This window comes from Prosthecobacter fluviatilis (assembly GCF_055388355.1).
Genome location: NZ_AP043782.1, coordinates 1,093,917 through 1,209,259, shown reverse-complemented (window position 1 = coordinate 1,209,259; position 115,343 = coordinate 1,093,917). Strand labels below are relative to the sequence as shown.

General features: G+C 61.4%; 85 protein-coding genes (2 of these 85 cut by a window edge). 41 read left to right on the top strand and 44 right to left on the bottom strand.

Features of this window, described 5'->3' with window-relative positions:
* Both ACZ5WW_RS04475 and ACZ5WW_RS04470 read right to left on the bottom strand, forming a co-directional pair.
* Positions 1-45: the 5' portion of an alpha/beta hydrolase gene (locus ACZ5WW_RS04475; protein WP_377167323.1), read on the bottom strand. It extends 846 nt beyond the left edge of the window; only the first 45 of its 891 coding nucleotides appear in the window; the start codon lies at positions 43-45; the stop codon falls past the left edge of the window.
* 6 nt (positions 46-51) lie between these two features.
* The gene (locus ACZ5WW_RS04470; RefSeq protein WP_377167325.1) at positions 52-2,829 is read right to left on the bottom strand and encodes a PVC-type heme-binding CxxCH protein; all 2,778 of its coding nucleotides are present in this window, start codon (positions 2,827-2,829) and stop codon (positions 52-54) included.
* A gap of 141 nt (positions 2,830-2,970) precedes the next feature.
* Here ACZ5WW_RS04470 and lnt point away from each other — a divergent pair, with 141 nt between their 5' ends.
* Positions 2,971-4,659 (top strand): apolipoprotein N-acyltransferase, encoded by a 1,689-nt coding sequence (gene lnt / locus ACZ5WW_RS04465; protein ID WP_377167327.1) that lies wholly within the window; start codon positions 2,971-2,973, stop codon positions 4,657-4,659.
* A 14-nt stretch (positions 4,660-4,673) separates the two neighbouring features.
* Here lnt and ACZ5WW_RS04460 read toward each other — a convergent pair whose 3' ends face one another.
* The 10 genes from ACZ5WW_RS04460 to ACZ5WW_RS04415 form a co-directional block, all read right to left on the bottom strand.
* Positions 4,674-5,933 (bottom strand): hypothetical protein, encoded by a 1,260-nt coding sequence (locus tag ACZ5WW_RS04460; RefSeq protein WP_377167329.1) that lies wholly within the window; start codon positions 5,931-5,933, stop codon positions 4,674-4,676.
* Between the two features lie 77 nt (positions 5,934-6,010).
* The gene (locus ACZ5WW_RS04455) at positions 6,011-7,114 is read right to left on the bottom strand and encodes a type IV pilus twitching motility protein PilT (RefSeq protein ID WP_377167331.1); all 1,104 of its coding nucleotides are present in this window, start codon (positions 7,112-7,114) and stop codon (positions 6,011-6,013) included.
* A 37-nt stretch (positions 7,115-7,151) separates the two neighbouring features.
* Positions 7,152-8,255: a type IV pilus twitching motility protein PilT gene (locus ACZ5WW_RS04450; RefSeq protein WP_377167333.1), complete on the bottom strand. Its 1,104-nt coding sequence runs from the start codon at positions 8,253-8,255 to the stop codon at positions 7,152-7,154.
* Between the two features lie 15 nt (positions 8,256-8,270).
* Positions 8,271-8,678, bottom strand: a complete 408-nt coding sequence (locus tag ACZ5WW_RS04445) for a hypothetical protein (protein ID WP_377167335.1) — start codon at positions 8,676-8,678, stop codon at positions 8,271-8,273.
* Positions 8,651-9,052: a phage holin family protein gene (locus ACZ5WW_RS04440; RefSeq protein ID WP_377167337.1), complete on the bottom strand. Its 402-nt coding sequence runs from the start codon at positions 9,050-9,052 to the stop codon at positions 8,651-8,653. The genes ACZ5WW_RS04445 and ACZ5WW_RS04440 overlap by 28 nt, the downstream gene beginning before the upstream one ends.
* Positions 9,053-9,072: 20 nt before the next feature.
* Entirely contained in the window at positions 9,073-9,438 is a 366-nt protein-coding gene (locus ACZ5WW_RS04435) for an ElaB/YgaM/YqjD family protein (protein ID WP_377167339.1), read from the bottom strand.
* A 115-nt stretch (positions 9,439-9,553) separates the two neighbouring features.
* Entirely contained in the window at positions 9,554-10,171 is a 618-nt protein-coding gene (locus tag ACZ5WW_RS04430; RefSeq protein ID WP_377167342.1) for a hypothetical protein, read from the bottom strand.
* Positions 10,172-10,217: 46 nt separating this feature from the next.
* On the bottom strand, positions 10,218-10,655 hold the full coding sequence (locus tag ACZ5WW_RS04425) for a hypothetical protein (protein ID WP_377167345.1): 438 nt from the start codon (positions 10,653-10,655) through the stop codon (positions 10,218-10,220).
* 51 nt (positions 10,656-10,706) lie between these two features.
* Positions 10,707-12,416 (bottom strand): arylsulfatase, encoded by a 1,710-nt coding sequence (locus tag ACZ5WW_RS04420; RefSeq protein WP_377167348.1) that lies wholly within the window; start codon positions 12,414-12,416, stop codon positions 10,707-10,709.
* 224 nt (positions 12,417-12,640) lie between these two features.
* Entirely contained in the window at positions 12,641-13,267 is a 627-nt protein-coding gene (locus ACZ5WW_RS04415) for a hypothetical protein (protein WP_377167351.1), read from the bottom strand.
* Positions 13,268-13,369: 102 nt separating this feature from the next.
* Between ACZ5WW_RS04415 and hrpB the strand changes: the two genes are divergently transcribed.
* Positions 13,370-15,919, top strand: coding sequence for an ATP-dependent helicase HrpB (gene hrpB / locus ACZ5WW_RS04410; protein WP_377167354.1), 2,550 nt, complete (start codon positions 13,370-13,372; stop codon positions 15,917-15,919).
* 773 nt (positions 15,920-16,692) lie between these two features.
* On the opposite strand, the gene ACZ5WW_RS04405 is transcribed toward hrpB, so the two are convergent.
* Positions 16,693-17,703, bottom strand: a complete 1,011-nt coding sequence (locus tag ACZ5WW_RS04405; protein WP_377167357.1) for a zinc-dependent alcohol dehydrogenase family protein — start codon at positions 17,701-17,703, stop codon at positions 16,693-16,695.
* Positions 17,704-18,423: 720 nt separating this feature from the next.
* Positions 18,424-19,023 (bottom strand): LOG family protein, encoded by a 600-nt coding sequence (locus ACZ5WW_RS04400; protein ID WP_377167360.1) that lies wholly within the window; start codon positions 19,021-19,023, stop codon positions 18,424-18,426.
* A 142-nt stretch (positions 19,024-19,165) separates the two neighbouring features.
* Here ACZ5WW_RS04400 and ACZ5WW_RS04395 point away from each other — a divergent pair, with 142 nt between their 5' ends.
* Positions 19,166-20,095 (top strand): amidohydrolase family protein, encoded by a 930-nt coding sequence (locus ACZ5WW_RS04395; RefSeq protein WP_377167363.1) that lies wholly within the window; start codon positions 19,166-19,168, stop codon positions 20,093-20,095.
* 393 nt (positions 20,096-20,488) lie between these two features.
* The gene (locus ACZ5WW_RS04390; RefSeq protein ID WP_377167366.1) at positions 20,489-20,827 is read left to right on the top strand and encodes a hypothetical protein; all 339 of its coding nucleotides are present in this window, start codon (positions 20,489-20,491) and stop codon (positions 20,825-20,827) included.
* Between the two features lie 302 nt (positions 20,828-21,129).
* Here the strand turns inward: ACZ5WW_RS04390 and ACZ5WW_RS04385 are convergent, their stop codons facing one another.
* Entirely contained in the window at positions 21,130-21,669 is a 540-nt protein-coding gene (locus ACZ5WW_RS04385) for a response regulator (RefSeq protein WP_377167369.1), read from the bottom strand.
* Positions 21,670-22,140: 471 nt separating this feature from the next.
* Here ACZ5WW_RS04385 and purB point away from each other — a divergent pair, with 471 nt between their 5' ends.
* From purB to ACZ5WW_RS04365, 4 genes are all read left to right on the top strand, one after another.
* Positions 22,141-23,568: an adenylosuccinate lyase gene (purB, locus tag ACZ5WW_RS04380; RefSeq protein ID WP_377167372.1), complete on the top strand. Its 1,428-nt coding sequence runs from the start codon at positions 22,141-22,143 to the stop codon at positions 23,566-23,568.
* 41 nt (positions 23,569-23,609) lie between these two features.
* Positions 23,610-23,885, top strand: a complete 276-nt coding sequence (locus ACZ5WW_RS04375; protein ID WP_377167375.1) for a hypothetical protein — start codon at positions 23,610-23,612, stop codon at positions 23,883-23,885.
* A gap of 152 nt (positions 23,886-24,037) precedes the next feature.
* On the top strand, positions 24,038-24,364 hold the full coding sequence (locus tag ACZ5WW_RS04370) for a VOC family protein (RefSeq protein ID WP_377167378.1): 327 nt from the start codon (positions 24,038-24,040) through the stop codon (positions 24,362-24,364).
* A 1,767-nt stretch (positions 24,365-26,131) separates the two neighbouring features.
* Positions 26,132-26,482 carry a hypothetical protein gene (locus ACZ5WW_RS04365; RefSeq protein WP_377167381.1) on the top strand — a complete coding sequence of 117 codons (351 nt, stop codon included), beginning with the start codon at positions 26,132-26,134 and terminating at the stop codon, positions 26,480-26,482.
* A gap of 436 nt (positions 26,483-26,918) precedes the next feature.
* Here ACZ5WW_RS04365 and ACZ5WW_RS04360 read toward each other — a convergent pair whose 3' ends face one another.
* On the bottom strand, positions 26,919-27,923 hold the full coding sequence (locus tag ACZ5WW_RS04360; RefSeq protein WP_377167384.1) for a tetratricopeptide repeat protein: 1,005 nt from the start codon (positions 27,921-27,923) through the stop codon (positions 26,919-26,921).
* Between the two features lie 39 nt (positions 27,924-27,962).
* Positions 27,963-29,933, bottom strand: coding sequence for a DNA gyrase/topoisomerase IV subunit A (locus ACZ5WW_RS04355; RefSeq protein ID WP_377167784.1), 1,971 nt, complete (start codon positions 29,931-29,933; stop codon positions 27,963-27,965).
* A gap of 325 nt (positions 29,934-30,258) precedes the next feature.
* Between ACZ5WW_RS04355 and ACZ5WW_RS04350 the strand changes: the two genes are divergently transcribed.
* Positions 30,259-38,859 carry an Ig-like domain-containing protein gene (locus tag ACZ5WW_RS04350; RefSeq protein WP_377167387.1) on the top strand — a complete coding sequence of 2,867 codons (8,601 nt, stop codon included), beginning with the start codon at positions 30,259-30,261 and terminating at the stop codon, positions 38,857-38,859.
* A gap of 846 nt (positions 38,860-39,705) precedes the next feature.
* Here the strand turns inward: ACZ5WW_RS04350 and ACZ5WW_RS04345 are convergent.
* Both ACZ5WW_RS04345 and ACZ5WW_RS04340 read right to left on the bottom strand, forming a co-directional pair.
* Entirely contained in the window at positions 39,706-41,034 is a 1,329-nt protein-coding gene (locus tag ACZ5WW_RS04345) for a carbon-nitrogen hydrolase family protein (RefSeq protein WP_377167390.1), read from the bottom strand.
* Positions 41,035-41,116: 82 nt separating this feature from the next.
* A complete protein-coding gene (locus ACZ5WW_RS04340; protein WP_377167393.1) occupies positions 41,117-43,870 on the bottom strand; it encodes a zinc-dependent metalloprotease in 2,754 nt (917 codons plus the stop codon).
* Positions 43,871-44,069: 199 nt separating this feature from the next.
* Here ACZ5WW_RS04340 and ACZ5WW_RS04335 point away from each other — a divergent pair, with 199 nt between their 5' ends.
* From ACZ5WW_RS04335 to ACZ5WW_RS04285, 11 genes are all read left to right on the top strand, one after another.
* On the top strand, positions 44,070-46,235 hold the full coding sequence (locus ACZ5WW_RS04335) for a DUF1549 domain-containing protein (RefSeq protein WP_377167396.1): 2,166 nt from the start codon (positions 44,070-44,072) through the stop codon (positions 46,233-46,235).
* 21 nt (positions 46,236-46,256) lie between these two features.
* Positions 46,257-47,552: a DUF1501 domain-containing protein gene (locus ACZ5WW_RS04330; RefSeq protein WP_377167399.1), complete on the top strand. Its 1,296-nt coding sequence runs from the start codon at positions 46,257-46,259 to the stop codon at positions 47,550-47,552.
* 92 nt (positions 47,553-47,644) lie between these two features.
* The gene (locus ACZ5WW_RS04325; RefSeq protein ID WP_377167402.1) at positions 47,645-50,536 is read left to right on the top strand and encodes a hypothetical protein; all 2,892 of its coding nucleotides are present in this window, start codon (positions 47,645-47,647) and stop codon (positions 50,534-50,536) included.
* 13 nt (positions 50,537-50,549) lie between these two features.
* On the top strand, positions 50,550-51,533 hold the full coding sequence (locus ACZ5WW_RS04320) for an AAA family ATPase (RefSeq protein ID WP_377167405.1): 984 nt from the start codon (positions 50,550-50,552) through the stop codon (positions 51,531-51,533).
* Between the two features lie 12 nt (positions 51,534-51,545).
* The gene (locus ACZ5WW_RS04315; protein ID WP_377167408.1) at positions 51,546-52,433 is read left to right on the top strand and encodes a DUF58 domain-containing protein; all 888 of its coding nucleotides are present in this window, start codon (positions 51,546-51,548) and stop codon (positions 52,431-52,433) included.
* Positions 52,430-54,445: a BatA domain-containing protein gene (locus ACZ5WW_RS04310; RefSeq protein WP_377167411.1), complete on the top strand. Its 2,016-nt coding sequence runs from the start codon at positions 52,430-52,432 to the stop codon at positions 54,443-54,445. The genes ACZ5WW_RS04315 and ACZ5WW_RS04310 overlap by 4 nt, the downstream gene beginning before the upstream one ends.
* Complete coding sequence (locus ACZ5WW_RS04305) at positions 54,442-56,640, top strand: hypothetical protein (protein ID WP_377167414.1); 2,199 nt, start codon at positions 54,442-54,444, stop codon at positions 56,638-56,640. The genes ACZ5WW_RS04310 and ACZ5WW_RS04305 overlap by 4 nt, the downstream gene beginning before the upstream one ends.
* Before the next feature lie 14 nt (positions 56,641-56,654).
* A complete protein-coding gene (locus ACZ5WW_RS04300; RefSeq protein WP_377167417.1) occupies positions 56,655-59,396 on the top strand; it encodes a hypothetical protein in 2,742 nt (913 codons plus the stop codon).
* Positions 59,397-59,428: 32 nt separating this feature from the next.
* Positions 59,429-60,085 carry a DUF4159 domain-containing protein gene (locus ACZ5WW_RS04295; RefSeq protein WP_377167420.1) on the top strand — a complete coding sequence of 219 codons (657 nt, stop codon included), beginning with the start codon at positions 59,429-59,431 and terminating at the stop codon, positions 60,083-60,085.
* Positions 60,069-64,247, top strand: coding sequence for a HEAT repeat domain-containing protein (locus tag ACZ5WW_RS04290; protein WP_377167423.1), 4,179 nt, complete (start codon positions 60,069-60,071; stop codon positions 64,245-64,247). Before ACZ5WW_RS04295 ends, ACZ5WW_RS04290 begins: the two co-directional genes overlap by 17 nt.
* 26 nt (positions 64,248-64,273) lie before the next feature.
* A complete protein-coding gene (locus ACZ5WW_RS04285; protein ID WP_377167426.1) occupies positions 64,274-66,811 on the top strand; it encodes a peptidase MA family metallohydrolase in 2,538 nt (845 codons plus the stop codon).
* Positions 66,812-66,857: 46 nt separating this feature from the next.
* Here the strand turns inward: ACZ5WW_RS04285 and ACZ5WW_RS04280 are convergent, their stop codons facing one another.
* The 5 genes from ACZ5WW_RS04280 to ACZ5WW_RS04260 form a co-directional block, all read right to left on the bottom strand.
* A complete protein-coding gene (locus ACZ5WW_RS04280; protein WP_377167429.1) occupies positions 66,858-67,238 on the bottom strand; it encodes a hypothetical protein in 381 nt (126 codons plus the stop codon).
* A gap of 96 nt (positions 67,239-67,334) precedes the next feature.
* Entirely contained in the window at positions 67,335-68,201 is an 867-nt protein-coding gene (locus ACZ5WW_RS04275) for an FAD:protein FMN transferase (RefSeq protein ID WP_377167433.1), read from the bottom strand.
* The gene (locus ACZ5WW_RS04270) at positions 68,198-69,802 is read right to left on the bottom strand and encodes a flippase activity-associated protein Agl23 (RefSeq protein ID WP_377167436.1); all 1,605 of its coding nucleotides are present in this window, start codon (positions 69,800-69,802) and stop codon (positions 68,198-68,200) included. Before ACZ5WW_RS04270 ends, ACZ5WW_RS04275 begins: the two co-directional genes overlap by 4 nt.
* Before the next feature lie 24 nt (positions 69,803-69,826).
* Positions 69,827-70,324, bottom strand: coding sequence for a hypothetical protein (locus tag ACZ5WW_RS04265; protein ID WP_377167439.1), 498 nt, complete (start codon positions 70,322-70,324; stop codon positions 69,827-69,829).
* A 64-nt stretch (positions 70,325-70,388) separates the two neighbouring features.
* Complete coding sequence (locus ACZ5WW_RS04260) at positions 70,389-72,809, bottom strand: spermidine synthase (RefSeq protein ID WP_377167442.1); 2,421 nt, start codon at positions 72,807-72,809, stop codon at positions 70,389-70,391.
* A gap of 107 nt (positions 72,810-72,916) precedes the next feature.
* Here ACZ5WW_RS04260 and ACZ5WW_RS04255 point away from each other — a divergent pair, with 107 nt between their 5' ends.
* Positions 72,917-73,810 (top strand): class I SAM-dependent methyltransferase, encoded by an 894-nt coding sequence (locus ACZ5WW_RS04255; protein ID WP_377167445.1) that lies wholly within the window; start codon positions 72,917-72,919, stop codon positions 73,808-73,810.
* Between the two features lie 43 nt (positions 73,811-73,853).
* Here ACZ5WW_RS04255 and ACZ5WW_RS04250 read toward each other — a convergent pair whose 3' ends face one another.
* From ACZ5WW_RS04250 to ACZ5WW_RS04240, 3 genes are all read right to left on the bottom strand, one after another.
* Positions 73,854-74,774, bottom strand: coding sequence for a TolB family protein (locus ACZ5WW_RS04250; protein WP_377167448.1), 921 nt, complete (start codon positions 74,772-74,774; stop codon positions 73,854-73,856).
* A 102-nt stretch (positions 74,775-74,876) separates the two neighbouring features.
* On the bottom strand, positions 74,877-75,977 hold the full coding sequence (gene dprA, locus ACZ5WW_RS04245; protein ID WP_377167451.1) for a DNA-processing protein DprA: 1,101 nt from the start codon (positions 75,975-75,977) through the stop codon (positions 74,877-74,879).
* Between the two features lie 13 nt (positions 75,978-75,990).
* Positions 75,991-76,500 (bottom strand): hypothetical protein, encoded by a 510-nt coding sequence (locus ACZ5WW_RS04240; RefSeq protein WP_377167453.1) that lies wholly within the window; start codon positions 76,498-76,500, stop codon positions 75,991-75,993.
* An 86-nt stretch (positions 76,501-76,586) separates the two neighbouring features.
* Between ACZ5WW_RS04240 and ACZ5WW_RS04235 the strand changes: the two genes are divergently transcribed.
* The 6 genes from ACZ5WW_RS04235 to ACZ5WW_RS04210 all read left to right on the top strand — a co-directional run bounded on the left by ACZ5WW_RS04235 (position 76,587) and on the right by ACZ5WW_RS04210 (position 85,310).
* Entirely contained in the window at positions 76,587-76,817 is a 231-nt protein-coding gene (locus ACZ5WW_RS04235) for a hypothetical protein (RefSeq protein WP_377167455.1), read from the top strand.
* Between the two features lie 1,176 nt (positions 76,818-77,993).
* On the top strand, positions 77,994-78,647 hold the full coding sequence (locus ACZ5WW_RS04230) for a DUF2239 family protein (RefSeq protein ID WP_377167458.1): 654 nt from the start codon (positions 77,994-77,996) through the stop codon (positions 78,645-78,647).
* A 187-nt stretch (positions 78,648-78,834) separates the two neighbouring features.
* Positions 78,835-79,545: a phosphoribosylformylglycinamidine synthase I gene (gene purQ / locus ACZ5WW_RS04225; protein ID WP_377167461.1), complete on the top strand. Its 711-nt coding sequence runs from the start codon at positions 78,835-78,837 to the stop codon at positions 79,543-79,545.
* Between the two features lie 112 nt (positions 79,546-79,657).
* Positions 79,658-82,957, top strand: a complete 3,300-nt coding sequence (locus tag ACZ5WW_RS04220) for a fused MFS/spermidine synthase (protein ID WP_377167464.1) — start codon at positions 79,658-79,660, stop codon at positions 82,955-82,957.
* Between the two features lie 66 nt (positions 82,958-83,023).
* Positions 83,024-84,349 (top strand): ABC transporter permease, encoded by a 1,326-nt coding sequence (locus ACZ5WW_RS04215; RefSeq protein WP_377167467.1) that lies wholly within the window; start codon positions 83,024-83,026, stop codon positions 84,347-84,349.
* 187 nt (positions 84,350-84,536) lie between these two features.
* The gene (locus tag ACZ5WW_RS04210) at positions 84,537-85,310 is read left to right on the top strand and encodes a DUF3050 domain-containing protein (RefSeq protein ID WP_377167470.1); all 774 of its coding nucleotides are present in this window, start codon (positions 84,537-84,539) and stop codon (positions 85,308-85,310) included.
* A gap of 11 nt (positions 85,311-85,321) precedes the next feature.
* On the opposite strand, the gene ACZ5WW_RS04205 is transcribed toward ACZ5WW_RS04210, so the two are convergent.
* Positions 85,322-86,755 carry a cryptochrome/photolyase family protein gene (locus ACZ5WW_RS04205; RefSeq protein ID WP_377167473.1) on the bottom strand — a complete coding sequence of 478 codons (1,434 nt, stop codon included), beginning with the start codon at positions 86,753-86,755 and terminating at the stop codon, positions 85,322-85,324.
* 161 nt (positions 86,756-86,916) lie between these two features.
* Here ACZ5WW_RS04205 and ACZ5WW_RS04200 point away from each other — a divergent pair, with 161 nt between their 5' ends.
* The 5 genes from ACZ5WW_RS04200 to ACZ5WW_RS04180 all read left to right on the top strand — a co-directional run bounded on the left by ACZ5WW_RS04200 (position 86,917) and on the right by ACZ5WW_RS04180 (position 94,436).
* A complete protein-coding gene (locus tag ACZ5WW_RS04200; RefSeq protein WP_377167476.1) occupies positions 86,917-88,080 on the top strand; it encodes a c-type cytochrome domain-containing protein in 1,164 nt (387 codons plus the stop codon).
* 57 nt (positions 88,081-88,137) lie between these two features.
* Positions 88,138-90,147 carry a leucine-rich repeat domain-containing protein gene (locus ACZ5WW_RS04195; RefSeq protein WP_377167479.1) on the top strand — a complete coding sequence of 670 codons (2,010 nt, stop codon included), beginning with the start codon at positions 88,138-88,140 and terminating at the stop codon, positions 90,145-90,147.
* A gap of 108 nt (positions 90,148-90,255) precedes the next feature.
* The gene (locus tag ACZ5WW_RS04190; RefSeq protein WP_377167482.1) at positions 90,256-90,921 is read left to right on the top strand and encodes a hypothetical protein; all 666 of its coding nucleotides are present in this window, start codon (positions 90,256-90,258) and stop codon (positions 90,919-90,921) included.
* Between the two features lie 140 nt (positions 90,922-91,061).
* The gene (locus ACZ5WW_RS04185; protein ID WP_377167485.1) at positions 91,062-92,375 is read left to right on the top strand and encodes a cytochrome c biogenesis ResB family protein; all 1,314 of its coding nucleotides are present in this window, start codon (positions 91,062-91,064) and stop codon (positions 92,373-92,375) included.
* Between the two features lie 30 nt (positions 92,376-92,405).
* Positions 92,406-94,436, top strand: a complete 2,031-nt coding sequence (locus ACZ5WW_RS04180) for a cytochrome c biogenesis protein (RefSeq protein WP_377167488.1) — start codon at positions 92,406-92,408, stop codon at positions 94,434-94,436.
* Between the two features lie 196 nt (positions 94,437-94,632).
* Here ACZ5WW_RS04180 and ACZ5WW_RS04175 read toward each other — a convergent pair whose 3' ends face one another.
* From ACZ5WW_RS04175 to ACZ5WW_RS04150, 6 genes are all read right to left on the bottom strand, one after another.
* Positions 94,633-95,190 carry an N-acetylmuramoyl-L-alanine amidase family protein gene (locus ACZ5WW_RS04175; RefSeq protein ID WP_464694263.1) on the bottom strand — a complete coding sequence of 186 codons (558 nt, stop codon included), beginning with the start codon at positions 95,188-95,190 and terminating at the stop codon, positions 94,633-94,635.
* A gap of 264 nt (positions 95,191-95,454) precedes the next feature.
* Positions 95,455-96,315, bottom strand: a complete 861-nt coding sequence (locus ACZ5WW_RS04170) for a type II secretion system protein (RefSeq protein WP_377167494.1) — start codon at positions 96,313-96,315, stop codon at positions 95,455-95,457.
* Between the two features lie 241 nt (positions 96,316-96,556).
* Positions 96,557-97,372 (bottom strand): type II secretion system protein, encoded by an 816-nt coding sequence (locus ACZ5WW_RS04165; protein ID WP_377167497.1) that lies wholly within the window; start codon positions 97,370-97,372, stop codon positions 96,557-96,559.
* Between the two features lie 145 nt (positions 97,373-97,517).
* Positions 97,518-98,336: an LpxI family protein gene (locus ACZ5WW_RS04160; RefSeq protein ID WP_377167500.1), complete on the bottom strand. Its 819-nt coding sequence runs from the start codon at positions 98,334-98,336 to the stop codon at positions 97,518-97,520.
* 53 nt (positions 98,337-98,389) lie between these two features.
* Positions 98,390-99,190 carry a TatD family hydrolase gene (locus ACZ5WW_RS04155; RefSeq protein ID WP_377167503.1) on the bottom strand — a complete coding sequence of 267 codons (801 nt, stop codon included), beginning with the start codon at positions 99,188-99,190 and terminating at the stop codon, positions 98,390-98,392.
* Positions 99,191-99,299: 109 nt separating this feature from the next.
* Complete coding sequence (locus ACZ5WW_RS04150) at positions 99,300-99,578, bottom strand: hypothetical protein (RefSeq protein ID WP_377167506.1); 279 nt, start codon at positions 99,576-99,578, stop codon at positions 99,300-99,302.
* An 82-nt stretch (positions 99,579-99,660) separates the two neighbouring features.
* On the opposite strand from ACZ5WW_RS04150, the gene moeB reads away from it, so the two are divergent.
* Both moeB and ACZ5WW_RS04140 read left to right on the top strand, forming a co-directional pair.
* Positions 99,661-100,797 carry a molybdopterin-synthase adenylyltransferase MoeB gene (moeB, locus tag ACZ5WW_RS04145; protein ID WP_377167509.1) on the top strand — a complete coding sequence of 379 codons (1,137 nt, stop codon included), beginning with the start codon at positions 99,661-99,663 and terminating at the stop codon, positions 100,795-100,797.
* A complete protein-coding gene (locus ACZ5WW_RS04140; protein ID WP_377167512.1) occupies positions 100,797-100,991 on the top strand; it encodes a hypothetical protein in 195 nt (64 codons plus the stop codon). The genes moeB and ACZ5WW_RS04140 overlap by 1 nt, the downstream gene beginning before the upstream one ends.
* On the opposite strand, the gene ACZ5WW_RS04135 is transcribed toward ACZ5WW_RS04140, so the two are convergent.
* From ACZ5WW_RS04135 to ACZ5WW_RS04125, 3 genes are all read right to left on the bottom strand, one after another.
* Complete coding sequence (locus tag ACZ5WW_RS04135) at positions 100,978-101,892, bottom strand: alpha/beta fold hydrolase (RefSeq protein WP_377167515.1); 915 nt, start codon at positions 101,890-101,892, stop codon at positions 100,978-100,980. The genes ACZ5WW_RS04140 and ACZ5WW_RS04135 overlap by 14 nt on opposite strands.
* Before the next feature lie 29 nt (positions 101,893-101,921).
* Positions 101,922-102,767: an LOG family protein gene (locus ACZ5WW_RS04130; RefSeq protein WP_377167518.1), complete on the bottom strand. Its 846-nt coding sequence runs from the start codon at positions 102,765-102,767 to the stop codon at positions 101,922-101,924.
* Positions 102,768-102,908: 141 nt separating this feature from the next.
* The gene (locus tag ACZ5WW_RS04125; protein ID WP_377167521.1) at positions 102,909-103,511 is read right to left on the bottom strand and encodes an RNA recognition motif domain-containing protein; all 603 of its coding nucleotides are present in this window, start codon (positions 103,509-103,511) and stop codon (positions 102,909-102,911) included.
* Between the two features lie 449 nt (positions 103,512-103,960).
* Between ACZ5WW_RS04125 and ACZ5WW_RS04120 the strand changes: the two genes are divergently transcribed.
* From ACZ5WW_RS04120 to ACZ5WW_RS04105, 4 genes are all read left to right on the top strand, one after another.
* Positions 103,961-104,206 carry a glutaredoxin family protein gene (locus ACZ5WW_RS04120; RefSeq protein ID WP_377167524.1) on the top strand — a complete coding sequence of 82 codons (246 nt, stop codon included), beginning with the start codon at positions 103,961-103,963 and terminating at the stop codon, positions 104,204-104,206.
* A gap of 283 nt (positions 104,207-104,489) precedes the next feature.
* On the top strand, positions 104,490-105,104 hold the full coding sequence (locus ACZ5WW_RS04115; protein ID WP_377167527.1) for a DUF6580 family putative transport protein: 615 nt from the start codon (positions 104,490-104,492) through the stop codon (positions 105,102-105,104).
* A gap of 16 nt (positions 105,105-105,120) precedes the next feature.
* Positions 105,121-106,146, top strand: coding sequence for a polyamine ABC transporter substrate-binding protein (locus ACZ5WW_RS04110; RefSeq protein WP_377167530.1), 1,026 nt, complete (start codon positions 105,121-105,123; stop codon positions 106,144-106,146).
* A gap of 123 nt (positions 106,147-106,269) precedes the next feature.
* On the top strand, positions 106,270-107,397 hold the full coding sequence (locus ACZ5WW_RS04105; RefSeq protein WP_377167533.1) for an acyltransferase family protein: 1,128 nt from the start codon (positions 106,270-106,272) through the stop codon (positions 107,395-107,397).
* A gap of 6 nt (positions 107,398-107,403) precedes the next feature.
* Here the strand turns inward: ACZ5WW_RS04105 and ACZ5WW_RS04100 are convergent, their stop codons facing one another.
* The 5 genes from ACZ5WW_RS04100 to ACZ5WW_RS04080 form a co-directional block, all read right to left on the bottom strand.
* Positions 107,404-107,736, bottom strand: coding sequence for a transposase (locus ACZ5WW_RS04100; protein ID WP_377167536.1), 333 nt, complete (start codon positions 107,734-107,736; stop codon positions 107,404-107,406).
* Between the two features lie 190 nt (positions 107,737-107,926).
* Positions 107,927-108,109 (bottom strand): hypothetical protein, encoded by a 183-nt coding sequence (locus ACZ5WW_RS04095; RefSeq protein ID WP_377167539.1) that lies wholly within the window; start codon positions 108,107-108,109, stop codon positions 107,927-107,929.
* Between the two features lie 76 nt (positions 108,110-108,185).
* The gene (locus ACZ5WW_RS04090; RefSeq protein WP_377167542.1) at positions 108,186-108,476 is read right to left on the bottom strand and encodes a hypothetical protein; all 291 of its coding nucleotides are present in this window, start codon (positions 108,474-108,476) and stop codon (positions 108,186-108,188) included.
* A 73-nt stretch (positions 108,477-108,549) separates the two neighbouring features.
* Positions 108,550-109,800 (bottom strand): competence/damage-inducible protein A, encoded by a 1,251-nt coding sequence (locus ACZ5WW_RS04085; protein ID WP_377167545.1) that lies wholly within the window; start codon positions 109,798-109,800, stop codon positions 108,550-108,552.
* Positions 109,801-109,872: 72 nt separating this feature from the next.
* Positions 109,873-110,502, bottom strand: a complete 630-nt coding sequence (locus ACZ5WW_RS04080; RefSeq protein ID WP_377167548.1) for an AAA family ATPase — start codon at positions 110,500-110,502, stop codon at positions 109,873-109,875.
* 102 nt (positions 110,503-110,604) lie between these two features.
* Here ACZ5WW_RS04080 and ACZ5WW_RS04075 point away from each other — a divergent pair, with 102 nt between their 5' ends.
* Entirely contained in the window at positions 110,605-111,024 is a 420-nt protein-coding gene (locus ACZ5WW_RS04075) for a c-type cytochrome domain-containing protein (protein ID WP_377167551.1), read from the top strand.
* Between the two features lie 63 nt (positions 111,025-111,087).
* Here the strand turns inward: ACZ5WW_RS04075 and ACZ5WW_RS04070 are convergent, their stop codons facing one another.
* Together ACZ5WW_RS04070 and ACZ5WW_RS04065 are read right to left on the bottom strand one after the other, a co-directional pair.
* Positions 111,088-112,353 carry a glutamate racemase gene (locus tag ACZ5WW_RS04070; RefSeq protein ID WP_377167554.1) on the bottom strand — a complete coding sequence of 422 codons (1,266 nt, stop codon included), beginning with the start codon at positions 112,351-112,353 and terminating at the stop codon, positions 111,088-111,090.
* 213 nt (positions 112,354-112,566) lie between these two features.
* On the bottom strand, positions 112,567-113,991 hold the full coding sequence (locus tag ACZ5WW_RS04065) for a nucleoside recognition domain-containing protein (protein WP_377167557.1): 1,425 nt from the start codon (positions 113,989-113,991) through the stop codon (positions 112,567-112,569).
* 98 nt (positions 113,992-114,089) lie between these two features.
* Between ACZ5WW_RS04065 and ACZ5WW_RS04060 the strand changes: the two genes are divergently transcribed.
* A complete protein-coding gene (locus ACZ5WW_RS04060; RefSeq protein WP_377167560.1) occupies positions 114,090-115,052 on the top strand; it encodes a MerR family transcriptional regulator in 963 nt (320 codons plus the stop codon).
* Positions 115,053-115,094: 42 nt separating this feature from the next.
* Positions 115,095-115,343, top strand: the 5' end (the start) of a protein-coding gene (locus ACZ5WW_RS04055; protein ID WP_377167563.1) for a fumarylacetoacetate hydrolase family protein. It continues 579 nt past the right edge of the window; the window shows 249 of its 828 coding nt (coding positions 1-249); it begins with the start codon at positions 115,095-115,097; the stop codon falls past the right edge of the window.

Below are 115,343 nucleotides of genomic sequence, written 5' to 3'. Positions count from 1 at the left end.
CAGCACTGTTAGCATCATCAGCAGGACGTATGTGGTGGGCTTCATCACGTTTTACTTCAGGCTCATGATGAAGGCCTTCACATCCGCAAACTCCTGCGGCTTCAGGATGAGGTTCATCGGCGGCATGGGGCTGATCGGTGTGGCAGTGTAGCCTTCGGCCAGCTTGGCGTTGGGATTCACGAGGCTTTCCAGAATGTAGGCCGCATCCTTTCTTCCGGCGATGCCATCCAGCGCGGGGCCCACGGTGCTGCCCTGGCCTTTGAGCATGTGGCAGTTTTTGCAGGCAGCCACGGGATGCTCCCAGAAGATCTTTTCGCCGCGCTTCACATCGCCGACGAGCTTGGACTCATCATCCTCCGCCTCGGGGATCATCTCCACCAGCTTCACATCATCAAAGTAGGTGTCGCCTTTGCCCACGTGCAGGAGGTTGATGCTCGCCTTGTCGCGGGTCTTGCTGTTGAAGGTCACCTCCACTTCGGTCCAGTCCTGCGTGCGCTTGATCGTGCTCGTCTCAGCGCGGCCCAGGTGGTCATTCAGGCTGGCTTTGCCACGGAAGCCATGGGTCTTGATCCAGGCGCTGAGCTTGTACTCGGTGTTGGGCTTCAGCGCCACATCGGCAAAGAAGCTGGTGTCTGCCTCATCACGGGTGATCACGCGGAAGCCGTTCTTGCCGCTGTGCACCATCTTCTCATCGGTCACGATGCTCCACTCAGCGCCAGCATTCCCGGGCTTTGTGCCGTAGTTGCGCAGCTTCCAGCCGGTGGGTGTTTTGGCATTGGCCACCACTTCTTCAAAGCCGGGGTTGGGCAGCAGGTTGGGTCCTTCCTTGTAGTTCAGCGCCTGGTGCTTGCGGCTCAGCATCTTGGCGGCCTCGGCCAGCCATTCGTCGTTTTTCACCACGGGATCAGAGGCCAGCTTTTTCACCAGCGTCTGGATCTCCGGCGTGGTGGGGAAGTCGGACAGCTTCACAAAAGCCGCAAGGCGTGTGTGCAGATCGGGATCGCTGATGACGCCTGCGCCAAAGAGCAGCGACTGCGCCTTGGCATCGCTGCCCAGGGCACGGATGGCATTGCGGCGCAGACCGGCGTCCTTGCTCAGCAGCGCGGCCTTGTGCGTGGCCTCATCCAGCTGGCCGAGGCCCTGCAGCGTCCACAGCGCGTGGATGGCTGCCGTGGTGTCTGCATCCAGCACGATCTTTTGCAGGCTGGCATCAGCAGCGCCGCTATCCACTTTCTCGCGCTGGGCCTCCAGGCGTGCGTATTGCGTGCTGGCGGTGAGCGCAGGCTTCTCAGCCTTCGGATTCGTGCCCTTGGCCACGATGCGGTAGATGCGCCCGCGGCTGTGGTCGCGCAGGTCATTTTCATGAGCTCCGCCCTTGCCGGTGGTGGCCACAAAGCCGCCGCGCTCCAAGCTCGGGGTGGGATTGTGCTGAATGATAAAATTTTGGAAATCGGCCACCCACACCGCGCCATCAGGGCCCACCTCGGCATGCACGGGGCTGTTCCATTCGTCGCTGCTGGCGTAGATGTTCATGAAGTCGAGCGCCTTCCAGCCTGCGCCATCCGGCTGCACGTCAAAGACGGACACCACCTTCATCGTCGGTTCGCACACCATGGCCTTTCCCTGAAAGCGCCTGGGCAGGTTGCCGCTGTAGATGAAATTGCTGCCGGCTGCTGCGGTGTAGCCGCCAAAGACATCCACCTGACGGAAATTGGGCGTGATGGTGTGGCACATCTCCACCACATTGATCTTCTTGGCCGTCATGCCGCGTGTGTTTTCAGGGTAGGCCGTGGCCGGGATCCCGCCGAAGAAGATGGGTGCGCCATTGGCCGTGCCGCCAAACTGGTCGCCCGCAGCGTTCATGCTGTGGGCCCAGGCGTTGTTGGTAAACTGATGCAGGAACTCGATGGCGCTGCCGTCTGCCTTGAAGCGGTAGGTGCCCATGGCAAACTGGTGCTTCTTGCCGCCCACGTAGCCCTCGATGCCGCTGTAGCCCACGCAGCCGTAGAGCCAGTTGTCGAATCCGTAGTGCAGATTGCTGGCCTGCGCGTGCGTGTCGCGGATGCCCCAGCAGTCGATCACCGTCTCGCGCACGTCGGCCTTGTCATCGCCATCGGTGTCCTTGAGGAAGATGAACTTCGGCGGCTGGCTGACGATGATGCCGCCGCGTGCGAAGACGATGCCGGTGGGGAGATTGAGCTTGTCGGCAAAGACGGTGAACTTGTCGGCTTTGCCATCGCCATCGGTGTCTTCGCAGATCTTGATGGTGTCCTGGCCTTCGCCGCTGTCCGTCACGCCATGCGGGTAGTCGCGCGTCTCCACCACCCAGCAGCGGCCACGCTCATCCCACGCGAAGGCGATGGGCTTGGCGATGTCCGGCTCGCTGGCAAAGAGCTTCAGCTCGCAGTCGGCGGGCACCTGGGTGCGCTCCATGCTTGCCTTCACGCTCATCGGCAGCTGCAGCGTCAGCGGCTCGGGGCGCTTTTCGTAGTTGGCCACCTGCGGGTGCTTCTTGCGCTCCTCGGGGTCGCGCTGTTTCAGAAAGGCCTCGTAGCTGGCTTTGCGCTCAGGGCTTAGTTTGGAAAGGAGCGCATCCTTGCTCAGGTCGCTGCCTGGTTTCACCACCAGGTCGTAGTCACTGGCGGGCAGGTCTTCCTTGGCGTAGTCAAACCAGATGGCGTCGCGACCCAGATCGCGCATGGCTTCATGCAGCTTTCCGGCGGCGGCCTGCTCCTTTCCCTCGGTGTCCAGATACAGCACGCGCACAGGCCCGGTGGGCGCGGCATGGGCTAAAACGGCGGCGGCAAATACAAGCAGGATGGCTTTCATGGTCGGTGATGCAGATTGTCACTCGAAAGAACGCCTCATGGCCAGTCCGGTGTGCGGACAACTTTTGGGTGGAATCGGACGCTGATAAAATGACGGAATGTGCGTTTGGCTTTTCGTGTGATGACGGCATGATCCCGGCCCGTGACTGATTCCAAACGCCTGCGCCTGTTCATGCTCATCTCCCCGCTGCTCAGCGGGATCATTCTGACGTTTGCTTTTCCAGGCTGGAATTCGAACCTGGCGGTGTGGCTGTGGCTGTTTCCGCTGCTGGCGGTGCTGTGGCCGTGGAAGGACGTGGAGCATGTCAAAGTGCGGCCGTTCTGGCGCGGCTATCTGGCGGGCCTGGCTTTTTTCCTCATCAATCTCAAATGGGTGCATCATTCCGCACGGGTGAGGATGGGTGGCGCTGTGGATGACACCTGGGTGGGGCTGGGGCCGGAGCTGCTGGGCTGGGGGGCGCTGCTCGGCCTCGCCGGCTATTGCGCGCTTTACTTTGGCGTGTGGGCGTGGTTCACGCACCGCTTTGCGCGGCCCAGGATTGCCACGCTGACGCAGGACTCTTGGTGGCCCAGCACACTGCATTCGCTGGCCTGCTCCTTTCTGGCGGCGGCGGCGTGGGTGGCATGCGAGTGGCTGCGGAGCATGACGGTCTTCACCGGCTTTGGCTGGAACGGGCTGGGTGTGGCGATGCATGGCAATCTGCCGCTGATCCAGGCTGCGGATCTTGTGGGTGTCTTCGGACTCTCATTCCTGCCAGTGTTTGTGGCCTGCACGGCCTGGAACACACTGACACGGCTCATCCTGGCGTATCGCGGGGAGGGGAAATGCAAGACGCGGCTGGACTTCACGGTGGCCCTGATCCTCATGCTCATCACGGCGGGTTATGGCATGCTGAAGCTCACCGCGAAGGAGCAGGACTCGATCACGGTGCGCACGGTTTTGATCCAGCCCAATGTCTCGCTGGTGGATGCGATGACGGGCCGGATCGCAGAGCAGGTGTATCAGCACCTCGATCAGTTCACGCGCATGTACGGCACGGCAAAAGAGGGGAAAACCGCCACAGACCTCATCATCTGGCCGGAGAGTGCGCTGCCAATTCATCTGGAGTACCAGGGGCCGATTCTGCCGGCGGACTACCACAAGAACTACTTCAATGACATGCTGCGTGCAGGAGACTACAGCCTGCTGTTTGGCACGGAGCTGTTTGAGGGAGAGCATGCCGGGCATGTGTCCGCCGTGCTGGCGCGCGGAAGCATCGAGCACCGGCAGGATTACCACAAGGTGCACCTCGTGCCTTTTGGCGAATACCTGCCGCTGAAGAACATCCCGCCGTTTTCCCTGTTTCAGAGCATGTTTGAAGGGGCCTTCACACCAGGGGTGAAAACCGAGCCGCTGAAGCTGGAAAAGCCGGAGGTGCAGATCATCCCGCTGATCTGCTTTGAAGACACCGTGGGCCGGCTGGCGCGCCGCTTTGTGCGCGAGGCACCGCAGATGATCGTGAACATCACCAACGACGGCTGGTTTCTGCAGAGCGAGGAGCCGGAGGTGCACATGATCAATTCTCTCTTCCGCGCCATCGAGCTCAGGCGGCCCATGGTGCGTGCGACGAACACGGGTGTGAGCTGCTTCATCGACACCTGCGGTCGCGTCACCTCAAAGCTCAGCGATCCTGAGACGGGCTCCTCATTCATCGAAGGCACACTGCCCGGAGAGGTGAAGGTGCCGCGCTCGGGGCAGATGACGCTCTACGCACGCTACGGCGACTGGTTTGCACTCTCGCTGCTGGGCGTCTGCGTGATCGTGTGGATGCTGGGATGGAAGAAGCGGTGACTGTGCAGGCTGCATCAATCGTCGCGCCACCACGAACGCCAGGCGGGCCGGGGTTTGGGGTTGTGCTGAGACTGCAGGGGGGCGGGGAAATGGGCGTCACCCGTGTCTTCGGCGGGCGTGGGCAATTTCGATTTGGCGACGACGGCGTTCTGAGTCGGTGCGCGGGGGCGGAGGATGAGCTCGGCTTCGACCACGGTGCTGCTCATCTGTGCATAGGGCGACGCGGGGGCGGAAGCCGCAGCGGAGTATTCTGGCGGCGGCTGCCAGGGGTTTGATGGGGCTGCGGCAAAGGGCGGGTCGAAAGAGGCCTCGCCATGCGCTGCGAGCTCCACCAAGATCTCAGGAGAGGCAGGCGCTTGCGGCTCAGAGGGGGCTGAAAATACCGGAGCCACCGGACGTCGCACAGGCGGGTGCGGCACAAACGGCGGCGTGGGTTCGGAAGCGAGGGCGGGCTGTACCTGGATTTCATCTGGCAGGGTGGCTCCCTGGAAGACGTTTGTGGCAAAATAGAGCGGAGGCTCGAGCTCTTCCTGCCGCACAGGCGCGGTGGAGAAAACCTCGCTGCGCGGGTAGGCCTGGGTGCTGAAGGGGACCGGCGGCGGCTCCGGGGTGCTGAACAAACTGCTGCCCGGCGGGGCGGCGTGGGGCGCGGCTTCGTTGAAGCTTGGCATGGGGTCCACCCCGAGAGTCCATGCCGAATCTGCCACAGCAGGGGGCGGCGGTGCCTGCACCTGGATCTGGGGCGGTGGCGGTGGGGCTGCCCAGTCTTGCAAGGCTGGCTGTGGCCTGGGCTCTGGCTCCTCAAAAAGCAGGGGCACAGGGTCGGCGAGCGCAGCGATGGCATCCTTTCCCGGTGGCAGAGGGCGGAAGAGATCTTCTGCATCCTCCAGAAGAAAGGCCCCTGGATGGTAGTCGTCCTCAGGGGCGTCCGGTGTGATGGCGGCCGCCTGGGAGAGATCAACGAGAGGAGTCTGCTCCTCGCGCATGATCTGGCGTGAAAGCCACTGCTCAACCTGGGTTTGAGCGGGTATTTCGACCGGCGGGGCAGGCGGCGGCTGAGGCGGTGGTGCCGCTGGGGCGGGAGCAGGGGCGGGCCGTTTTTGCCTGAGCAGGGCCATGGCGGCAGCTCCTGCTGCGAAGAGCAGTGGGGCTTTGCTGACGCGCGCAGCAATAGCCCCGCCGACCGCCGTGGCGGCCAGGATGGCCAGAGGGCCTGGGCGGCGGGTGCCGTGCTGCGGCGGGTCTGGCGGAGGGTCCTCGGAAGCCGTGCTCATCCTTGAATTAAAACGATGTTAATTCACCGCAGAAGCTGCGGCAAGACTCAACTGCTTCGCTGACAATCCGTGTCTGCCTATTTGTTGGCATCGCCACCGCTGGCGACGGCAAGTCCGGCATCTTCGGGTGGGAGGAAGGCTTTGAAGCGGTTCTTGTCGATGGCTTTCATGTAGGCCTCCATCGGCGTGACGTAGCCGTCGCGGAGCTTCTGCCAGATGGCTTCGTCCATGAACTGCATGCCCTGGGCCTTGCCGCCGATGATGACGTCGTAGAGCTTCTGGGTGGCACCTTCACGGATGATGGCGCCGACGGCGGGGTTGGACACCATGATTTCATTCACGGCGGCGCGGCCCTTGCCGTCTGACTTCTTCATGAGGAGCTGGGCCACCACGCCTTTGAGGGAGGCGGCGAGCATGGTGCGCACCTGGCTCTGCTGGTCGGAGGGGAAGACGTCGATGATACGGTCAACGGTCTTGCGGGCGTTGTTCGTATGCAGGGTGCCGAAGACGAGCAGGCCGGTTTCTGCAGCGGTGAGCGCGAGGGAGATGGTCTCAAGGTCGCGCATTTCGCCCACGAGCACGATGTCCGCATCTTCACGCAGGGCGGCGCGCAGGCCGTCGGCGAAGGAGGGGGTCTGAATGGGCACCTCACGCTGGGTGATGATGCTCTTCTTGTTGCGGTGCACGAACTCGATCGGTTCTTCGATCGTGATGATGTGGCGGCGGAAGTTGGTGTTGATGTAGTCGAGCAAGGCCGCAAGGGTGGTGGACTTGCCGGAGCCCGTCGGGCCGGTCACGAGGACGAGGCCGCTGCGCATGTGGCCAAACTCCTTGACCACGGGCGGGATGCCGAGCTGCTCCAGGCTGGCGATCTTGGTGGGAATGATACGAAACACCGCGCCGTAGCCGTGCTGCTGGCGGAGGTAGTTGCAGCGGAAGCGGTTGTCCGCGTCCATCTCGTAGGCGAAGTCGAGGTCTCCCTTTTCCTTGTAGCGGTCCCAGGCGCGGGGCTCGCAGATTTCACGCATCATGGTCTCCATGAGGCGCTCGTCCAGGATCTGGTCTGAGATGGGCTTGATGCTGCCGTGCACGCGCACCTTGGGCGGCTGCTTCTGGCTGAGGTGAAGGTCAGAGCCACCCAGTTCGATGAGCTTCTGAAAATATTGGTCAATGATGGGCATGAGACGTGGTCAGTGGTCGGTTGGCGTGAATGGAGGCTCAGGATTCGAAGAATTTCTTCATCATGACCTTGTCCTCGGCGCGGAACTCGCACTCCTCACGGCTGATCTGCCCGGTGGAGTAGAGGTTGCGCAATGAATCGTCCATGGTGATCATGCCGACGCCTTTGCCGGTCTGCATGACGCCGGCCAGCATGTAGGTTTTGCCTTCGCGGATGCAGTTGCCCACGGCAGGGGTGTTGACGAGGACCTCCAAGGCCATCGCACGGCCGTTGCCGTCGATTCTGGGCACCAGCTGCTGGGAGAGGATGCCGCGCAGGGATTCAGACACCATGATGCGGATCTGGTCGCGCTGGTCGATGGGGAACACGTCCAGCACACGGTCCAGGGTACGGGCGGCGCTGCCGGTGTGGAGGGTGCCGAGCACCAAGTGACCCGTTTCAGCAGCCGTGATGGCGAGGGAGATCGTCTCGAGGTCGCGCATTTCACCGACCATGATGACGTCCGGGTCTTCACGGAGGGCGCCACGAAGAGCGGCGGCAAAGGAGGCGGTATGGGTGTGCACCTCGCGCTGGTTCACGTGGCAGCCCTTGGGCTCGATGATGTACTCGATGGGGTCTTCCAGGGTGATGATGTGGTCTTCACGCTCCTCATTGATGGAGTCCACCAAGGCGGCGAGGGTGGTGGATTTACCGCAGCCTACGGGGCCGGTGACGAGGATGAGGCCGTTGTGGAAACGGGTGAGCGTCTTGGCGGTGGGCGGGAGGCCGAGCTCGTCCACGGACTTGATCTGCGTCTTGATGACGCGGAAGACCATGTCGATGCCGAGGCGCTGCTGAACGACGGAGGAGCGGAAGCGCCCGTAGCCGGGGGAGTAGGCAAAATCGACGTCACCTCGCGCTTCGAGGTTCTTGATCTGCGCCTCGCCGAGGAAACCGTAGGCAAGACGGCGGGCGTCTTCAGGAGTCAGGATGGCAGCGTTGTCCCAGATGGGCTGCAGGTTGCCATAGCGCCGCCAGACGGGCTGCGCTCCGGTGGCGAGATGGAGGTCGGACGCGTCATACTGCATGCAAAAGCGCAGATAGTCGTCCACTGAGCCTAAAACAGGGAGGAGGTCTTGTGGGGGTTGGTTGGGATCAGACATGAAATGGAGGTGACGCTAGACTGCGTCTGAATCTTGGACGTTCGGAGAAATATTCTGGCGGAGGTAACTTTCAAAGAGCTGGGTGCCGTAGCTCATCAGGGATTTGCGCGCAAAGCCGAGCAGGGGGCTGAGCAGGAGAGCAAACAGTCCGCTCCTCTGGGCGCCACTAAGGGAACCTTCAGGATGATGGGAGAGACCGCGTGCAGAGGAGGGCCAGAGGGCCTTCAGCGCGGCCAGGCCTGCCACGGCAGCGGCACCGATCCAGAGGGTGCGGTGCTTCTGCATGCTGCGGGTCAGGAGGGCACGGGGACTCCACTCCTCCACGGCATGGGCGGCATGGTGGGCCAGGGACGCACGGGCGTCCTCAAGATCACGCAGGGCCTGCTGCTTGGGGGTCAGTTGTTCTTGTTGCTTGCGAGCCATTCGCGATCACGGCGGAATTGGTTGAATGATTCCTCAAAGAGCTGCATTCCGCGCAGCCTAGCTTTCAGCCCGGCGAGCAGGAGCAGGCCGAGAAAGAGGTGAATGCCGGCACCTGCCAGCGCCACATGCGTCCAGTGCCAGCCGTTGGATTCAGCGATGATCCACACCAAGGCCGGGGTGGCGAGCATCCAGCCGATGACGAAGGCGGTGAGAGCCAGCATGAACATGCCGGTGAGGTTGGAGAGGCGGCTGCCCGCTTCCTGGCCTTCGATGTGCAGCAGGCGTCCGCGTGCCTCGATGTACAGGGCCAAGGCACGCAGCAAACCTGTTGCGCTGGCGCGTTCCTCGGGGGCGGGCGGCGTGCCTGGGTTCATGAATAGGGGCGCGATGTGGATCAGCGGCGCAGAATGGCGCCGACGACAAAGCCGATGCCAAACGCGGTAAGCAGCGCCTGCAGCGGCTTTTCACGGGCGAATTTTTCCGCCTCGGCACGCAGGTCGTCATAGCGCACGCGTGCTTCGCTGAAGGTGTGATCGGCAAATTCACCGGCCTTTTCCCTGATGTCTGTGGCCTTCTGCTCGGCAGTGGTGCGGAGCTGCTGGGCACGGGCTTCGGCAGCGGTGCGGAATTCCGTGGCCTTCTGCGCTGCGGCGGCGCGCAGTTCCTCGGCGGCTTTCATGGCGCTGGCTTTCGCAGCCTGGAAGGGGTCATGAGGCGGACTGCTGCCAAAGGCTGTCTCTGCGGTGGGGGTGTCAGTCATGGTGCGAAAGGGGGTGGGGGTGGCAAGGAAGTCTGAAGGACTGCTTTATGTCACAGAATAAAGACATTCTCTCCCTGTTGGCGAGAGGAAAAAGACAGGCGGACGATTTCTTCACTCAGGCGCCTCGCGCCGCACTCCGCGGAGAGCTTTTGCGCATGACGGGGGGCTGAGGCCGGCGCCGTGCGAGCAGGAGGGCACGCTGCAGGGCGGCGTTTTGCTGCCTGCTGCTGGCGATTTCCGCTTTGGCGGCTGCGAGCTCTGCCTCGAGGGACTGGACGCGTGCGCTGTCAACGGCTGGCAGGGAAGGTCTGGAGGGGGGCGGTGGAACGAAGGGAGCGGGCGGAGGGGCCACCGGCCTGGCGGCCAGTGCGGCCTCGAGATCGGAGATCCTGGCCAGCGCCTGGGAGAGCGCCTTCTGGTGCGCCTGGTCCCATTCTTTCAGGGCATTGGCACCGCCTTGGTCAGACTGGAGCAGACGGTGGGAGAATTCTGCGCGGAGGGCGTCAAACTGACGCTGAGTTTTGGCCCTCCATGACATGGCATCGTGATGGATGGAGGTGGCTTCCAGCTGCTGAAGCACGACCTGCTTTTCCATCTTGCCGGCGTCTCCGCCCAGGCGGGCGTTTGAGCGGGAGAGGCGGTAGATGCGGAAGAGTGAAAGGAGGAAAAGTCCGGCGGCGATGCCGAGTCCGAGGATCAAAGTCTGAGGGTCCTGCGTCAGTGCTTGGTTCATGCCTGTTTTTTCAGCAAGGGGTGGGCCTGGTCGGTCGTGCGCGGCATCAGGAGATGTTCAGGGCCGGGACGGGCAGCACGTGCTTTTCCTCGGGCTCCTCCGTGTTGATGACCACAAACGGCGGGGGCATGGACGACGCGGAGAGATGCGCTGGCTTGGAGGGTTTGCTGATGATTTCAGCGCGCTTCTGGATGTCGTGGTAGCGCTGTTCGGATTCGTCCAGCCGCTTGGAAAACTCCGCACGGAAGGAATCAAACATGCGCTGGAGCTCTCCGCGCCAGGCATTGGAGTCCGAGCGCACGGAGAGCAGGGCCTGGTGCTGGTTGAGCACCTGCTGCTCCATCTTGGCGGTGCTCTCACGCAGGCGGGCGTTGGTGCGCAGCAGGAACACGATGCGGACCATCGAGAGAAGAAGCAGGCCTCCTACGACCGCCAAACTCAGTTTCAGTGTGGGGACATCGAGCGTGATTTGGGAAAGGTCCATAGGTAATGAACGGGAGCATGTTTCATTCCAAAATCAATGTGGCCTGCATATTTATTTAGGCTGCTTGCCCTTCGCATTTTTGACAACGTCCGGCTTTTTCCAAGCGCCAACGGGCAGCACTTGCGCGTGTGCCGCCCATGCCTCCCATGCTGCAGCCATGGATTGTACCCGCTCTGGTTCAGCCGCGGCGAGGTCATGCAACTCAGCGCGGTCCTGGTCGATGTTGTAGAGCTCCCATGGCTTGTTTTCCTTGGCCACGAGCTTCCAGGGACCGGCGCGATGAGCGCGGTTGCCTTCATGCTCCCAGAAGATGGAGCGGGAGGCTGGACTCTGGCCCTTGAAGACGGGAATCAAACTGATCCCTTCTTTGGGACGGATGGCCTGGCCGTTGAACTCGGCGGGATAGCTGGCTCCGGCCACGTCGGCGCAGGTCGCCAGGAGATCAATGAGATGCCCGGGTTGGGCTTCGATCTTGCCATGCCGTGCCTCGGGAATCCCGGCGGGCCAGTGGGCGATGAGCGGTGTGGAGATGCCGCCTTCATGCACGTAGTGTTTGTACTCGCGGTGCGGTGTGTTGGAGACGTTGGCCCAGGCTTCACCATACGCGATGTAGTCGTTCGGTCCGCCCGGCATGATGCCCTGACCCTGCTTCACGGGCTGGCCGTCGCGGGTTTGTTTGGGGATGACATCGAGGCGGATCGCATCCTGCGCGATGACGGGAAAGGTCTTCTCGTTGAATGCAGGCGGCTTGGCCTGACGGCCGATGGGTTCCTGGCAGCCGCCGTTGTCCTGGAGAAAAAGAATGAGCGTGTTTTGCAGCAGGCCCTTCTTCTCCAGCGTGCCCACCACGCGGCCGATGCCCTGGTCCATGCGGTCGATCATCGCGGCATAAGTTTCCATGCAGCGCGTTTCCCACTCCTTGTCTTTGACCTGCGTCCAGTCGCCGAAGGTGGGGGAGAGCTCCGCGTTCTTGGCAATGAGCCCCATCTGCTGCATGCGCAGCAGGCGTGCCTGCCGCATGGATTCGTAGCCTGCGTCATACTTGCCTTTGTATTTGGCCACGTCTTCCGGCAGCGCGTGCATGGGCCAGTGGGCGGCGGTGTAGGCCATGTACATGAAGAAAGGCTTGTCCTTCTGCGCGCTGGCATGTTCATCGATGAAGCGAATCGCGTGGTCGCTGATGGCGTCGGTGTAGTAGTACTGCTTCGGCTGGTACTCCGGATCGGCGAAGGGCGAGATCATCGTGTCATCGCGCGTCAGTGTGCCGGGATCGTAAAAGCTGCCTGCGCCGGTGATGGTGCCGTAGAAGCGGTCAAACCCGCGATGCAGCGGCCAGTTGTGCTTGGGGCCTTCCGGCTGCGCGTGCTTGGTGACGTGCCATTTGCCCACGGCATAGGTGCGATAGCCTGCTGGTTTGAGCACTTCGGCGATGGTCACGCAGCGGTTGTTCAAATCGCCGCGATAGCCGTCGTGACCACGATCTTCCATCATGTGCCCGATGCCTGCCTGATGCGGATACAGCCCGGTCAGCAACGAGGCGCGCGTGGGGCAGCAGCGCCCAGCGTTGTAGAACTGGCTGAGCCGCACGCCATCCTTCGCGAGGCGGTCGAGATTCGGCGTTTGAATTTCACCGCCGTAGCAGCCGAGGTCGGAGAAACCCATGTCATCCGACATGATGACGATGATGTTCGGCTGGGCTGCGCACAAGGCGGTGGCCGTCAGCAACAAGGAAGCTAGGGGATGCAGGAGTAGGCGGGTCATGGCAGGGCAAGAAAACGAACATGTGCAAACGAACTGCCGAAGAAGTTCTCACACGAGACATTCGCGCTGGCCGCTCATGCGCCCGGTTTCAGCGGGCATGGCGTGCAAGCAGCGCTGGTTTTGGGAGAGGAGGATAGCCGTCCCGGCTGTCGGTGGCTGGCGGGCTTCCAGCCTGCCCTGTAATCCCACGCGGTCTTGTTGGCACAGCATCGAAATGCTCCTCCTCACTTCACCTCCGCCACGTCCAGCACATTGAGCTGGATGAACTGGCCGTTGAAGGGCTGCGGGGCAGGGGCGACTTCGGGGACGACGAGTTTGGCGAAGTTGGTGATCATGTGGCCGTTCTGGCCGTTGCCGTGGAGGGTGAGCGTGGCTCCGCCTTCGACTTCGATGGTGGCGGTGTAGTCGATGGTGAAGATCTTATGCCCCACCTTGTCCTGGCGGTTGAAAAAGAAATGCTGCGCCGGGGAGGAGACGGTGAGCTGGTAGATGTTGTAGGTGGCGTTGTTGGGTGCGCCGCCAATGTAGAAGTATTCGCCCACCTGCTGGCCGTCCTTGTACATCATGGGCTCCACCACGCCGCGCACGCGGAGGGTCACCTTGTAGCGCTTGCCGGGCTCGCCGCCGAACTTGCGCACGTCGGTGAACTTGTCGTTGGTGGCGGGATCGTTCGTGGCACGGGCGGAGATGCCGTCTGCGCCGGGCTTGGGGTTTTCCGGCATGGGGTCCTTGCAGGCGAACTCGAAACGATAGCCATCCAGACTGGCGGCGACGGCTTTCAAATCCTCCGCCTGAGAAACGGGTGCGATGCAGAGAGTGAGGGCGAGGAGGAGGGAGGAAAGGCGGTGCATGGGTGGTGGTTGGGTGAACCGACGAAACGCAGCCCGTGCATGGAATCCACCATCGTTCGTCGAAAAAGATGAAGTTCTGGTTTATAGCGGGCGCCCCACTTCATGCCTGCCCCCACCGCGCTCCCCATTTGGAAAATTCACGCCGACATCCTGCGCACGCTGCAGGGCGGCAACCGGCTGGTGCTGGTGGCGCCGACGGGCTCCGGCAAGACGACGCAGGTGCCGCAGATGCTGCTGGATGCGGGCGTGGCGGGAGACAAGATGATCGTGGTGCTGCAGCCGCGCCGCGTGGCCGCACGCACCGTGGCGGCACGTGTGGCCTCTGAGCGCGGCGGGAAGCTGGGTGCGGAGGTGGGGTATCAGATCCGCTTTGATGATCACACCAGCGTGGGCACGAGGATCTGCTTTGTCACGGAGGGCATCCTGCTGCGCTGGCTGCAGGATGATCGCGCTCTGTCGAACATCGGCGCGGTGGTCTTCGATGAATTCCATGAGCGCAATCTGCTCAGCGATGTCGCGCTGGCATTGGTGAAGGACTTGCAGCAGAGCCTGCGGCCTGATCTGGTGATGCTGGTGATGTCTGCCACGCTGGATGCGGAGCCTGTGGCGGCGTATTTGAACCAGTGCCCGATCCTTGTTTCCGAAGGGCAGAGCTTTCCCGTGGAGGTGGGCTATCTGCCGGTGCCTGATCAGCGTCCGTTCACGGTGCAGGCGGCGGAGGCGGTGGAGCGAATCTTGTATGAAGGGGAGCCCGGCGACATTCTCGTTTTCATGCCTGGGCGCGGCGAGATCAATGGCACGCTGGACGCCTTGAGAGGTCTGCGAACGCAGGAGCGTGTGGCCTGCATTCCTTTGCACGGCGAACTGGAGCCGCAGGAGCAGGACCGCGCCTTTGCGCCGAACTCACTGCGCAAAGTCATCGTGGCGACGAACGTGGCGGAGACGAGCATCACCATCGACGGCATCCGTCACGTGGTGGACAGCGGCGTGGCGCGTGTGGCTCGTTACGATGCGGAGCGCGGCATCGGCACGCTGCTGCTGGAGCCGATCAGCCGAGCCAGTGCCGATCAGCGCAAGGGGCGTGCGGGTCGTACGGCACCCGGGACTTGTCATCGCTTGTGGACCTCGATTGGCCACCAGACCCGTGAAGAACGCAACACGCCCGAGATTCAACGCAGCGATCTGGCGGAGGTCGTGCTGCTGCTGCACTCGCTAGGCATTCAGGAAGCCGCCACCTTTGACTGGCTAGACAAACCCGATCCGCAGGCGGTGCTGCGCGCTGAGAAACTGCTGACCATGCTGGGAGCCCTGCACGAAGGCAGGGCGGAGCTCACTCCGGTGGGCCGCCAGATGCTGCGCCTGCCGATGCACCCGCGTTATTCACGCATGCTGATCGAGGCCAGCCAGCGCGGCTGTGTGCCGGAGGCTGCCCTGTGCGCCGCCCTTGTCAGTGGGCGCGATTTGCTGGTGCGGCTGGACCGCGATGATGCGCAAATGAAGGGCCTGCGAGAGATGTTTGAAGACAGTGGAGATTCGGACTTCATCACGCTGATGCGGGCCTATGAGTTTGCGAAAGACAACGGCTTCAGCTTTGAGCGCTGCCGCAGCCACGGCATCAATGCGCAGGTGGCCCGGCAGGTGGAGCAGACCTGCCAGCAGATCCTGCACGCCGCGCAGCAGCAGCGGCTGTATGAGCGCGACAGCGGAACCACGGCCAAAGGTGATGAAGCCCTGCTGCGCTGCCTCATGGCCGGATTCGTGGATCAACTGGCCAAACGCCGCGTGCCCGGCAAGCCGGAGTGCGATCTCACCGAGCAGCGCCAAGGCCAGCTCGTGCGTGAGAGCGTGGTGCAGGAGGCTGCGTTTTTCGTGGCTGCGAATCTGCGCGAAGCGCCCTCGCGGGGTCCCAATCCGTTGACGCTGCTCAGCCTCGCCACCGCTGTTCAGCCGTCGTGGATCGCGGAGATGTTTCCGCAGCACCTGAGCACCACGGTGGAGCATTTGTTTGATGCGCAAAACAAGCGTGTGGCCGCGATGAAGGTGGTGCGTTACCGCGACCTCGTGATCGAGCAGAAGGCGCAGCAGCGCGATCTGGATCCCATCGCCAGCGGGCGCTGTCTCGCGGAGGCGCAGCGTGCGGGAGCCTTTGATCTGCCGCTGATGGATCATCGGCTGAAGCAGTTCATCGCACGGGTGGATCTCGTGCATGCCACCTTGCCGGAGCTGGAGTTTCCGCGCTTTGATGCGGAGGCCGTCACGGCCTGCCTCGCCCGTGCGTTCAAAGGTCTCTCCTTGGTGAAGGAAGCCCAGGCCGCGCCGCTGATGGCCGCCTTCCATCAGCATCTGGCCCAGGGGCAGGTGAGCTGGTTGGATGAGCTGGTGCCGCTTTCCATCTCATGGCCTGCAGGTGGAAGCCTGAAGGTCTCCTATGCGAATGAGTCACCCGAAGTGCAGGTGAAGCTGCATGAGTGCTTTGCGCTTACGGAGCACCCGACGCTGTGCGAGGGGCGGCTGCCGGTGACGCTCATCCTCTGCACGCCGGACGGAAAGAAGCTGGCCACCACGAAGGACTGGCCTGCGTTTGTTACGCGTGAATGGCCCAAGCATCGACAGGCGGTGGCGAAGAAGTTTTCGGGGCTGTTGTGGCGGTGAGGTGGAGCTGTGGGCTGATGCGAGTATTTTGGAGTCCTTCCAGACAGGTTGTATAGCGCGGGCATCCAGCGAGTCCCCTCTCCCCAACCCTCTCCCCGAAGAACAATAAGCGTTTTCTTCGTGTGTCAGCGGCGGGGAGAGGGGGAACTGCTTTTTGGCCACCACGAAAGACTGGCCTGCTTTTGTGACGCGTGAATGGCCGAAGCATCGGCAGGCGGTGGCGAAGAAGTTTTCGGGGCTGTTGTGGCGGTGAGGTGGAGCTGTGGGCTGATGCGAGTATTTTGGAGTCCTTCCAGACAGGTTGTATAGCGCGGGCATCCAGCGAGTCCCCTCTCCCCGCCGATGATAGGGCAAAGCCTAAAACGTCCTTCGGGGAGAGGACGGGTGAGGGGGCATCCCATGCTGGCGATGGTGCCCGTCGTCCCCTCACCCCAACCCTCTCCCCGAAGAACAATAAGCGTTTTCTTCGTGTGCCAGCGGCGGGGAGAGGGAGAACTGCTTTTTGGCCACCACGAAGGACTGGTCTGCTTTCCAGACGCGTGAATGGCCCAAGCATCGGCAGGCCGTGGCGAAGAAGTTTTCGGGGGTGTTGTGGCGGTAGGCGCCGCGAGCGCGAGTCCGGACGTACGTTGGGTGTGTTTGGCGTGTAGTGACATCGCATCTTCCAGTGACCACTTCGCCAAACCGCCCGACTCTGGCGGCACCGAGTCATGCGGCGTCTTCACACGCTCACAGACGGGCGGGCTGTCGCCACACCCATCCTACGAAGACCCTCACACCCGGATCACAATCTTCCCAAAGTGCCTGCCGCTTTCGAGGCGCTGGAAGGCTGCCGGGGCGTCTTTGAACTCAAAGGTGGAGTCGATCACCGGCTGCAGTTTCACGCGCTCCATCTCCGCGAGCATTTGGGCAAACATCTCGCGTGAACCGACGTAGATGCCGTCCAGGCGGATGCCTTTGCGCAGGATCTGCACGGTCTGGATCTCGGCGCTGGTGCCGGTGAGCACGCCGATGAGGGCGATGTGGCCGCCGAAGCGCGTGGCCTTGAGGGAGCGGTTGAGCGTCTCCGCGCCACCGATCTCGATGACCTTGTCCACACCGAGGCCGCCGGTCTGCTCCAGCGCCCATTTGTCCCAGTCGGGATCGGTCTTGTAGTTGTGCACGGCATCGGCTCCCAAGGCGAGGAGGCGAGCGGCTTTGTCATCGCTGCTGGTGGTGGCCAGCACGCGGGCCCCGGCCAGCCTGGCAAACTGCAGGGCAAAGATGGAGACGCCGCCGGTGCCGAGGATGAGCACGGTTTCCCCCGCCTTCAAGCCGCCACGGCAGTGCAGGGCGTCCCAGGCGGTGACGGCGGCGCAGGGCAGGGTGGCCGCCTCTTCGGTGGAAAGGTAGTCTGGGATGCGCAGCAGGCTCTCGGCCGGGATGGCGGCCAGCTCCCGCAGCAGGCCGTCCACCGCGCCGCCAAGCGCCCGGGAGGCATGGGCCTGGCTGTACTCCCCGGCCAGCCAGCTGGGCATGAAGGGGCAGACGACGCGGTCACCGGGGCTGAACTGGGTCACGCCTGCGCCCACGGCGACCACCTCGCCGGCACCGTCTGAGCAGGGGATGCGCGGGATGGGGCCTGTCACGCCTTTGATGCCCATGACATTCATGTAGTCGCGGTAGTTCAGGCAGGTGGCGCGGATGCGCACCAGGACCTCGCCAGGACCGGGGGCGGGGTCTGGCAGGGTGACTGGCTGCAGGGAGGGGAGGCCGGTGGTGCCGGTGATCTGGTAGGCGTGCATGACGGGTGTGGTGGGTGCGGGTGAGGAGGCTAGTGACACTCAGCGTGGCAACAAGGCGGAAAAGAGAGGGCTGCGGGGGCAAGATTTCACAGGGAGGCGGGCCTCGGAAAATATTCTCAACACCGTGTGTGAACAATTTCCCTGCGAATTGTGGGAAGGCGGGACCGGGGCCAGCAGAGGTGAGTGCCGTTGTCAAAAATGAAAGTATTTATGTTTGAAAAAAAATAATTCGGCAGGCGGGGGGGTGGGGGTAGGGTGGAAGATGAGCGGGGAGAGATTTGTCGGATCAGGAATCATTCGCCGTCAGTGCCGGGCAGAGTCCTGCTGAGGGGCTGTTGCTCTTAGCTCTTTCTCGTGTTAAGGTTTTTTAAGTCGCTGAAAATCAATGTTTTGTTTGATTTTTAACAGGCTTGAAGCTGGCTTACTAGAGTTTGCTGCCTAGCTAAGAGACAGGCCTAGAGTGTGTCGAAAGTGTTTCAGAGTCATGGGGCCTGTGCTCGTTCCACGATTCATCCACAAGGGTTCCACGTTCAGGGTTTTGGAGCCAAGGCACGATAAAGTCTTGGGTGGTTTTTTTACCTTCTGGCTCGGAAGAACCCAGAAATGAGAATTCCCAATGGATTGTGAACAACCTGTCAAGAAGTGCCCGCTGCGCAGGCAAAAGCTGCGAACAATTCGGTCTTTCTCGAAGGCGGGCACCGCTGTGGCTTATTCACGGCGTCAGCGCGCTTCGGCGGCCAGTTTTTCGATCCACTTGCCCAGCTCCGGCGGGCGGAAATCCTCCATGCGGGAGAGCAGGGCCGAGGGGGAGTTTTCGACGAGGACGCAGGCGGCGTGCTCGGGCTTGAGGAAGCCGCTGCGGCTCATGTGGGAGATGAAGTCGAGCAGGCCGTCGAAGAAGCCGCCCACGTTCAGCAGGCCCACGGGTTTGTCGTGAAAGGAGAGCTGCAGCCAGGTGAGGGTCTCGAAGAGCTCATCCAGCGTGCCAAAGCCTCCCGGCAGGGCGATGAAGCCGTCGCTGAGATCGACCATGAGCTGCTTGCGCTCGTGCATGCTGCCGACGACGTGCAGGGTGGTGACGCCGCCGTGGCCGAGCTCCTTTTCCATGAGGGACTGAGGGATGACGCCGATGACCTCCCCCTGCTGAGAGAGCGCCCCGTCGGCCACCGCCCCCATCAGGCCCACATTGCCCCCGCCATAGACGAGGCCGATGCCGTGCTGCGCCAGAAATGCGCCCAGGCCATGCGCGGCGGCGCGGTGGGCGGGGTCGCTTCCAGAAGAGGAGCCACAGTAGACACAGATTCGGCGCAGGCGGGACATGGGAGGGCATGATGAACGCGGCTGGCATGCGGTGTCAACCGGGCGGGGAGGGGCAGTTCCGCCGCTGTCGCGTTTCTGCTGTCAGTGCCCTGCTGCAAAGGCTTGCGCAAAAGTGCGCTCTCTGGCTACGATATTTGAGAACATGAACACCACACGCCGCTCCTTCCTCGCCACCTCCACCGCCGCACTCACCGGCTGCAGCCTGCTCCCGGGACACAGCCGGGGGGACTGGATCGACGCGCATGTGCATGTGTGGACGCCCGACGTGCAGAAGTACCCGCTGGCCCGTGGGTTTGCCGTGAGCGACATGCAGCCGCCCAGCTTCACGCCGGAGCAGCTCTTTGCCCACTGCAGGCCGGAGGGGGTGAGGCGCATCGTGCTCATCCAGATGAGCTACTACCAGACGGACAACAGCTACATGCTGGACATGATGCGCGCGCATCCCGGGGTCTTCAGCGGCGTGGCGATCGTGGATGAGACCGCCGAAGGCGTGGCGGAGACCATGCGCGGCCTGGTGAAGCAGGGGGTGCGCGGCTTCCGCATCTACCCCGGCAAGGTGAAAAACCTCTCGGCCTGGCTTGGCTCTCCGGGCATGGCCACCCTGTGGAAGACGGCGGCGGAGCTGAAGGTGAACGTCTGCCCGCTGATCAACCCCGACACGCTGCCGCTGCTCGACAAAATGTGCGAATGGTACCCGGACACCGGCGTGGTGGTGGACCACTTTGCCCGCCTTGGCATGGCCAGCCCTGCCAAGCCGGAGGAGGTGAAGAACCTGCTGCGTCTGGCACGCCATGCCAAAACGCACGTGAAGGCCTCCGCCTTTTACGCCCTGGGTGCCAAGAAGGCACCCTACACCGACATGGGCCCGCTGGTGCGGCAGGTGCGCGATGCCTTCGGCCCCCAGCGCGTGATGTGGGCCAGCGACTGCCCCTTCCAGGTGGAGCACGGGCACAACTACCGCAACGCCATCGCCATCATCCGGGACCGCCTCGATTTCCTCACGGAGCAGGACAAGGCCTGGATGCTGCGCGGCACGGCGGAGAAGGTGTTTTTCTCGGCGGCAGCGGTGTGAGGCGGAGATCCTCCTCTTCCTCCGGTTGGGTGGGGCGGGGGCGTCAAACAAACCTAGCCGTTCAGCATGAGCGTGCAGGATCGCCGGTCGTAGGATGGGTGTGGCGACAGCCCGCCCGTCCATCAGCGTGCTGCAAACACTGCGGCGTACGAGCGTCCTCGCAGTCGGGCGGTTTGGCGAAGGATGCGTCGCAGGCAAGGATTGCTCTCGGCGCCAAACACACCCAACCTACGGCCAGGCGCTTCGCAACTCGAGAACGTGTCATTTGAACCATGAAGCTCCGCGTCTTGCTAAAACGTTCGCACCTCTTCGGCTTCTCCATGCTTCTGGGGCATCGGCCTGGCCTGCTGGGTGCAGGGTCTCAGGCAGGCACGGCCATGGTGGGGACCGTTCATGCCCCAGTTTCATCTGCCCAATGGTCGTCCGGGCACCATCACCGTGCATGTGTGCGACCCACATGGCCAGCCTGTCTTTGCCGCCGAGGTGGAGATCACAGACACTTCAGCATCGAGTTTTTCACGTACCGGCCCTGAGGGCACAGTGGAGTTCCATCCCAGTGATGAGATCAAAGGAATCGAAGTGGACGGCTTGGCAATCTTGAAGGGAAACATCTTTTGCACCCTGCATGCTTCCAAGGGGGCTGACGTGTACTACATTCAGACTGTGCGCCCGTTGCATAGGGCTGGAGACACCCCTCGGCGTGCTCTCCGGGAAGGCTTCGGTCTTTGGTAGCCAGAGCTTTTTCTTTGAGAGAATGCTTCTCTATCAGGTTTGACTCACAGCCACTTCGTCCCGCCCTGCCCGCAGAGGCTGGCATGGTGGCATCTTGATTGAACGTAAAAAAGCCCCGCCAGAGTTGCTGGCGGGGCTTTGGCAGTCTGCAGTAGCACGGGCAATCCTGCCCGTAGTGAGGGCGCTGTTTGCGGGCAGGATTGCCCGCACTACTTGGCGCTTCCATCACGCCAAACAAGAAAAGCCCCGCCAGAGTTGCTGGCAGGGCTTTGGAGTCTCGGGAGAGTGACTGGAGGCTGAAATCAGGCGAGGGCTTCGGCACCTTTGTGTCCGAGCTGCTTCACCGCGAGATTGAGCTGGTCGTACTCGATCGGCTTCTTGATCACCGTCACCGGGCCGTGGCCCAGGATGCGGCTGAGGATTTCGCTGTCAGGGTAGCCGGTGATGACCACGATGGGCAGGTCCGGGTAGAGCGCCTTGAGCTGGGAATAAACTTCGTCTCCGGGCACGTCTGGGAGCTTCAGGTCCAGGAAGACGAAGTCAAACTTCTGCTTCTTGGCCATGGTGATGGCTTCCGCACCGGTGCCGACGACGAGGCGCCCGAAACCGGCCTTCTTGAGGAACTGCTTGAAGAGCGCCTGCAGGGCGGGGTCATCGTCCACCACCATGACGGTGGGCTGGCCTGCTTCGTCTTCCTTGCGCAGCACATCGCGGTCGAGCAGGCTGCGCTTGATGCGCCAGCGGCCACCGATCTGCACTGCGGGGAGCTGGCCGCGCTGGACGAGATAATAGACGGTGGGAAGAGGGATGCGGAGGTATTCCGCCGTCTCTTTCACTGTCATGAGTTCAGGTGTAGTTAGATCGGCCATAAATTTTGGGAGTGTGTCTGGTTGCCTGTGGTTGCCTGTAAATCGAAATTGAGAAGCGCTGTCCAGTTATTAACAACATTAAGCGATAATTTCTGTCATTACAGGGGTGTAATCGGCGTTTGGCTAAATGTGTGGTTCGAGATAATTGGTAGATTTGCGAATTATTGCCACAATTGCAAACCAAAAGTGTATGGCAATTAAAAAACTTTGGAAATCCTGAAGAATTTCATACAATTGATATTAATCCAGAATGGAGAGCATCAGGCGTGTACAATAGAATCAGTCCATGGATTTGATTTTTTCCGTCATGGCAAATACGATGGTTGTTCGGATTACCGAGAATTACGTTTCCCGTAATTGAGAAGTTTCATGGTACTACTGAGGCCGGGTGAGGGTGAACACCGATTTGCCAAGTCGCCGCGCATGGCCTAGATGAACCCTCCCATGTCTGATTCCATCCCCAATGTCCTTGCCGAACGTTACGCCACAGCCTCCATGCGCGCCCTTTGGTCGCCTGAAGGAAAAGTGAGACTGGAGCGCGATTACTGGATCGCAGTTTTGAAAGGTCAGCGCGATCTTGGCATTCCCGTGCCGGACGGCGTGATCGAAGCCTATGAGAAGGTGAAGGATCAGGTGAACGTGGCCTCCATCATGGAGCGCGAGCGCGTGACGCGGCATGACGTGAAGGCACGCATCGAGGAGTTCTGCGATCTCGCGGGCCACGAGCACCTTCATAAAGGCATGACCAGCCGCGACCTGACTGAGAACGTGGAGCAGCTTCAGGTCTTCCGCTCGCTTCTTGAGATCCGGTCTAAATGCGTGGCGGCTCTCGCGGGCCTGGCACGCCGTGCCAAGGAGACGCGCGACATCCCCCTGACCGCCCGCACGCACAACGTGGCCGCGCAGGTGACCACCCTGGGCAAGCGCATCGCCATGTTTGGCGAGGAACTGCTCGTGGCTTTCGGAGATCTGCAGCATCTCATTGCCAGCTACCCGGCGCGCGGGCTGAAGGGTGCCGTGGGCACCCGGCTGGACCAGATCACTCTCTTTAATGGAGACGCTAAAAAAGCGGCGGAGCTGGAGGGCAGCATCTTGAAGCACCTGGGCATGCCGGCGGCCTTCAATGCCGTGGGTCAGGTGTATCCGCGCAGCCTGGACATGCAGGTCATCGCCTCGCTCTGCCAGCTCGCCAGCGGCCCGTCCAGCTTTGCGCGCACGCTGCGCCTCATGGCCGGGCAGGAGCTCGCCAGCGAAGGCTTCGCCAAAGGGCAGGTGGGCTCCTCCGCCATGCCGCACAAGATGAACAGCCGCTCCTGCGAGCGCATCAACGGCCTGCACGTCATCCTCAAAGGCTACCTCACCATGGCCTCCGGTCTGGCGGGGGATCAGTGGAATGAAGGGGACGTCTCCTGCTCCGTCGTCCGCCGCGTCATGCTGCCGGACGCCTTCCTCGCCATGGACGGCCTGCTGGAAACGCTGCTCACGGTGCTCAACCAGATGGAAGTCTTCGAAGCCGTGGTGGAGCAGGAGCTCATGCGCTACCTGCCTTTCCTCCTGACCACCACCGTGATGATGGAAGCCGTCAAAGCCGGGGCCGGACGCGAGACCGCCCACGAAGTGATCAAAGAGCACGCCGTGCAGGTGGCCAAGGACCTGCGCACCGGCAAAGTGCGCGAGAACGACCTCCTCGCCCGCCTCGTGGAAGACGTGCGCCTCACCCTCACCGCCGAAGACATGCAGCGCCTCGTGGATGCCGGCAAAGCCAACGCCGGAGACGCCCCCCAGCAGGTGGACGCCTTCTGCGAACACGTGGACGCCATCAAGAAAGAGTACCCGCAGGCCGCGAAGTATGAGCCGGGCGTGATTCTGTAGGCTTCCTGGTTGATTTGGCTCAAATTAAACAGCCGCACTGCATGGATGATCTTCCGGCCCAGCGTTTACTGAAGATCTGGCAGCTGCGGCTGAGCATGGCCGAACGTGGGGTGATCAATCCACCGCCGGATATCATCCCTCACGTACGTCAACTCGTGGCAGGATTGAGTGCTCTTGATCCTGAAGCACCGGTGAGGCTGGAAAGGCAAGGAGAGAGGATGAACTTCATCGCTGCAGAGACGGGGATGGTCATCGACTCCATCCCCTTGTTCATGTCTTCTTCGGACGATGATCTTTTCAATGTGCATGGATGCTAAATCCTGTCCCATCCTGTTAATCTTGTGAATCCTGTCTAAATGGGGACGCGGTGGCCTAAGGCTGCCGCTCTGGACAGGATTCACAGGATGATCTTCAGGTGGTATCATGGAAGCCAAGTTTTATGAAACCTGCCTTCCACTCCATCACTCCCATGATCCCCACTATCGGCAGCCTGGCGGAGGCGCTGAGCTTCTACGCGGACCACATGGGTTTCGCCATTCTCTGGCAGGGCGATGGCATGGCGGGCATCGAGCGCGATGGCGTTTCCCTCAACCTCGTGGAAAACGACAACCAGAACTGGGCGGACAACGCCAGCTTCAGCATCGGCGTCTCCGACCTGGATGCCCTCTACGAGGAGTATCGGGAGATCCCCGCCCGGGTCGGCCCGCTTGAAATGAAGCCCTGGGGCAGGCGCGAGTTTCACATGATCGCCCCGTCCGGCGTGTGCTTCCAGTTTTACCAGCGCGCAGCCGCCTGACCCTGCGCTGCTGCCCGAGCCGCCAGCGGAGAAACTTCCGCAAATTCAGCGGGGGGGGGATGCACTGAGGCCGACCCTCCCTGCAAGCCGGAAACTTGCACGACCTCCGGCCTCGCCACCGGTGCAGACTTCAACGATTTCAACCATTTCAACGGGGGGAGGTGTAATACCACGCACAGCTGAAAACGGGTCTCATGGGTGAAAGCCAGCATTCCATGCGGCCAGCCAGCGCTCCGGAGGAGTGGGATCGTCCCGATCCCACACGCTCACGCATCCCCCCTGCGCCGTCGCAGATCCACGAACACGCTGCAGGTGGGGGGATCAAGATGATCCCCCTCCGTCGGATCGTGCCTCCACCTTCAGACCCGTTTTCATCGCATCGTGGTATTACTCCCTGTGTCCACCAGGGCCAGACTTCAACAAATTCAACGATTTCAACGGGGGGAGGTATTACTCCCTGTGTCCACCAGGGCCAGACTTCAACAAATTCAACATTTTCAACGGGGGAGGTGTTACTCCCTGTGTCCACCGGGGCCAGACTTCAACAAATTCAACATTTTCAACGGGGGGAGGTGTTACTCCCTGTGTCCACCGGGGCCAGACTTCAACAAATTCAACAATTTCAACGGGGGGAGGTGTAACTCCCTGTGTCCACCAGGGGCAGACTTCAACGATTTCAACATTTTCAACGGGGGAAGGTGTATGCGGCACCCTACCCGGAGAAACTTCGCCAATTTCTCCGGGGGCGCACGGCTTCCCATCCCGACAAGCCGGAAGAATCAGGAAAGGGGCGAGTGGATGGAGTGACAGAAAGCGCCTGGAGGAAGGAATCTAGGCACGTGCACCAAGCTTCCCAGCGCGGCGCCTCCGGTGGGAAACCGCTGCTGCGGGTCCGTGATTGCGGGTCTGTCTCACCGCAGGCGATGAAAAAGGTGCGCCGTCCAGAGGTCGGAGCAAGGGGCGCTGCATGGCCGCACGGTAAGCGTCTCCATGACCTTTGGAAGCAGGCAGCATGTCACTCTATGGTATGAAGTGACTGAACATGAGTGCAATGGATGGCATTATTGTGCGGGACTCATCACGCTGCCGTCCAACAAGTAAAAACCCTCCTTTCATTTGCCAGACCTTTCTTCCTTGTCGCATATCAAGGCCTGACTGTGTGCGTGTGCGCATGGTGCAGCCATGTCAGGCATGTATGGCACTCAGTTATGAGCCACGATCATGGACTGGGGAAGCCGGTAAAACGGGACGCCGCTGCCGTCTCCCTGGGAGCGCCGACATTCTGTCGGCCTCTGGGCGAACGTCCCTGATGCTTCGCTCCACCCAGAAAGGGATGAGCAGCCCGTGCTTCAGGCGGGGGCTGCGCCGGTGCCGACAAAAATGTCGGAGCTCCCAGCCCTGATTCCATCGGCTCGATGGGCCCCATAAAACCCACGAGACCTGCCCCTTAAGTGAGTGCCATTCATGTCAGGCATTTCTACGCTGCGCTTATCCTGAAATGAACCAGCCAAGGCCCGCGACAAATCCAAGTGGCACGACGAGGCCTACGGACGCCTCAAGCAGGTGATCGACAGGCGCTACGTCGCATTGAAGGCAGGCGATGTGGCAAACGTCTCCAAAGACAAATCACCCAAACGTCCCTGGTGGCAATCTTGGAAATGACGTCATGTCGAACCTGCGCTGCACGGCGCTGGCTGCGCGAATCCCCGGGCGTTGAATTGACCGCCGCCTTGGAAGGCCCGCCCACTCACACCTCCCCCCGTTGAAATGGTTGAAATCGTTGAAGTCTGCTCTTGGGACGTGGCCGCAGACACACCTCCCCCCGTTGAAATCGTTGAATTTGTTGAAGTCTACCCGGAGCCGGAGGTCGTGTGGACACACCCCCCCGTTGAAATTGTTGAATTTGTTGAAGTCTACCCGGTGCCGGAGGTCGTGTGGACACACCCCCCCGTTGAAATTGTTGAATTTGTTGAAGTCTACCCGGAGCCGGAGGTCGTGTGGACACCTCCCCCCGTTGAAATTGTTGAATTTGTTGAAGTCTACCCGGTGGTGACACCGGATGTGCCACAAGCCTCCGGCTTGCCGGGAGGGGCATTTGCCCGCGTGCATCCCCCCTGAGAAAATGGCGAAATGGGTGAAGTTTCTCAGGCCGCTGCAGGCTGGAGCAGTCCCCATCCTGCGTAGCCAGGCCCGGCGTTTTTGGAGTGCGGCTGCGCAACGAGGGACGAGTGGAGCTGCCGCTTTCGAGCGTCTCGTGGCACTCGAAAGCACACCCTGCCTGCGCGTGCCAGTAGGCTCCCGCTTCCGGATGGTCTCAGATATGCGTGGGCCACCGGCCCCGGCGAAAGCGGTAGCTGCGTTCGTGCCTCACTCCGCGACCGCACTCCAAATAGGCTGCTGCGAGTGCTTCACTTCACTCGACGCTCTCCCCGCTCTTCTGTTTCTAGCCACGTGATCCCAAACGCCGCCTTCGATCTGATCGCGGCTCGACAGGCCGAGTTGTGCTGTGAGACCGCAGAGCTTTTCCGGAGTGAGCTCAAGCTCACGAGTACTCTCACTTGAGCCGGTCTAACGCTGCGCGTGTGTGCTGCGTCGAATTGTCGTCAGGGCCGAGCACGCGGGTGGCGACGGGAAGCAAACGGAGGCAGTACTCTTTGGCCTCTTTGTTTCTGTTGAGGGCGATCAGCACCTGAATGTAGCAGGCCTGGGTGCGCAGAGTCGTCTCGCCCTCGGGGCCGTAGGTGAGATCGCACAGCGGCAGCGCCTCGCGGTAGAGCGCCTCGCTTTCCTCCCATTTCTTCTGTTCGAGGAGGGCGCCTGCGAGGTGGCAGCGTGCCTTCACGGATTCCTGGTGGGTGCTGCCGAAGACGCGGACGTTGATTGGGAGGATGCTGCGGAAGACTTTTTCGGCCTCGGCATGTTTGCCGAGTTTGAGCAAGGTGGTGCCGAAGCAGCCCTGGCACATGAGCGTTTCGCGATCTTCTGCACCACAGATTCGTGTCAGGAGGGGGATGATCTGACGGTGCTGGGTTTCGGACTCCTCCACCTGATTGAGCAGCCACAGGCTGGCTGCGTAGTTTTTGCGCGCCACAAGGGTGGTCTTGTCTTCCGGGCCGAGTTCGCGCGTCAGGATGGGAATGAGGCTGCGGCTCATTTCGCAGGCTTCGGCGGTCTGGCCCTGCAGGAGAATGGCCGCCATGAGATGGGTCTGGTAGGTCAGGGTCTCCCGGTGTGTTGGGCCATAGGCCTTCGTGATGGCTGGCACGAGGGCGCGGAGCTGGGCCTCGTAGTCTTCCCTTCGGCCCTGTCTGGCGTAAACGGTCACAAGGAGCTGCCATGCCTCGATGGTTCTTTTATCTGCGCCGCCAAAGGCGGTGCCGCGCGCCTGGGTGAGCTCCCTGGCGGCGCGCTCTGCTTCATCGAGCCGACCGGCGTTACGCAACGCCTTCGCCTCGTCATAGGCTGCCTGACTGGTGTCTGCCGCCAAGGTCGTGCTTGCGCCGAAGGCCAGAACCAGCAGCCACAGGAGGAGGTGTACAGGGGCGTGGATCTGCTTCATGCCAGGAAGAATGCAGGCGTGCGGGTTGTGGGTGGGATTCTACGCGCTCTCGGCACTCTCCCCGCTCTTCGGCTCACGCACCACGCGATCCACGGCGTGCTTCGTGATGATGTTCCCCTGGGACTCGCGGCCTTTGACGGCGATGGAGTTGAAGGGGAATTTGATGGAGAGATTGCGCAGGTAGAGGGCGGGCTTGAGGTGCACGACCACGGTCTGCGCGTTGGATTCCTCCTCGGTCTCGTGGCGCATGAAGTAGAGCACGCTGGTTCCTGGGGTGCCTTTGGTGAGCACGTATTCCTTGTCGCGGGTGAAGCCGCCGATGCGGAAGCGCTTGGCCATGAGGCAGCCCTGGCGGCCGTCGCGGTAGATGAGGGTGTAAACCGCTGTGTCGTCCTTTTTGAGGAGGTTCACATAATGCGGGTTCTTGCCCACAAAGAACTTCGGCGCGGCCTTCGTCACGCTCATGGTGCCTTCCTTGGTGAAGAAGATCACGTCGTCGAGCGGCGAGCACTTGCAGATGGGCTCGCCTTCGCGCTTGAGGCTGGTGCCGGCAAAGCCGTCCTTGGCATTGAGGTAGAGCGTCTCCCCCTGGATGATGACCTCGGCGGCGGCCACGCGGTCAAAGCTGCTGATCACCGTCTTGCGCTCGCGGCCTGCGCCGTAGGTCTTCTTGAGCTCTTCAAAGTGGCGGATGGTGTACTTGGTCAGGCCTTTGAGGAATTTTTCCGCCTGCTCGATCTCCTCCTCCAGCTCGCGGATGTGCTCGTCGGCCTCGAAGCTGTTGAATTTGGAGATGCGCTTGATCTTGATCTCGGTCAGGCGCGCCACGTCGTCGTCGGTGACCGGGCGTTTGAGCACGCTCAGGTGGGGCTCCAGGCCCTTCCAGATGGCCTTCATCACGGCCTCCCAAGTTTCGGCTTCTTCGATGCGGCGGTAGATGCGGTTTTCGATGAAGATCTTTTCCAGCGAGCTGAAGTGCCACTTCTCATTGAGCTCTCCCAGCAGGATCTCCAGCTCCTGGCCGAGGATCTTCTTGGTGTTTTCCGCGCTGGCCTTGAGCAGCTCGTTGACGTTGATGAAGCGGGGCTTGTCGTCCTGAATGACGACGGCGTTGGGGGCGATGGACACCTCGCAGTCGGTGAAGGCATAGAGCGCCTGCATGGTCTGGTCCGGGTCGGTGCCGGCGGGCAGGTGCACCACGATCTCCACCTTCTCGGCGGTGTTGTCGTCCACGCGGGCGATCTTGATCTTGCCCTTGTCGTTTGCGGCCACGATGCTGTCCATCACGCCGCCGGTGGTGGTGCCGTAGGGGATCTCGGTGATCACCAGCGTGTTCTTCTTGGGGCCTTCCTCGATCTTGGCGCGCACGCGGATGCGGCCGCCGCGCAGGCCGCCGTTGTAGTCGCTGGCGTCCATGATGCCGCCTGTGGCAAAGTCGGGCTTCAGGTCCACCTCTTCGCCACGCAGTGCGGCGATGCTGGCATCGCACAGCTCAATGAAGTTGTGCGGCAGGATGCGGCAGGAAAGACCCACGGCGATGCCTTCCACGCCCTGCGCGAGCAGCAGCGGGAACTTCACCGGCAGGGTCACGGGCTCCTTGTTGCGGCCGTCGTAGGAGGCCACCCACTCGGTGACTTTGGGGCTGTAAACGACGTCCAGCGCAAACTTGGACAGGCGCGCTTCGATGTATCGCGGAGCAGCGGCGTTGTCTCCGGTGAGGGTGTTGCCCCAGTTCCCCTGCGTATCAATCAGGAGGTCCTTCTGGCCGATCTGCACCATGGCATCGCCGATGGAGGCATCGCCGTGCGGGTGGTACTTCATGGTGTTGCCGACCACGTTGGCCACCTTGTTGTAGCGGCCGTCTTCCAGCTCGTCCAGGCTGTGGAGGATGCGGCGCTGCACGGGCTTGAGGCCATCATTGATGTGCGGCACGGCGCGCTCGAGGATCACGTAGCTGGCGTAATCGAGAAACCAGTCGCCATAGAGCGTGTCCACCGGCTTGTGCTCCACCGGGGCGGCGGAGGGCAGGATGGGGGAATAGGCGTCGTCAGCGGATTTTTTGGAGGACTTTTTGGCCACGGCTCAAAGAGGGGGAAAGAAACAGGGGCGCGAGGATAGACAGTGCCGGGGGGAGTGCAAGGGCGCGAAACGCCGAAGGTCGAACTATCAAGCCCTGCCAACTGTTCGTCATTTCAGACAACATTTACAATCTACTGAATTGTCCGGGGCATGGGGTGGCCGCTTCTTCGCAGGTTTGAAAATATGGTCATTTATGAATCTCGGCATTGAAAATTTTCGACAGCGGCTGCGGCATTCAGGGTCTCTGGCTGGGAGCGTGTTCTTACTGCTTTTTCTCCTGGCGGTGGATCTGCGTGCAGACGGCCTCAGCCACGCCCAGGCGGACGCCCTGCTGGCGGAGGCTGCGCGGCTGGCGCCTGCGGCGGAGGCGGTGGTGCTGAACATCGGGGCGGTCTCTCCGGCCGAGTACAGCACCCAGGGGAGCTGGAGCGCCGTCATCCCCTGGACGCCGCACATCCCCACGTCCTGCGCCCTGCTGCCAGACGGGCGGCTGCTGACGTTTGCCTCCAATCAGCGCACCACCTTTCCCGACGGGCCGCAGTTTACCTATGCTGCGGTGTGGGACCCCGCCACGGGCCAGTTTACCGAGATCAACAACGGCCGGCACGACATGTTCTGCGGCGGGCTCTCCTTCCTGCAGGATGGCCGCCTGCTGGTGAATGGTGGCAACGGCATCAACGGCACCACGGCTCTGGCCAGCCTCTTTGACTGGCGCACGAATGAATGGGTGCCCGCGCAGACGATGGCGGACGGGCGGTGGTACAATACGAGCATCGCCCTGCCAAACGGGGAGGTGCTGACCGCTGGCGGCAATGGCGGCGCGAATGGCAACGGCACCATCGAGCAATGGAATGCGAGCAGCGGCTGGCGGCGCATGAGCGGCATCGCGTGGCAGGCGGTGGCCAATCCGCCCATCGCGAATGCCATCGAGACCAACTGGCATCCCTTCTTCCTCGTGGCGCCTGACGGGCGTGTGGCGCACTTCGGCCCGCATCAGGCGCTGGACTGGATCACCGCCAGCGGCACGGGGTCGATGGCACCGGCCGGGGCCAGCATTCCCGGCACACACTACCCCAAGCAGGGAGCCTGGGCCATGTATGCGCCGGGCAAGGTGGTGGTGGCAGGGGGCCTGACGGCCATCGATGACGGAAAGGTGGTGAGCAAGGCCTTCACCGTGGACCTCAATGGCGCCACACCCGTGGTGGCCCCCACCGCGCCGATGGCGAATGCGCGCTCCTTTTCAAACTCCGTCATGCTGCCCAATGGTGAAGTCATGGTGGTGGGTGGCAATACCTCGGGGGAGTTTTTCAGCGATGTGGGCGCAGTGATGACGCCGGAAATCTGGAACCCCGACTCCGGCCAGTGGCGCGGTGTGGCGGACATCTCCGTGCCGCGCAATTACCACTCCCTGGCCATGCTGCTGCCAGACGGCCGCGTGTGGTCGGGTGGTGGCGGCTTGTCGGGCGATGCGCTGACGGATCACCAGGATGCGCAGGTTTTCACACCGCCACAGTTGTTCAATGCAGATGGCACACCTGCCGTGCGGCCCGTCATCACGGCAGCGCCGGACCGCATCGGCCCTGCGTCCATCTTCACCGTGAACGCCAGCGACGGCGTGCAGTACTTCAGCGCCATCAGCATGTCTGCGCAAACGCATTCGGTGGACACAGGGCTGCGGCATGTGCGCTTCACGCATACGAATCCATCGCCAGGCGTGTATGCGGTCACAGCGCCCGCGAGCATCAATGTGCTCACCCCGGGCTACTGGATGATGTTTGCGGTGGATGCGAACGGCGTGTGGTCCGTCGCGCGCATCCTCCAGGTGACGAACTCCACGCTGCCGGTGGTGACGAATCCCGGGCAGCAGAGCGTGACGCAAAACAGCGCGGTCTCCCTGCCCATCAGCGCCAGCGCCACGGGCGGCACACTGAGCTATACCGCCAGCGGCTTGCCCACGGGGCTGGGCATCGATGCCGCCAGCGGCCTCATCTCCGGCACCGTCACCGCTGCACCGGGCACCTACCGCAGCACCGTGCTGGTGACTGCGGCAGGGCAGGTGACCTCCGTTTCCTTCAACTGGATCGTGCTGCTGCCCAATCTCGGCAGCGGCCAGATCATGCGCGAGTACTGGACGGGCATCGGCGGTGTCAGCGTGGCCAGCCTGACCAGCAGCACTGTCTTCCCCGCAAACCCGAACGGGCGCGACCTGCAGCCGTCCTTTGACGCCCCGCAGGACTGGGACGACAACACCGGCCAGCGCATGCGCGGCTTTCTCTACGTGCCTGTCACCGGGCAGTATCAGTTCTTCATTTCCAGCGATGATGAGTCGAGCCTGATGCTGAGCACCGATGCGAATCCCGCCAACGCCGTGGAGATCGCCAGCCAGCCGGGCTACACACCACCTCAGACCTGGACGTGGTATGCGCAGCAGGCCTCCGCGCAGATCCCCCTGCAGGCCGGCAGGCGCTACTACATCGAGGCCCTGGTGAAGGACGGCACCGGGGGAGATCACCTCTCCGTCGGCTGGACAAAGCCGGGGGACGCAGCGGTGTCCATCATCGCAGGCACCTACCTCTCGCCTTACCTCCCCATCGAGAATCCGGTGGTGGCGTGGAGCTTTGATGAAGCGGGCTGGAATGGTACCGCAGGCGAGGTGAAATCCACCGCCGCAGGTCTGGTGGCCATCGCCGGCACGGCAGGCGGCGGAGCGAATACGACGAGCGCCAATCCCGCGCTCAGCGGCAATCCCGGCACGGGCGGCAGCGCGTTGTTCAACGGCACAAGCCAGAGTGTCGTGATGCCTTACAGCGCAGCGCTGAATCCGAACGACTTCACCATCGCCGCGTGGGTGCGGCATGATGCCGCGCTGGGCACGGCGCGCTGCGTGCTCGCCTCGCGGGATGAATCCACCAGCACAAAGAAGGGCTATGGCCTGTGGGTCACGGCGGATGGCTTCTGGCAGCTCCGCACCGGAGCCGATGCCTCCGGCCTGAAAGGCAGCCCGGTCAGCGTGGGGCAGTGGACGCACGTGGCGGCCACCTTCCGCACCACGAGCGCCAGCGGCCAGACTCTCACGGGCCTGCGCCGTTTGTACATCAACGGCAGACTCGTCAACGAAGACACCGGCACCTATGTGCCAAACGCTGCCAACCCCCTCGTCGTGGGCGCCGCCGACAGCCCCGGCACCGCCTTCTTTGCAGGCGCGGTGGATGAGGTCACGCTGCATCAGGCCCCGCTCTCCCAGCCGGACATCCTCGCGCTGCGCGATCTGCGCCATCCCACGGTGGCGCCGCAGAATCAGCCGCCGCAGATCACCAGCCCGGGGGCGCAGGCCTCGCTGCTCGGCGCGGTGGTGTCCTTGCCCGTCACGGCGAACGATCCTGAGAACGATCCCATCACCTTCAGCGCCACCGGGCTGCCCACGGGGCTTTCGATCTCCTCAGCCTCCGGTGTCATCTCAGGCACGGTGACAGCGGCGGGTGCTTTCAATGTCACCGTCACAGTCAGCGATGGCATCAGCACACCGGCCAGCGCCGCCTTTGTCTGGAACGTTACCGCCGGGCTCACGCTGCAGCCGCTGGCCGCCGCACCGAAGGCCACCGGCAGTGCGCTGTCCTTCACCGCCCAATCGGCGAACGGCATCAACACGCGCTACAAGTGGAACTTTGGCGATGGCACGCCCGAGACCGCATGGCTCACGACCACCATCATCGCGCACACCTTTCCCGGGCCGGGGCGTTATCTGGTGACGCTCACCGCCACGGATGATACGGGTCTCATGGTCACCAGCACCTTTTACCAGGCCGTGTATGCCGCACCCACCACGCGCAGGCCTGCCGCCTCCAGCAGCATCGTTTATGAGCACCCCGCCACGGGCAATGACCGCGTCTGGTGCGTGAACCCGGACAACAGCAGCGTCACCGCCTTTGATGCCGTCACGCGCGCCCGCTACGCCGAGATCACCGTGGGCACCGCGCCGCGCAGCCTCGCGCTGGCGCCGGATGGCAGGCTGTGGGTGACGAATCTCGAAGCAGGCACCATCAGCATCATCAGCACCACCAGCCGCACCGTCGTCTCCACCGTCACGCTCGCGTATGGCTCGCGGCCCTTTGGAATTGCCTTTGATCCCGCAGGCACCGCCGCCTGGGTGGCGCTGGAAGGCACCGGCCGCGTGCTGAAGCTGAACCCCTCCACCGGAGCACAGCTCGCCTCGGTGGATGCAGGCGGCCCCGTGCGTCATCTTTCCATTTCCGCCGACGGCGCGCGCGTGTATGCCACGCGCTTCATCACGCCACGTGTGGCCGGTGAAAACACCGCCACTCCGATGCTCCTGGGCGCAGGCGGGCAGGTGGTCGTCATCGGCACGGCGGCGCTTGCCGTGGAACGCACCATTTTGCTCAACCCCAGCACCGCCGCAGACACCGCCACCTCCGCACGCGGCCTGCCGAACTACCTGGGCTCGGCCGTCATCTCGCCAGACGGTCTCTCGGCCTGGGTGCCCTCCAAGCAGGACAACATCCAGCGCGGTGTGCTGCGCGACGGCCTGCCGCTGAACCACGAAAACAGCGTGCGCGCCATCGTCTCGCGCATTGACCTCACCACCCAGGCGGAGCACCTGCCGTCACGGGTGGACATCGACAACGCGGGCATGCCCAGCGCCGCTGTGTATGATCCGTATGGCATCTACGTCTTCACCACGCTGGAGGCCAGCCGCGAGGTGGCCGTGCTGGACGCGTGGTCGCGCAAGGAGATCACGCGCTTTCCCGCAGGCCGTGCGCCGCAGGGACTCGTGCTCTCGCCGGACGGCGGCACGCTGTATGTGCAGAATTTCATGGACCGCACCGTCACCGTGCATGACGTGCGCGGCCTCCTGCAGGGCGGCAGCACCGCACCCGTCACCACGGCCACGCTCAATGCCGTCACCACTGAAAAACTCAGCGCCCAGGTGCTGAAGGGGAAGCAGCTCTTCTACGACGCGCAGGACCCGCGCCTCGCGCTGCAGCAGTACATGAGCTGCGCCGTCTGCCACAACGACGGCGGTCACGACGGCCGCGTGTGGGATCTCACCGGCTTTGGCGAAGGGCTGCGCAACACCATCACGCTGAAAGGCCATGCCAATCACGGCATGCTGCACTGGAGCGGCAACTTTGACGAAGTGCAGGATTTTGAAGGGCAGATACGCAGCCTGGCCGGCGGCACCGGGCTGATGACGGACACGCAGCTCAACACCGGCACGCGCAGCCAGCCGCTGGGAGATCCCAAGGCGGGCGTCAGCGCCGATCTCGATGCGCTGGCCGCGTATGTGAAATCTCTCACCACCAGCGGCACCAGCCCCAGCCGCACCAGCAGCGGCGCGCTGAGCACCGCCGCCACCGCGGGGCAGCAGGTCTTCCGCACGCAAAACTGCGCCTCCTGCCACAGCGGGGTAAACTTCACCAGCAGCGCGCCCAATGTCTTTGCGAACATCGGCACCCTCAAGCCCTCCAGCGGCAAACGCCTCGGCGGCACGCTCACCGGCCTGGATGTGCCCACGCTGCGCGGAAGCTGGGCCACCGCCCCGTATTTGCACGATGGCTCTGCGGCCACGCTGGCAGACGCCATCACCGCGCACCAGGGCGTGACGCTGACGGCCACGGACCTGTCCAGCCTCGTCGCATTCGTGGCCAGCATCGACGATGCACCCACCACCGCGCCGCTGCCCTTCACCCTCGCGCTCAGCACGCCGCTCAGCACCGTGACCACCGCCTTCACCGTGACGGCAACGTTCAGTTCCTCCGCATCGGGCTTCACGCTGGGGGATGTGGCCGTTGCGAATGGTGCCGTCTCCGGCTTCAGCGGCAGCGGCTCCAGCTACACCTTCAAAGTCACCCCCGCCACCGCAGGCGCAGTCACCATCAGCGTCCCCGCCGGTACCGCCACCGACAGCACGAGCCTGGGAAACTCCGCCTCCAATGTGCTCAGCGTGACCTACGCCCCTGTGGACACCACGCCGCCCTCCGTCGTGCTCGCCACACCGGCTGCCGTCGTCGTCGCCCCCTTTGAGGTCACCGCCACCTTCAGTGAAAACGTCACCGGCCTGCTCGCGTCCGAGTTTGTGGCGACCAACGGCACCGTCACCACCCTGTCATCTTCTGGTAGTGTGTGGTCTGCCACCGTCACGCCCACGGCGGCGGGCAAGGTGACGGTGCGGCTGCCCGCAGGCATGGCGCAGGATGCGGCGGGAAATCCGAACACCGTCTCCAATTTGCTCTCGGTCACCTATGCTCCGGTTGTCGCCGGACAGTCGGTCAAACTCCAGGCGGAGGATTTTGACCAGGGCGGGGAAGGGGTGGCCTACCACGATGCGGAGGCCATCAACCTCGGCGCTTACGTCTCCGGCCTCCGCTACCGCGACAGCGGGGTGGACATTGAGCCCTCCAAAGACACCGATGCCACGCCCTCCGTCGGCTGGATCGCCCCGGGCGAGTGGCTGCGCTACACCACGGCGCTCACGGCCGGCACCTACACCCTCAATGTGCGCATGAGCACCCCGTCAGCAGTCCCGGTGCCGGTGCGTGTGCTGATCAATGGCACGCTGGCCAAGACGCTCAGCATCACCAGCTCCGGCAGCTATTACACCTGGAAGACCTACTCCTTCACTGGCGTGACCGTGGCAAACTCAGGTCCGGCGGTCGTGCGCATCGAGTTCCCGAACGGCAACGTCAATTTCAACTGGATGGAGTTTGTCAACACCACCCCGACGCCCGACACCACACCGCCCACCGTGCTGCTCAGCACCTCCGCAGCCAGCGTCACCGGCCCGTTTGTGGTCACGGCCACCTTCAGCGAAAGCGTCAGCGGCCTGCTCGCTTCCGAGTTTGCCGTCAGCAATGGCACGGTCACCGCGCTTTCCGCCGCCGGGGCGGTGTGGTCAGCCACGGTTGCGCCTGCGGCTGCGGGCAGTGTCACTGTCAGCCTGCCGGCCGGCATGGCGCAGGACACGGCGGGAAATCCGAACACCGCCTCCAATCCCGTCACCGTGAGCTACAGTCTGGCCGGTGGCACGCATGGCCTCACCGGGGACTACTACATCGGGAAAAATTTCGAGCAGTTCAGCTTTGCCCGCACAGAGCCCACACTCAACAATGCCTGGGGCACCGGCAGCCCCGACTCACGGATACCTGCCGATGGCTTCAGCGTGCGCTGGCATGGCTGCCTCATCCCGCGTTACACACAGACCTACACCCTCATCCCCGTGACGGATGACGGCGTGCGTCTGTGGGTGAACGGCCAGCTCCTGGTCAATGACTGGAACGACCACGGCGACACCTGGAACAACGGCGTCATCGCCCTGCAGGCGGGCGTGGCCGTGCCCGTGGTGATGGAGTACTACGAAGGCACCGGCGGCGCCACCGCGCGGCTGCTGTGGGAGAGCCCGGGACAGACGCGCGAGGTGATCCCCCAGAGCCAGTGGCTCGTCAGTGCGCCAGGCGCAGCGCCGGCGGCTTCGCCAAACACCATCACACTCGCCTCCCTCACACCCGTCATCCTTTCACTCTCCGGCAATCTGGCCGCGAGCCACTCCGATGAGGACGGCGCCTCAGACCTCCTCGAAGTCGCGCTCGGCACCTCGCTCACCAGCGGCGTCGTCCAGCCGGCCACGGGCTTGCAGGTCGTGGCACGTGGCGGTGGCACCAGCATCGACGCCAGCGTGCTGCGCCCGTCAGGGCAGGGGGCGTTCACCTTCACGCTGGAAAGCAGCGGCGACCTCGCCACCTGGACCCCGCTCAGCGTGACGCCCACCGTCACCAGCCAGGGCGGCGGCTGGGAGCGCGTGACCTGGCCAGACCTGCAGAGTCTGCCGGGCCAGAGCCTCGCGCGCGGCATCGTGCGTCTGCGCATCACGCAGGCAGGCGGTGGCAGCAGCACCACCACGCCGGTGGGCTGGCAGCAGACCGCTCTGAATTCCGGCACGCAGAGCTTCGGCCTCAATCTCACCCATCAGGCGCTTTTCACCGGCCGCATCAGCGCAGCAGGTGCCACCGGCGTCACTCTCGGCGAGCAAACCTCCGTGGTGTCCGTCATGGACCCCGCCCGGAGCTACTACCTTGAGATTCTCAGCGGCCCGCAGGCCGGGCACCGCCTGGATCTCCAGGGCATCACCTCCACGGCCTGCGTCGTTGCCGCAGACTCTCCATGCACCACGCTGCCAGCCAGCGCCATCGCCGGTCTGACCGGGGCTCTCGTGAGCCTGCGCCCGCACCGCACCCTGGGCGAGGTCTTTGATCCCGCCCTCTTTCAGGGCGGCCCCACCTCCGCCAGCGCCGACCAGGTCCTGTTTTACGCACCCGCAGGCTACGTCCCCTGCTGGCTCTACGCCTCCGGCGGCATACGCCAGTGGGTGCCTGAAGGCGTCAGCCACGAAAGCGTGAATGACACTCTCATCCCACCCGGCACGGGCGTCATGCTGCAGATCGCCCGCCCCGCGCCCGCCCCTCTGCTCACCACCGGAAGTGTGCGCACCACGCCTTTCGCCCGTCCGTTGCAGGCGGGGTACAACCTCTTTGCCAATCCCTGGCCGCTCGACACCACACCCGCCAGAGCTGGCCTGACGTCTTCCGCCCTCGTGGCCAGCACCTCCATCGCCCTGGCGGACCAGCTGCAGCTTTGGAAAGGAGACACTGCCGCCGCCGCGACCGGCTACCAGGGCTTCTGGCTCTTCCAGCTTCCCGGCATGCCTGCGCCCCTCTGGGTTTCGCTGGCAGATGCCACCATGCAATCTCTGAACAACACCCCCCTCCTGCGCGCCGGACGCGCCACCTTCATCAAGGCCCAGCCCAGAGGCAGCCGCCCGGTGTGGATGGTGCCAGCCCCATGAGCGGCGGCCCTGCCTGCACCAGACCTCCTTTCAGCGGCTAAGGGACTCATACCACGGACAGTTGAAAACGGGTCTTATGGATGTAAGCCAGCATCCCATGCGGCTAGCCAGCGCTCTGGCGGAGAGGGATCGTCCCGATCCCTCACGCTCACGCATCGCCCTGCATACTCGTGCCTCCGCAAAGCCGAGCCTCCCTCATCATCCAGCGCTCTCGCACATCCGCGAATACGCTGCAGGTGGGGGGATCAAGATGATCCCCCTCCGTCGCTGCGGCGAAGCCTCTGGCGGAGTGGGATCGTCCCGATCCCACAGGCTCCCGCTTCATCCAGCGCCATCGCACATCAGCGAACACGTTGCAGGTGGGGGGATCAAGATGATCCCCCTCCGTCGCTGCGGCGAAGCCTCAGGCGGAGTGGGATCGTCCCGATCCCACAGGCTCCCGCTTCATCCAGCGCTCTCGCACATCCGCGAACACGCTGCAGGTGGGGGGATCAAGATGATCCCCCTCCGTCTCTGCGGCGAAGCCTCTGGCGGAGTGGGATCGTCCCGATCCCACAGGCTCCCGCTTCATCCAGCGCCATCGCACATCCGCGAACACGCTGCAGGTGGGGGGATCAAGATGATCCCCCTCCGTCTCTGCGGCGAAGCCTCTGGCGGAGAGGGATCGTCCCGATCCCTCACGCTCCCGCATCGCCCTGCATACTCGTGCCTCCGCAAAGCCGAGCCTCCCTCATCATCCAGCGCTCTCGCACATCCGCGAACACGCTGCAGGTGGGGGGATCAAGATGATCCCCCTCCGTCAGCTCGTGCCTCCACCTTTAGACCCGTTTTTAACAGATCGTGGTATCACTCCTTGAGCGCCGGAGGCCGGTGGCTCTGGATCTGCGCCTTGAAGTCCCCAAGGCTGTTCCAGTGCGTGGGCGCGTTGAGATCCACCTCCGTGATGGCCAGCGTGCCAAACTCCTCCGCCTTGGCCAGCACATCGCCGTAGTGGTCGAAGATGCCTGAGATCATCCACTCGTTCTTGCGGGAGTCCGTGTAGGTGCTGCTGACGATGTAAACGTGGTTTTCGCAGGCACGCGCAGCAGCGAGCATGGGATTGCAGCCCCACACCGGCCACGCGATGACCTCCGCACCTTTGATCGTGAGGGCGCGGGCGACTTCCGGGAAGAAGCCGTCGTAGCACACCATCATGCCCACCTTGCCAAAGCGGGTGTCAAACACCGGGTAGTCATGACCGGGGGTGATGCCCGCCTCGATCTCTCCACGCGGCAGCGTCACCTTGCGGTACTTGCCCACCAGCGTGCCGTCTGGGCCGAGAAGCGCGGCGGTGTTGTACAGCGTCTTGCCCTCGCGCTCCACCAGTCCGGCCACGATGTAGAGATGGTGCTCCTTGGCCAGTTTGCCAAAGTACTCCGTGCTCGGTCCGGGCACAGGCTCGGCACACTCGGCCATCGTCTTGCCGGTGCCGTAGTAGGTCAGCGTCTCGCCGAGCACCACAAGGTCCGCCTTCTGTTGCGCGGCCTGCGCGATGAGCGGCGCATACTGCGGCGGTTTGTCAGCGGGGTTCTTGCCGTCCTTCGGCTGCAGGTGGATCGTCGCCAGCCTGACCTTGCGCGGGGCTGGGGCGGGCACGGCTGCGAATGAAACATCGCTCCACTCCACACGCGCATTCGCGGCCCATTGCAGGTAGAGCTCGATCTTTGCCTGCTTCGCCTTCGCCGGCGCGCGCAGGGTGCTCTCACAATGAATCCACTGCTTGGGCTCCCCGTCTGGTACATTCGGATACTCCGGCTCCGCTCGCGGCACGGTGCCTTTGGCGTAGCCTTGCTTGGCAGGCTCCTCCCAGCTCACAGGCTTGCCGTTTTCATCCTGCCAAAGAATGCGTGCATACACACTGCGGCGCGCCGTGGGCATGGTGCTGGCTTTTTTCCATGCGCTGAACTGGTAGTGCTTTCCACCCTCCACCGGCAGCGTGTGCGTCCAGCAGCCGATCCACTGCTCTCCCTCGCCGGTTTCAAGAATCAGTGCTCCCTTGCCATCATGCCCGCCCGTCTGGCTGGTGCTCGCAGCAGGCTTCGCCTCATCACGCGGAGACCACAGCACCCAGCCGTCTGAAAACGCCGCATGGGAAGCGGTGGCAAGGAGGCAGAGGAGGGTGGTGAGGGATTTCATGCGGGAGGGTACGTCGGCTGGTGCCGCAGTCTTGTGCGGCACCATCGCGAACCTCTCTTTTGTCCATGGCTTTGAAGCCCGCCTACTTCTCATCCAGCCCGCGGCGGATGCGGTACTTGATCGCAAGCTGATGCGCCGGGGAGTTCGCAAAGGTGAGGCCCTTGATGCGCTCCAGCTGCAGCAGCGCCACGCTTTGCACGGCATGGTAGTAGCCGCCGTTGTGGGCGATGTTGAGCAGGCGGTTGATGTAGTCGAGCTGCAGGTTCTGGCGTGCGATGCTCACCGGCTTGGCGGGGTCGTCCCCGGTGCAGATGGCCGTCGTCAGTGTGTTCATCACTTCATCCAGGCTCAGCTGGTTGCCGTACAGCGTGGTGTCCTCGATGCGCTGCAGCGTGCGGGCGTGCAGGAGCTGATCGAGCAAGGAGCGCTGGATCTGGAACACACGCTCATGCAGCTTGGGGTCCTCCCCTTCATCACGGTGGTCAAAGCCACGGCGCTGCAGCTGCAGGTGCGCGTAGAGCTCCGGCGGTCCGGCCAGTGCGTCAGGCGCAAAGGCGTGCTTTGCCAGCGCTGCCAGGGCCTGGCGCTGCTTGTCCGCCTCCACGGGCTTGAAGGGCACTGTGCCCGGGGCCTGGCCCTGCACCGCACGCTCCACATACACACCGCCCACGTAGCGCGAAATGGCGTTGAGCGAGCTGCTGGCCTCCTTTGTCAGCGAGGCAAAGGCCTGTGAGACCTCCTGCCAGCTTTTGCCAGGATCTGACACATCTTTCATGATGTTGCCGATCTCGGTGCGCACGATCTCACAGCGCTGCTCGCCGTAGCTGATGGCGTCGCTGCTCATGTCATAGAGCATGGCGCGCGGGTCGATGGCCTTGCCGGGGGCGCGCATGTCGTCGGCGTCATTGGCAAAGGCCAGCTCCGGCTTGTGGGAGTTTGCGGCGATCTCTTCGAGGCGCTTCGCCTCCTCCACGGGGTCTTCCAGCGCCTCGCTGTAGCCGTAGTTGATCACCCAGTGGTCATACGGGCCGGGCTTGGTGGTGAAGTACTGGCCCTGCTTCACGCCTTTCGGCGCGATGTTCACGGGCGGGTAGTCCATCACGGAGCCGGTGAGGCCGGTCTTCTCGGTGATCTCGGCATTGTGGATGTCCTTCAGGCTGTGAAGCTGGCTGCCACGGAAGTTGTGGTTCAGCCCCAGCGTGTGCCCCACCTCGTGCAGGCAGAGGTAGTAGAGCGATTCCTTGATCAGCCGGTCCATCTCCACGCGGTCGCTCTTCTGCAGCCGCAGCATGGTCTGGCCAAACTGCAGGCCGTTGCGTGCGGAGCCGCAGGCGTCGCACGCAGCGGGGTCAAAGGCCTTGGTGCCGGCTTCGGTCCCCAGATCCGCAAAGAGCTTCTTTGTCAGCAGCCGCTTGGTGATGAAGCTGTACTCCAGCATGATGTCTGCGCCGAGGATCTCTCCGGTGCGCGGATTGGCAAAGCTGGGGCCGTAGCCGCCGAAGGGGGGGGCCACACTGCTGGTCCAGCGCAGCACGTTGTGCTCGATGTCATCTGCACTCCACTTGGCATCATCGGGCTGCTGCTTGACGACGACGGCGTCTTTGAAGCCGGCAGTTTCAAAGGCTTCGTTCCACTTCAGCACGGCGGTGCGGATGGTGTCGCGGAACTCCACGGGCGTGGTGTTTTCGATCCAGAAGACGATGGGCTCCACGGGCTCGCTCAGCGCGGTGCCGGGCTTCTGCTTCACCAGCCGCCAGCGGTGGATGACATCGCGGTAGGGCGCGACATCGGTGCTCGTCATGTCCGTGATCTGGTGCGTGAAGTAGCCGATGCGCGGGTCGTCCAGGCGCGGCTTGTAGTCGCTCTCCGGCATGGCGATCAGCGTGTGCTGCACCTTGACCGTGATGTAGCGTGCGTTGGCCACATCAGCTTCAGTTTCCCAGGTGGGGGTGGGGTTTTCAAACACGTACTCCGTCGTGACGGCGGTGTTCTTCGGGTAGCCGTTGATGCGCAGGATCTTGGACTTGGTCTCGGAGAGCCTGCCCAGCACCGCCTTGTCTCCGCCGCTGTGGCTGAACTTCACCTGCGCCAGGCTTTCGCGCAGAAACAGGTTCGTGCACGGAATGAGGTAGCCCTCCTCGTCCTCAGCCGCGATGGTCTCGCTGTTCAGGATGGCGCTGCTGGTGTTGGCCTTGTCCGCCTTGGCCAGCGCGTTCTGCGGATCGAAGTAGAGCTTGGTGTTCTGCTCGATGAGCTCGATGCGGTCAAAGATCTTGCGCAGCGTGAAGACCAGCGAGTCGCCGTAGCGGCCGCGATTGTGGCCGGAGGCCACGGGGCCGTCCACGCTGTGGTTGAAGTAGATGAACTCCGGGCCGAGCTGGCTTTTCTGAACATAGAGCCACGGGCTGCCATGCTCAAAGTCCAGGTAGGTGCGGAACAGGCCGTCGATGCGCTTGAAGGTCTTGGTGAATTCCGCGACGCTTTTGCGCTTGGGCTTGTTGTCCGCGTCCGTGCTGCTCTTGGTCAGGCTGGTGGTCTGTGGCGCAGCGGGTGCGGGTGGCGTCTGCGCCGGGGCGGAGGGCTGTGCCGGTGGCGTCGGCGCTGGCTTGGCAGGTTCCGGCTTGGCGGGCTCGGGCTTCGCAGGGTCAGGCTTGGGCTCCGGCTTCGGATCGCGCTGCGGTTCCGGTTTGGGCTCAGGCTTGGCAGGCTCGGGTTTGGCAGGAGCAGGCTTGGGAGCGGGTTTGGGTTCCGGTTTGCCCTCGGCTGCCGCGGGCAGTTCGCACAGGGACAGAAGCAGGGCGGGGCAGGCGATCAGGAAGCGGCGTGGCAGGAGCATGCAGGGCGGTTGGGTTGGTCGTTTCGATCTTAAAACTACCCGACACAACGGCTCAGCCGCCAGATCATTGTATAAATTTGTGCGTGCCGGGCGGCTGGGGCGGTGTCGCGGCCTCCGCCATACACTTTTCACATTTAATGGTAAGAAGCAGGGAAGCCTCACGTTTCTGCGCCGGACGCCCCCTTAGCCCCTTTTGCATATGACCTCACTCCGCCTCCTCTCCGCGTGCCTGCTCGCCACCGCCACGCTGCAAGCGGCCCCTCTGCCAGAAAGCCAGAAGATCGACCAGCTTCTCAGCAAAGACTGGGAAAAGGCCGGCCTGAAGCCCAACCCGCCCGCCAGCGACGAGGTGCTGGTGCGTCGGCTCTACCTCGACATCGCCGGGCGCATCCCCACCCTGGAGGAGGCGCAGGCCTACATCAGCTCCAAGGACCCGCAGAAGCGTGGCAAGCTCATCGACACCCTCCTGGCCTCCGACGGCTACACCAGCCACATGTTCAACTACTGGGCCGATGTACTGCGCCTGACGGACAACGTGAAGGGCCGCATCACTGCCGAGGCTTATGAGGAATGGCTCAAGCAGCAGGTCAAAGCCAACGTGCCGTATGACAAGTTCGTGAAAAACCTCCTCACCACCGACGGCGGTGTGTGGGACAGCGGCAGCATCGGCTTCTGGCAGCGGGATGAAAACAAGCTCGACCACCTCGCCTACACCGTGCAGGTCTTTCTGGGCACCAGCATCGTCTGCGCGCAATGCCACAACCACCCTTTCGACAAATGGTCGCAGATGGACTACTACCACATGGCCGCCTTCACCTACGGCATGGACACCAAGAGCCGGGGGCTGGACTTCAAAAGCAGCGCCAGCAAGAGCATGGAGCTGGACAAGAAGACCGTGCAGGCCATGAGCGCCGCCGAAAAGAAAGCCTACCGTGCCAAAATGCAGGCCGAGAAAAAGGCCGAGGAATCCAAGATCAGCAAAGAGGACATGGCGCAGGTCAAGCGGGCCATGCAGGACGTCATGAAACCCCTGCGCTACACCAGCGCCGAGTGGCAGGAAGGCAGGCTGCCCTCCCTCCCTGCAGACTACAAATACCCCGATGCCAAGCCCGGCCAGAAGGTGGAGCCCAAGACCATGTTTGGCCAGGACGCCGTGCTCAAGCCCGGCCAGACGCAGCTCGCCGCCTTTGCCGACTGGATGACCAGCCCGGAGAATCCGCGCTTCACCACCGTCATCGCCAACCGCATGTGGAAGAAAGCCTTCGGCGTGGGTCTGATCGAGCCCGTGGATGAAATGACCGACAGCACCGTGGCCAGCAATCCGGCGCTGATGGACTACCTCACCCAGCTCATGGTCGAAAAGCAGTACTCCCTCAAATCCTTCCTCCGCGTGCTCTACAATACCGACACCTACCAGCGTGCCGCCACGGCAAACGAGGTGCCGCTTGGGGAGACCTACCACTTCACCGGCCCCATCCTCCGCCGCATGAGCGCGGAGCAGATCTGGGACTCCTTTGTCACGCTCTCCAAGGGCAACGTGGATGACAGCGTCGATGATGAAAACGCCCGCCTGCACCAGTATCTCGACGATCTCTCCATGTTCCTCGGCACCGTCAAATCCAAGGGGGCGGAGGGGCTGGTGCAGATCGCCAAGGAGGGGCGGGCCAAGCTGGATGCTAACCAGAAACGCATAGACGAGATGAAGGCGAAGCTCGAAGCCGACAAGGCCAAGGGCATCGACACCACGGCGGAGGCGAAGAAGCTGGCCAAGGAAGCCAGCGCCCTTCGCAAGTCCTCGGAGAAGGACATCCTCGTCGCCCTGCTGGGCAAGGAACGCGCGGATGACCTGCGCCAGGGCTACCGCCCCGAGAAACCGGCGCAGGAAAAGCGCCCGCAGGTCGATCCCAAGACGCTCGCCTCCATGACCAAGGAACAGCGCAAGGACTTCCTGAAGAACTACAAGCGTGGCAGCAACGGCAAGGACGCCATGGGCCTCACCTCCCGCGCCTCCGAGCAGCCCAGCCCCGCACGCCCCGGCACCTTCCTGCGCACCTTTGGCCAGAGCGATCGCGAGCTCATCCAGAACGCCAGCGACGACGCCTCCGTGCCCCAGGCGCTCACACTTCTCAACGGCCCCGCTGCCGATGTGCTCAGCAACCCGGCCTCCAAGCTGAACCAGGCCATTGCCCATGCGTCATCGCCCGCGCAGAAGATCGACACTCTCTACCATGCGCTGCTCAGCCGTGCGCCCACGGCCAGTGAGAAGGCCATCCTCGACACCGTCATCAAGGAGCGCGGAGACAAGGCCGTGGCGGACGTCACCCACGCGCTCATCACCGGCTCGCAGTTTCTTTTTGTCCAGTAATTCCCCACCCACGCGCCCCCCATGAAAACGCTTCTCAACTCCTGTGACGATGTCACCCGCCGTGACTTTGCCAAAAACATCGCCAAGACCTGCCTGGGCGTCACCGTGATGAGCGCCCTCGCACCGCGCGGCTATGCTGCCTTTGAAGGCTCCAGCAAGGCGAAGCAGGCCGCCACGGCCAAGCGCGTCATCTATCTGTACATGTCCGGCGGCATGACGCACCTGGACACCTTTGGCTGCGTCCCCGGTGCAGACACCATGGGCGGCACCAAGACCATTCCCACCAGCGCAGACGGCGTGCAGATCGGCGAGCTGCTGCCGCACACCGCGAAGATGATGCACCGCGGTGCCATCATCAATTCGCTCACCTCCACCCAGGGCGCGCATGCCCAGGGCAATTACTTCCAGCACACCAGCTACACCATGCGCGGTGCCACGCGGCACCCCACGCTGGGCGCCTGGATGCAGAAGTTTCAGGGAAAGGGGAATGCCGACCTGCCCGGCTCCGTCATCATCACGGGGGACAGCAAGCATCCCGGCGGTGGTTTCTTTGAGGCCGCGTATCAGCCGCTCATTCTCAACGATCCCTCCAAAGGCCTGCAAAACAGCCACCGCCCTGCCGCGCTGAGCGAAAGCGACTTTGACTACCGCCTCGGCCTCTCCGCCAAGCTCGACCAGAGCTTCCAGCAGTCCTACAACTACAAAAACGTGAAGGCCTATGCCGACGTTTACAAAGACGCGATCAAGGTGATGAAGAGCGAAGACCTGGAGGCCTTTGATCTCAGCAAGGAATCTGCCGAAACGCATGCGGAATACGGTCCGGGCAATTTTGCCCAGGGCTGCCTCCTGGCCCGCCGCCTTGTCGAGCACGGTGTGCGCTTTGTGGAGGTGAACCTCGGCGGCTGGGACATGCACCAGGACATCGGTGCACGCCTGCCAGAACGCTGCGGCGATCTCGACCAAGCCCTCGGCACCCTCCTCACCGACCTCGAACGCCGCGGCCTGCTGGATGACACCCTCGTCGTCCTCACCTCCGAATTTGGCCGCACCCCGAAGATCAACCAAAACGAAGGCCGCGACCACTATCCCAAAGCCTTCAGCTCCGTCCTCTGGGGCGGCGGCATTGCCGGTGGCCAGGTCTATGGCAAGACGGACAAAGGCATCGAAGTCACCGAAAACAAAGTCAGCGTCCCCGACTTCAACGCCACCATCGCCTACGCGCTCGGCCTGCCGCTGGATCTGGTTCTCTATTCCAGCACCAAGCGTCCCTTTACCGTGACCGACAAGGGGCAGCCCATTACTAGCTTGTTTGCTTAGGTGGGGTGAGTTTCTGATGTGGGATGATTCATCATTTTTTTGCGGCTTTTTATCGACAAAATTTTTCGCTCTGATCAAGATGGCGAAAAATCATGCGATTCAGAAAGGCGCTGCTCAAGCTTAAGGTTCTTGCCAGTCTTCTGTGGGCTCTGCCCGTGGTGGGCGCGGAGCTTTCCGATGAGCAGCTCCGCAGCGGGCTGACGCAGCTCGCCTCCCTGCTGGCGGTGGATGTGCCGAAGGATGCGCGCTGGGTGCTCGTCGAGAGCCAGGGACGGCGCTTTGGCATCTTCGCGCAGGAGGAGGATGTCTTCCGCACCGAGGGCAACGCCTTCCTCTTTGATGAAAAGCCCGGCTCCGAGGCCCGCGTGCTCATCCTGTATGCAGGCTCGGTTTTCACGGTCTATGCAGAGCGGGAAGGGGGAGGTCCCGTGCGGGAGCCGCAGGAGATGCAGGAGCAGAGATTCAGCGCCACCTGGAAAAAGGCGGACGTGGCCAAGGATGTGGCGGCGGCAGCGGAGTGGCTGAAGAAAGAAGCCAGCCGTGTCAAACCCGGCACTGCCGCGACTCAGATGAACGGGCGGGGGTTTGACGATGACGGCAGCGCCAACCAGCTGCTGCTGCACCAGCAGACAGCCCTCCTGTGGGCCTCCGTCCTGCTGCATACGGGGCATGAGCCCGAGGCCCTCTCGCTCGCCCATGCGGCAATGACCAACGCCGATGAAACCCGCCGCAAGCAGCTGCTCGACGGCTGTTTTGACCGCCGGGCCAACCAGGCCTTTCAGCAGGTGATGAAGGATTTCAACGGGCAGCACGACTGGAGCAAGCTGCGCGACGCGCTGGCCAAACTGGTGAGCCAGTACCCGCTCGGCTGGCAGCTCCGCGACGCGGTGCGTGTGCTGCTGCACAACGTCACCGAACGCGCCAAGCTGCCCGCCGCGCCGCCGCTCAAGACTCTGCGCGCGCTCTCTGACGCAGACCAGAAAGTGCTGCTGGCGTGGCTGAAGGAGCTCGAAGACGGCAAGCAGATCGAATACTCGCGCTGGTCCCTGCCTGAGACAGCGGGTGAAGATGGCGAGGAGCGTCGGTTCAATCAGGTCGCGCATGCGGCCTTCCCGCGCAGCCATGGACTGGCCGCCATTCCTCTGCTGACGGCGCTGCTGGGGGATGACACCCTGACGCTTGTGGATTTGAACCAAGGGCAGGGGATGGAGTTCGGCAGCCACTACTATGGCGGGGGCGATGAGGATGCAGTCACAAAGCTGCAGCGTGCCTACGAACGGCTGCCCAAGCCCAAGACCCGCGCCGAGCTGGCCTGGATGCTTTTGGCGCGAGTGCTGCCGAGAGACCTGCTCAACTCAAACTCTGAAAATCACAAGGAAATGGCGGGTGAGATCCTCTCCTGGTACACCAGCCTCAAGGACGCTCCTCCGGCGGAGCTGGCGCTCGCCTATCTGGAGGCGGGGGAGAACGACCAGAACATCCTCAAACTGGCGCTGGAAGTGACCGATCCGAAAAAGTTCGCCCGGCTGGAAAACAGCATGCTCGAGCAGGCTCAAATCTATGACCTGAGCAATTTGGTCCCCTTTGTGGAAAAGCTTGGTCCTGAAAAAGCGCCCGCTTTTGTGAAGAAAGTGCGCCAGAAGCTGGAGGGTGAACTCAGCCGCTATGGCTCCGCAGATGATCAGAGCCAGCAGCGCAAGCAGATGGAGTCCAACCTCAGGCGCCTGGAAACAGCGGCCAGCGGGCAGAAGAAGAAGCCGGAGATCAAAGAGGTGCTGGCGGTGCTCGCGGCCTACGATCCGGCAGAGCCCACTGAGGACCAGATGGAAGTGCGGGAGGCCTATGAGGAGTTCTCCAAGCTCATGCAGAAACGGTCTGCCAGTGAGCGCCTCGAACTGATCTTCGCAGCGCTGCCGGATTTCAAGTCCGCGGCGCTGGCGGTGAACCTGCTTCAGTTCGCCTTGCGTGCAGATCAGGCGGAGGGCGGGGAAAAGCTCAGGCCTGAGCAGCGGCAGGCGCTGCTGGAGCGCACCCGGCCGCAATGGCAGAAGCTGCTGGATGCTTCGGCGAAAGACGCCGCAGAGTCGAATGACGAGCCGGAAAGACTGCTCATCCTGACCGTGTCGGTGCTCGAAGACATGGTGACTGGGGAGGATCAGCGTGGCGAGCTCTCCCAGTTATCCCTTCTGGGAAGCCGGGGCGCCGCCATTCTCCGGCAGCGCGCCACCACCTTGCTTGCCGGGCAGAAGGTGGAGCCGCTGCCAAGTGCTGCCGCCATCAAAGCCGATGAGCGCCAAAAACTCCTCGATCAATGGAGCAAGAAGTCGGCGGAAGAAATCAGCCGTGGTCTGGAGACGCTTCCTGTGGACCAGCTGCTGGCGCTCAATGAAACACTCGCCCGCGCATCGGACCTGCCCGGCAGCTTCAAGGAATATGCAGGCCTCATTCAAACGGTGCAGATCAAAGCCGTGGCAGATGCCGCTCCCTGGCAGGCGTTTCGGGGCAAGGCATGGAGCAAGGACACACTCGTGGCTCTCGCCAGGCAGGTGTCCTCCTACGGCGGAGGGCGGCTCGTGGTCCAGCTTCAGCGTGGTGCGCCGCTTTTCGGCTTCAATCTTCAGGTGAGCGAAGTGCCGAAATTCAAAGGCCTGTGGCAGGCGCAGCAGTTGGAACGAACAGCTGAAAATTTGGGCGGGAAGCTTCCCAAACTCGGCAACCGCCTTTCTGCCGCCAGCTTTCAGCAGGCGCGTGCCAATGCCCAATGGCTGTGGCTGGACTCGCCCAAGGTCGAGGCAGTCAAGGAAACCCCCAAAGCCGGGGACGATGACGATGAAGCAGCCGAGTCACTTCAGGAAATGCGCGAGGAGGAGCAGACGGCATGGAAGGCTCTGACCCAGGCTGTGGAAAATCCCAAAGCAGTTCCCACCCAGATCATCTTTATCGGCGCTCCCACCACCGCACTCGTCAAGAAAGACAAAGACTAACCGCCCCATCCTTATGCCATCACCCGTTCCACAACCCTCCTGGGAGCACGTGCTCAAGCAAGTCGCCCGCATTCGCGAAGAAACCGGCCGTGTCATCGTGGGGCAGCACGCGGTGGTGGAGCAGATGCTCACCGCGCTGCTGTGCCGGGGCCACTGCCTGCTCGTCGGCGTGCCGGGGCTGGCGAAGACGCTGCTGGTTTCCACGCTCGGAAAGATCCTCGGCCTCAAATTTCAGCGCATTCAGTTCACACCTGATTTAATGCCCACGGACATCCTGGGGAGCGAGGTGCTGCAGGAGGCCGCGAGCGGCGGACGCAGCTTCAACTTCGTCCCCGGCCCCATCTTTGCGAACCTCATCCTCGCGGATGAAATCAACCGCACACCCCCGAAGACGCAGGCCGCACTGCTCGAAGCCATGCAGGAAAAGCAGGTCACCGTGGCTGGCAAAACGCGTGCGCTGGAAGAGCCCTTTCTGGTCTTTGCCACGCAGAACCCCATCGAGCACGAGGGCACCTATCCGCTGCCGGAGGCGCAGCTCGACCGCTTCTTCTTTGAGATCCGTCTCGACTACCCCACAATGGCGGAGGAGGCGGAGGTGCTCGCGCGTACCACGGGCAAAACCGTGGCTGCTGCGGAGGCGGTGCTGGACGCCAGCAGCCTCATGGCGCTGCAGGAGGCGGTGGTGGAGGTGCCGGTGCCGGACCACGTCACGCAGGCGATTTTGCAGCTCACGCATCGCTCACGCCCGGCTGGCGAGCTGGCGGATGACTTCATCAAAAACTACGTTGCCTGGGGCGCGGGCCCGCGTGCTTCGCAGTCGCTGGTCCGTGCCGCGCGTGCTTTGGCATTGCTGCGCGGTCAGGCCGCAGCATCCATCGAGGAGGTGAAGGCCGTGGCCGCACCCGTGCTGCGGCATCGCATCCTGCCAAACTACAACGCCACCGGCGACAACATCACCGTGGAGCAGATCATCACGCACCTGCTCGGCAAACTTTGATCTCACACCGCCGTGGCCAGCACCTTCAAACACCTCCGGCCCGAGGACGTACGCAAGCTCAAGAACTATGAGCTTTCCGCGCGTCTGATGGTGGAGGGCTGGCTCAGCGGCCGGCACCGCTCGCGGCAGCGCGGCTCGTCCATCGAGTTTCACGAGTATCGCGGTTACACGCCGGGGGATGACCCGAAGCTGGTGGACTGGCGTGTCTTTGCGCGCACGGACCGCGTGTTTCTGAAAACCTTCGAGCAGGAGACGAACATGGAGATGCACCTGTTCGTGGACAGCAGTGCGAGCATGGGCTTTCCGCTGACCGATGGTGTGACCAAGCTGGATCACGCCTCGTTCTTCGCCGCCTGCCTTGCCTGGCTGGTGGTGCGGCAGACGGACAAGGTCAGCCTGCATCTGTTTGACGACCGCATCCGCGTTGCGCTGCCGCTGGGCAGCACGCGCACGCACCTGCACCAGTGCCTCAGCGCGCTGGAAAACAACAAGCCGGGTCAGAAGACCTCGCTCGCCGCAGCGCTGGAGCGCTCTCTGCCCGTGCTGAACCGCCGTGGCACCCTCGTCATTCTCAGTGATTTCTACGAAGACCCCGCCGCGGTGTTCAAGGCGCTCAATCCCTACATCCATCGCGGCTTCCGCATCCACCTCTTTCAGGTGCTCACACCGATGGAGCTCGACATCGGCGAAGTCGGTCTCGCGCGCTTCACCGATCTGGAAACCGGCGAGAAGCTCACCATCCACAGTCAGCAGGTGCGGGAGAGCTACCGCGAGGCGGTGCGCCAGCGCATCCAGACGCTGCGCTCCCTTGCCGTCAGCCGCCGCGTGGACTGGATGCTCGCAAGAACGGATGAAAGCTACTTTGCTCTGCTGGACCGCCTCACCCAACTCCACGGATGAACCTCTCGCTGCTCAATCCTGCGCTGCTTTTCTGTACGGCCCTCGTCGCTGTGCCGCTGCTGGCGCATTTGTTTGCGAAGGCCAGGCCGCGTGAGTTTCCATTCCCCTCCTTGCAATGGCTGCGGCAGGTGGAGCGCAAGACCACCCGGCTGCGCAAGCCCAAGGACTGGCTGCTGCTTTTCCTGCGCACGCTCATCGTTACGGCGCTGGTGGCCGCCTTTCTGCAGCCGCTTCTTTTCAGCGGGGCACAGCTCACCGCCGCCAATGCGCGCAAGACGATTGTGCTGGTGGTGGACCGCTCTGCCTCCATGGGATTTGTGGAGCAGGGGCAGTCACGCTTTGCACGTGCTAGCGCGCAGGCTGAGGCGGTGCTGCAGGGAGCGGGCTCCCAGACGCTGGCAAACATCATCTGGATGGACGCCGAGCCGGAGGCGGAGTTTCCTGATCCTGCGGTGAATGTGGAGGCGCTGCGCGAATCCCTACGGCGTGCGCAGGTCACGCTGGAAGCAGGAGAGGTGGGTGCTGCCATGCGCAGCGCCATGGAGCAGCTGGGCCGTGGGGAGGGCGCGAAGGAGCTGTATGTCATCAGTGATTTTCAAAGCACGGCCTGGAAGCAGGCGGACCTGAACATCCCGCCGAATGTGAAGCTGCTCACCATCCCCGTGGCCACCACGGATGCCGCCAATGCGGCGCTCACCAGCCTGGTGGTGCAGCCGGAGCGTCCGGTCAGCGGTACCGAAGCGCGCGTGCTCTGCCGCGTGCGCAACTTCAGCGGTGCTGAATCCAAGACGACGGTGCAGCTCGCCTTTGCCGAGGTGCGGCAGACGCGGGCTCTCACGCTGCCGGCCTGGGGGGAGGGCGTGGCGGAGTTTCGCGTACCCTGTGGCGCGGCCGGTTTGCAGGGCATCACCGCATCCCTGCCGGAGGATGCCTTTCCTGCGGACGACCGCCGCTTTGCCACTGTGGAGATTCGCGAAAGCTGGCGGGTAGGCGTCGAGGGGCCGCCGAAGGATGCAGGACTCCTGCTGTGGCAGCGTGCGCTGGCTTCCCTGGGCTGGCTGGATCTGAAAAGCGCTGCGCCAGACCCCGATGTGCGCCTGGCCGTGCATGCTGCGCCGGAGCGTGCCGCAGAGCTGCGCGCTGCTGCCGAGCGTGGTGCCACCGTGATCTGCCAGCCGGGGGAGGACTGGAGCGGCAACGCTTGGATGGCCTTTTGGAATGCAGGCGCGAAAGAGGCGGCGCTGCACGCCGAGCAGCTCAATCGCGACAAGGACAAACCGTGGACGCTGCAAACCGTGCAGGAGGATCACCCGCTGTGGCAGATCTTCAGCAGCGGCGAGTATGGAGACCCCGCAGGCGGCAGCGTCTGGCGGCGGCTGAAGCTCACCGCTGGCGATGCACAGGCACTGCTGAGCTACAAGGACGGAGTGCCCGCGCTCGCTGTGCAGCGCGCGGGCAAAGGCTGGCTCGTGCTCTGGAACATCGATCTGGATGAAGCCGTGAGCGACCGCGTGCAACAGCCGTCTTTCCTCGTGCTGCTCGGAGAGCTGCTGCTGCACCATGGCGAAACCGGGGGGCATTCCGCGCTGAGGCAGTTCATACCACCGCAAAATCTGTTCTGGCAGCCAAAGCAGCCCGTCGCGGCGGATCAGGTGCGTCTGCAGGATGACACTGGTGCTGAACATCCTTTCATTTACGACGCCTCGCAGTCTCCCGCCGTGCTGCGTGCGCGCGAGGCGCTGCCACCCGGCAACTACAAATGGCTGCTCGATGCCCAGGCCGTTGAGCGTGCCAGCATAAATTTTCCCGCCGATGCCGAGAGCGATCTCCGCACGCTGGACCCGGCTTCACTCGGCGTTGGCAAATCGCTCACGCTGAGCGCCGCCGCCGCACTCGCAGCCCAGCGCGATGGCCTGCCGCTGTGGCCTTGGTGCGTGGGCGTCGCCTTGTGCGCCCTCGTTCTTGAAAGCCTCGTGGCCCGCAGCGCCATCCGCCATCCCTCACACGCATGACCTTTGCCCCCGCCATTCCCGAACCCTGGCCCTGGATCGCCCTCGTGGTGCTGCCACTGGCCGGCGGCTGGCTGGCCTGGCGCTCCGGCGTAACGCTGAGCACGGGCAGGCGCTGCGTTTTCATGGCCTTGCGCGGGCTTGCCTTTGCCGCACTGGCGCTGCTGCTGCTCAATCCGGGCGAATGGAAGCAGCCGGAGCAGCAGGAGGAAAAGCTGCACGCCGTGCTGCTGGACCGCAGCGCCTCCATGGCCGTGCGCGATGCCGGGGATGCCACACGCTGGTCGGATGGACTTGCCATGGCTCAGGCACTCGCAAAGTCAGGCGGCGATCAGCTCAAGGCCTTCACCTTCAGCGACACCCTCGAAAGCGATGCGCTCAAAACCGGGCTCAAACCAGACGGGCAGGCGAGCGCCATCGTTCACAGCGGCAATGCACTCTTCAGCGGTGCCTCGGGACTCGGCCGCAAGCTCGCCAGCATCACCATCATCAGCGACGGCCATCAAACCCGCGAAGACCCCGCCGCCGAACTCATCCTCCGCGCACGCGCCGCGCATGTGCCGCTGCACGTCGTCCCTCTCGGCGGAGACTGGGGCGGGCGCGATCTCATTCTGCACGCCACGCGTCGTCTCGTCATGGCGCTGCCCGGGAAGCCGGTGGCTGTGGGCGTGAGTCTGGAGAATCGCGGCCTGGGTCTCATCAAGCCGCGCGTGCAGCTCGTCGATGCCAATGGAAAGACGCAGGCCGAGCGCGATGTGGAGATGGACAGCGGCGCGCGGAAAAACATCACGCTGGAAATGCCCAAGCTCGCCGGAGGTGACTACCGCGTCATCGTTGCACCGCAGCAGGGGGAGGACATCACGCGCAACAACGAGGACCGTGTGCGCGTGCAGGAGCTCACCAGCCGCACCCGTGTCTTCATCGCCGAAGGCGCGCCGTACTGGGACAGCAAATTCCTCGCACAGCTGCTCCGCGAGCAGGGCTTCATGGATGTGCGCGCGATCTACCGCCTCAATGATGAACGCTACTTCCGCGTGGATGCCGGAACTTCCGAGCCGGTGGTCAGCGGCGACTCGACCTTTCCTGAAACAGCGGAGGACTTTGCCAAGATCGACCTCCTGGTGCTTGGCAAGGGGGCGGAGGGATTTCTCGATGCGAAGCGCATCGAGGCGATGAAGAGTTTTGTGCGCGATCGCGGCGGTGCGCTGCTGCTCGCGCGTGGCAAATCCTACGCCGACCGGCTGGCCGAGCTCGAAGTGCTGGAGCCGGTGGAATGGGGCACCACCATGACCGGCGACTTCCGCTTTGAACCCGGCAGCGTCGGCGAAGCCGCAGGCCTCTTCGGCCAGGCGCTGCCTGAGGCGCAGGACCCGCTGTGGAGGCAGCTCCCACCGCTGAGTGATGTGGTGACGATCGCGAAGCTGAAGCCTTTTACACAGGTCATGGCCATGGGCGTGAAGCCCGCCGTGGGGCGTGAGGAGCGCGTGCCTCTGCTGGCGACCCGCCACTTTGGCCGTGGTGTGGTCGTGGCCTTGAACGCGGATGGCTTGTGGAAGTGGGACTTCGATCCCCAGGCCCGCAAGCTCGGCAACATGTATGAGGAGTTCTGGACCCAGCTCCTGCAATGGACCGCCAGCTACGCGGAGTTTCTGCCGGGGCAGGAGCTTTCTCTGCGTCTGGGAGAGTCGAATGTGAAACTCGGCCGGGGCGTGCGTGCGAGCATCGGCTGGCGCGGCGGCAAGGATGTGCCGCAGCCAAAGCTGCGTGTGTTTTATGAGGGCAAACAACTGCCGGACGTCAGCGCCAGCGAAGCTGAGAGCGATGCCGAAGGCCGCCGCTCCTGGGCTGCGCTGCTGCAGCCGGAGAATCCCGGCACGTATCGCGTGCAGGCATTCAACGGCGACAAGGCCGGACCCGAGGCCGTGCTGAATGTGCTCGCTCCACCCACCGAGCAGGAGTCTCTCTCCGCAGACCCCGCCTTTCTGAATGAGCTGGCGGAAGCAACGGGTGGCAAAGCCTGGAAACCGGCGCAGGCTTCGGAACTTGCGAAGCTGCTGCTCGCACCGTCGCTGGATCAGGTGCAGGAGCGTGCGCAGGCTTTTTGGCATCCCTTGTGGCCGCAGTCCTGGCTGCTCATTCCCCTCATCCTCCTGCTTGCCGTGGAGTGGTGGTCACGTCGTCGTCTGGGCCTGCTTTAACCCATCTGCTTTTCATGAACTCGTTTGACTCCGCGCTTTCCCGCTTCGCCGCACTCTGGCGGCTGGGCTTGCTGCTGGTGGCCGTGCTGATGACGCTGGCCATGGGCGGGCTGGTGCTGCTGCTGCTGGGGGGCTTTGATTTTGTGGCTCCTCTGAGTGATGAGGTGAGGCCGGTGGTGTTCATGGCGTGGTGCAGCGTGCTGGTGCTGCTGGCGCTGAGCCATCTGCTGCCATTGCTGCGGCTGAATCGCGCGCGCGCAGCCGCGCATGCGGACGAGACCCTCGGCGCGCGGCGGCCCGTGACGACGGCGCTGGAGGTTTCCCAGCAGCAGGCGGAGGCAACGCCGCTGCGGCAGTTCCTGGTCGATAAGCTGCTGTGGGACGGGGAGCGGGAGATTGAGGCGCTGTCATTTTTCTCGATGTTGCCAAGGCGGTCCATCCGGCGCGCGGCGCTGACGAGTCTGGCCGTCCTGCTGGTCTTTGCGGCCTTGTGCGTGGCGAATTTTGCGGCGGTGAAGACCATCTCCGCACGCCTGCTGCACCCTTATGCCGATGTGCCGCCGTATTCGCCGCTGCAGTTTGAAGTGACGCCCGCCCGGCCCAAGGTGGTGTATGGCGCGGATGCGGAGCTGGAGGTGCGCGTCACGGGCGGTGCCGTGCCGGAGGGCGTGGTGCTGCTCACACGTGAAGACGCCGGTGCGCCGGTCAGCACGGCGGGCGCGTTTGCCATGGGCGGCGGTCGCTTTGGCCAGCGGCTGCAGCGCGTCACACAGCCGGTGCAGATCGCCTTTGCCGCAGGCGCGGCGCGCAGCCCCTGGCTGACCGTGGATGTGATGCGACAGCCGCGTGTGGAGAGCGTGATGCTGAAGATCATTCCGCCGGCATACTCGAAAAGACCTGCGCGTGAGTTTGCCCTGGGCACTTCGGAGCTCGTGGCACTGGCGGGCTCGGAGGTCGAGGCGCGCATCACGAGCAACCGCCCTCTTAGCGGTGGCGAGGTGACGCTGACCCCTCCGCGCAGCCTCAGCCGCGACAAGCCCGAGACCGTGGTCGCACGCGCCAGCGGCGGCCGGGAGGTGACGCTGCGCTGGAAGGTGAAATCTCCCTGCCTCGTGCGGCTGGACCTGAAGGACATCACCGGGGCGAGCTCGGCGGCACCCGTGGAGCTGGAGCAGAAGATGCTGCCGGACAATCCGCCAGTGGTTTCGCTGGAGTCACCGGCAGGCGTGACTCTCGCCACACCGGAAAGCGAAGTGCCGCTGAAGATCGAGGTGGAGGACGATCTCGGCCTCGCGCGCATCGATCTTGTTAGAAAACTCACCGGCTTCCGTGACCGTGGCCGCCGCCTGACGGAAGATGCGGCGGATCAGGTGTATGCGCTGGATGAAAAGCTGGAGATGAAGAAGCTCGGTGTGGAGCCGGGGCAGACGCTGGAACTGCATGCCGAGGCGCATGATCACAATCCCACCCTGATGGGCATCGCCAGCTCCAGTGTGGGCCGCATCCAGGTCATCAGCACCGAGGACTATGCCGAGCTGATGCAGGCGCGGACGACGCTGAAGGAGTTTCAGGCGCGGTTCAGCGCCTTGAATGAGGCCGTGCAGCAGGTGCGCGAGTCGCTCGACAGCGGAGACCGCGCCGCAGCGCAGCAGGCCATGCAGCAGGCACAGGAACTCGCCGAGGCCATGGCGAAGGATTTTCAGGCCTTTGATGCGGAGAAGCAGGTCGCGCAGGAGGCGCAGAAGATCGCGCAGATGATGCAGGGCATGCAGCAGCGCCTTGCCGGGGGCTCGAAGGAGGAGATGGAAAAGATGAAGCAGGAGCTGGGTGAAGCCGCCAGACGCACGCAGGACCTCAAGGACAAGGGGAAGCAGCTGGCGGAGATCGGCCGGGTGCTGGAGATGGCGGCGGAGTTCAAGTCCATGCACGCGCAGCAGCAGCGCCTGACCAAGCAGCTCGAAGAGCTGGCGCGTGAGATCATGATCGGGGACATGCGCAATGCCGCCAAGCTCGACAAGCTGGCACGCCAGCAGCAGGCCGTGCTGGACCGCTGGAAGCAGTGGCTGCCCGAGCTGCGCGCCGCCGCCGAGGCGCTGCCCGCCAGCGAAGGGGAGCTGAAAAAGGAGTCGCTGGACTTTGCCAATGCCGCCGAGAGCGCAGGCATTCAGCGCAGCATGGAGACGGCCATGCAGCAGGCGAAGAAGGACAACACGCCAAACACCTTTGTAAATTCACAGCTCGCGCTCGTGGGCATGGACACGCTGATGAACAGCGACAACAAGCTGTGCCAGAGCTGCAAGAGCGGCGGCATCCATTTCATGACCAAGGAGGGCCTTTCCGAGACGCTGGCGCAGATGCTTGCAGGCATGTGCAAGCGCCGTGGCATGGGCAAAGGGGAGAAGCCGGGGCAGCAGCCCGGGCAAAGTCCTGCCGGCGGAGACGGGGACAATGGCGATGGCTTCAGCACCGAGGGGGACCCCATGCTCAATGCGCCGGTGTACGGCCCTGAACGCATGGCCTTCAATGATGACAGCTCCATGCGCGGCAATCACAACTCGCGCGGAAAAAGCGGCCAGGGCCAGATCGTGGTCACACCACAGCGCGCCGACTCCATTTCCACCGAGGCCGTGCGTGCCGCTGCGAAACGCCAGATCTCGCTGCGCGACGTGCCCGAGCGCTATCGCGAAGCCGTGCGGAAATTTTACGGTGAGGACGCCGTGCTGGAAACATCAAGCTCCAAGGAGGCAAAGCCATGAATGCGATGACCATTGACCGAGGGAAAACAAGGATGAGCCGATGGGCTGCCGCCTTCATGCTGCACGCGGCATTTTTCATTTTCCTGCATCCTCTTCCCGCCAAGGACGGCGCCATCCAGTGCGGCATGCTGATCTATGCGGGCACCAAGACCTCCCGCTGCTTCAGCGATGAGTTTTTGAGCACGGTGCAGCAGAAGACCAGCATCGCCACGGAGCGGCGCTTCAAGTTTGTAAAGATGGGCACGGACGACCTCTTCGCGTTTCCCTTTGTGGTGATGACGGGGGAGGGGGACTTCACCCTGAGCCAGCGTGAGCGTGAGAATCTGCAGAAGTACCTGAGCAACGGCGGCTTTCTGCTGGCCAGCGCGGGCTGCTCCAACAAGGACTGGGACAACGCTTTCCGCCGCGAGATGAAGAAGGTGATGGCCAAGGAGCCGATGAAGGCCATCGCGAGCACGCATGCGCTTTTCCGCACTGTTTATGAGCTGGACAAAATGAAGCTCTCCAAATCCAGCGGAGAGGCCAAGCTGGAGGGCGTGGAGCACAACGGGCGTCTGGTTGTCGTGTACTCCGGCCAGGGGCTGAACAACACTGCCAACACCAGCGGCTGCTGCTGCTGCGGGGGGAATGAGATCGGCAATTCGCTCGAAGTGAATGTGAACATCGTCGCCTATGCGCTGCTGCATTAAAATCGCCGCCATCATGCTGCTGCTTTCGGGGGTGCTGGCGCAGGCCCAGGACGGCCCTGTGCTGGATGCCGGGCCGGAGCGCGTGCGGGTGGACCCCAGCGAGCTCAATCCCAAGCTCCGCGCGGCTGCGGCCACGCTGGATGCCATGCGTGAGGATGAGCTGAAACCGACGCGGGAGCAGTGGGCGGTGGTGTGCGAAGCCTGCGGCCTGCATGTGAGCCTGCGCGGCTACGCGGCTGCGGCCAAGCCCTTTCCCGCCGAGGTGACTGTGGGGCTGCTCACGCACCCGCAGTTTGCCGTGCGCATGGGTGCGCTGGAGATTTTGGAGGAGCGCACCAACCAGGACTCCAGCTTTGATCCGTGGGCACCGAAATCTGCTCAAAGCCAGGAGGCGCTGCGGCAGTGGCAGGCTTGGGCCACCGGAAAGAAGCCGTCGGAAGAGCCCAAGGTGACGCCTGCTTTTGATGAAGCTCGGATGAGGGCCTATCTGGTGGACTTTGTGGGCAATGACGTGGGCAGGCAGGAGCGCGCGTTTGAGTCCATGGCGCTGGCGGGCATGAAGTCGGTGGCTTTTCTGGAGCAGTATCTGCACGACACCCCTCAGCTCACAGAAGGCGTGCGGGCCAAGGTAAAGCAGGCGCAGTATCGCATCGTGATCGCGGAGGCGCTGCCCAAGGACGCGCTGCGGCTTTCGCGGGATCTGGTCTTCGGCACGCGGGATCAAAAACTCGCGGCGATGCAGCCGCTGCCCCGCTGCCGCAGCAAGGCTGTGCCCATCCTGGCGGAGTTTCTGACGCATGAGGACGCGCTGATCCGTGAGGCGGCGATGGATGCGCTCATACAGGCCGGGGAGGAATCGGTCTATGATCTCGTGCAGGAGCGCCTGAAGACGGAGACAGATCAGAATGTGATCCACGCTGTGCTGCGGCGTGTGAGCACCAAGTCGGAGCGAGGTGCAGCGCTCATCGCGGGCTTCATGAAGTCGAAGAACGAGGACCTGCTGGTGGCGGCGCTCAATGCCCTCTCCGACGGGCGCTCCAAGGCGGGCAAGGATGGCGTGATGGCCTGCATCTCAGACCCGCGCTGGCGCGTGCGTGTGGCGGCGCTGGAGTACGCGGGCAAGCTGCGCCTCAAGGCCGCCGGGCCTGCGGTGACCGCCGCCTTCAATGACAAGGATGAATTCGTACGCTACGCCGCCATGAAGGCCGCGGCTGACATGTCTTTGGACAATGCCGTGCAGCTCATCACCAAGATGGCACTGGCGGATGACACCCTGCTGGGCCCCGCCACGGATGCGATTGTGCGCATGGGACGCCTGCTGCCCCCGGAGCTGGTCAAGGTCCTGCCGGAGAAAGGGGGGGAGTCGTTGCTCGGAGTTCTGCGTGCTTTTGGCAAACAGGCGGGGCATGATGGCGAGCACATCGAGTGGTACAAGGTCTCGGAGCCAAGCTCAGGCTCCCGTGAAGATAAAGAGCGCGATGCCGCGATGCAGGCGCTGAACATCGTCCGCATGCTGTCCGTGCACCGGGACCCAGACGTGCGCAGTCTGGCCATCCAGTACCTCGCCGCCGTCATGGTGGAGCCCGAGGACAAGAAGCGGGTCTTTGAAGCGCTGCAAAAAGCCAATGTGGAAGGCAGGATAGCCATGCTGGAAAGCATGGAGCCCGGGCCGTTTGATTTCCGTGAGTCGATGGCCGACGAGCCGGAGGATGACAGCGGTGTGGCCGCAGGCGGTGAAGGGGATGTGTACTCGCTGATCCTGCGCGAGCCGCCGCCGCGCAATGCCGTGCAGGAGGCGGTCTATGCTGCATTTGGTGTCGCAGTCGAGGCGCCTGCGGTGAAGACCGCCGCTGTGCCTGCTGAACCGGGCGGGCGTCTGTGGCAGCCGATGGAAAAAGAATTTCACGACCTGCTGGTGGAGGCGATGACGCAAAAGGAAAGCCCGGAGCTGGCGTTTCACGCGGCCACCCAGCTGGCCTTTGGCGGGCAGCGGCGCGCGGTGGAGGAGCTCCTCCGCCTGCTGCCCAGGCTGGAGCCCCATGAGCGTGCGCGTCTGGCGGAGTTCATGCAGGAGGATTCGCGGCTCACTGCACTGAGGGCCGGCACAGCCCTGCTCCGCAGCCTGCTGCAGGATGAGTCGCCCGAGGTGCGCACGGACGCTGTCTATGCGGCCATGCGCAACAACAAGGCCGACAAGGTGAAGCTCCTGCTGGAGGAATTGGACCGGCCCGAGGGGCATCTGGAGGCCTCGGATGTGTATGACTACAGCCTGGCCAATGCGGTGGAGCACGCGCCAGCAAGGTCCGTCATGCAGACATGGAGCACCGAGACTCTGGCCCGGACGCAGGCGAAGGACGAGTGCCGGACACTGGCGCTGGTGCTGCTGGGCACGATTGGCAAGGCGGAGAACAAAGCCCTGGTGGAGGCTGCCCTGGTGACTCCGAATGTCTGGCAGCGCCGCGCGGCATGGCACTCCCTCCTGCGGCTGGATCGCGAAGATTTTGCCTCCAGGGCGGCGCAGGTGGCTGCAGACAGCTCCCCCCGGGTGCGCGAGGTGCTGGCGGCGGCCTATCTCAAAACGGATGGCGAAGATCACTGGCGTGTGTGGTTCGGCGAGCGCGACTTCAAGCCTGAGGCCATGCCCTACCGCCAGCGCTCCAAGGCGTACAACATACCAGAAACCCTCATGCCCCTGCTGGTGAACCTGACACGGGACACGGACCTCCAGGTCAAGCTGCAGGCCATGGTGACACTGCTGGGCCATGGGCAGAAAGTGGAGCCGCTGGCCCTGCGCGAGGCGCTCTCCGGACTCACCGAAAGTGAAGATCGTCGCGGACTGCTGCGGAACTTTCTGCAGCACTCCTATCTCAATCTCTCGCCGCAGTACGGCTTCCTGCTCGATCAGGTGGACAAGGAATGGTTTGATGAAGATCTCTGGAAGCGGATGCAGGATCGGCTGAATCCTGATGCTCAGGATCAGCTCGACTGGGTGCTGCCCAGCTTTGCCTCGCTGGTGAAAGCCCGCGCCCCCACCACGAGCCCGGCGCCTGCTGCCGCACCTGCGGCGGTGGCTCCCGCCCCCGCAGCCACCCAGGCCGGACCTGTGCGTGTTTTGTTCTTCTACAAGCCGGGGTGCAAGGACTGCGAGCGCATCCGCGACATGCTGCGCAGCATTCAGGCGGACCAGCCGATGGCCCTGGAGGAGTACAACGTGGAGCGCAGCGACGGCGCGGAGCGCAACGAGGCCCTGTGCGTGCGCTTCAAGGTGACTCCGGAGCTGCACCAGGTGACCCCCGCTGTTTTCACGCAGGCGGGGGCGCTGGTGAAAACCGCCGTCACCTTCAACGCCCTTCAGCGGCTCATTGAAAAGACCGCCGAGCAGGCGCCGGAAGACACCTGGTACCGCATGGCCGACACGGAGCGTGCCGAGGCGGGCGCGGAAATCGCGCGGCGGTTTGATCGCTTCAGCATCGGCTGGGTGGTGCTGGCGGGTCTGCTGGACGGCATCAATCCCTGCGCCTTTGCCACGATCATCTTCTTCCTGAGCTACCTGCGCATCGCCCGGCGCAGCCCGCGTGAGATCCTGATGGTTGGCGCGGCGTTCATCGCGGCGGTGTTTGTGGCTTACTTTGCCGTGGGCCTCGGTTTGAGCCATCTCGTGGCCAGGCTGGAGGCCTTTGCCTGGGTGCGGGTCTGGCTGAACCGGCTGCTGGCCTTCTTTGCCCTGCTGCTGGCATGGCTGAGCTTCCGCGATGGCCTGCGCGCGTGGCGCGGGCGCATGGGGGAGGCCACGCTGCAGCTGCCCGAGTTTTTAAAGACCCGGATACGCGGCGTCATCCGCACGCAGACGAAGAGCTCCCGCTTTGTCATCGCCGCGTTTGTCAGCGGCATCGTCATCAGCCTGCTGGAGCTGGCCTGCACTGGCCAGGTGTACCTGCCCACCATCATCTACATGATGAAGCAGGGCAGCCTCGGGGCCGTGGCGTATCTGCTGCTCTACAACACCGCCTTTGTGCTGCCGCTGGTGGTCATCTTCATCCTCGCCTGGCTGGGCATGACCAGCGACGCGCTGATCGAGTTCCAGAAGCGCCACACCGTCAGCGTACGATTTGCGACCGCCCTGCTATTTCTGGCGCTGTGGATCGTTTTGCTGGTGGCGTGATTTTTGCGCCGCCATCCTGCCATCACATGATCCGAACGCTTGCCTCAGCCTTCCTGTTGCTTGCCGCGTCCTTGCAGGCGCAGCAGATCGACCTCGAGAAAATCTTTGAGGAGCGCAATCTGGGGCCGGTGGGGGAGTTGCTCGCACGCGGGGACTATGAACTCGTGGCACGAATCGGCGAGGCGGCGGCGGAGAAGGGCTTGAAGGCTCCGGAATGGCGGATCTTGCGGTTCAAGGCGCTGCGGGAGATGGGTCAGCTCGAAACGGCGCTGGCAGAAACAGAAAAGGCCCTGGTGCTGTACCCGGGCCATTTTGAAATGCTCCTGCTGCGCCATGACCTCGCGCAGGCGCTGGGTCGGGCCGATGTGATGGCGGAGTCCCTGAAAGGGATCAATGCGGCCGCAAAATCCAAAGCTGCGAAGGATCGTACGGCCATGGAGTCCGTGGTGCTTGGCCGGGCGGCGCTGATGCTGGGCGCTGATGCGCAGAAAGTGACCGCGCAGTATTTCAAGGTGGCGCAGGGCAAGGATGCCAAGCTGGAGGCGGCTTATCTGGCCGAGGGAAATCTGGCGCTCGAAAAGGACGACGCGCAGCGTGCTGCAGATGTGTTTCGTGCCGGCCTCAAGGCACATGGGGAAACGGCCGCTCTGCGCCTGGGCTTGGCGAAGGCCTTTCAGTCCAGCGACCGTGAGAAGGCCATGGAAAATTTGAAGAAGGCGCTCGAATTGAATCCCCACCTTGCAGGCGCACATCTGCTGCGGGCGGAGCAGCTCATCGGAGGTGAAAAATTTGTCGAAGCCGAGGCCGCCATCCAGCAGGTGCTGGATCTGGATGGGAAGCACCCCATGGCATGGTCGTTGCGCGCGGTGGTGGCGTATCTGTTTCAGGCGGATGCCGGCAAGATGGAGCAGGCCCGGCAGCATGCCCTGGAGCGGTGGAGCAAAAACCCCGAGGTGGACCACACCATCGGGCGTTGTCTCTCACGTGCGTACCGCTTTGCTGAGAGCGCGGCCCGGCAGCGCCAGGCGCTGGAGTTTGAGCCGAACTATCTGCCGGCGAAGATGCAGCTCTGCCATGACCTGCTTCGCCTCGGAGAAGAAGAGGAGGCCTGGAAGCTGGCGGAACTGATTCGCAAAGAGGACGGCTACAACATCCAGGCGTACAATCTGGCGCTGCTGGAGAAGGAGATGAACGGCTACACCACGCAGACCTTTGAGGACTTCATCTTGAAAATGCCCAAGCGTGACTGGCCCATCTATGGTGCGCGTGCGCTCGCGCTGCTGAGGGATGCGAAGACGGTGCTGGGTGCGAAGTATGGCCTGGAGCTGAAGCGGCCTGTGCTGGTGGAATTTTTCGGCGCGCAGCAGGACTTTGCCATCCGCACCTTCGGCGCACTGGGCGGGCAGGGGATGCTGGGCGTGTGCTTTGGCACCGTGGTGACGATGAACAGCCCCGGCAGTCTGGCTCATGGCCGCAACAACTGGGAGAGCACCCTCTGGCATGAGTTCTGCCATGTGATCACACTCACCGTGACCAAAAACCGCATGCCGCGCTGGCTCAGCGAGGGCATCAGCGTTTATGAAGAGCGGCAGCGCGATCCCGCCTGGGGTATGCCGATGGATGCGAAGTTTCGCGAGATGGTGATCGATGAGGAAACGCTGACGCCCATGTCCCGACTGAGTGGTGCCTTCATGGGGGCAAAGACCCAGGACCACCTGATGTTTGCCTACTATGAGTCCAGCCAGGCGGTGGAGTTTCTGCTGGAAAAATTCGGCAAGGACAAGTTTCAGGGCATCCTTCGCGACCTCGCTGATGGAAAGCGGATCAATGACGCCATCGCTGCAAATGTGGGTGACATCGAGAAAGTGGAGAAAGAGTTTGCCCAGTTCATCACGGCCAAGGCCAAAAACTTCGGTGCCAAGGCCGACTGGGAGGAGCCCAAAACGGAAGAGCTCAATCCATTTGAGCCTGGCTCATTCGCCGATTTTCTCAAGAAACATCCCACCAATCTCTGGGCTCTGCACAAGGAGGCGGAGGCAATGATCGAGGCCAAAAAATGGACTGAAGTGCTGAAACTCGCCGACAAGCTCATCGAACTGCTGCCAGACAGCTATGATGCCGACAGCGGCTACGCGCTGAAGGTGCAGGCGCTGCGGCAGATGAAGCGCACGGAGGAAGAGGCGGCCGTGCTGCGGCAGATCGCCGCGAAGTCATCCGGCGCACAAAGCGCCTTCCTGCGCCTGATCGAGCTGGATGTGCCCGCAAAGCGGTGGGCCGAGGTGAAGGCCAATGCCCTGCGTGCCATGGCGCTGAACCCGTTTCTCGTGACACCGCAAAGAGCCCTGGCAGACGCTTGCGCTGCACTGAATGAAACGCCTGATGCGATCGCCGCCTATGAGCGCGTGCTGGTGCTCGATCCCGGCGGCGGCGCGCAGACACATTTCAAACTGGCCGAACTGCTGCGCCCGTCCGATGCAGCAAAGGCGAAACGTCACCTGCTGGATTCACTGGCACTGGCCCCTAGAAATCGTGACAGGCTGGCGCTGCTGCAGGAGTGGAAGTGAGAAGGACTTTATGCCAGAGTCATCCCAAGCCCAAGGCATGCCCCTTTTACTTCTTGGCAACAAGCTCAGGGTTTCCGTTTTCATCCTTCGAAATCCGGTAATGCACTCCCTTCTCAATGGTCGCTTTGAACTCGACAGGTTTTTGGTTCTCGGAAGGTCGAGGTGTAACTGACAGTCTGATGGCTCGGTTGCCTGGTTCCAAGAGAGCGAATGGCACCTTTGAAATCACCAGTCCATGCTGGATTCGAACTGTGGGTTTCCCATCAACAGCGATGATCCAAAAATCGGCTCCAACCACACCATCCTCAACAATGGATCTAGAATCAAATGCTCGCTGAAAGATGCCCAGCTCAAATCCGACAGCTGTCACCAGCGACGCCACAAAAAGCGCCTTGAATATTGAGGGCCAGCGTGTCTTGAGATTCATGAGTTGGCTTATGGACGCGCAGATTTAAGACGGTAAACAAATGCTCTGACAAGAAGAATGCATCAAACATCGTCTGCGTGTGAAGACGATGCCGAGCTACATTTCAAGTGCCAGCGCCTCCACGCCTGCATACCTCGAGCACAGTGCCTCGATCTCTTCTTGCTCCATCACCATGAAGGCCGTCGATAATGCATCCGACAGGGCGGCTGTCGGCGCCAGGGCGTAGGTGCGGCGGTTCTTCAAAGGCACGGGTTGGAAGAGACGCGGGTTCATGATGTGCGCGCCTTTGACGGCAAAGCCGGAGCCGCTTACGGCGCGATTGAGCAGGGCCGTTCTCTTGTCGCCGCCACCGAGTGTGATGGACCAGGCCTCCTTGCCGCTCGGAGCGCCGATGCCGAGGATGGTGCTGTCTCCGGCGTTGAGGATGAAGTTGCTGATCTTCCAATCTTGCAGCACATCGGCGGCTTGGTCGAGCGCGTAGCCTTTGCCCATGGCTCCCAGATCAAAAATCATGCCTGCTGCATGCACGGTGACGCTCATGGTTTCCTCATCGAGGTCAAAGCGCTGGCTGCCGATGATCTGGCGTGCCTGTTCCAGAGTTTCTTTGTTTACCTGGCGCGGCTCGCCTTCGGGGGTGACAAACAAATGCATGAGCGGGCCGATGGTGATATCAAAGGCTCCTGCCGTTTCCTGATGCATGGCCTTGGCGAGCGAGAGGCAATCCCATGCAGCCATGCCCACGCGGATGCTTTCGCCTGCCTTGAGCTGTCCTAGGCGATAGATGTCGCTGGTGGCGCGGAAGCGGCTCAGTTCATCCTCCAGCCGGGCGATCTCCTGAAACACCGCCTGCGCGGCCTGCGCGGCGTAGGTGTCATCCGCGTCTTCATGGTTGATGAGGACGTCGAAGGTGGTGGCCATCGCATTGCAGGTGAAACGATGGTGCTGAGGGGCGGGAGGGCTCACGGCTGGGGGTTCTGCTGCTTTTCCTGCTCTTTGCGCAGGTTGTAGCGATCCAGGAGGGACTGCTCAATCCAAAGGTTGAGAAAGACTCCAGGGCGCAGGCCAAAGAGATCCTGCATGTGGTAGGACCTGCCATCAAATTTTGCCTCGATGGCCGGTTTCATTTCGGGTTCGGCGATGATGACGCGGGCGTCGATTTTTTCCGGGACGGCGCTGGTGTAGTGCACGGACTTGATGTCACGCCAGTACCAGGGCAGGGGCCAGCCTGAGTCGCGGTTGATCACGAGCACGTTGAAGTTGTCATCAGGCGCGATCTTCTGCAGCTCCCGCAACACCGGGAGCATGCGCATGAGATTGGTGGACGTGTGGGAGTAAACGTAGGGATTGCGCGAATCGGCGGCGTACTTGTGAATGGCATGGTTGGTCTGTGACACCAGGTGGTACAGCCCGAGGCCGAAGGCGATTCTGAAGGCGAACCGCAGGAACGTGCCGGAGATGGAGCTGGAAATGGCCGCAGCCCCCACTCCGGCGAGCAGCGTCAGCGCATGCTGGGCGCTGAGAATGGACCATGGAGTCTTGTAGGCGAGGAATGAGTAGATGAAAAACAAGGCCAGCGTGTACACCGAAAGGAATACGAGAAACGCCTGCCTTGCCGGCTGCTTCATGTGGTTGCCCAAAAAAGCGTAGAGCATGCCGATGATGCCCAGGCCGCCGATCATGGCCTCGCTCCAAACGAGCCCGTCTTTGCGCCAGAAGATCAGGCTGAGGTAGTAGTGCCAGGGCTTTTCATGGCCGCTGCCACCTGAACGCTCGAAGTAGTTCAAATACGTCAGGGCACTGTCCATCACTGCCTGCCAGTCTTTGAAGCCTCCCGAGTAGATCGCAATGCTGGTTATGACGGCGGTGAGGATGACCCACAGCCAGGGCTTTGCAGCACGGGTCTTGCTTGCGCCGATGTCGTAGCCGCTGATCTTTGGTGCGAAATCTCCGACCATGATTTTGGTGGCCGCGAATCCGAGGAAGCCGGCAGCGATGTTGATGACGAAGGTTTCCTTGAGGGCATGCTGCATGCCGATGGAGAATCCGGCCAGCACCAGCCACCAGCGTCCACCTCCCTGAGAGTAATGCCACAGCGAGGCGATGCTCAGCGTGATGAACAACACCAGCGGCACCTCCATGATGAAGTAGCGCGAGTAGTACACCATCATGGGCGAGATGGAGATGAGCAGCATCGCGTAGCCTGTGGCCAGCCGGCCGAGGGCATTGCGCAGCAGAAGAGTCGTCAGCAGCAGCAGTAGGCCGCAGATCACGGGCACGGTGCGTAGCTGAGCTTCAGTCCAGGTCGCTGAGCCGTCCCAGCCAGCCAGTCTGGACCAGATGCGCGTGATGTAGTGCAGGCCGGGACCGTGGAAATCTTTGGGGTCGTATTTGAAGTGCCCCGTCGCCTGGTACTCGGCGGATTTCATCGCGAGGATGGCCTCATCCGTGTGCATGGGGCGTTCGTCGAGAGATGGAAAACGGTAATAGGCGCCAAGAAAGAGCGAGACGATGGCAAAGGCGGCCAGACCAAAAAGGCTGAGGGACTTTTTCTGGGGTGGGGGCATGGGGTGGTGCGAAGGACGGACGGGTCAGATGAGCTCGCGGCGTTCTACCTGCAGGCTTTGCTGGCGGTTGCGGCGCAGGTGAAAACGCTCGCGTGTTGGGCTCAGGGTTTCACTGCCCCCATGTTCGACGAGTACGGTGACATATTGAGGATGAACGGACATTTCAAGAAACCGCAGCACAGGAGTGCCACGGGTGCGGAAGAAGCAGTAGAGCGGCACATGCGGATGTGCGGCATTCCACAGCCAGCGCGCAGGTGAAAAACGCTCCTCGTCCATCAGCGCGCACAGGATCTCGCGCATCACCATCTCACCATGCCGGCGACTCCATTTCCAGGCTTCCCGGCGGTTCATGAGCTCGTTGAACTTGGCGACGAGCGGGTTGGCATGCGCCTGCTCCATCTCCTGAATGATCTCCCCGGCATGCACCGCCATGGCGGTGCGGAACTCTTCCCGGGTGATGCGGCCGCTGTCGAGCCAGCGGAACAACTGCTGCGGCGTGGGAACTGGATCGAGGGAAAGCATGGCGGATCGCACCATTTTGGCGCGTTCGCGGGCGTTCGCAAATTCACTGTTATGCCCCGGGTGTCTATTCCTGCTTGATGTTCTGCGGGATGTTCAGGATGCGCAGCAGGTTGTGATAGCGGTCTGTCCAGAGACGGACGTCGTGCTTGAGTTCGGTTTCGTCACCCAGCAGGTCAGGGGGAGTGGCTGTGAGAAAGGCCTCATTACGGGTGACGAGGATGTAGTCCGTCGAGTCATCATCGCCGTCTGCGTCGGTGGCGATGCGGGTGGTTTTGAAGCCGGTGACAGCGGCGATTTTTTCAATCACCGGCGCAAGGATGAGGTAGGTGTTGGTGATGTGTACGGCGATGATGCCGTCAGGCTTCATATGGCGGTCGTAGATGTCAAAGGCCTCGCGTGTCAGCAGATGCACCGGAACCGAGTCGCCGCTGAAGGCATCCAGCAGCAGTACGTCAAACTGCTGCGATGGCTCACGCTCCAGAGCCAGACGGGCGTCAGAAATGACGATCTCCACCTTGGCCCCACGTTTTTCGGCGTCGCTCAGGTAGAAAAAGTGCTTCTTGGCAATGCGTACCACGTCAGGATTGATGTCATAGAAGCGGATGGTCTGGCCGCTTTTGGCGTAGCATGACACGGTGCCCGCGCCCATTCCGACGACTCCGATGCGAGCACCCGGACGATCTTTGAGGCTGTCGAGAGCCTTCCCGATGCCCGTCGAGTGGCCGTAGTAGCTCGTGGGTTCTTCACGCAGTCCCGGGCTCAGGTTTTGCATGCCATGGATGATGCCGCCGTTGGTCAGCTCCAGGGACTTCATGCCACTGTCGTCGTAATCTTCGGTCACTGAAAGCATGCCATAGAAATTGCGCACACGTTCCAGTTTCTCATCACGCTTGAAGCCTAGGTCGGACATCAAAAGGAGGACCAGGGTGAAGACGAGGCCTAGCAAGGTGATGGAAACCAGTGCGGGGCGCATGAAGCCGCGGCGGACGATGCGAAAAAGAATGACCGCCAGGCAGAGCACGGTGGCGCCGAGGGCACCATAGACGGCCGCTTCCGGTGGCGCATTTTGCTGCTTCATCCGCTGCCTGATGTACTCCCAGGTGAGAATGCCGGAGTCATGGAGTTCCCAGGCCAGCCAGCCCACGCAGAAGGCGATGAGAATGGCGAGCACCCACTCACCCACACGGCGCACCTTCAGCACCGAGCGCAGCAAGATGAAGCAGGCCATGGCTGCCGCCATGATGAGGCTGACCGGCCATTCGGCAAAAGTAGTGAAAACGTGAGGAGCCCCAAGGCTCACGAACAAGCCCCCCAGTGCACCACCGAAGGACATGAGCAGGTAAAATTCAGTAAGCCGCCTCGGGGCGGGCTTCAGCCGCGTGAGTTCACCATGGCAGAGCATGCAGGCAAGAAACATCGCGCTGAAGGACCAGCCCAGCTGCCAGACGAAGTTGGGAGTAAGGCTGATGTTGGCCAGGTGAAATTCGTGGCCGGTGAACTTGGTCAGCTTGTTCAGCGGCTGCTCCACCTCATTGTGCATCCACAGTTCGAACTTCGACCAGAAAGGCTGCTTCTGCAGCAGGTTCTCCGTGCAGGTGATGAAGAGCACCGGCAGTGCAAGCAGCGCCCACAGGCCGCTGATGCGCGCGTACCAGCGCTCATGCTCAAAGCAGATGATGAAGGTGACCAGGTAGAGGCTCAGCGGCACCACCCAAAGAAAGGGGATCACAGCAACATCCTGGCAGACATGATTCGTCGCAGAGAGCAGCACACAGCTGGCCAGTGCCGGCAGCAGCACCCACAGGATGCGCCTGAGCCAGCCGGGATGATCAGCGGCGCCGGAGACAGGTGGGGTGGGTTTGGCTTCTTCCTTCAGCGCGTGGGTGCGGTCCATCCATACACCCGCCAAAGACAAAATGACAAAAGCGCCAAAGCCCACCGCCCACAGGGTGGTCTGCTCCAGCACATCCCAGTGGACTTCGAAGAACAGCGGATAGCTCAGCAGCGCGGCCAGGGAGCCGATGTTTGAAAGAGCATACAGACGCCAGGGATTCGCGCCGCCGGTGGTGCGGGTGAACCACACCTGCACCAGAGGGCTGGTGCTGGAGAGTACGAAATAGGGCAGCCCAACGCTGGCCAGCAGCAGAAGAAGGATGCGCAGGGCCGGGTCTTCCGCGCCGGTGGGCTTCCATGTTTCCGCCGGGGCGATGGGCAGCATGGCGATCGCCGCGCCGAGCAGCATGCCATGCAGGATGCCCTGCCAGCGCCGGGGCAGCAGTGTCAGCGTGTGAGCGTAGGCATAGCCGGCAAACAGCACCACCTGGAAAAACAGCATGCAGGTGGTCCACACTCCCGGGCTGCCGCCAAACCAGGGCAGGATGAATTTGCTGATGATCGGCTGCACCTGAAACAGCAGAAAGGCGCTCAGCAGGCTCAGTGCCGCTAGGATGAGACCGGGGACGACACGGGAAGGGGAGTCGGACATGGGAGAGAGGTCGTGAGGCTGTCATATCGTCCCGGTTGTGTGAAGATAAAAGTAAGGACATTGTGCAGAGCCGCTGGCATTCCCCGCCTGCCGCGACATCATGCCGCATGCCACAGCCGCCCCGCCGTCCTTTCCGTCCACGCCCCTCGCCGAACCGCGAGCCGGGAGGTCATGAGCCGGAGGTGCGCCCCATGGGCCGCCGCGAATTTGGCAGCCGCCCACAGGGGAAGCGCCCGCAGCAGCCGGGCCGCGACCATGGCACCTCCTGGGAAAAGTCCGCCGACTGGTACGACCGCATCATTGGCGAGCGCGGCTCCGAGCTTTACCAGGCGGTCGTCATTCCAGGAGCTCTCAAGCTGCTGGCGCCCACGCGTGGCGCGCGCGTGCTCGACCTCGGCTGCGGGCAGGGGGTTTTTTCCCGTGCGCTCGCGCAGGCCGGCTGCCAGGTCACGGGGGTGGATGCCGCTCCCACGCTCATCCAAAAAGCACGCACCTATCCTGTGAAGCCTCCGGTTCGCTATCTTGCCCGTGATGCCGCACAGATCGAAGACCTCGGCGAATTTGACGCCGCCTCCGCCATCCTCTGCGTGCAAAACATGGAGCATCTGGACGTGGTGGCCGCCGCTGCCGCGAAAGTGCTCAAGCCCGGCGGGCGCATGCTCTGGGTGGTCAATCATCCCTCCTTCCGCATTCCCCGCCAGTCCGCCTGGGGGCAGGACGAGGAACGCAAGATCCAGTACCGCCGCACAGATGCCTACAGCAGCACACTGAGCATCCCCATCGTGATGCACCCCGGCAAGGCTGACAGTGAAAGCACCGTTTCCTTTCATCGCAGCCTGCAGACCCTCACTGCCACCGGCTTCGGCGCAGGAATGGTCCTGGCTGGTATCGAAGAGTGGTACTCCCACAAGGAAAGCCAGCCCGGTCCGAGAGCCCGTGCTGAGAACAGAGCGCGCAAGGAGTTTCCGCTCTTCCTGGCGCTGCTATGGGAGAAGAGGTGAGCGGGGGCTCATCATCCGCCGTGCGGAGCTATTCTTCCTTCGGTTATTCCTCGCTCCACTGAGGGCTGAACGAGGCGGTCATGCCTTCGTTGAAGGTGATCTGCCGCTGCCCGGTGCCGTCGCTTTTCATGATCCAAATGTCCATGGCTCTGGAATTCTTTGGGGTTCGTGTGAAGGCGATCCATTGACCATCCGGCGACCACGCGGGCTCTGAATCGCGCACTTTTCCGTGACTCACATCTTTCTTGGCGGAGCCGTCGCTGTTCATGATGAAGATGCTGCCGTTTTTCATGTAGGCGATGTGTTTTCCGTCAGGTGACCAGGCGGCGCTATGGCCGTAGGAGTTTGGGGTGAGATTGGTCTGGTTTTTCCCGTCTGCATCCATCACATAGATGTCACGCTGTCCGCCGCCCTCACCACCTCCGGGGAGCTCGTTGCGGGTGGTCTCAAACAGCAGCCGCCTGCCATCTGGCGACCAGCGCGGAGTCCAGTTGAAGCAATTTTCCTGGGTGAGCTGTCTGAGATCTGTGCCATCAACGGCTGCTGTCATGATTTGCGAACTCTCCTCCCCGGACTGGTAAAAGGCGATCCGCGTGCCGTCGGGCGACAAGTCCGGCCCGCCCACGTTGGCCACCGCCGCCAGCAGCCGGGTGCTGGCATGCTGCTCCAGATCGTGAACGTAGAGGCCGCTCGCGACGGGATCGTTGGCTGTATAGACAATCTTCTTTCCTCCTGCGGCAAAGGCGAAGTCGCGAGTTTGATGGGTCGGCTCCATGTTCCGAACGCTTCCGGTCATGATCCAAATGTTTCCGGCTCTGCCGAAGTCGGCGCTGGTCACAAAGGCGAGCTTTCCGACGGGAATCGTGGCGGGAGCATCAGTCGCGGCTTTTTCCTGGGCGGGAACGGGGCTGCTGAGCAAGAGCCCGCCCAAGGCGGCCAGGAAAAAATGCGGGGCGGGATTCATGGGTCGCAGTTGTTTCCAGTGATGGCCGATTGAAACATGACCTCCGTGTTTGGAGCAATGAGATTCGCCTGGAGAGGCAAAAAGAGCGGGACTGCCTTGTGCTCACACCAGCCTCACATACCTCCGCCCTGGCAGGGCCCGTATCAGCCGCTTCATCTCCAGCCGCATCAGGGTGGAGGACACGGTCGCGGAGGTCAGTCCGGAACTGGTGGTGATGTCGTTGATGTGGGCTTCTTCGGTGCTGATGGCCTTGTAGAGAATCTCCTCCTCCAGCGTGAGAGCGATGGCAGGGCGGGATTCTTCGACCTTCGGTGCCTTGGGAGCGGTGGGGAAGAGGGTGTTCAGATCATCCAGCACGTCAGCTCCGTCCATGATCAGCTTGGCTCCCTGCTGGATGAGGCGGTTGCAGCCGGCGGAGGTGGGCTTGTCGATGGGGCCGGGCACAGCATAGACCGTGCGGCCCTGCTCGGTGGCCTGCTGTGCGGTGATGAGCGAGCCGCTGCGCAGCGGAGCTTCCACCACGATCAAGCCGCAGCCCCAGCCCGCAACGATGCGGTTGCGGTAGGGAAAGGTTTGTTTGTCCGCTATGCGGTCCACCGGATATTCGCTGATCACCGCTCCGTTTTGCGCGATGCGCTGGGCCAGCGCCATGTTTTCGGGCGGGTAAAGCTTGCCGATGCCGGATCCGATCACTGCAACCGTGCGGCCTTTGGCGGCCAGTGCCGCCTCATGAGCTGCGGTGTCGATGCCTCGGGCCAGGCCGCTGATGACAGTGTAACCCGCATACGCGATCTGAAAGCTGAGCTTTTTGGTGGTGCCCAGTCCATAATGAGTGGCGTGGCGGCTGCCGACGACGCCGAGTGCATTGTGATCCCGCTTGGTCAGCTCTCCCCACACCGTGAGTACCAGAGGCGGGTCGTAGATGCCTCGCAGGAGTGGCGGGTAAAGCTCGTCATCCTGGGTTAGCAGCGTGAGGTCGCGCTCACGGAGTTTCTTGAGCTCAGCATCGAGGTCGACCTGCGCCTCCCAGCCAGCAATGTGTTCGGCCTGATTGAGGCCAAAGCCTTCGACTTGGAGGATGTCGGATGATCTGGCGCTGAGAATGCGCTCCGGGCTGCCGAAATGCTGCAGCAGCTTGCGTACGCGTACGGGGCCGACCTGCGGAAGCAGATTCAGCGCGAGCCAGGCCTCAGTGCGGGTCATCACACTCAGGTTCTCAGGCGGCGGCAGTAGCTTCGCCGTTTTTCGCAGCGGCAGCCGCAGCTTCGGGCAGGGCGACGTTGCTCTGCGTGGAGCCCGAGCCAATCAGCTTGCGGAAAATCTTTTGAGGGAAGGACTGCCCACGCTCTTCGCTTTCCAGCTGGCCGAGTGCCGTGGCTTTTGCCATCTCCCACGCGGGAGCAAATCCGGGGGCGGTGATGACCATCTGCTTCTCAGCACGGGCCAGGATTTCCAGCTCACGCTGCATCTTGTTGTCAGGGCGCTCGTTCAGGCGGGCGATCTGCATGCGCAGATTCTCATTTTCCTGCTTCAGTGCAGCGCGCTCCTTGTTGATGTCCTGAGTCTGCTTGGAGTCGAGATCGAGCTTGTCACTCAGCATGCCTTTGTAGCGCTTGAGTTCGCGCTTGGTCTTCCAGTGCCCCCAGAGGGACTGCACCAGGAAGATGCCGCAGAGCACAACGCCGTAGATGAAGGTGTTCTGGGGGGAGAGAAGGTCTTTGAACATGGTCTGATAAACTTACTGCAAGCCCCGGCGTCTGCAACTGAGCAAAAAATGCAGGATGCCCCCGCTGGGGTTTCAAAATCTTGAGCATGGACACCATGGCCAGCACAGTGACGCTGGAAAATCTGGCTGCCACCAGCGAGACGGCGACGCCGGGCTACCAGATCCTCTGCGCCGCACTCCTGACGGATTTCCTAGGGGCTGACACATCACACATCACCAATGGCAGAAGGGGCATTAGCATCTATGCCTTGAGTGTGAACAGCAATGGCGTTGGCAGCGGAGGCATAAATGTGTTTGTGGGCATTTTTGTGGCATAAGCGGCGGTGCCAAAAGGGTGAGTTTTGGCAGGTATGCAGGTCGTTACAGTAACGGCAATAGCATTACCAATCACGCTTCGGTTACCGCAACGTGAAGTCGTGAAAATCGTTTATATGAGATGCAAATAGCATTGATAATAAGATGAAAAGAAACATTTTATACGTAAATTAACAATATTTTTAGCTGTCCATAAAACCGGGGCTGGAGGTGTTGTGTGTGAGGATATTTGATTGGATTTTAATTACGACATAATCGTTACATTATTATTGAGCTGTAATACAGTTAACAAGGACAAGAGATCCACGAGCAATGTGGCTCATTGCGTGGGTGACGTGATGGTAACGAAGACTGTGATGGTACGGCGCCATCTCTGATCCCAACTCTCATAGTGCAGCCATCGTTGTAGGCTAGAGCGTCATGGCGCATGCAATACGAAACGAATGCATCGTTAGTCTATGCGTTACGGGAAGGTCACCAAGGCAGACGAAGATTCCGCAGACGTGTGGGCCAAGTTCGCTTCTGGGAGGGGGCAAAGGTGGAATGTAGACTATCGGCACTTTGTCATTTGCAGACAGAGGCAGCGGCTTCATCAGCCTTGGTTTCGGGGGGGGGGGAAGCAGTGGCGGTGATATTGGTAATGAAAATGAAGTTACGATGATTATTAAAAGAAACGTTTTTAAAGTTATGAAAACAGCATTGAACTCATCGCTCACTCTCCAATCGGCGACGGCGGTATCAGGGGATCAAGCGGCAGTGTAGCTGTCTCATTGGTCAAGACAGGTTCTTGCATCCTGACTTTGGTCTTTGCGTTGTTGGTTGGATTTTGTAACGATAATAAAGTTATTAATACCGTTGCCGATTATTTGCACTGACCATTGGACCCTACGAAGGCAGCGATGGCTGGCCATCGGCATAAGATACGGACAAAATCGACAACATCTCTGTGGAGGTCTCCGGGAATCTCCCGAGCCGCATGAACCTGGCGCTGCTGACTCCGCCACTCATCGCCATCGGTCATTTTCTAAGAGGCTGATGCAGCATGAGCAGTTCGTGTGCTGGCTATGCTTATGCACCTTTCACAGCTTCCGCGTGAACAATAGCTTCGAGCGGGAGGTTTAATTTTACCCGGATAATAATACGGATTGAATTTTATCCGGGTATTATTAAGGTGACTCATGCTCGAAGCAGCCACACACACATCATTTACCACTTTTCAGGGATATAAACGGATCGCAACTGGAGGGCTGTTGCAGAATGCTCTGGCGCTCAAAAAGGCGCTTGATGGCTCTCCACGGGAGCCGGTGCTGCTCTTTGACGATGCCACCGGCCGCACTGTCGAAGTGGACACCCGAGGGACGGACGAGGAGGTGGAGGCCCGTCTGACAGCCGTCTTTTTCAAGACCGAGGCCACCCCGGCTGCCGAGCCCGCTGTGGGAGCCGCCACTCCACGTGGGCGTGGGCGGCCCAAGCTGGGGGTGGTTCCGCGGGAGATCACGCTGCTGCCTCGCCACTGGGAGTGGCTGGACTCACAGCCAGGCGGTGCCTCCGTGGCTCTGAGAAAGCTGGTCGAGGAAGCCCGAAGCCAGGGCGGCGAAAAAGACAGAGCCAGGAGGGCGCAGGAGCGTGCCTACCACTTCATGGTGACCCTGGCCGGCGATCTTCCGGGTTTTGAGGAGGCTGCGCGTGCCCTCTTTGCCCATGATGCGCCGAGGCTGCATGAAAATCTCTCCACCTGGCCCCGTGATGTGAGCAATCACGTGATGAAGCTCGCGTGGGGAGATGAATGGCAGACCGCTGTGCAGGGGAAAAGGGAAGGGGCGCAGGCATGAGTGCAGCGCCTCGGATGCAGTCCTTTCTTTCCGGCCTCGGCCACCCTACGGCGGCACTTGCGCATTACCGCCTGCTGCCGCTCAGCCAGATCAGCTCATTTGACGATTGCAGGATTGGATGAGGCTGGTGTGCATGTCCGGTTGCATCCGGCGGCGGCTTCGCCTAGATGCTGGTTAGCCACAAACCATGCCTCACGCCCTTCTTCTCAAGTTTCCCGGAACCAACTGCGATGCCGAAACCGCCCGCGCTTTGGAGGCGGCGGGTTTCACCTCCGAGGTACTGCCGGTAGCTCTGCTGGAGCCTTCCTCTCTCGACAAAGCACAGATGATCGTTTTCTCCGGCGGCTTCAGCTACGGGGACTATGTGATGTCCGGCCGCATCGCCCAGCTCATTACCAAGTCGAAGCTCGGTGACCGGCTCAGAACTTTTGTGGACAAGGGTGGCTACGCCCTCGGCATCTGCAACGGCTTCCAGATTCTGACCCAGCTAGATCTCCTGCCAAAGGGCAGCCTAATCCACAACACCAGCGGCCGCTTCATCTGCCGCTGGGTGGGGCTCAAGAAGACCAAAGGCAAGGCCAGCCCTTACCTCAGCAAGCTGCCCGAAAACTTTGAGCTGCCTGTGGCCCATGCGGAAGGCCGTCTTGTGACAGAGGGGGATGCCGCTGCTGGCTATGTGAAATCCGGCCATGCCGCCCTGCTCTATGCCACCAATGTGAACGGCTCCACCAATGCGATTGCCGGACTTCAGGACGACACGGGGCGCGTCTTTGGCCTGATGCCCCACCCAGAGCGCTTCATTTTCAAAAGCCAGCACTACGATCCTGATTGGAGCGGAGACACCCAATACGGCTGGGGACATTATCTCTTCCAGTCGGCCCGTGAGGCCCTGAATTGATGATCGTGGCTGGACGCGAGTCTGGTATTTATGGTTAAATTGCTCTGATATTAATGAATCCAGTTGTAATAATATAGTATTTATATAAAATACATATTAATTACTTGGATTCATGAATTCAGACGCCTCCCAAGGTCTTTCCATCGCAAGGGCTCGCACGACTCAGCTGGCGTTGGCCCTGATTCTCATGCTGTCCGGCTTCTGCTCGCTGGTTTACCAGACGGTGTGGTTGCGTGAGTTTCGACTGGTCTTTGGAGGTGCAGCCCCGGCGGCAGCGGCTGTCATGGCTGTGTTCATGGGGGGACTCGGGTTTGGTGGCAAATTCTTTGGCTCCTGGGTGGAGCGCGTTGGACGGCCGTTTCAGTTTTATGCCAGGCTGGAGCTGGGCATAGCCATCGCCGCCGTGGCATCTCCCACCATGCACGGCCTGGCACGGTCCCTTTATTTGAAGACTGGCGGAACGGCAGGAATGGGACTCGGCCCCGCCACGTGTCTGCAACTGCTCATGACCGCACTGGTGCTGGGAGTCCCCTGCTTCTTGATGGGTGGAACCCTGCCAGCGGCCATGAAATTCGCTCAGCGCGATGACGACCCGCGCCGCTCCACCACCGCTTTCTATTATGGAATCAACATCGCAGGAGCGGTGAGCGGCGCCGCTTTGAGCACCTTCTGGCTGCTGCCAGCGCTGGGAAACAAAGGTGCTCTCACCATCGCCGTGCTGGCCAACCTGAGCATCGCAGTCGCGGCGGGTGTCATCTCGATGTTTCACGAAAAAGAGCTGCGGCAGCAGGCCATGCCGGATGAATGCACGGCAAAAGAAAGCGTGGAGGCAAAGGCCCCGGCCGCCTTTGTGCTGGCAGCAGCTTTCATGAGCGGCTTCACCTTCTTCATGGCGGAGCTGGTGTGGTATCGCGTTTCCACTCCGCTGCTTGGCGGCTCTGTGTATGGATTCGGTCTTGTGCTGTGCGTTGTGCTTTCTGGCATGGGGATCGGCGGGCTCTTGTATGCGCTGATCCTCAAAAAGACAGAGCCAAGCATCACGGGATTCACGGTCGTTTCTGCGCTGCAGGCGCTGGCCATCCTGCTGCCCTTTGCCCTGGGAGACCGGGTTGCGCATCTGGCGCTCATCTTCAATGACAGCCTGCGCGGTGTGGGGCTCGGTGAAATGGCCATGGGCTGGGCGGTCATCATGGGCCTGCTTGCATTTTTTCCTTCCTTGCTCAGCGGCATCCAGTTTCCGCTGCTGGTGTCGTTGCTGGGCCGTGGCAATGCAGGCGTGGGGCAGCAGCTCGGGCGCGCCTATCTTTGGAACACCGTGGGCTCAATCACCGGCTCATTGCTGGGTGGCTTTATGCTGGTGCCTCTGCTGGGGCTCAGAGGCTGCTGGCTGCTGGCCGCTTTGCTGGTTGCGGCGATGTCCGCTGCATCTCTCTGGCTGCAGGTCCGCCGCCAGGAGGGTGGGGCAGAGGCTGCTCCGGCCTCCCGTTTCACCTGGAATGGTCGTCTGGCTCTTGCAGCGCTCATCGTCTGCGGATTTTTTGCCTTTGGCACCACTGGGCCGACGGCGGTCTGGATGCACACCCCCATTGGCTACGGGCGTGTCTTCCAGGAGTATCGCTCGGCGCTCGGTCTGGAAACCTGGCAGCGCAATGTCAAACGCTCGCTGGTGCAGTCCTACGATGGCCGGGAGACGAGTGTGGCTGTTGTCGGCGGCATGCAGTATGCATTTCTGACCAACGGCAAAAGTGATGGTTCTGCCGTGGGAGATGCCGCCACGCAGGTCATGCTGGGAATGACAGGGGCCGTTCTGCATCCCAACCCGCGCAACGCCTGCGTCGTCGGCCTCGGCACCGGCACCACGGCAGGCTGGCTGGCGGATGTGCCCGGCATGCAGCGTGTCGATGTGCTGGAACTCGAGGAGGAAATTCGCAAAGTGGCGAGGTTTTTTGATCCTGTGAGCCGCAATGCGATGCAGCACCCGCGCGTGAACAACATCACAGGCGATGCGCGCGAATTCCTCCTCACCAAGGGCGAAAACTACGACATTATCGTCTCCGAGCCGTCCAATCCCTGCCGCGCCGGAGTGGCAAACCTCTACACTCGCGAGTTCTACCGCAATGCCAGCCAGCGCCTCACCCAAGGCGGCATCTTCTGCCAGTGGCTTCAGGGCTATGAAGTCGAGCCCGAAACTATAACTGCCGTCATCAGCACTCTGAAGCAGGTGTTTCCGAAGGTCGAAGTCTGGGGCACCCAGAGTGTGGACATGCTGCTGATCTGCTCAAACGACGAGGCCCCCTGGCAGCTCGAATCCCTGCGCCGCCGGGTCAAGCTTGAGCCGATGGCCGAGGCGCTGCGCCGCTTCTGGCAAACCGACAGTGCCGAAGGCTTCCTGACCGGCTGCCTCGCCAACAGCGACTACTGCGCTGCGCTGGCCGCCTCCTGCAAAACGGTGAACACCGATGACATGAACCGCCTTGAGTTCAGCTTTGCCCGAAGTGTGGCCAAGCAAGCCAACTGCTCGTATGACCTCGCACGCGCCGCCACTCGGGCAGGCTGTCATCTTCCCAGGGTCGATGCGGCCATCGACATGAACCGCTACTTTGCCGAACGCCTTCACATGCCCGGCCGCTTGTGGGATTCCGCTTCCGCCAATGTGCTCCCTGCCGATGCCCCGGTAGAAATTCGCAGACGGATGGAATCGCTGAGGGCCTTCTGGAAGCAGAATTATGCTGGCTACCTTGCGGCGCCATTGCCCGCCCACCCTGTGCTGGCAGACGGTGTCCTGCAGGCTGTTGCCAAAGCGCGCACTGGCGCTGCGGATGCCATGGCTGCCACGGCCGCCATCGAACCGCTTTCAGAAGCGGACGCCCACTTTCTCCGGGCCATTGCCAGTGACCTGCAAAAACAGCCGGTGGCGGCGGTGCTGGCCCATATTGAGAAGGGGCTCGACAGCCTGATGGCTGCGCCTTGGTGCCGTATTCCCCTGGTCAATGATGCCGTCGAGATCCTTGGCAGGCTGGCACGCTCCAAGACAGCGGTGGCGGATCCTCGGTTTCTGGTGATTTTTGACAAGCTGGGCCGTGACTATCCGGTAGGCGTGGCACGCGAGATCCTTCTGGGCATGCGTTGCGACATGGCCATGAGCCTGAAAGTGCCGCAGCAGCTTGCAGCCATTGAAAGCCTGGGCCAGCCCTACCCGTGGCATGGTCGTGCGCTCGCTCTGCGTGTCAGCGCCTTCATGCTTTCGAATGACTCAAGGCTGGAAGCGGCCCTGGCAGACATGAACCGTTTTCTCGATCAAGGAGGCACCATAGGTGGTGAGTCACCCCCCTTTGCCGTTCAGGTCAGGCCGGCTACGCCATCCATTGCCCCGGCGCTTCCGATGGTGATCGGCGCCCAGGCTGTGGAGTGATTTTCTGCCCGTGCGAGATCGTGGCAATTTCGTGCGGTTGACGCCGTATGATTCAGTCCCCCCTGAATGTCTTTTCTCACCGCGCATCCCGTACTACGCCTCATCGCTTCGCCACAGCATCTGTGGCGCACCCTTTCGCTGGGTATCAAGACCATCTGGCTGCACAAGCTGCGCTCCTTTCTCACCGCGCTCGGCGTCGTCTTTGGCGTCGCCTCCGTGGTGGCCATGCTGGCCATCGGTGAAGGTGCCAGTCACGAAGCTCAGGAGCAGATCCGCAAGCTCGGCAGCCAGAACATTATCCTGCAAAGTGTCAAGCCGCCGGACGGGCAGGGGTCCAATGGAGAATCACGCAGCATGATCAGCGAGTACGGCATCACCCTGCGCGACATCGATCAGATCCGTCAGACCGTGCCTAGCATCCGCATCGTGGTGCCCAGCCGCTACATTTCGGAGAATATCTGGAATCTGGATCGCAGTGTGGACGGCCAGGTCATGGGCGTGCTGCCCGTGTACCCGGAGATGCGCAACCGGCGCATGGTCGCTGGGCGCTTTTTCAATGACATGGAGATGAAGGACAACCTTCCCGTCTGTGTCGTCAATGAGACCGTCGCCGCGCGCATTTTTCAGCTGTCTTCTCCCGTGGGCAAATCCGTCCGGGTGAAAGGCTTTTACTACAAGGTCATCGGCATCATCCAGGATGAAGGCCAGGCGGTCGGCACCGATGCCTCCGGCGGCAGTCACTCCGCCCAGTCTCCGGCGCAGATCATGATTCCGTTCACCACCCTGATGGACCAATATGGGGAGGTGTTTTACCGTTTTCGAACCGGAAGCTTTGAGGCGGAAAAAGTGCAGTTTCACGAGGCCGTGATCCGTGTCGACGACGTGAACATGGTCGAAAGCCGCGCCGAGGCCATCCGCCACCTCATGACCAGAAACCACAAAAAAGAGGACTGGCGCATCATCGTCCCCGTGGAACTGCTCAAGCAGGCCGAGCGCACCAAGCAGATCTTCAGCATCGTGCTAGGCAGCATTGCCGCTATCTCCCTCCTTGTCGGCGGCATCGGCATCATGAACATCATGCTCGCCAGCGTCACCGAGCGCACACGGGAGATCGGCATCCGCCGCGCCCTGGGCGCGCGCCAGAACGACATCGTCGTCCAGTTTCTTATTGAGACCGTGCTGCTCGCCGGCGTCGGTGGCGTTTTGGGGGTCGTTCTAGGTCTCAGCATCCCGCTCGCCGTCACCAAATTCGCCGGAGTCACCACCGTCATCAAGATGTGGTCCCCCATCCTCGCTTTCTCCATCTCCGTGCTCACCGGCATCGCGTTTGGGATTTATCCTGCAAGACGTGCTGCCATGATGAATCCCGTGGAGGCGCTAAGGCATACCTAGACCGGTTTCCCGCCCGGCCAGTCTGCAGGAGGCTAGAGGCAGGCACGGATGTCGTCTTTTGAAGCCGCATCCGAAGACGCTGCTTCGACGTAGAGAAGATCGCTTGCTATCCTGATTGGGACAGGGGCAGGGAAGGGCCTGCCGTTGCTGCTCATCCAGTCTCTCCAGCAGCAGCCAGCCTCCATCCATGACCTCATTTCAAAAGACCACCGCCGCCGAAATCGAAACCGCACGTGCCGCCCTGCTGGGGCATCCGCTCTACGCCCGGCTGAGCACGCTGGGGGATCTGGCGCAGTTCATGGAGTGCCATGTGTTTGCCGTGTGGGATTTCATGTCCCTGCTCAAGGCCCTGCAGCAGCGGCTCACCTGCGTGCAGGTGCCCTGGGTGCCTGTGGGTGACAATCAGGTGCGCCGTCTGGTCAATGAAATCGTCCTCGGAGAGGAGAGCGACCGCGCGCCGGACGGAACGCCCTCCAGCCACTATGAGCTCTACCTGCAGGCCATGCAGGAGGCCGGTGCAGACACCACCGCCGTGCAGGGCTTCATCCAGCAGCTGCAACAGGGCGCAGGCATCTTCGAGGCGCTGGCAGCCAGCGGTGTGACGGACTGCGTGGCGGAGTTTGTCAGACACACGTTTGAAGTGATCGCAGGTGGAAAGCCCCATGTGATTGCTGCGGCGTTTACGTATGGTCGTGAGGATCTGATCCCGGCCATGTTCCACGAACTCGTGGCTCGGCTGGAGGCCGAATTCCCCGGCCGCCTCAAAATCCTTCGCTACTACCTGGACCGCCACATCCAGCTCGATGGCGACGAGCACGGCGAGATGGGCCGCACGATGGTGGAGTTGCTCTGTGGAGGCATTCCCCAGCGCGAGGCAGAGGCCTGCGCTGCGGCCAGGGAAGCCCTGAATGCACGGCTCCGCTTGTGGGATGGGATTGCCGCATTAATCGGCAGCAGGTGAGCGGGCGTCTTTTACGCCCGCTCTTCCTTGTGCTTGGCAAAAATCGCCAGACACCTGTCGCGCTCGGCGTGGTGATCCACCATCGGCAGCGGGTAACCTTTGGCCAAAGGCAGGCCCGGTTTGGGGGGCTCGTGCAGCAGTGCGGCGGGGACGTCTTTGAGCTCGGGCACCCACTGCTTGATGTAGAGGCCATCGGGGTCAAAGCGGGCGCTTTGAAGCCAGGGGTTCTGGATGCGGAAGTAGGGGGCGGCATCGGCACCGGTGCCGGCGCTCCACTGCCAGCCGCCATTGTTGCTGGCGTTTTCTCCGTCCACCAGCTGCTGCATGAAAAAGGCCTCTCCCAACCGCCAGTCGCAGTGCAGGTCTTTGGTGAGAAACATGGCCGTGATCATCCGCAGGCGGTTGTGCATGAGGCCCGTTTTCAGCAGCTGGCGCATGCCGGCGTCCACGATGGGAAAGCCCGTGGTGCCCGTGGCCCAGCGCTGAAAGTCGCTGTCGGTGCCCGGCCAGGGCAGCCCCACCCAGTCCGGTGCAAACTCCTGCTCAAAGACATGCGGGTAGTGCCAGAGGATGGCCATGTAAAACTCCCGCCATGCCAGCTCCTTGATGTAGGTCTGGATGGACGCCTGCGCGGCGGCGGGCTGGGGCTTGCCAGATTCATCCACCAGCGCCTCCTGGCAGCGCTGATAGATCTCGCGAATGCTGAGCAGGCCGTAGCGCAGATCCGGGCTGAGCATGGAGGTGGTCTGCCCGGCGGGAAGGTTCCGCTCCTGACCGTAGCGGTGCAGGATGCCGGAGCTGATAAAGTGCTTCAGCCTCTCCCGCGCAGCGCGCTCACCCGGTGCGGGGATCTGCGCGGTGCAGGGGGGGAGTTGCCAGTGCTCCAGCGTGGGCAGGGGCAGGCTGGTCACTGTGGCTGGAGCGGCGGGGCCAAGCGTGCGTGGGCGGCCGTGAGGCGCAGTCTTGGGCTGGTTCAGCCAGTTTTTCGAATATGGCGTGTATACTCGGTAGGGCAGCCCTGAGCCCGTCAGCACGGCATCGGGCTCATGCAGCACGCTGTCCTGATGGGAATGGCACTCGATGTCCAGGCGCGTGCACAGCTCCTGCACGCGTTTCTCCATTGCGCGGCCGTAGGGATCGTAGTCGCGATTGAAGTACACGGCCTCCGCCTGCGTCTCGCGGATCAGGCGCTCCAGCTCCGCATCGGCACGGCCGCAGCGGATGATCAGGCGGCTGCCCAGCGCCTCCAGATTTTTGGCCAGAGACTCCAGATTTCCGCACAGGAACTGCTGACGGTTCGGCCCCGTCCAGCCGTGATGCTGCTTCCAGTCGCTGAGTATGTAAACTGGAATGACCTGGGCAGATGACTTGGCGGCATGGTGCAGCGCGGTGTTGTCAGTGAGGCGAAGGTCGCGGCGGAACCAGTGGAGGACGGGGCGTGACATGCAAAAAACAAGGAGGGAGCACAAGATACGGTCAGAATCTGACAAAAGGCGTGCTCAATGTTTGCAGCATTCACCATCAGGTTCATGATGAATATTTCTCCGGGATGGCGTTACTAGCAGCGCCACATCACTCTCTCCCCAACCTCTCCGCACTTTATCCCATGTCTTCGCATTCGCCTGAGACCGACGAGCCGAAATCTTTAACTTTAGCCTGGATCACCTCCATCCTCCTCATCGTGGTTTATGTGATCGGCCTGATGTTCTTCCCGCCATTGTATGAGGCACCGAAAGGGGAGGTTTCCAGCTTCGTGCTCTTCATCGGCCGCTTTCACCCCATCTTGCTGCACCTCCCGGTGGGCATCCTCGGGGTGCTCTGCCTGTTTGAGCTCATTTGCTCCACCCAGCGCGGAGAGCAAAAATATGGCGAAGCCTCTCTGATCATGCTCATCATCGGCTCGGCGGGGGCCCTGCTGGCGGTGTTTGCCGGCATCATGCTCTCCCGTGAGGGCGGCTACGTGGGCGGCAATTTCAGCCTGCACCAGACCATGGGTCTGCTCGGCACCGCCGGTGTGCTGATAGCCCTCGTCGTGCGCCTCATGGGCATGGCCCGCGGCAGCATGGAGCTGCTGAATGCCTACCGTGCGCTGTACTTCGTCAGCTTTGGCATCATGGGCCTGGGGGCGCACTTCGGCGGCAACATGAGCCACGGGAACAAGTTCCTCATCGAGCACGCGCCCGCGTGGTTCAAAGGCCCGACGGTGGCTCTGGAAAAATGGATGCTGAGCTTTGTGGAAAAGCCGAAGGCGGAAAAGTCCGCGCCACCCGCCGCTGAAGCCAAGACCGACGTGGCTGAAAAGCCCACGCCGCCACCCGCCCCGCCACCCGCCCCGGCGCCTGCACCCGCCGGCACGCCCGCCGGCACGCCCGCACCTGCTCCGGTGACCCCGGCTGGCGGCAATGAAAAGCTCGTCTTCCAGCACGTCATCCTCCCTGTCCTCACCGCGAAGTGCAACAAGTGCCACAGCGAGGAGAAGTCGAAGGGCGATCTGCGCATGGACACCTATGAAATGGCCATGAAAGGCGGCGAGAACGGCAAGAACTTCGTTGCTGGAAATCTCAAGGACAGCCTCAGCATCGTGCGCATTTTGCTGCCTGACAGCGATGACGAGCACATGCCGCCTGAAGGCAAGGACCAGCTCACTCCGGAAGAGATCGCCCTGCTGAAATGGTGGGTGGAGCAGGGGGCCAGCGGCACTCAGAAGGTCAGCGATGCCAAATTTCCCGCCGAGCTTCAGGCCACCGTTGATGGAATTCTGAAAGGCTAGTCCAATTCACGCCTTTTGTTGCCTGTACCCATTGCTGAAATTTTGTCCGCCTCATTCATGAAACCAACCTCCCTCCTCTTCGCCCTGGCACTCGCCTTCACCGCGCATGCCGCCGATGACAAAGCCGCTGCAGATCCCGCCCTCGCCGCCGCGCTGCAGAAAGTGAATGCCAGCGGTGCTTCGCTCATGCCCATCGCGGCTGATGCGAAGACCTTCCGCTTCACCGCTTTGAATGTGGCCAAGGAGTTTGGGGATGCGGGGCTCGAACCGCTCCTGCCAATCGCCGACAAGATCGCCTCACTCGACATCGCCCGCAGCAAGGTCACAGACGGCGGCCTCAAGGCTCTCGCTGGCATGAAGAATCTCAAGGAACTCCACCTGGAAGGCACGGCCATCACCGACGCGGGCCTGGATCACCTCAAGGGCCTGACGGAGCTCGAATACCTGAACCTCTACAACACCAAGATCACCGACGCAGGCGTCGGCAAGCTCGCGGGTCTCGGCAAGCTGAACGCCATCTACCTCTGGCAGACCGGTGTGACGAAGGCTGGCGTGGCCGCGCTCAAGGCCAAGCTGCCCAAGTCCCACATCAACACCGGCTGGACCGCCGAGGACGATGCCAAGCCCGTGGCCGTGGTGGCGGCCGCTCCCGCTGCTGCGCCCGCAAAACCAGCCCCCGCACCTGCGCCTGCCACTGCCAAGCCCGCAGCCCCGGCGGCTGCCCCCGCACCTGCTGCGGGCGCCAAACTGGACCCCGCCATCGCTGCCAAGGCCGTCATTTACAAGGATGTCGTCGCTTCGATCATGAGCGCCAAGTGCATCTCCTGCCACGGTGTGGAAAAGAAGAAGGGCAAGCTCCAGCTTCATGACTACGCCGCCATGCTCAAAGGCGGCAGCGATGGTGCGACGACCGTCATCGCCAAGAACACCAAGGACAGCCTTCTGCTTGTCCGCGCCAATCTGCCCAAGGATGATGACGACCACATGCCTCCGAGCGACGAGCCGCAGCTGACCAAGGAAGAGATCGCCGTGCTGACATGGTGGATCGAAAACGGCGCCTCCGAGACCGCCACCGTGGCCTCCGTCAAAGCCCCAGCCGATGTCGAAGGCGCGCTCGCCGTGCTGCTTGCCAAAGGCCTGCCAAAAACCGAGGCCGTGGCCAAGGTCACCAAGCCGAAGCCCAAGCCCCTCACGGACGCGGAGAAAAAGCTCGTCGCGGAAATCTCCGCCAAGATGCAGGCGCTCAATGCCTCGCTGATGCCGCTGGCGCAGGATACGGAGCAACTCCGCTTGGGCGTGATCAATGCTGCTGACAAGTTTGGCGACAAGGAGCTGGCCCTGCTGGCCCCCATCGCCTCACAGATCCTCTGGGTTGACCTCTCTCGCAGCCAGATCACCGACGCCGCCGCGGAGACGCTGGCCAAGATGACCAATCTCGAACGTCTGCACCTGGAGAACACCAAGTTCACCGATGCCGGTGTCGCCAAACTCGGCGCGCTTTCCAAGCTGGAATACCTCAACCTCTACGGCACCAAGACCACGGACGGCGGCATCGCCAAGCTCGCCTCGGCCAAGGGGCTGAAGAAGCTCTTTGTGTGGGAAACCGGTGTCACGCAGGCCGGAGCCAAGGCGCTCGAAGGCCAGGTGCCAGGGCTCAAGGTGAACGTGGGCCTTACGGCGGAGGAGATCGCCAAGCTGACCGCTCCGCCTCCTGCGCCACCCGCCCCGGCCAAGCCCGCTGCTCCCGCGCCAGCTCCCGCTGCGAAACCCGCCGCTGGCAGCGAAGTCATCAAGACCGCCATGAAGAACTTCCACAAAGGCGATGACGCCCTCTGCAAAAAAGTGGGCACCACCGCCACGGATGCAGAACTCGCCACGCTGCTCAAGGCCTACCAGGACATGTGCGCCGCCACGCCGCCGAAAGGTGACAAGGCCGCATGGGTCACCAAATGCCAGGCGCTCATCGGCGCGGTGAAAAAAGTGCAGGCCAAGGACCCTGCCGGTGCCGCCGCCTACAAGGCTGCGGTCAACTGCAAAGCCTGCCATACTGACCACAAGGGCGCCTGAACAGCGCTTCACGTGCTCCAGCCAGCTTTATCTCGCGCACCTGCGCATCTTCGTGGCATTCACCGAGGATGCTGCTAATCATTTCGTCCCCCCATGCGTTCCCTGTCGATGACATCTTTCCAACCATCCTGCCTGCTGCTTGCGTGCAGTCTTTTCATGGTCTCATGCAAGCCTCCCCAGGACGTGGAGGCCATCATGGAATCGCGCGAGATTTCCAGCTACGCGCCCAAACCGCATGCAGATATCCCCAGCGCCACTCGCTTTTACGACGATGCGAAAGAACAGCCGCAGCAGCAGCAACAGCGGCCTAACTTCCGCGAGCTGCTGACCTGGACGGTCCCTGAAGGCTGGAGCGAATCCACAACTCCCGATCCCATGGGCATGCGCCTGCTCGACCTGAGGTTTGGTCCGAGTCAGGAGGGGGAATGCTACATCTCACTGATGCCAGGCCCTGCGGGTGGGCTTGAGGCCAACGTCAACCGCTGGCGCACCCAGATGGGACAGCCCGCTTACACATCGGAAGAAATCTCCAAGCTTCCAAAGAAGCCCTTCTTCAACCGAGACGCGACCTTCGTGGCATTTGATGGCGACTTCAAAGGCTTCGGCGCCGAAGCGGCCAAAACCGGCTACCGCATGCTCGGTCTGATTCATTCTGCCGATCAGGCCACGATTTTCGTCAAACTTACCGGTCCCAAGGCGCTTGTGGAGCAAAATGCCGCCGCCTTTGATGCCTTCTGTCAGTCGATCAAACCGAACCTGCCCAAGCAGGAGTGATGAAACCAGAATTGAGAACGACGAGGTACTGCCTGATGGCCAAACCACAGGCGTCTGCATTCGTGGTTCGAACTTCGAATTTTCCTCGCCGTTTCTCATTCTGATTTCGTTATTTTTACAGTCCCCCGCCTCTCCTCATCGTGTCCACGCAACCCAAGTCTATTTTTGCGAAAATCTTCGCCTTCCTTTCCGGCTTCGGCCTCGCCACAGCGGTGCTGATCATGCTGCTGGTGCTCACTTTTCTGGGCACCCTGGAGCAGGCGGAGCACGGCTTGGTGGCCAGTCAGGCGCGCTACTTTGAGTCTGCCTTCATTGACCGCATCGACATCGGCGCCTGCTGGCGCGCTCTGGCGTTTGACGGGTACTGGAACATCGGCAACGTCACGCTGCCGCTCTACATCGTGCCCGGCGGCTACACGCTGATGGCCATCCTCTTCGTGAATCTCCTGCTGGGTGGCATCGTGCGTGTCCGCAAGTCACCGAAGACCATCGGCGTCATCATCTCCCACTTCGCCATCCTCTTCATGATCGCCGCCGGTGCGGTGACGCATCACTTCGCCAAGGAGGGGAACATGAGCCTGAGCGAAGGCCAGACGAATGACGAGTTCCTCAGCTTCCACGACCGTGTCATTGAGATCGAAAAACTGCAGACGGATGGCAAGGCCAAACGCTCTGCCTTGGTGATCGACGAGAGCAAGTTTCGCGACCTCACCACCGCTGGCAATGGCCGCACCTTCACCAGCGAAAAGCTGCCTTTTGACCTCATCATCACCGGGTGGAAAAAGCACGCCCAGCCCAAGCGCGATGCCGACGGCAGCCGCACAGACGCAGTGGACGGCTACTTCATTCAGCAACTGCCCGAACTGGATGAATCTGGAGCTGCGATGGCCGACGAACAACTCGCCAGCGCCTGCGTGGCCATCGCAAAGATTAAAGGCAGTGGTGAAAAGCAGACGGGCATTCTTTGGGAATTTGCCGCCGCCCCATGGACGGTCACCGTCGGAGCTGATAAATATCTGATCTCCCTCGTGCACCGCACCTACAAGCTGCCCTTTGCCGTGCGTCTGGACCATACGGAGGAGGAGAAGCATCCCGGCACCCAGCGTGCGCGGCGCTTTACCAGCAAGGTGACCAAGCTCGAAGATGGTCGCGAGGAGAAGCGGGTCATCACCATGAACGAACCTGTCCGCAGCGAAGGCTATGCGGTCTTTCAGAGCACCTTCAGCTCTGGCGACAAGGAGGGGACTGGTGTGAAAAGCTCCGGCTTCATGATCGTCGAAAACCCCGCCGACCACTGGCCTCTCATTTCCTGCATCATCGTGGCTGAAGGACTGCTGCTGCATTTTCTCATGATGCTGGCCCGTTTTATCAAGGTGAACCCCTGGGCTTTCTCGCTCAGCCTCATCGTCGTCTTCAATGCAGCCTTTGCACTCGCGATGAAGATGCTTCTCTAAACGCCCGCTTCGGTCCACGTACCTTACTGTATGAAAACTCTCCGTTTTGTTCTTTTAAGCCTGTTCGTCCTCGGTGGTCTGGCCTCTGCGGCGGACCTGCCGCCTCTCGACCTGTTTCGTGACAAAGAGGTCGTCGACACCTTTGCTGCCATCCCGGTGCAGGAGACCGGACGTATCAAGCCTCTGGAAAACATCGCCAGCTATCGCTTGCTGCGCTTTCGTGCGCGCCGCAGCCTCTGGCTGACGGATAGCGGTGAAATGGATGGCAAGCCGTTGGTGGACCCCGCCACACAAAAGCCGATCACCAAAGAGGGAGGCAAGCCCGTTAAACTAAATGCCGTTGAGTGGATGCTCATGAGCTGGTTCCGGCCTGACATCGGCAGGATCGTGCCTCTGTTCAAAGTGGACAATTCCTCCGCCATCAGCGAACTCGGGCTCACAGCCAAAGCCAAGCGCGACCAATATACCTATGCCGAGATCGAGCCCGCGCGGCAGCTTTTGATGCAAAAAATGGGTGAGTATCGCGATATCCCCGCCCGCAAGCAAACACCTGAGCAGCGCATGATTGTGCAGCTTGCTGCGAACTTTCTCGACTACGAAATGATCACGGGGCATTTCGACTTCATTCGCAAGCCTCTGGGAGAAAAGCCGGAGGGACTGCCAGCCGGTGTGTCCCAGCCTGTTCGATTGTCCCAAAGTCTGAACACCTTTGTGGCAGCCATTCGGGCCAATAATGGTCCGCCGATGCAAATCCCTTGGTTCAGGGCTTTCGCGCAGGCCGCACTGGGGGCCATGATGAGTGGCAATCCCGAGCAGCAATACCGTATCTTTCCGCCAGCCGCCGGCCAGGGCAATGTCTGGAATGGACCGGGAGAGATGATTTTTGGCGCGATCAACAGCGACAAAGATGTGACGGCAGATCAGCTTGCCTGGCTTGGCCTCTATGAAGAAGTTTATCTGGCCTTGCCAGATGCGACAAAGTTCAAGACTGCCGCCAAGACGCTGCTGCTCAAGATCCAGGACGCGGCCAAGGCGCGTGGGGAGGGGCAATACGTCGCTCTGGAGCAGCACCTGATGCGCGCAGACTACTTTTTTTATGCGCAGTGGATTTTCCTCGTGGGATTCATCGCTGTGGCGCTGACCTGGGTTTCACCCGGATCAGGCTTTGAAAAAGCCGCCAGGCTCTCTGCCTGGGTGCTGCTGGGCGCGGCCACCGCGCTGGCTGTGACCGGTGTGGTGATCCGCTGCATCATCATGCAGCGTCCCCCCATTACGACCTTGTATGAAACCATTCTCTTCATCGGTGCCTCCTGCGCCCTGCTAGGCTTGATAGCGGAGTGGATCACAAAGCGAGGCCTGGGCCTGCTCGTGGCAGCCATCGGTGGCACAGCGTGCATGTTTCTCTCCATCCAGTTTGAAGCTTCCGAAGCCACCGACACCCTTCAGCAGCTTCAGGCCGTGCTGATCACGAATTTCTGGCTCTCCACCCACGTGCCCATGATCAATCTTGGCTATGCGGCCTGCATGGTGGCGGCGTTGATCTCGATGATCTATTTCATCCAGCGTATTTTCGGTCTGTATAAAACGGGCGAGGGAGATGCTCGCCTGCTGACCCGCGTCGCCTATGGCTTCATCGCCACCGGTCTTTTCCTCTCCCTCGTAGGCACCGTGCTGGGCGGCATCTGGGCCAACTACAGCTGGGGGCGTTTCTGGGGCTGGGACCCCAAGGAAAATGGAGCGCTCATGATTGTGCTCATGTGCCTCGTCATCCTGCATGCCCGTCTCGGTGGCTACATCCGTGAGATCGGCCTGCACTGCTGCAATCTGATCCTCGGCTGTATCGTGATCTTCTCGTGGTTCGGCGTGAACCAGCTTGGCGTCGGTTTGCATGCGTACGGTTTTACAGACGGCATCTGGCCCAAAATCTACGCCTACTGGCTCAGCCAGCTGGTGTTGCTTGGCTACGGCGTGTTTCTGGCATTGTCGGATCGCAAGGCCAAGGCTCTCAAGGCAGAGGTCGAGGAAGACGAGCCCGCTTTGGAAAAGTCTCCTGCTCACTAACCGGCACCGATCCAGTGCCGTGTTGGGAACGCTGATATTCCATTGGCTTTGGAGAGATCCGACGTGAAGGCATGCCCCGCATTTCCGCGACTCTCATGTCGCATTGCAACTGCGGGGAAATTCGCCTGAGCCGGTTAAAATCGGCGCTCCCAGCGACTAAGCTCCAGCAAGATGCCCGGCAGAATGCTGTGGAGACCTACTTCGATTTCTTGAAGGCGATGATCCCTTGGGCGATGCCCTCGGCGATCTTGGCGCGGAATTCGCCCGTAAGCATGCGGGCGCGTTCGGTGGAGTTGCTTACAAAACCGCATTCCACAAGCACAGCCGGGTTTTTGGTGGTGGCGCGGATGACATGAAAGTTGGCGCTCTTCACACCTCGGTTGGTCATGCTGGTGCGCTGCACCAGGTAGGCCTGGATGTAGGCTGCCAGCATGTAGCTGGAGGAAAAGTGGTAATAGGTCTCTGCACCGGCACCGCTGCCGCCTCTGTTGTAGTTGTAGTGAATGCTGACGAAAATGGCGCCGCCCTTGCTGTTTCCCAGCGCGGAGCGGTCATGCAGAGGAATGAAGACATCGCGGCTGCGTGACATGATGACCTTCAGTCCCTCTTTTCTGAGCAGCTGCTCCACCCGGCGTGCTGTATCCAGTGCCAGGTGCTTTTCATAAACATATCCGATCGCTGCACCGCGGTCATGGGCCCCATGGCCTGGATCAAGGATAACCGTGTCAAAAGCACAGGCTGTGCCCGTCAGCATTGACACCGTCATCAGAACCCAGCAGGCGCCTGTGAGCAGGCATTTCAATGCATGGCGGGAAAAGGTGAAATTCGGCATGAGATTCAGGAGGTGACGGCAGGTTTTCGCATGAACAAGCCTGCAAGCTCATCATCAGTACAGTAATCGAAGATGCGGGTAAAGGGTCAAGTGGTTTGCCAGCAAACCTTGCGGGACAATCACAAAAAACCGCCGGATGGAACTCCATCCGGCGGTGTGAGTTGTCCTTAGACTAAATGATTTGAATCAAAGTCCTGAAGGGGGAAGGCCGCCAGGGGCAGGAGCGCCACCACCGAGAGGGGCTGGAGGAGGTGCGCCGCCAGGCATGCCGCCACCGAGAGGGGCGCCAAGACCTGTGGGGGGAAGGCCGCCTGCAGGGCCCTGTCCACCGGTTCCGACGCCGGTGCTCATGCTGTTGTTGCCATAAACGATGGGCAGGATACGCTGCGGGATGCCCTGGGAAGCCTGGGTGAACATGTTGAGACCGCCAGCCATGATTTTCGGGCCGACCGAGCCTCTTTTGCCTGCCAGAGCTTCAACCGAGACGCTGCCGTCGTTGCGGCCGATGATGATCTTGCCACCAGGCCAGGTGCGGCCGGGAGCGATCTGGCCAGAGACATCAGCGTTCCAAAGAGGAGGCCAGCTGATGGAGACCGGGTTTTCATAGACGATCGGCATGTTGCCCACAGTGGTGTCCGTCTGGTTGCCGGTCAGTGCCCAGTGGTTTTCGCCGGGCATCAGCGCATTGCCGTAGTTCGGGGCCTGGCCGATGTTATTGTCTGGGTTGTAGCCGGCAGGGCAGCCGAAAATGCGCTCATCAGTCACGATCTGTTCCTGGATCATGTAGCGGAAGGCGTCATTCGCGGTCTGGGCCAGGCTGCCTGTCAGCGGATTCTGCACCGAGTCAGGATACTGGCTGTTGTTGTCCTTGGAGAACTGCTTGAGCGAGAGAATGATCTGCTTGCAGTTGTTCACGCCTTTCATCTGGTTTCCTTGCGTCTGGACCATCGTGAAGGCAGGCACGGCCAAGCTCGCGAGAATCGCGATGATCGTGATCACCACCAACAACTCGATCAGAGTGAAGGCTTGGTTTCTTTTCGTTTTCATGTGTGTCTTTTATCTGGGTTGGTTATGATGTTATGTGGGCTCCGAATTAATCCGGTACCGTTTCATTAGACCCAACTGGGGGCGGAAATGCGAGAAAAAAATACCGTCAGGCGAGACTCCGGGGCAAAGTCATTGAAAATGCCACCACAGGCTAGGCGCTCCCCGCAAACGCAGGCACAAAAAAGCCGCCGGATGCCATGCACCCGGCGGCGTGGAATGTCACAAATGACTCAAAGGCCGATTACAGACCCGGAGAGGGCAGGCCGCCTTGCGGGACGGGTGCTACGGGAAGCGGAGGAGTCCCGGGCAACCCACGTTGATCGACGGACGGAGGCCCGATCGGATCTACCTTGTTGATCATGGCGGCACCGCCATAGACCACAGGCAGGACACGCTGAGGGATGCCGTCTGAAGCCTGGGTGAACAGGTTCAGGCCACCGGCCATGACTCGGGGACCCACCATGCCTTTGGTATCAGACAGGGTTTCCACAGCCGCGCTGCCGTCATTGCGGCCGATGATGATTTTGCCACCCGTCCAGGTGCGGCCGGGGGCGATCTTTCCTGCCATGTCGGCATTCCAGAGCGGAGGCCAGCTGCTGGAGGCTGGGTTTTCATACACGAGGGGCATGTTGCCCGCCGTGGCGTCCGTCTGGCCGGCTGTGATGGCCCAGTGGTTTTCACCGGGCATCAGGGCATAGCCATAGTTGGGGCTCTGCCCCAGGTTGCCGTCCGGGTTGAATCCGGCGGGGCAGCCGAAGATGCGCTCATCACTCACGATCTTTTCCTGGATCAGGAGACGGAACGCCTCGTTGGCATTCTGGGCCAGGCTGCCGGTCTGCGGATTTTGCACCGAGTCGGGGTACTGGCTGTTGTGTTCCCTGGAGAACAGTTTCATCGAGGTGATGATCTGTCTGGCGTTGTTGACGCCTCTTGTCTGATTGGCCAGCATCTGAACGTAGGTGTAGGTGGGCACCGCCAATCCCGCGAGAATCGCGATGATTGTGATCACCACCAACAACTCGATCAGAGTGAAGGCGTGGTTTCGTTTCGTTTTCATGTTATGTTTATGCCTATCGTTTGTTTATTATGTTATGTGAATAACGGAATATTCCGCTATCCACCCCCATTAGACCCAAACGCGGCCTGAAATACGAGACTAGAGTTAAGGCAACCGAACTGCGGTGGCAGACGTAAGCGGAAGCTTAGCTCAGCGCCAGCAGGGTCACCTTTAGCTCCTGGCAGAGCCTGAAAACATCCTCCCGCCCGAGCAGCAGGGTCATGCCTGCCTCCACGGCGATCACGTCAACTCCTGCGGCAGCTGCCGTGCGGATGGTTTCCGGTCCTACCACAGGTACGTCAAAGCGCATGTCCTGATTCGGCTTGGAAACCTTCACCATCGTCGCACCGCCACGCCCCAGCGCGCCTCCACGTTTCACCGCCTCGTTGGTGCCCTCAAATGCCTCCACCGCCAGCACGGTGCCGTTTTTTACGACCACCGTCTGTCCGATGTCCAGCCGGCTGCTTTCTTTGGCGATCTTGAAGCCAAACTCCGCATCCTCCACCCGCCGCTTTTTGATCTGCGGCCCAGCCACATGTCCGGCTTTGGGCATCAGGTCTTCGAGAAATGTTGTCGCTGGCAGGAGGGCGATGCCATCTTTTGCCAGCTCATTGGCGATGCCGCCAAACAGCGTCTCCGCATTCCGCTCCTTCAGCTTTGCCATCATGATCAGCGTGCGAAAGTCTGGCCGTAGATCAAAGAGGTTCTTCGGTGCGATCTGCCCTACCATCACCGTCTGCGTCACGCCCTGTTTTTTGAAAAACGAGATCATCTTCCCCAGCTGCCCCACACGGAACCACTCAATGGCGTCCACCATGCCCGCCAGCTCCGGCTTCGTCTCATTTGTAAACGCCGCCGCCACCAGCTTCTTCACCCCGGCTTTGCGCGCCGCAGCCACAAAGGTTTCTGGGTAAATGCCGTTTCCGGCAATAAGAGCGATGGTGTCGAGGTTTGGGGCGGTCATTCGATGAGGCGCTGATCTTGGACGCGGGCGAGCGGATGTTCAATGCCGCTCCATCACAGCTTAAACTTCTCACACTGCCCCATGAAGGCCCTTGGGTTGTCCCACGCCACGCGCTGGATCATCTCGGGTGTCCAGCCACGCTGGCGCATGGCCTGCATGGTCTTGGGTACAGCGAGGGGATCGCTGATGCCCCAGTCGCAGGCGCTGTTCATCCAGATACGCTCCGCGTGGCGGTGCTCCAGCATGTCGATGGCTCGGTTCGGGGTGCATTTGCTTTCGGGATACAGCGTGATGCCGGCCCAGAATCCGTGGTCCAGTACATGGTCGATGGTGTGCTCCTCCACGTGGTCGATGATCACGCGCTCAGGCTTGATCTTCGGGAAGTTTTTCAGCGCCTCCACGATCAGCCGCGTGCCCTTGAGCTTGTCCTCCAGGTGCGGTGTATGGATGAGCACCAGCGCGTCGTAATCCTGTGCCACCTGCACGTGCTGCTCGAAAATTTTGAGTTCGTTGCGGCTGTTCTTGTTCAGGCCGATTTCGCCAATGCCAAGCACGCCTGGTTTGTCGATGAACTGCGGGATGAGGGCGATCACGTCGTCCGCCAGTTTCAAATCCTCCGCTTCTTTCGGATTGATGCACAGCCAGCAGTAGTGCTGGATGCCAAACTTCGCCGCACGCTTCGGCTCATATTCGGTGATCTGGCGGAAGTAATCGTAAAAGCCCTCCGCGCTGGCGCGGTCATAGCCGGCCCAGAACGCGGGCTCGCAGATCGCCTGGCAGCCGGCGATGGCCATGCGCTCGTAGTCATCCGTGGTGCGGCTGACCATGTGGCCGTGGGGCTCGATGTAGTTCATGCGGAAAGTTGGCGGTTGTTTGCGGTGGTTGGCAGTTGTTTGCAGTGGTTTTTCAGAGGCTTGGCAACAATCGCAAACGACGGCCAACCATGGCAAACCTCTGCAAACTTCACTTCTTATACGCTCCGATTGCCCCCTGCATCGCGGCTTTTTCCACCGGTACGGTGCTGGGGTCGCTGAAGCTGAGCAGGACGTCCCTCGCGCGCTGGGGCTGGTCCTGGGAGAGGAGGGCGATGGCGTTTTTCAGGGCCTGGACACGGAAATCTCCATCCTGGCCGGCTCGCTGCACACGGTCCAGAAAGGCGGCGAGGTCGATCAGCTTCGAACGTGAGTCCATGAAGCCCAGATCGACCAGATTGACTTGGGTTGGGGGGGTCCAATCAGGCATGTCGGAAATGTAGGCATGCCATGCAGCATCGCAACCGCTGGATCATTGCGCTGGCGATTCTGCATGCCATGATAGCGGGCTCATGCCCGACCTGACCACCGACGAACTGAGCCGCTATGCGCGGCACCTGGCGATTCCAGAATTTGGAATCGAGGGCCAGCGCAAGCTGAGAGCGGCTCGAGTGCTTTGCATCGGGGCAGGGGGGCTGGGCTCGCCCATCAGCATGTACCTAGCGGCTGCGGGCGTTGGTGGCCTGGGTTTGGTGGACCCAGATATGGTGGAGATCACCAATCTGCAGCGACAAATCCTCTTTGGGCAGAAGGATCTGGGCCGCAGGAAGTTGGAGGCTGCCCGTGATCGGCTGGCGGACATCAATCCGCATGTGGACATCCAGATTCACCCAGAGCTTTTCACGGCGGTAAATGCCATGAAGATCGCGGCGGATTACGATGTCATCATCGACGGCACGGACAATTTTCCCACGCGCTACTTGAGCAACGATGTGGCCGTGTGGCTGCGTAAGCCCAACGTTTATGGCAGCATCCTGCGCTTTGATGGTCAGGTGGGCGTGTTTGCGCCGCATCTGGGCGCTCCCTGCTACCGCTGCATGTGCCCGCAGCCCCCGCCTCCGGGCATGGTGCCCTCCTGTGCGGAAGGCGGCGTGCTGGGCGTGCTTCCAGGGCTCATCGGCACCCTGCAGGCGCTGGAGGCCATCAAGCTCATTACCGGCATCGGCCAGCCGCTGCTGGGCCGCCTGCTGCATGTGGACACACTGAGCATGCGCTTCCGCACGTTGACCCTGCGCCGCGATCCAGCCTGCCCTGTGTGCGGGGACCATCCCACTATCACCGAACCGATCGACTACCAGGGCTTCTGCGGCATTCCTTCCGCCGTCCCAGCTGTTCCTTCCATGACCGTCCACGAACTCCACCAGCTCCGTGAAAACGGAGACAATCATTTTCTTCTCGATGTACGCGAGCCCCATGAGCAAAGCATCTCCCGTATCGACGGCGCAGTGCTCATCCCCTTGGGCGAACTTGGGACTCGCGTCGCTGAGCTGCCAAGGGACAAACGCATTCTCGTGCACTGCAAAAGCGGAGGGCGCAGCGCACGCGCAGTGAGCCTGCTGCGTGAGCAGGGCTTTGACAACGTCTGGAACATCTCAGGTGGCATCATTGCCTGGGCGCGCGAAATTGACCCCACCATGGCTGAATACTGATGCAAAACGAAACCCAATGGCTTGAAGATTTCCTGCCGCTCATGCGCTGCCCTGACACGCACCAGCCTCTGCGCCGTGCCACGGCGGAGGAATGCGCCCAGCACCAGGTTGATGCCGCACTGGCGACAGCAGACGGGACTCGCTTGTTTGTGATTGATGCGGGAATCCCCATCCTGCTGCCTAGGCAGCCGTGAAATTTTCGCGATCCCTGCGGGGGTGAGCCAGCACTTTTTTCTGAAGTGCAGCAGTGATGATCTGCTCTGAATGAGTGATCGGCAGGGAGTAATGTCCGTCGATCTCGGACCAATGCGTTTCAGCCTGCGGGATGATCTCCGCGATCTGCCGTGTGTAGGTCCAGGCAATGTTGCGGTCCTGTTTGCCATGCCAGAAGCGTATGGGAAAGTTCACCTGGCTGACCTCAAAACCCCACTCATTGAGGTAAATGTCTGCGTCTGCGATAACGCTTCGCGGGCCGCGATCCAAGGCGCCGAGTGTGGCCGCCCGCACCACATCAAAGATTCCGGGAAGCAGCAGGACACGGCGGTCCTCCTCGCCCAGCAGTCTCATGAGCCACCGCAGCGGTGCTTTTTGCGGGTTTCCCTTGGCTGTCACTCCGCCCAGACGCAGCACAAGGCCAAGGATCGTCGGGAAATAATGCCGCAGCTGAATCATGAAGCGGTAGAGCCAGAACATCTGCCGGTCTCCCAGAAACTTCAGCGGAGGTGCTCCGCAGATGATGGAGGCAGATAGCACACGCTTATGCAGTTTTAGTGCGGTGGCGAGCACGTAAGGGCCGCCGCCTGACCAGCCGATGATGTGGTAATTGTCCGCACCTATGTGGGCGGCTAGCTGAGTCAGGGTATCTGGCCAGTCAAGCAGGGTGCGGTGTGGCTGGAAATCTGACAGGCCGATGCCCGGGCGGTCTGGGCAGATGAGGCGCATGCCGTGTTTTTTGGCATGCGCGTCAAAGAGTGAGCCCTGGACGCGGGAAGAGGGCCAGCCGTGAAAGTAAAACGCCACCTCCCCGCGCGGATCGCCGTACTCGCAGTAGCCCAGCCTGAGGCCATTGGAGAGGGTGAAGGTGTGGTCTGACATGCTCGGGCGGAAATGTTCAGTTTGGTGTTTCAGGAAGCGCCTTCAAGCGCCTTTTCTCCCAGCAATGCACTGCTTTCCGGCACGCGGTGGCAGCGCAGGCCAAACTGTGACACGGCCTTCATCTGCAGATGGGCCACCGCTTCATCGACTGAATCGGTCCACTTGATCAAATCAAGGTCTTCAGGGCTGATGGTGGCCCCTTTGAGCATATGCTCCATGAACTGGCGCATTTCTGGCCAGAAATCGCTTCCCATGATGACGATGGGGAAGCTCCTGAGCTTGCGTGTCTGGATGAGTGTCAGCGCCTCAAACATTTCGTCCATGGTGCCAAAGCCTCCAGGCATGATGATGAAGCCATAGCTGTATTTGATGAGCAGCGTCTTGCGTACGAAGAAATGCTCCATGGTCACCCAGCGGTCGAGGTAAGGGTTGTGGCTTTGTTCAAAGGGGAGCCGGATGTTGCAGCCGACACTTTTGCCCCCGGCATCTTTTGCGCCACGGTTTGCAGCTTCCATGATGCCAGGCCCCCCGCCCGTCAAAACGGTGAAACCCATGCCCGCGATCGCTGCACCCATGTCCCGTGCAAGTTTGTAATAAGGGTGGTCCTCCGCGAAACGGGCTGAGCCAAACACCGTGATGCACGGGCCTACGAAATGAAGTGCCCGGAAACCAAGAATGAAATCTTTGGCAACACTGTAGAGGAGTTGCAAATCACGCAGTCGGCGGTTGGGTCCGCTCAGAAGAGCTCGGTCCTCAAGCTGTCCGCAGAACTGCTCATCAGCATGGATCTCTTCGGGAGATGCATGGATGAGGGAAGGGCAAGTCTTCGCGATTCTGGGTTCGGATTCCTGGTCGAGGAGGGTAGGGGCTGGCATGGTTATTTTGAAGAAGTTGGAGTGCAAAAAGAGGGCTTTTGTTCACCCCATTCTTGGATTTCTGCAAAAAATGCGTTAAAAAAAGCCCGCAGGTTCTGAGTGAGAACCTGCGGGCATGATAGATTTGAGGATCAGGAATGATCAGGCAGCCTGTGCTTCCTGCGGAGAAGGACTGTCTGAGTCTTCACTGCGGGCGTTGGGCTTGGCTCCGCTAAGCTGAAGAGGGCGGCCCATGAAATCCTTGCCACCCAGTTCCTGCACCGCGCGGCGAGCTTCTTCTGTGCTGCCCATCGTCACAAATGCGAAGCCCTTGGAGCGCTGAGTGCGGCTGTTGACCACGACTTCGGCGTTCTTCACAGCGCCGACTCCGTTGAAGAGTTCGAACAGGTCACTCTCGGTCGCGTCATAGGACAGATTGCCGACATAGAGGCGGTCCGTTGTAATGTCAGCCGGGTTCACCGCAGGAGGGGGCTCGCGACGCTGGCGGGGTTCGCGCTGTGGGCGTGGGTTGTCATTTGTAGAGCGAGGGCCGGGGCTGCTGCTGCGATCCGTCTGAGGACGGCTTTTGGATTTAGACTGGCCGAGGCCGAAGAAGCCCAGGATCTTTTGGAAAAAAGAAGGGGCGTTGCGGCTTTCGCGGCCACCTTCGCGGGTGGGGCGTGGGCCTTCAGGACGGGGACCGCGCGGGCGGTTGCGATTGCGGCGGCGGTTGCCTCCGCCATTGCGATTGGGGTAGTCGGACATGAGTTGAGTTTACGTAGGGGTGGGTTGCATGTTCAGGCAGGGCCGGGGGGCTGGAGAGGGCGGCGGGCGGGAACGGGCGGCTTGCCTCTTCCACGGGTCCGCGGCACGCGGCGGACCGCACACGCGGCCAGCCACAGCACCACCACGGGCTGCTGCAGTTCTCAAAGCCGGGCCGGGCTGGCCCTGCCGGCTCAAAAGTCATTTCCGCGCACACTGGCAGCACGCTGGAGATTTCTTTCGGGCGATCCATCCTCTGGAACAGTTCCTGCTGCGCTGTCGGGGGTCGAAGTTGGCGCATAGGGATGTGAGTTCAAAGGGACGGGCTTCGGAGCACTATTTAAAGGCTCTGAAAACAGCGTATCGACATTAATCAGGGCAGGGGGGTGGTCAACCAAGAATCACGTACGCATTGCTTGCCCCCAGGCCTGCCTGCACGCATCATGGCGGCCATGATCAAACCCGTCGTTTACATCAAAACCGGCTGCCCCTGGTGCGAAGAAGTCACCGAATACCTTGATGCACGCCGCATCCCCTTCGAAGCCGTCACCGTGACCGGCAACCGCGAGGCCATGCAGGCCATGGTCGAGCTCAGCGGCCAGAGCAAGGCACCCACCATGGACTGGGACGGCGAAGTGCTGGCCGACTTTGGTGTGGATGAGCTGGTGCCTTTCCTGCGGAAGAAGGGCATTGTGTAGCCGAGCGCAGGAGAAGGCTCCAAAAATCGACGATCCTTGTTCATCAATCGTCAATTGCGCACAGCCATGACACCCTGTGGCCGGAGGATTGAAGATTGTCGAGCCATCGATTTTTGATTTTCGGTCTTCCCAACCTCCTTCAAGTACATGTTAAGGAGTTTGGCTGTTCCGATATGCGAGTCCCAAAAAGCCTCTGGTTCCACACTTCCTCGCTCATTCGGATTTACACATTCGTCATTCACGCGCTTCTTGCCTTAACCGCCAAATCCTCCATCTTCCCCCAATGACCTCCTCTGATTTCCGCCCCGTCTCCCGCGCCTTTTTTCTGCCGCTGCTGCTGATCATCGCCGCTGCCGCATTCCGCTGGGCCAAGCTGAAAGGCTATGTCACCTTTGAGGTGCTGGAAAACTTTTCGCCTTGGATGGCGCTGGCCTTCACCGGCACGCTGGTCTTTCCGCGGCGTGTCTCCTTCCTGCTCATCCCTCTTTTGCTTGTGCTGATTGATGCCACCGCCACAGGCGCTGCGGTGCTGCACTGGGAGGCGCTCGTAGTCTATGCCTGCTTTGCCTCCTCGGCGCTGCTGGCTAGCCGCTGGCGTGGGCACATGAGCCTGCTCGGCACCCTGCTGGGCGTGACAGGTTGCGCCATCGCCTTCTACTTCATCACCAACACCGTTTCGTGGCTCAGCAATCCTGTCTCTGCCTACGCCATGAACTTCAGCGGCTGGCTGCAGGCCGTGACCACCGGAGAGCCCGGCCATCTGCCCACTTGGTTCTTCCTGCGCAATTCACTGGTGAGCGATCTAGGCTTCAGCCTGCTGCTTCTTGCCGCCTACAACACCGAGGCCTCGATTCGCCAGCAGCAGCGCATCCCGCTGCGTCACGCTCAGGCCGCCTGATTTTCTGCAGCCCTCCATGAAGCGCCTCCCGATGCTCTTCATTTGGGTGTGTCTGACCCTCGGGGTGCAGGCGGAGACGCTGCACCTCTACACCTGGGCGGACTACATCAGCCCGGAGGTGGTGGCCAAATTTGAAAAGCAGCAGGGGTGCAAGGTCGTCATCGACACCTTTGACTCCAACGAGAGCATGTACGCCAAGTTCAAGGCCGGTGCCACCGGCTACGATCTGGTATTTCCCACCGCCTATATGATCCAGGTCATGCACTCGCAGGGCATGTTGGCGGAGATCGATCACAAGCTCATCCCCAACCTGCCAAACATCGACCCCTCTGCCCTGGAAAAGCTGAAGGACACAGACATGCTGCATAGCGTGCCTTACACCCTGGCTTACGCATGCATCGCCGTGCGTGGAGACAAAATGAAGGGCCAGCAGCCCGAGCCCACCTGGACCATGTTTGACCGCGCCGCCCTGGCCGGACGCATGACGCTGCTGGACGACATGCGCGAAAGCATCGGTGCCGCGCTCAAATCCCTCGGCTACAGCATCAATACTCGCGACGAAACCCAGCTCGCCGCCGCCCGCGATGTGCTAATCCGCTGGAAGAAAAACATCGCCCGCTTTGACAACGAAGGCTACAAGTCCGGCATCGACTCCGCCGAATTCCTCCTCGTCCACGGCTACAGCGGAGACCTCTTTCAGGTGCAGATGGAAAATCCCAAGGTGGAGATCCTCATCCCTCGCGAAGGCGTCACCATCGGCTGCGATGCCATGGTCATTCCCAAGACGGCAAAGCAATCTCTCCTGGCTCACGCCCTCATCAATTTCCTGCTCGATCCCGCCATTGCTGCCGAGAACATGGAATGGATGGGCTACTACTGCCCCAACAAGCCCGCTCTGAGCAAAGTCAGCCCCGCGTTCCTCAAAAACCCCGCCTTCACCATACCCGCCGAACTGCAGTCCAAATGCGAAGTCATCGAAGACCTCGGCCCCGATCTCGCGAAATACAGCAAGGTTTGGGATCAGGTAAAGGCGGCGAGGTGAGCCTGCAGCGTGCTTGTTTTTCGACTAACAACATGTGATGTCGTTCTTCGCTGGGGGTAGATTTTTCGACTTTAGTTTCATGTGGAATTGGATTTGCTGATGTGGTATTAAGATCATCCTTTAATGTCAGCTGAAGCTAACAAGCCGTTCAGAATGGCTAAAATTCCGGAACTTGAGAGCGTACGCGGTCTTGCGGCATTCCTCATAGTTTTTTATCATCTGCCAGCGTGGAATCCTTTCATGGATATAACGCTAAAAAGTCATGCCGTGTTGATGGTGGAACTGTTTTTTGTGCTGTCCGGATTTGTCATTTGTACTGCTTACAAGGCAAGAGTTCAGGATGTGCAAGACCTGTTTCGTTTTCAGTTCCTGCGTTTTGGCAGGCTTTATCCGGTTCATGTCCTGTTTCTGGGTGTGTATCTCTTGATAGAGTTGTTAAAATATTATGCACAGGTGCGACTGGGCTTCTCAAGTGCTCATAATCAGCCATTCAAAGAAAATAATTTAACGGCTTTTGTCCAACAGCTTTTACTTCTGCAAGCCATTGGTCCCACTGGTAATTCTCTGACTTTCAATTGGCCGGCTTGGTCAATTAGTGTGGAGTTTTACACTTACCTTATTTTTGGTGTCGTTATATGCTTTTTCAAGCAAGTGAAAGCTTATCTGTTTTCAGGCTTTGTGGTTGTTTCATTGGCGATGCTATCAACACAAATAACTTTTGGATTTGATGATCTGGCTAGATGTCTGGCGGGATTTTTTCTCGGATGCCTAACGGCGATCTTTGTGGAAAAGAAAAAGCTCATGCTTCCAGGGTATGTCCCATTGTTCTTTTTTATTGCGGTGGTGGCTTTTGTGATACACGTGCCGCCGCGTCCCTTCCATTTGCTGTTTTTTTTCTTATCTGCAGCTCTGATTGGCTCTTTGGTTATGTCGCAAGGTGGTGTGTTAAAGAGTGTTCTTCAGGCTAGGCCGCTTACTGCGTTAGGTGCCATTTCATACTCTATGTACATGTCTCATACCGCGATTATTTGGGGGCTGAATCAAATGATACGGTTAGGATTGAGGAGGTCCGAGGTAAATGGTGCTCCTCAGCTCTCGATGTGTGAAGCTGTAATCGCCCTCATGTTGACCGTTTTGTTAACTATTTTTGTAGCGTCGCTTGTTTATCGATGGGTTGAGAAACCTTGGCGAGAAAAATCTCGCCGCTTTGTTTTTGGCGGCATGGGAGATGCTCCCTCGAATCAGCATTAGAGCAATTTAAATAATACTATAGCCGCAAGAGGCAGGCCAACCCGCCGCGTCTTTCTCTGTGATTTTTGAGAATGCCAGGCTGATTGCTCCATTAAGTTCTGCCGGTGTGCGGGCTTCGGCGCTGCGCAGCAGCGATTTGATCTTGCTCCACATCTTCTCAATCGGGTTGAGGTCGGGCAAGTACGCGGGTAGGAACCGCACCTCTGCCCCTGCGGCTTTTACCAATTGTTCGACCACGGGACTCTTGTGCGCCGCGAGATTGTCCATCTGATCTGCTCCCCAAAATCTGAGCCAAGTGCTATGAGAGTCTGAGGTGCGCCATGCTTCATTGCGCAGCATGCCTTTGTCATTATGGCCATATTATTTTTAAAAATACTCTAATGAGAACTGCGCGCTGCCTCAGCATGTCCAGCGTCGTTTGTGAGGTCAGTAGTTTGAGGCGGTCTCTCGACCCTAGCGAAAACTTCTTCTGCGTCTAGGTTTTGGCATTCTTAGAGGCAAGCCCGATCCACACGGGACCAATGGGGCCTCACGGTTGTTTCTTCTCACGCCTTTCCTTCAGGCCCGAGATAAAAGTCATGAACGAAATTCCAAACAGAAAACACCCCATCCGTTCCATCCACTGCGCGGATGGCGCATGTGTGGCAAAGGCCATCCCAAGACCGACGGCCATCAACACCAAGTTGTAAGACCGCTTGCTCATGAACTTCATGTTAAAGGAAGGCTGTGGCATTGGAAAGCAAAATACGGAGATGCCTGGGCACCGCTTTATGCCCTGATTCAACACTTCAAGGATAGGCGGGTACAAGTTTGCTTTCTCCACACTTCAATCCGCCGATGTGTTTCATCATCTTTTCGTATTCAGGAGTGTCCTTCTTATAGGCAAAGAATGCATCGCCCACCATGCCGCCTTCTCCTTCGGCGCGCAGCATGACTTCAAGTATGCCGTCCTTCGTCAGATGAGCCGAGCCAATCGATTTGCCCACGGGCGCCACGACGGGAGCGGGTTTCTCAGACTGGCAGCTCGTCAGCAGAGTGGGGAGGATGAGAGTCAGGCAGACTATGAGGCTTGGGGCCATAAGCTTGAAAATACTCAGGTATGGAATGATGCCAGTGAGTGTTGACCGCTCGCAAGTGGATTCAGAACATCCCTCACCTCACCCCAATCCCAAGCATCCTCCGCCGTAGCATGTCCAGCGCCGCCTGTGAGGTCAGCAGCTTGAAGCGGTCTCTCGACCCTGGCGAAAACTTCTTCTGCGCCCACGTCTCCCCGTTCTTTGCGGCGAGGCCGATCCACACGGTCCCCACCGGTTTCTCCGGCGTGCCGCCCGTCGGCCCTGCGATGCCCGTCACTGACAGCGCGTAGTCGGCTCCGCTGTGTCTTAGCGCGCCTTCCGCCATCGCACGCGCCACTTCTTCACTGACCGCGCCGTGGGTCTCAATGAGTTCCATCGGCACGCCTAGGTGCCGGTGTTTCGCTTCATTTGCATACGTGACCCAGCCGTGGCCAAAGATGCGCGAGGCACCGCTAACGTCGGTGATTCTATTGGCAATCGTGCCGCCAGTGCAGGACTCGGCAGTTGCCAGCCATTCGCCACGTTCGGTGAGAAGTTGCACGATGACTTCTTCGATTATACGGCGGTCTTCAGAGACGATGCAGTCTCCCAAAGCCTTGCGCACCACGGCAGCAGCTGCGTCCACGGCTGGCTGCGGACCTGCGAGGCGTACATCCACATCGCCGTTACGAATGCAGTAGCCCAGGTCCAGTTCCGGGATGGCCTCGAGCTGTTTCTCCACGGCTTCTACGATGTCGGACTCTCCCACACCAGTGACCTTGAGATACAGGACACGGCGGGAGTCTCCGTCCACAAGCCATTGGCGGAGGCGCGGTTCCACCTCGCTCTCCATCATTGGTTTCAGTTCACGGGGGGGGCCAGGCAGCAGAAAAATATGCGCATTCCAGCCCAGCGTGGCACTGAGCTCTGCGGGAAAGTAGAGACCTGGTGCGGTGCCAAAGGCATTTGGCAGTACCACCGAGCCTCGCGGAACCATGGCCTGGCGCTTTGTTGCGTCGCTCACCGGCTTGCCACGTTTCGCAAAATACTCTTCCAGGTGCTTAATCACACTGGCGTTCATTTCCATGTCCAGGTCCAGCAGGGCAGCGGTGGATTCACGTGTGAGATCGTCATTGGTCGGGCCGAGCCCGCCGGAAACCAGCACCACATCCGCCCGCTGCGCAGCCTCACAGATCGCCACACGGATCACTGCACCATCGGGGACGATGGTTTGCCTCGTTACCGGTACTCCCAGAGCCGCCAGCCTCTGGCCGATCCAGGCCGCGTTCGTGTTGATGGTGTCTCCCAGAAGGAGTTCGGTGCCGGTATTGACGAGTTCGACGTTCATGCACCTGTCATTACGCGCGGCGGGGCGGTGCGATCAATGCTTCTTTCAGGGCTCTTGCGTGGGCTTCTGCCCCTATCGCTTCTTTTTCCGTTCTCGGCAGCCGAGTTCGGAGACCATGCCGTCCAGTACCGCGAGTCCGAAGGAAATTTTCTTAAAGAAGGATGGGTTGTGCGGCACCAGCATGAATTTCGGGTGCTGTGACCAGAGGTCCCGCAGTCTGCGGTCCAGCTTCACCGCCTGTTCCTGAGATTCGTTCCGGATGGGGTTTCCTCCTTCTATGCTCATGTGGCCTACGGCTGCGCTCTCAAAGAAGATCACCGCGTCATAGCGTGCCAGTTCTTGCTCCAATGTGCTTCCAATGTCCTTGAAGAAGCCTTCGCTGCCACCGGGCCAGTAGGCTGCTCCGTCCACTGTGCCACGATCACACAGGAGGATCTGCTCCGGGTGCTGCGCCATCACCGCTTCCTCCAGATGTATCTGCACATGGTAGATGGCCCGTTGCGCCGCGTGGATCGCCTCTGGCTGGTTGACGCGGGGAAAGCCCCCGCTGAATACCATCGTGGCTGCTTCAGGGACCAGCACCACATCGTCTCCCATTTCACGCCGGAAGAGGTCTCCTGCCGTCGTTTTACCGCCACCGGGACCTCCTGTCAAAGCTATGCGGCAGTGGCCGTTGGTTGTAGGCTTGTGTTTACGTGGCATGATGGGCATTGTGGCCGTGGCAGCATGGCGGCGTCAAGCATCAGCGCAAATTTGCGCAAATGCGGAGTAGTCATGCTGCCAGCTTGTTGTTAGCCTTGCTGCATGATCCTGCGGTGCATTCCCATCCTGTTCCTCATCTCCGCATGCACGTTCCTGCCTGCAGGCAAAAGCGCGCGTGAGCACTACTTCCTTACGCAGGTCAAGCCAGTGCTGCAGCAGCACTGCTTGAAATGCCACAATGGCAGTCTGCCGCCACCTGCACTTAACCTGACCAGCAGAGCCTCCGCATTTCGGCGCAGCGCAGGAGGGCGTGAGTACATTCTGCCAGGCGATCCCGACTGCAGCCTGCTTATCAGTGCCGTGCAGCGTGGGGGGACCCACCCCAAAATGATGCCGCGAACGGAAGTCAGCCTCACGGAGGATCAGATTGGCATGCTGCGCGAATGGATCGAAGATGGCGCATACTGGCCGGAAGGGGACAGGGGCGTATTGCATGCGCAAAAAAACGCTGAGGATCCGTGAGTGTTGGCAGTTGCTTGGCTGCTAGGTGGCTCCGCAACAATCTTCAGGCTGGCTCTCAATGGTTCAGTGCCCAAGAGCTTTCCAAACCGCAGGCAGTTTGTCTTTAATCAAGTTTGCGCTGTTCTTCGGAATCAAATCAACTGTGAGTGGCACGTTTTTGGTGTCTTCAAAATCGAAGTGACCGGGGCTGCGGGAATATTTGTAGTCTTTGTCCAGGCTGCCGTCTCCGGAGAGCTGGATGCCTACCTCTTCCACGCGTGGCACGGAGAGGTAAAACCGTTCGCGCTCCATCACACAGCTTTCACCGGGCTTCAGCCGGAGCTTCGATCTGGCAAGTTCACGGAAAAGCTCGCGCGCCGTGGCTTCAGCAGGGTTCACAAAGCTACGCCGCTCGGCGATGATGTCGCGAAAGGCGCTATCCTGGCGCAGGGTGGCGAAGGCGGTGTCGATCTCCTCTTTTGCAAGGGGGTAGTGAGTGCAGCCGAGAACAATCGTCTGCAGTGGTGTCTCAGGTTTCTCGGCTCGGTAGGCCTCTGCCAGCGCGCGCACCTCCTTCATAGCGTAGGCGGAAACGGAATCAGGAAAGGCCGCATCTCCCTCAATGGCTCCCGCCAGCGTGGCGCTGCCCTGTTGTGCTATGACCGGCACACGCTGGCCGGCGCGGCCTAGCGTGCTGGAGATGGTGCGTGGATAGACTCGGCTCGCGCAGGTGCCCACCGTGGCCAGTATTCCGATGCCGCCGGTGTTTCTAGACTCCAAAACACTGCGTGCGCCTGCCTCAACCACGCCCACCACGATCACTGGAATCTTCCATGTCTCCACCGCTTTGCGGATGTCCTCCAGTCCATAGGCTGTCGCGGTGTTGCAGGCAATGACGATGGCCTTCACCGGAGGTTTGTCATATGTCGGTTCCTGGCCCTTGGCTGGCCATGCGCGGCGGCCCAGAAGGAAAACCGCATCTTTTAAAATGAGTTCGCGGAGGTAGTCCGTGCGGTTCACGGCGGAGTAGTTGCCGTAGGGCATGTTAGCCTGGTCTCCGAAGTAGATGAAGCGCTCTTGTGCAAAGTCTGGTAAGCCATCCGCGCCGGGTTCCAGGGTGTCATTGTGGAAAGAATCCAGATTCAGCAGCGCCTCCAGCACCGTGAGCCCTCCAATGCCGGAATCAAACACACCAACAGGCAGATGTCGTACGGCCTCGGTGTCGGTCCACGACCCGGCATCGAAGCTGAAGGCGGGCCTGCCATCGGCATTGGCCTTCACATGCTCGACGAGATCGGCGGCGTGGGCTGCTGCAACAGCGAGCAGGAGCAGCGCAGAAAGTGTTTTCATGGGTGGTGGCCGGGCGGTTTTGGGGTCGGGAACTTGTTGCAGTATTCGTGCCAATCAGACAGCGAGCCAAGTGCACGAAAGGTGCAGGCAGTCTATACAAAGATAGCAAAAAAGGCCTTTGTGTCGTCCACGCAGTTTGCCCCTGCTCCACTGCGTTGGGGGCGGCGTTCATCTCCAATGCTGATCAATGGCCAGCATTATGGTTCCCTTGTCTCACGTGAACGCAAACAGCAGCCGCCCGAAGAAAACGGCAGCCACCATGCCTACAAAGTCTGCCGTCAAGCCTGCGACCAGCGCATGTCGGAAGCGACGGATGCCCACGCTGCCGAAATACACGGTCAGCACGTAGAAGGTGGTTTCGGTGGAGCCATAAAGGATGCCTGCAGTGAATTTCACCATCTCACTCAGGTCTGGGCGGGTCAGGATCTCGTTGAGAATACCCTGCGCGCCGCTGCCGCTAAGAGGCCGCATCAGCGCCAAGGAGAGCAATTCCACAGGAAAGCCCAGCATGTTCAGCACCGGAGCCAGCAGGTACTCCAGCAGTTGAAATGCACCCGACTCCCTCAGAATCGCAAGCGCCGCCAGCATGGCCACCAGATAGGGCATGATGCGCACCGCCACCTGAAAGCCCTCCTTGGCCCCGTCCACAAACTCCTCATAAACCTTCACACCGCGTGCCCAGGCCACACTTACTGCAAGTATGAGAATGGCTGGAATGGCCAGTCCGGAGGCTCCGTCCATCACACGCCGCCACACAGGTGGCTCCACTTTTGCCTGTGTGGCCGCAGCGGCTTTTGCCTCCTCTTTTTTGAGAGCCAGTGTCTTTTCCGCTTCAGCTTTGCGTTGTGCGGATTTTGCCAGCACGGCTGAGAGTCCAGTTTGATCCAGCACCTTATGCCTCCAGGATGGCGGACCGAGTTCGAGGGCTGAGACGCCGATGAAAAGAGTGCCGAGAAGAATCAGCCAGCGACGTGCTTTGGAGGTGATGCCTGCCGGCTTGGCTTCGCTGCTCTGTGTTTCAGTCACGGTTTCATCCGGCTGAGCCACAAAACCTGGCAGGCGCTGGAAGCTTTTGGCTGCCAGCACTGCCGCCATGGAGGCGCAGGCGGTGGCTAAAATGGTGGGGACGATGACCCGAAAGCTGTGGCTTACGCCTGCTGCGTTGAGAAAATTCATCGCCGTCATTGGGATCAAAGTGAAAGCCCCCGTGTTTAGCGCCAGAAAGGTGATCATGGCATTGCTGGCACTTTGCTTGTGCGGATTCAGTTCCTGCAGGTGCCCCATAGCCTTGAGCCCGAGAGGTGTCGCGTTATTCGAGAGCCCCAGCATGTTGGCCGAGAGGTTCATCACCATGGCGCTCATGGCAGGATGGCCGGTGGGCACGTCCGGAAAGAGCCGCCGCAGCAGCGGGGAGAGCACACGTACCACCGCCTCCAGAACCCCCGCCTTTTCCAGCAGCCGCAGCACCCCAAGCCAGAACATCATCATGCCCGCCAGCGGCAGGGCGATGCCCATGACGGCTTTCTCCGCGCCTTTCATCGCGGCATCAATGACGCTGGCATCTCCTGAGACGCGGCCCACCAGGCCGGCGGTGAGAAGTCCGATGAATAGCAGGGTGGCCCAGATGTAGTTCAGCATGTCGTGATGGAAAATGTGACAACGGTGTAGCCAGATGCGGCGGGAATGCGTAAACGTTTCTGCGCCCGCCACAAGTGGCAACTCCCATACATTTGTTCATGCCCTGTCCTATCCAGCTCGCCAGCAAACTTAGCGGTCTCAGCCAGCATGTGATTCGCATGTGGGAGAGGCGTTATAGCGCACTGAGCCCCAGCCGCACCTGCACGAACCGCCGCATGTATTGCGATGAGGCCGTAAAACGGCTGAAGTTGTTGAAGATTCTTACGGAAAATGGGCATCGTATTGGTGGCGTCGCGCGCTTGTCCACCGCAGAGCTTGAGGAGCTGGCCCGGGGGGCTGTTCCTGTCGCTCTGCCTGCACCTGCGCTTCCTGCCGATCCGACCACCCCTATGCCTGCCGAGGTGCCTGTGCCTCAGAGCCCTCAGCCTGATCCCGGCCAGTTCATCGAGGATTCCATTGCTGCCTCCAAACGGTACGACAGCGAGGGGCTACGACGTGTGTTGCTTCAGGCCAGGCTGCACCTTGGCCAGCGCGGCATGCTGCATCAGGTCATCTGCCCTCTGCTCATCCAGATTGGCAACAACTGGCGAGATGGCCAGCTTCGCGCCAGCCATGAGCACATCACCACTGCGGTGATCCGGGAGCTGCTCCTCACACCTGTGCCGGGCAGCCAGGTGCCGCTGCACGCGCCAGAGCTTGTGGTGGCCACGCCTGCGGGTGAACTGCATGAACTCGGCGCACTGATTGTGGCCGCCACGGCGCGTGATCTGGGCTGGTATGTGACCTATCTCGGGCCCAATCTGCCAGTGGAGGAGATAGCCGCCTGCGCCATCGCCAGGAATGCCACGGCAGTGGCCCTCAGTGTGGTTTTTCCGGAGAAGTGCCCGGTCATTCTGGAAAAACTGGGGCGCATCCGGGAACTGCTCCCGCCCACCATGCGCTTGATTGTCGGTGGGCGTGCAGCAGAGGGCTATCGGGACAGCATGCCCGGAGATGTCGGCATTCAGTGGGTCAGCTGTCTGCATGGATTGGACGAAGCCCTATGCAAGAATCAGCGGTGAGCCGGTTGCGCGCGGCTGGACATTCTCTAGTCTGGCTTCCTCATGCTCCTCTACCGCACCACTCAAGGCTGTTTTATCCAAACGCAAAATTCCTGGCACGCCGTGCCGGAAAGCAACTGGGATGCGCTGCTCGAAGTCGTGGGCCTCTCCGCCTATCTTGCCCAGATTGCCACGACGACACCAGCCGTGGATGCTCCTGCACCCGAATCCATCCTGGCCCCCATCGTTTCTCAGGAAGTGTGGGCTGCAGGGGTCACCTACTTCCGCAGCCGCACAGCGCGCATGGAAGAG

Coding starts and splice junctions, on each gene's coding strand:
- ACZ5WW_RS04470 (WP_377167325.1), bottom strand. CDS start 2,829: ATGAAAGCCATCCTGCTTGTATTTGCCGCCGCCGTTTTAGCCCATGCC.
- ACZ5WW_RS04460 (WP_377167329.1), bottom strand. CDS start 5,933: ATGAGCACGGCTTCCGAGGACCCTCCGCCAGACCCGCCGCAGCACGGC.
- ACZ5WW_RS04455 (WP_377167331.1), bottom strand. CDS start 7,114: ATGCCCATCATTGACCAATATTTTCAGAAGCTCATCGAACTGGGTGGC.
- ACZ5WW_RS04450 (WP_377167333.1), bottom strand. CDS start 8,255: ATGTCTGATCCCAACCAACCCCCACAAGACCTCCTCCCTGTTTTAGGC.
- ACZ5WW_RS04445 (WP_377167335.1), bottom strand. CDS start 8,678: ATGGCTCGCAAGCAACAAGAACAACTGACCCCCAAGCAGCAGGCCCTG.
- ACZ5WW_RS04440 (WP_377167337.1), bottom strand. CDS start 9,052: ATGAACCCAGGCACGCCGCCCGCCCCCGAGGAACGCGCCAGCGCAACA.
- ACZ5WW_RS04435 (WP_377167339.1), bottom strand. CDS start 9,438: ATGACTGACACCCCCACCGCAGAGACAGCCTTTGGCAGCAGTCCGCCT.
- ACZ5WW_RS04430 (WP_377167342.1), bottom strand. CDS start 10,171: ATGAACCAAGCACTGACGCAGGACCCTCAGACTTTGATCCTCGGACTC.
- ACZ5WW_RS04425 (WP_377167345.1), bottom strand. CDS start 10,655: ATGGACCTTTCCCAAATCACGCTCGATGTCCCCACACTGAAACTGAGT.
- ACZ5WW_RS04420 (WP_377167348.1), bottom strand. CDS start 12,416: ATGACCCGCCTACTCCTGCATCCCCTAGCTTCCTTGTTGCTGACGGCC.
- ACZ5WW_RS04415 (WP_377167351.1), bottom strand. CDS start 13,267: ATGCACCGCCTTTCCTCCCTCCTCCTCGCCCTCACTCTCTGCATCGCA.
- hrpB (WP_377167354.1), top strand. CDS start 13,370: ATGCCTGCCCCCACCGCGCTCCCCATTTGGAAAATTCACGCCGACATC.
- ACZ5WW_RS04405 (WP_377167357.1), bottom strand. CDS start 17,703: ATGCACGCCTACCAGATCACCGGCACCACCGGCCTCCCCTCCCTGCAG.
- ACZ5WW_RS04400 (WP_377167360.1), bottom strand. CDS start 19,023: ATGTCCCGCCTGCGCCGAATCTGTGTCTACTGTGGCTCCTCTTCTGGA.
- ACZ5WW_RS04395 (WP_377167363.1), top strand. CDS start 19,166: ATGAACACCACACGCCGCTCCTTCCTCGCCACCTCCACCGCCGCACTC.
- ACZ5WW_RS04390 (WP_377167366.1), top strand. CDS start 20,489: ATGCCCCAGTTTCATCTGCCCAATGGTCGTCCGGGCACCATCACCGTG.
- ACZ5WW_RS04385 (WP_377167369.1), bottom strand. CDS start 21,669: ATGACAGTGAAAGAGACGGCGGAATACCTCCGCATCCCTCTTCCCACC.
- purB (WP_377167372.1), top strand. CDS start 22,141: ATGTCTGATTCCATCCCCAATGTCCTTGCCGAACGTTACGCCACAGCC.
- ACZ5WW_RS04375 (WP_377167375.1), top strand. CDS start 23,610: ATGGATGATCTTCCGGCCCAGCGTTTACTGAAGATCTGGCAGCTGCGG.
- ACZ5WW_RS04370 (WP_377167378.1), top strand. CDS start 24,038: ATGATCCCCACTATCGGCAGCCTGGCGGAGGCGCTGAGCTTCTACGCG.
- ACZ5WW_RS04365 (WP_377167381.1), top strand. CDS start 26,132: ATGGTTGAAATCGTTGAAGTCTGCTCTTGGGACGTGGCCGCAGACACA.
- ACZ5WW_RS04360 (WP_377167384.1), bottom strand. CDS start 27,923: ATGAAGCAGATCCACGCCCCTGTACACCTCCTCCTGTGGCTGCTGGTT.
- ACZ5WW_RS04345 (WP_377167390.1), bottom strand. CDS start 41,034: ATGAAATCCCTCACCACCCTCCTCTGCCTCCTTGCCACCGCTTCCCAT.
- ACZ5WW_RS04340 (WP_377167393.1), bottom strand. CDS start 43,870: ATGCTCCTGCCACGCCGCTTCCTGATCGCCTGCCCCGCCCTGCTTCTG.
- ACZ5WW_RS04335 (WP_377167396.1), top strand. CDS start 44,070: ATGACCTCACTCCGCCTCCTCTCCGCGTGCCTGCTCGCCACCGCCACG.
- ACZ5WW_RS04330 (WP_377167399.1), top strand. CDS start 46,257: ATGAAAACGCTTCTCAACTCCTGTGACGATGTCACCCGCCGTGACTTT.
- ACZ5WW_RS04325 (WP_377167402.1), top strand. CDS start 47,645: ATGCGATTCAGAAAGGCGCTGCTCAAGCTTAAGGTTCTTGCCAGTCTT.
- ACZ5WW_RS04320 (WP_377167405.1), top strand. CDS start 50,550: ATGCCATCACCCGTTCCACAACCCTCCTGGGAGCACGTGCTCAAGCAA.
- ACZ5WW_RS04310 (WP_377167411.1), top strand. CDS start 52,430: ATGAACCTCTCGCTGCTCAATCCTGCGCTGCTTTTCTGTACGGCCCTC.
- ACZ5WW_RS04305 (WP_377167414.1), top strand. CDS start 54,442: ATGACCTTTGCCCCCGCCATTCCCGAACCCTGGCCCTGGATCGCCCTC.
- ACZ5WW_RS04300 (WP_377167417.1), top strand. CDS start 56,655: ATGAACTCGTTTGACTCCGCGCTTTCCCGCTTCGCCGCACTCTGGCGG.
- ACZ5WW_RS04295 (WP_377167420.1), top strand. CDS start 59,429: ATGAGCCGATGGGCTGCCGCCTTCATGCTGCACGCGGCATTTTTCATT.
- ACZ5WW_RS04290 (WP_377167423.1), top strand. CDS start 60,069: ATGCGCTGCTGCATTAAAATCGCCGCCATCATGCTGCTGCTTTCGGGG.
- ACZ5WW_RS04285 (WP_377167426.1), top strand. CDS start 64,274: ATGATCCGAACGCTTGCCTCAGCCTTCCTGTTGCTTGCCGCGTCCTTG.
- ACZ5WW_RS04280 (WP_377167429.1), bottom strand. CDS start 67,238: ATGAATCTCAAGACACGCTGGCCCTCAATATTCAAGGCGCTTTTTGTG.
- ACZ5WW_RS04270 (WP_377167436.1), bottom strand. CDS start 69,802: ATGCCCCCACCCCAGAAAAAGTCCCTCAGCCTTTTTGGTCTGGCCGCC.
- ACZ5WW_RS04265 (WP_377167439.1), bottom strand. CDS start 70,324: ATGCTTTCCCTCGATCCAGTTCCCACGCCGCAGCAGTTGTTCCGCTGG.
- ACZ5WW_RS04260 (WP_377167442.1), bottom strand. CDS start 72,809: ATGTCCGACTCCCCTTCCCGTGTCGTCCCCGGTCTCATCCTAGCGGCA.
- ACZ5WW_RS04255 (WP_377167445.1), top strand. CDS start 72,917: ATGCCACAGCCGCCCCGCCGTCCTTTCCGTCCACGCCCCTCGCCGAAC.
- ACZ5WW_RS04250 (WP_377167448.1), bottom strand. CDS start 74,774: ATGAATCCCGCCCCGCATTTTTTCCTGGCCGCCTTGGGCGGGCTCTTG.
- dprA (WP_377167451.1), bottom strand. CDS start 75,977: ATGACCCGCACTGAGGCCTGGCTCGCGCTGAATCTGCTTCCGCAGGTC.
- ACZ5WW_RS04240 (WP_377167453.1), bottom strand. CDS start 76,500: ATGTTCAAAGACCTTCTCTCCCCCCAGAACACCTTCATCTACGGCGTT.
- ACZ5WW_RS04235 (WP_377167455.1), top strand. CDS start 76,587: ATGGACACCATGGCCAGCACAGTGACGCTGGAAAATCTGGCTGCCACC.
- ACZ5WW_RS04230 (WP_377167458.1), top strand. CDS start 77,994: ATGCTCGAAGCAGCCACACACACATCATTTACCACTTTTCAGGGATAT.
- purQ (WP_377167461.1), top strand. CDS start 78,835: ATGCCTCACGCCCTTCTTCTCAAGTTTCCCGGAACCAACTGCGATGCC.
- ACZ5WW_RS04220 (WP_377167464.1), top strand. CDS start 79,658: ATGAATTCAGACGCCTCCCAAGGTCTTTCCATCGCAAGGGCTCGCACG.
- ACZ5WW_RS04215 (WP_377167467.1), top strand. CDS start 83,024: ATGTCTTTTCTCACCGCGCATCCCGTACTACGCCTCATCGCTTCGCCA.
- ACZ5WW_RS04210 (WP_377167470.1), top strand. CDS start 84,537: ATGACCTCATTTCAAAAGACCACCGCCGCCGAAATCGAAACCGCACGT.
- ACZ5WW_RS04205 (WP_377167473.1), bottom strand. CDS start 86,755: ATGTCACGCCCCGTCCTCCACTGGTTCCGCCGCGACCTTCGCCTCACT.
- ACZ5WW_RS04200 (WP_377167476.1), top strand. CDS start 86,917: ATGTCTTCGCATTCGCCTGAGACCGACGAGCCGAAATCTTTAACTTTA.
- ACZ5WW_RS04195 (WP_377167479.1), top strand. CDS start 88,138: ATGAAACCAACCTCCCTCCTCTTCGCCCTGGCACTCGCCTTCACCGCG.
- ACZ5WW_RS04190 (WP_377167482.1), top strand. CDS start 90,256: ATGACATCTTTCCAACCATCCTGCCTGCTGCTTGCGTGCAGTCTTTTC.
- ACZ5WW_RS04180 (WP_377167488.1), top strand. CDS start 92,406: ATGAAAACTCTCCGTTTTGTTCTTTTAAGCCTGTTCGTCCTCGGTGGT.
- ACZ5WW_RS04175 (WP_464694263.1), bottom strand. CDS start 95,190: ATGCTGACGGGCACAGCCTGTGCTTTTGACACGGTTATCCTTGATCCA.
- ACZ5WW_RS04170 (WP_377167494.1), bottom strand. CDS start 96,315: ATGAAAACGAAAAGAAACCAAGCCTTCACTCTGATCGAGTTGTTGGTG.
- ACZ5WW_RS04165 (WP_377167497.1), bottom strand. CDS start 97,372: ATGAAAACGAAACGAAACCACGCCTTCACTCTGATCGAGTTGTTGGTG.
- ACZ5WW_RS04160 (WP_377167500.1), bottom strand. CDS start 98,336: ATGACCGCCCCAAACCTCGACACCATCGCTCTTATTGCCGGAAACGGC.
- ACZ5WW_RS04155 (WP_377167503.1), bottom strand. CDS start 99,190: ATGAACTACATCGAGCCCCACGGCCACATGGTCAGCCGCACCACGGAT.
- ACZ5WW_RS04150 (WP_377167506.1), bottom strand. CDS start 99,578: ATGCCTGATTGGACCCCCCCAACCCAAGTCAATCTGGTCGATCTGGGC.
- moeB (WP_377167509.1), top strand. CDS start 99,661: ATGCCCGACCTGACCACCGACGAACTGAGCCGCTATGCGCGGCACCTG.
- ACZ5WW_RS04140 (WP_377167512.1), top strand. CDS start 100,797: ATGCAAAACGAAACCCAATGGCTTGAAGATTTCCTGCCGCTCATGCGC.
- ACZ5WW_RS04135 (WP_377167515.1), bottom strand. CDS start 101,892: ATGTCAGACCACACCTTCACCCTCTCCAATGGCCTCAGGCTGGGCTAC.
- ACZ5WW_RS04130 (WP_377167518.1), bottom strand. CDS start 102,767: ATGCCAGCCCCTACCCTCCTCGACCAGGAATCCGAACCCAGAATCGCG.
- ACZ5WW_RS04125 (WP_377167521.1), bottom strand. CDS start 103,511: ATGTCCGACTACCCCAATCGCAATGGCGGAGGCAACCGCCGCCGCAAT.
- ACZ5WW_RS04120 (WP_377167524.1), top strand. CDS start 103,961: ATGATCAAACCCGTCGTTTACATCAAAACCGGCTGCCCCTGGTGCGAA.
- ACZ5WW_RS04115 (WP_377167527.1), top strand. CDS start 104,490: ATGACCTCCTCTGATTTCCGCCCCGTCTCCCGCGCCTTTTTTCTGCCG.
- ACZ5WW_RS04110 (WP_377167530.1), top strand. CDS start 105,121: ATGAAGCGCCTCCCGATGCTCTTCATTTGGGTGTGTCTGACCCTCGGG.
- ACZ5WW_RS04105 (WP_377167533.1), top strand. CDS start 106,270: ATGTCAGCTGAAGCTAACAAGCCGTTCAGAATGGCTAAAATTCCGGAA.
- ACZ5WW_RS04100 (WP_377167536.1), bottom strand. CDS start 107,736: ATGCTGCGCAATGAAGCATGGCGCACCTCAGACTCTCATAGCACTTGG.
- ACZ5WW_RS04095 (WP_377167539.1), bottom strand. CDS start 108,109: ATGAAGTTCATGAGCAAGCGGTCTTACAACTTGGTGTTGATGGCCGTC.
- ACZ5WW_RS04090 (WP_377167542.1), bottom strand. CDS start 108,476: ATGGCCCCAAGCCTCATAGTCTGCCTGACTCTCATCCTCCCCACTCTG.
- ACZ5WW_RS04085 (WP_377167545.1), bottom strand. CDS start 109,800: ATGAACGTCGAACTCGTCAATACCGGCACCGAACTCCTTCTGGGAGAC.
- ACZ5WW_RS04080 (WP_377167548.1), bottom strand. CDS start 110,502: ATGCCACGTAAACACAAGCCTACAACCAACGGCCACTGCCGCATAGCT.
- ACZ5WW_RS04075 (WP_377167551.1), top strand. CDS start 110,605: ATGATCCTGCGGTGCATTCCCATCCTGTTCCTCATCTCCGCATGCACG.
- ACZ5WW_RS04070 (WP_377167554.1), bottom strand. CDS start 112,353: ATGAAAACACTTTCTGCGCTGCTCCTGCTCGCTGTTGCAGCAGCCCAC.
- ACZ5WW_RS04065 (WP_377167557.1), bottom strand. CDS start 113,991: ATGCTGAACTACATCTGGGCCACCCTGCTATTCATCGGACTTCTCACC.
- ACZ5WW_RS04060 (WP_377167560.1), top strand. CDS start 114,090: ATGCCCTGTCCTATCCAGCTCGCCAGCAAACTTAGCGGTCTCAGCCAG.